The sequence below is a fragment of the Candidatus Allofournierella merdavium genome, from assembly GCF_944382735.1.
In the GTDB taxonomy this organism is placed as follows: domain Bacteria; phylum Bacillota; class Clostridia; order Oscillospirales; family Ruminococcaceae; genus Allofournierella_A; species Allofournierella_A merdavium.
The window spans coordinates 57206-170730 of sequence record NZ_CALWND010000006.1; the positions used below are offsets into that span (position 1 = coordinate 57206).

General features: G+C 66.4%; 106 protein-coding genes and 1 other annotated feature (2 of these 107 running past the window's edge). Of the genes, 77 read left to right on the forward strand and 29 right to left on the reverse strand.

The features are described from left to right. The 8 genes from infB to ACH2A7_RS06120 form a co-directional block, all read left to right on the forward strand. On the forward strand, positions 1-1911 hold the 3' portion of the coding sequence (infB, locus tag ACH2A7_RS06085) for a translation initiation factor IF-2 (protein WP_394960788.1). The gene continues 405 nt to the left of window position 1, outside the view; the window shows 1911 of its 2316 coding nt (coding positions 406-2316); its start codon lies off the left edge, out of view; the stop codon is at positions 1909-1911. A gap of 12 nt (positions 1912-1923) precedes the next feature. Continuing rightward, positions 1924-2283 carry a 30S ribosome-binding factor RbfA gene (gene rbfA / locus ACH2A7_RS06090; RefSeq protein ID WP_394960789.1) on the forward strand — a complete coding sequence of 120 codons (360 nt, stop codon included), beginning with the start codon at positions 1924-1926 and terminating at the stop codon, positions 2281-2283. Positions 2284-2322: 39 nt separating this feature from the next. Continuing rightward, positions 2323-3306, forward strand: a complete 984-nt coding sequence (locus ACH2A7_RS06095; RefSeq protein ID WP_394960790.1) for a bifunctional oligoribonuclease/PAP phosphatase NrnA — start codon at positions 2323-2325, stop codon at positions 3304-3306. Then, positions 3303-4187 carry a tRNA pseudouridine(55) synthase TruB gene (truB, locus tag ACH2A7_RS06100; RefSeq protein WP_394960791.1) on the forward strand — a complete coding sequence of 295 codons (885 nt, stop codon included), beginning with the start codon at positions 3303-3305 and terminating at the stop codon, positions 4185-4187. Before ACH2A7_RS06095 ends, truB begins: the two co-directional genes overlap by 4 nt. A 6-nt stretch (positions 4188-4193) precedes the next feature. After that, complete coding sequence (gene ribF, locus ACH2A7_RS06105) at positions 4194-5153, forward strand: riboflavin biosynthesis protein RibF (protein ID WP_394960792.1); 960 nt, start codon at positions 4194-4196, stop codon at positions 5151-5153. Next, entirely contained in the window at positions 5137-6540 is a 1404-nt protein-coding gene (locus ACH2A7_RS06110; protein ID WP_394960793.1) for a hypothetical protein, read from the forward strand. The genes ribF and ACH2A7_RS06110 overlap by 17 nt, the downstream gene beginning before the upstream one ends. A 216-nt stretch (positions 6541-6756) precedes the next feature. Beyond that, positions 6757-7014, forward strand: a complete 258-nt coding sequence (rpsO, locus tag ACH2A7_RS06115) for a 30S ribosomal protein S15 (protein ID WP_394960794.1) — start codon at positions 6757-6759, stop codon at positions 7012-7014. Between the two features lie 232 nt (positions 7015-7246). Beyond that, positions 7247-9388: a polyribonucleotide nucleotidyltransferase gene (locus tag ACH2A7_RS06120; protein ID WP_394960795.1), complete on the forward strand. Its 2142-nt coding sequence runs from the start codon at positions 7247-7249 to the stop codon at positions 9386-9388. 74 nt (positions 9389-9462) lie between these two features. On the opposite strand, the gene ACH2A7_RS06125 is transcribed toward ACH2A7_RS06120, so the two are convergent. Next, on the reverse strand, positions 9463-9777 hold the full coding sequence (locus ACH2A7_RS06125; RefSeq protein ID WP_394960796.1) for a hypothetical protein: 315 nt from the start codon (positions 9775-9777) through the stop codon (positions 9463-9465). Between the two features lie 242 nt (positions 9778-10019). Between ACH2A7_RS06125 and ACH2A7_RS06130 the strand changes: the two genes are divergently transcribed. The 5 genes from ACH2A7_RS06130 to ACH2A7_RS06150 all read left to right on the forward strand — a co-directional run bounded on the left by ACH2A7_RS06130 (position 10020) and on the right by ACH2A7_RS06150 (position 15035). Beyond that, positions 10020-10778: a glycosyltransferase family 2 protein gene (locus ACH2A7_RS06130; protein WP_394960797.1), complete on the forward strand. Its 759-nt coding sequence runs from the start codon at positions 10020-10022 to the stop codon at positions 10776-10778. Between the two features lie 124 nt (positions 10779-10902). Then, the gene (rfbA, locus tag ACH2A7_RS06135; RefSeq protein WP_394960798.1) at positions 10903-11790 is read left to right on the forward strand and encodes a glucose-1-phosphate thymidylyltransferase RfbA; all 888 of its coding nucleotides are present in this window, start codon (positions 10903-10905) and stop codon (positions 11788-11790) included. 22 nt (positions 11791-11812) lie between these two features. After that, entirely contained in the window at positions 11813-12721 is a 909-nt protein-coding gene (gene rfbD, locus ACH2A7_RS06140) for a dTDP-4-dehydrorhamnose reductase (protein ID WP_394960799.1), read from the forward strand. A gap of 19 nt (positions 12722-12740) precedes the next feature. After that, a complete protein-coding gene (rfbB, locus tag ACH2A7_RS06145; RefSeq protein WP_394960800.1) occupies positions 12741-13799 on the forward strand; it encodes a dTDP-glucose 4,6-dehydratase in 1059 nt (352 codons plus the stop codon). A gap of 219 nt (positions 13800-14018) precedes the next feature. Next, positions 14019-15035, forward strand: a complete 1017-nt coding sequence (locus ACH2A7_RS06150) for a hypothetical protein (protein WP_394960801.1) — start codon at positions 14019-14021, stop codon at positions 15033-15035. 101 nt (positions 15036-15136) lie between these two features. Here the strand turns inward: ACH2A7_RS06150 and ACH2A7_RS06155 are convergent, their stop codons facing one another. Further along, positions 15137-16180 carry a threonine aldolase family protein gene (locus ACH2A7_RS06155; protein ID WP_394960937.1) on the reverse strand — a complete coding sequence of 348 codons (1044 nt, stop codon included), beginning with the start codon at positions 16178-16180 and terminating at the stop codon, positions 15137-15139. A 168-nt stretch (positions 16181-16348) separates the two neighbouring features. On the opposite strand from ACH2A7_RS06155, the gene proB reads away from it, so the two are divergent. From proB to ACH2A7_RS06170, 3 genes are read left to right on the forward strand one after another with little or no spacing between them, the layout of a single operon-like run. Next, complete coding sequence (proB, locus tag ACH2A7_RS06160; RefSeq protein WP_394960802.1) at positions 16349-17128, forward strand: glutamate 5-kinase; 780 nt, start codon at positions 16349-16351, stop codon at positions 17126-17128. Further along, positions 17125-18384: a glutamate-5-semialdehyde dehydrogenase gene (locus ACH2A7_RS06165; protein WP_394960803.1), complete on the forward strand. Its 1260-nt coding sequence runs from the start codon at positions 17125-17127 to the stop codon at positions 18382-18384. The genes proB and ACH2A7_RS06165 overlap by 4 nt, the downstream gene beginning before the upstream one ends. Positions 18385-18418: 34 nt before the next feature. After that, positions 18419-19342, forward strand: a complete 924-nt coding sequence (locus ACH2A7_RS06170) for an Ice-structuring protein (RefSeq protein ID WP_394960804.1) — start codon at positions 18419-18421, stop codon at positions 19340-19342. Positions 19343-19437: 95 nt separating this feature from the next. Here the strand turns inward: ACH2A7_RS06170 and ACH2A7_RS06175 are convergent, their stop codons facing one another. From ACH2A7_RS06175 to ACH2A7_RS06190, 4 genes are all read right to left on the reverse strand, one after another. Beyond that, positions 19438-20733 (reverse strand): putative ABC transporter permease, encoded by a 1296-nt coding sequence (locus ACH2A7_RS06175; protein WP_394960805.1) that lies wholly within the window; start codon positions 20731-20733, stop codon positions 19438-19440. A gap of 118 nt (positions 20734-20851) precedes the next feature. Further along, entirely contained in the window at positions 20852-21727 is an 876-nt protein-coding gene (locus ACH2A7_RS06180; protein WP_394960806.1) for a DegV family protein, read from the reverse strand. 10 nt (positions 21728-21737) lie between these two features. Continuing rightward, positions 21738-22235, reverse strand: a complete 498-nt coding sequence (locus ACH2A7_RS06185; RefSeq protein ID WP_394960807.1) for a tRNA (cytidine(34)-2'-O)-methyltransferase — start codon at positions 22233-22235, stop codon at positions 21738-21740. Between the two features lie 4 nt (positions 22236-22239). Continuing rightward, positions 22240-23064, reverse strand: coding sequence for a bifunctional hydroxymethylpyrimidine kinase/phosphomethylpyrimidine kinase (locus tag ACH2A7_RS06190; protein WP_394960808.1), 825 nt, complete (start codon positions 23062-23064; stop codon positions 22240-22242). Positions 23065-23240: 176 nt separating this feature from the next. Here ACH2A7_RS06190 and ACH2A7_RS06195 point away from each other — a divergent pair, with 176 nt between their 5' ends. The 3 genes from ACH2A7_RS06195 (at position 23241) to ACH2A7_RS06205 (ending at position 25427) form a co-directional block, all read left to right on the forward strand. Then, on the forward strand, positions 23241-23432 hold the full coding sequence (locus ACH2A7_RS06195; protein ID WP_394960809.1) for a hypothetical protein: 192 nt from the start codon (positions 23241-23243) through the stop codon (positions 23430-23432). Between the two features lie 155 nt (positions 23433-23587). Continuing rightward, entirely contained in the window at positions 23588-24415 is an 828-nt protein-coding gene (locus ACH2A7_RS06200; RefSeq protein WP_394960810.1) for a hypothetical protein, read from the forward strand. Positions 24416-24563: 148 nt separating this feature from the next. Next, positions 24564-25427, forward strand: a complete 864-nt coding sequence (locus ACH2A7_RS06205; protein WP_394960811.1) for a patatin family protein — start codon at positions 24564-24566, stop codon at positions 25425-25427. 66 nt (positions 25428-25493) lie between these two features. Here the strand turns inward: ACH2A7_RS06205 and ACH2A7_RS06210 are convergent, their stop codons facing one another. From ACH2A7_RS06210 to feoB, 4 genes are all read right to left on the reverse strand, one after another. Continuing rightward, a complete protein-coding gene (locus tag ACH2A7_RS06210) occupies positions 25494-26657 on the reverse strand; it encodes a phosphoglycerate dehydrogenase (RefSeq protein ID WP_394960812.1) in 1164 nt (387 codons plus the stop codon). A 19-nt stretch (positions 26658-26676) separates the two neighbouring features. Continuing rightward, a complete protein-coding gene (serC, locus tag ACH2A7_RS06215; RefSeq protein ID WP_394960813.1) occupies positions 26677-27759 on the reverse strand; it encodes a 3-phosphoserine/phosphohydroxythreonine transaminase in 1083 nt (360 codons plus the stop codon). A 233-nt stretch (positions 27760-27992) separates the two neighbouring features. After that, complete coding sequence (locus tag ACH2A7_RS06220; protein ID WP_394960814.1) at positions 27993-28151, reverse strand: FeoB-associated Cys-rich membrane protein; 159 nt, start codon at positions 28149-28151, stop codon at positions 27993-27995. A 28-nt stretch (positions 28152-28179) separates the two neighbouring features. Continuing rightward, positions 28180-30516 (reverse strand): ferrous iron transport protein B, encoded by a 2337-nt coding sequence (gene feoB / locus ACH2A7_RS06225; RefSeq protein WP_394960815.1) that lies wholly within the window; start codon positions 30514-30516, stop codon positions 28180-28182. Between the two features lie 413 nt (positions 30517-30929). On the opposite strand from feoB, the gene ACH2A7_RS06230 reads away from it, so the two are divergent. The 4 genes from ACH2A7_RS06230 (at position 30930) to ACH2A7_RS06245 (ending at position 34971) form a co-directional block, all read left to right on the forward strand. Beyond that, complete coding sequence (locus ACH2A7_RS06230) at positions 30930-31793, forward strand: transporter substrate-binding domain-containing protein (RefSeq protein WP_394960816.1); 864 nt, start codon at positions 30930-30932, stop codon at positions 31791-31793. 107 nt (positions 31794-31900) lie between these two features. Then, positions 31901-32632, forward strand: a complete 732-nt coding sequence (locus ACH2A7_RS06235; RefSeq protein ID WP_394960817.1) for an amino acid ABC transporter permease — start codon at positions 31901-31903, stop codon at positions 32630-32632. Then, positions 32619-33341 carry an amino acid ABC transporter ATP-binding protein gene (locus tag ACH2A7_RS06240; RefSeq protein WP_394960818.1) on the forward strand — a complete coding sequence of 241 codons (723 nt, stop codon included), beginning with the start codon at positions 32619-32621 and terminating at the stop codon, positions 33339-33341. The genes ACH2A7_RS06235 and ACH2A7_RS06240 overlap by 14 nt, the downstream gene beginning before the upstream one ends. 226 nt (positions 33342-33567) lie before the next feature. Beyond that, positions 33568-34971, forward strand: coding sequence for an ROK family protein (locus tag ACH2A7_RS06245; RefSeq protein WP_394960819.1), 1404 nt, complete (start codon positions 33568-33570; stop codon positions 34969-34971). Positions 34972-35121: 150 nt separating this feature from the next. Here ACH2A7_RS06245 and ACH2A7_RS06250 read toward each other — a convergent pair whose 3' ends face one another. Continuing rightward, complete coding sequence (locus ACH2A7_RS06250; protein WP_394960820.1) at positions 35122-36000, reverse strand: NAD(P)-dependent oxidoreductase; 879 nt, start codon at positions 35998-36000, stop codon at positions 35122-35124. Positions 36001-36060: 60 nt separating this feature from the next. Then, positions 36061-37449: an MATE family efflux transporter gene (locus ACH2A7_RS06255; RefSeq protein WP_394960821.1), complete on the reverse strand. Its 1389-nt coding sequence runs from the start codon at positions 37447-37449 to the stop codon at positions 36061-36063. A gap of 184 nt (positions 37450-37633) precedes the next feature. On the opposite strand from ACH2A7_RS06255, the gene ACH2A7_RS06260 reads away from it, so the two are divergent. After that, positions 37634-38536: a helix-turn-helix domain-containing protein gene (locus tag ACH2A7_RS06260; protein WP_394960822.1), complete on the forward strand. Its 903-nt coding sequence runs from the start codon at positions 37634-37636 to the stop codon at positions 38534-38536. A 167-nt stretch (positions 38537-38703) separates the two neighbouring features. On the opposite strand, the gene ACH2A7_RS06265 is transcribed toward ACH2A7_RS06260, so the two are convergent. Further along, positions 38704-40545 (reverse strand): glycoside hydrolase family 13 protein, encoded by a 1842-nt coding sequence (locus ACH2A7_RS06265; protein ID WP_394960823.1) that lies wholly within the window; start codon positions 40543-40545, stop codon positions 38704-38706. Positions 40546-40624: 79 nt separating this feature from the next. Beyond that, the gene (locus tag ACH2A7_RS06270; RefSeq protein ID WP_394960938.1) at positions 40625-43033 is read right to left on the reverse strand and encodes a glycogen/starch/alpha-glucan phosphorylase; all 2409 of its coding nucleotides are present in this window, start codon (positions 43031-43033) and stop codon (positions 40625-40627) included. A gap of 287 nt (positions 43034-43320) precedes the next feature. On the opposite strand from ACH2A7_RS06270, the gene ACH2A7_RS06275 reads away from it, so the two are divergent. The 15 genes from ACH2A7_RS06275 to aspS all read left to right on the forward strand — a co-directional run bounded on the left by ACH2A7_RS06275 (position 43321) and on the right by aspS (position 57803). Then, positions 43321-43665: a cell division protein ZapA gene (locus ACH2A7_RS06275; RefSeq protein ID WP_394960824.1), complete on the forward strand. Its 345-nt coding sequence runs from the start codon at positions 43321-43323 to the stop codon at positions 43663-43665. Then, positions 43662-45341, forward strand: coding sequence for a U32 family peptidase (locus tag ACH2A7_RS06280; protein ID WP_394960825.1), 1680 nt, complete (start codon positions 43662-43664; stop codon positions 45339-45341). The genes ACH2A7_RS06275 and ACH2A7_RS06280 overlap by 4 nt, the downstream gene beginning before the upstream one ends. A 47-nt stretch (positions 45342-45388) precedes the next feature. Further along, a complete protein-coding gene (locus tag ACH2A7_RS06285; RefSeq protein ID WP_394960826.1) occupies positions 45389-45760 on the forward strand; it encodes a hypothetical protein in 372 nt (123 codons plus the stop codon). A gap of 14 nt (positions 45761-45774) precedes the next feature. Next, on the forward strand, positions 45775-46215 hold the full coding sequence (gene dut / locus ACH2A7_RS06290; RefSeq protein WP_394960827.1) for a dUTP diphosphatase: 441 nt from the start codon (positions 45775-45777) through the stop codon (positions 46213-46215). A 31-nt stretch (positions 46216-46246) separates the two neighbouring features. Beyond that, a complete protein-coding gene (locus tag ACH2A7_RS06295) occupies positions 46247-46492 on the forward strand; it encodes a DUF4321 domain-containing protein (RefSeq protein WP_394960828.1) in 246 nt (81 codons plus the stop codon). A 36-nt stretch (positions 46493-46528) separates the two neighbouring features. Beyond that, positions 46529-47080, forward strand: a complete 552-nt coding sequence (locus tag ACH2A7_RS06300; RefSeq protein ID WP_394960829.1) for a Maf family protein — start codon at positions 46529-46531, stop codon at positions 47078-47080. Positions 47081-47205: 125 nt separating this feature from the next. Further along, entirely contained in the window at positions 47206-48222 is a 1017-nt protein-coding gene (locus ACH2A7_RS06305; RefSeq protein WP_394960830.1) for a rod shape-determining protein, read from the forward strand. Positions 48223-48341: 119 nt separating this feature from the next. Beyond that, a complete protein-coding gene (gene mreC / locus ACH2A7_RS06310; protein WP_394960831.1) occupies positions 48342-49184 on the forward strand; it encodes a rod shape-determining protein MreC in 843 nt (280 codons plus the stop codon). A gap of 12 nt (positions 49185-49196) precedes the next feature. Next, positions 49197-49721, forward strand: a complete 525-nt coding sequence (gene mreD / locus ACH2A7_RS06315; RefSeq protein WP_394960832.1) for a rod shape-determining protein MreD — start codon at positions 49197-49199, stop codon at positions 49719-49721. Between the two features lie 49 nt (positions 49722-49770). Then, positions 49771-51861, forward strand: coding sequence for a penicillin-binding transpeptidase domain-containing protein (locus ACH2A7_RS06320; protein WP_394960833.1), 2091 nt, complete (start codon positions 49771-49773; stop codon positions 51859-51861). A 164-nt stretch (positions 51862-52025) separates the two neighbouring features. After that, a complete protein-coding gene (locus ACH2A7_RS06325) occupies positions 52026-52763 on the forward strand; it encodes an AAA family ATPase (RefSeq protein ID WP_394960834.1) in 738 nt (245 codons plus the stop codon). A 90-nt stretch (positions 52764-52853) separates the two neighbouring features. Next, on the forward strand, positions 52854-53258 hold the full coding sequence (mgsA, locus tag ACH2A7_RS06330) for a methylglyoxal synthase (protein ID WP_394960835.1): 405 nt from the start codon (positions 52854-52856) through the stop codon (positions 53256-53258). Between the two features lie 165 nt (positions 53259-53423). Beyond that, entirely contained in the window at positions 53424-55373 is a 1950-nt protein-coding gene (locus tag ACH2A7_RS06335) for an NAD(+) synthase (RefSeq protein ID WP_394960836.1), read from the forward strand. A 105-nt stretch (positions 55374-55478) separates the two neighbouring features. Then, positions 55479-55808, forward strand: coding sequence for a DUF4234 domain-containing protein (locus tag ACH2A7_RS06340; protein ID WP_394960837.1), 330 nt, complete (start codon positions 55479-55481; stop codon positions 55806-55808). A gap of 210 nt (positions 55809-56018) precedes the next feature. Further along, positions 56019-57803 (forward strand): aspartate--tRNA ligase, encoded by a 1785-nt coding sequence (gene aspS, locus ACH2A7_RS06345; protein ID WP_394960838.1) that lies wholly within the window; start codon positions 56019-56021, stop codon positions 57801-57803. Between the two features lie 78 nt (positions 57804-57881). Here aspS and ACH2A7_RS06350 read toward each other — a convergent pair whose 3' ends face one another. The 4 genes from ACH2A7_RS06350 to ACH2A7_RS06365 are packed head-to-tail and all read right to left on the reverse strand — an operon-like array spanning position 57882 to position 61453. Further along, positions 57882-59369 carry a DUF4234 domain-containing protein gene (locus ACH2A7_RS06350; RefSeq protein ID WP_394960839.1) on the reverse strand — a complete coding sequence of 496 codons (1488 nt, stop codon included), beginning with the start codon at positions 59367-59369 and terminating at the stop codon, positions 57882-57884. A 9-nt stretch (positions 59370-59378) separates the two neighbouring features. Next, positions 59379-59774 (reverse strand): DUF2752 domain-containing protein, encoded by a 396-nt coding sequence (locus ACH2A7_RS06355; RefSeq protein WP_394960840.1) that lies wholly within the window; start codon positions 59772-59774, stop codon positions 59379-59381. A 25-nt stretch (positions 59775-59799) separates the two neighbouring features. Further along, on the reverse strand, positions 59800-61161 hold the full coding sequence (locus ACH2A7_RS06360; protein WP_394960939.1) for a PFL family protein: 1362 nt from the start codon (positions 61159-61161) through the stop codon (positions 59800-59802). A 22-nt stretch (positions 61162-61183) separates the two neighbouring features. Continuing rightward, entirely contained in the window at positions 61184-61453 is a 270-nt protein-coding gene (locus ACH2A7_RS06365) for an ACT domain-containing protein (protein WP_394960841.1), read from the reverse strand. A gap of 164 nt (positions 61454-61617) precedes the next feature. Here ACH2A7_RS06365 and ACH2A7_RS06370 point away from each other — a divergent pair, with 164 nt between their 5' ends. From ACH2A7_RS06370 to ACH2A7_RS06395, 6 genes are all read left to right on the forward strand, one after another. Next, positions 61618-62097: an Lrp/AsnC family transcriptional regulator gene (locus ACH2A7_RS06370; RefSeq protein ID WP_394960842.1), complete on the forward strand. Its 480-nt coding sequence runs from the start codon at positions 61618-61620 to the stop codon at positions 62095-62097. Beyond that, complete coding sequence (locus ACH2A7_RS06375) at positions 62097-63278, forward strand: aminotransferase class I/II-fold pyridoxal phosphate-dependent enzyme (RefSeq protein ID WP_394960843.1); 1182 nt, start codon at positions 62097-62099, stop codon at positions 63276-63278. The genes ACH2A7_RS06370 and ACH2A7_RS06375 overlap by 1 nt, the downstream gene beginning before the upstream one ends. Continuing rightward, on the forward strand, positions 63271-64425 hold the full coding sequence (locus ACH2A7_RS06380) for a DUF362 domain-containing protein (RefSeq protein WP_394960844.1): 1155 nt from the start codon (positions 63271-63273) through the stop codon (positions 64423-64425). The genes ACH2A7_RS06375 and ACH2A7_RS06380 overlap by 8 nt, the downstream gene beginning before the upstream one ends. 12 nt (positions 64426-64437) lie before the next feature. Further along, entirely contained in the window at positions 64438-65322 is an 885-nt protein-coding gene (gene ispE, locus ACH2A7_RS06385; protein WP_394960845.1) for a 4-(cytidine 5'-diphospho)-2-C-methyl-D-erythritol kinase, read from the forward strand. Positions 65323-65385: 63 nt separating this feature from the next. Next, positions 65386-66024 (forward strand): stage II sporulation protein R, encoded by a 639-nt coding sequence (locus ACH2A7_RS06390; protein WP_394960846.1) that lies wholly within the window; start codon positions 65386-65388, stop codon positions 66022-66024. A 63-nt stretch (positions 66025-66087) separates the two neighbouring features. After that, positions 66088-66885 (forward strand): peptidoglycan-binding protein, encoded by a 798-nt coding sequence (locus ACH2A7_RS06395; RefSeq protein ID WP_394960848.1) that lies wholly within the window; start codon positions 66088-66090, stop codon positions 66883-66885. A gap of 61 nt (positions 66886-66946) precedes the next feature. On the opposite strand, the gene ACH2A7_RS06400 is transcribed toward ACH2A7_RS06395, so the two are convergent. The 3 genes from ACH2A7_RS06400 to ACH2A7_RS06410 form a co-directional block, all read right to left on the reverse strand. After that, positions 66947-67246, reverse strand: coding sequence for a hypothetical protein (locus tag ACH2A7_RS06400; RefSeq protein ID WP_394960849.1), 300 nt, complete (start codon positions 67244-67246; stop codon positions 66947-66949). Beyond that, entirely contained in the window at positions 67243-67605 is a 363-nt protein-coding gene (locus tag ACH2A7_RS06405; RefSeq protein ID WP_394960850.1) for a DUF1413 domain-containing protein, read from the reverse strand. Before ACH2A7_RS06405 ends, ACH2A7_RS06400 begins: the two co-directional genes overlap by 4 nt. A gap of 125 nt (positions 67606-67730) precedes the next feature. Continuing rightward, a complete protein-coding gene (locus ACH2A7_RS06410) occupies positions 67731-68300 on the reverse strand; it encodes an HDIG domain-containing metalloprotein (protein WP_394960851.1) in 570 nt (189 codons plus the stop codon). A gap of 158 nt (positions 68301-68458) precedes the next feature. Between ACH2A7_RS06410 and ACH2A7_RS06415 the strand changes: the two genes are divergently transcribed. From ACH2A7_RS06415 to ACH2A7_RS06540, 26 genes are all read left to right on the forward strand, one after another. Beyond that, positions 68459-71680 (forward strand): PD-(D/E)XK nuclease family protein, encoded by a 3222-nt coding sequence (locus ACH2A7_RS06415; protein ID WP_394960852.1) that lies wholly within the window; start codon positions 68459-68461, stop codon positions 71678-71680. Between the two features lie 14 nt (positions 71681-71694). Continuing rightward, entirely contained in the window at positions 71695-75168 is a 3474-nt protein-coding gene (locus ACH2A7_RS06420; protein ID WP_394960853.1) for a UvrD-helicase domain-containing protein, read from the forward strand. A 201-nt stretch (positions 75169-75369) separates the two neighbouring features. Continuing rightward, positions 75370-75924: a translation initiation factor IF-3 gene (gene infC / locus ACH2A7_RS06425; protein WP_394960854.1), complete on the forward strand. Its 555-nt coding sequence runs from the start codon at positions 75370-75372 to the stop codon at positions 75922-75924. A 25-nt stretch (positions 75925-75949) separates the two neighbouring features. Continuing rightward, on the forward strand, positions 75950-76153 hold the full coding sequence (gene rpmI, locus ACH2A7_RS06430; protein ID WP_177521333.1) for a 50S ribosomal protein L35: 204 nt from the start codon (positions 75950-75952) through the stop codon (positions 76151-76153). 60 nt (positions 76154-76213) lie between these two features. Next, positions 76214-76567, forward strand: coding sequence for a 50S ribosomal protein L20 (rplT, locus tag ACH2A7_RS06435; protein WP_394960855.1), 354 nt, complete (start codon positions 76214-76216; stop codon positions 76565-76567). Between the two features lie 115 nt (positions 76568-76682). Beyond that, positions 76683-77465, forward strand: coding sequence for a TrmH family RNA methyltransferase (locus ACH2A7_RS06440; RefSeq protein ID WP_394960856.1), 783 nt, complete (start codon positions 76683-76685; stop codon positions 77463-77465). Beyond that, positions 77462-78547 carry a DNA-processing protein DprA gene (gene dprA, locus ACH2A7_RS06445; protein WP_394960857.1) on the forward strand — a complete coding sequence of 362 codons (1086 nt, stop codon included), beginning with the start codon at positions 77462-77464 and terminating at the stop codon, positions 78545-78547. The genes ACH2A7_RS06440 and dprA overlap by 4 nt, the downstream gene beginning before the upstream one ends. A 19-nt stretch (positions 78548-78566) precedes the next feature. After that, positions 78567-80642 carry a type I DNA topoisomerase gene (gene topA, locus ACH2A7_RS06450; protein ID WP_394960858.1) on the forward strand — a complete coding sequence of 692 codons (2076 nt, stop codon included), beginning with the start codon at positions 78567-78569 and terminating at the stop codon, positions 80640-80642. After that, on the forward strand, positions 80639-81946 hold the full coding sequence (trmFO, locus tag ACH2A7_RS06455) for a methylenetetrahydrofolate--tRNA-(uracil(54)-C(5))-methyltransferase (FADH(2)-oxidizing) TrmFO (protein ID WP_394960859.1): 1308 nt from the start codon (positions 80639-80641) through the stop codon (positions 81944-81946). Before topA ends, trmFO begins: the two co-directional genes overlap by 4 nt. Positions 81947-81979: 33 nt before the next feature. Then, entirely contained in the window at positions 81980-82993 is a 1014-nt protein-coding gene (plsX, locus tag ACH2A7_RS06460; RefSeq protein WP_394960860.1) for a phosphate acyltransferase PlsX, read from the forward strand. A 22-nt stretch (positions 82994-83015) separates the two neighbouring features. Continuing rightward, entirely contained in the window at positions 83016-83681 is a 666-nt protein-coding gene (gene rnc / locus ACH2A7_RS06465) for a ribonuclease III (protein WP_394960861.1), read from the forward strand. 18 nt (positions 83682-83699) lie between these two features. Next, positions 83700-87260: a chromosome segregation protein SMC gene (gene smc / locus ACH2A7_RS06470; RefSeq protein ID WP_394960862.1), complete on the forward strand. Its 3561-nt coding sequence runs from the start codon at positions 83700-83702 to the stop codon at positions 87258-87260. Between the two features lie 112 nt (positions 87261-87372). Further along, positions 87373-88290, forward strand: coding sequence for a signal recognition particle-docking protein FtsY (ftsY, locus tag ACH2A7_RS06475; protein ID WP_394960863.1), 918 nt, complete (start codon positions 87373-87375; stop codon positions 88288-88290). Positions 88291-88306: 16 nt separating this feature from the next. Then, positions 88307-89038 carry an RdgB/HAM1 family non-canonical purine NTP pyrophosphatase gene (rdgB, locus tag ACH2A7_RS06480; RefSeq protein ID WP_394960864.1) on the forward strand — a complete coding sequence of 244 codons (732 nt, stop codon included), beginning with the start codon at positions 88307-88309 and terminating at the stop codon, positions 89036-89038. 27 nt (positions 89039-89065) lie between these two features. Beyond that, positions 89066-89362, forward strand: a complete 297-nt coding sequence (locus ACH2A7_RS06485) for a YhbY family RNA-binding protein (RefSeq protein WP_394960865.1) — start codon at positions 89066-89068, stop codon at positions 89360-89362. Positions 89363-89380: 18 nt separating this feature from the next. Then, positions 89381-90001 carry a nicotinate (nicotinamide) nucleotide adenylyltransferase gene (nadD, locus tag ACH2A7_RS06490; protein ID WP_394960866.1) on the forward strand — a complete coding sequence of 207 codons (621 nt, stop codon included), beginning with the start codon at positions 89381-89383 and terminating at the stop codon, positions 89999-90001. Between the two features lie 6 nt (positions 90002-90007). Further along, positions 90008-90583: a bis(5'-nucleosyl)-tetraphosphatase (symmetrical) YqeK gene (gene yqeK / locus ACH2A7_RS06495; RefSeq protein ID WP_394960867.1), complete on the forward strand. Its 576-nt coding sequence runs from the start codon at positions 90008-90010 to the stop codon at positions 90581-90583. A 14-nt stretch (positions 90584-90597) separates the two neighbouring features. Further along, positions 90598-92010 carry an LCP family protein gene (locus ACH2A7_RS06500; RefSeq protein WP_394960868.1) on the forward strand — a complete coding sequence of 471 codons (1413 nt, stop codon included), beginning with the start codon at positions 90598-90600 and terminating at the stop codon, positions 92008-92010. 46 nt (positions 92011-92056) lie between these two features. Next, positions 92057-92422: a ribosome silencing factor gene (gene rsfS / locus ACH2A7_RS06505; RefSeq protein ID WP_394960869.1), complete on the forward strand. Its 366-nt coding sequence runs from the start codon at positions 92057-92059 to the stop codon at positions 92420-92422. Between the two features lie 67 nt (positions 92423-92489). Beyond that, a complete protein-coding gene (gene leuS, locus ACH2A7_RS06510; protein WP_394960870.1) occupies positions 92490-94904 on the forward strand; it encodes a leucine--tRNA ligase in 2415 nt (804 codons plus the stop codon). A gap of 148 nt (positions 94905-95052) precedes the next feature. After that, entirely contained in the window at positions 95053-95229 is a 177-nt protein-coding gene (gene rpsU / locus ACH2A7_RS06515; RefSeq protein WP_177521317.1) for a 30S ribosomal protein S21, read from the forward strand. Positions 95230-95333: 104 nt separating this feature from the next. Further along, a complete protein-coding gene (locus ACH2A7_RS06520; RefSeq protein ID WP_394960871.1) occupies positions 95334-95837 on the forward strand; it encodes a YqeG family HAD IIIA-type phosphatase in 504 nt (167 codons plus the stop codon). 47 nt (positions 95838-95884) lie between these two features. After that, positions 95885-96694, forward strand: coding sequence for a TIM barrel protein (locus tag ACH2A7_RS06525; RefSeq protein WP_394960940.1), 810 nt, complete (start codon positions 95885-95887; stop codon positions 96692-96694). Between the two features lie 113 nt (positions 96695-96807). After that, positions 96808-97365 carry an elongation factor P gene (gene efp, locus ACH2A7_RS06530; RefSeq protein WP_394960872.1) on the forward strand — a complete coding sequence of 186 codons (558 nt, stop codon included), beginning with the start codon at positions 96808-96810 and terminating at the stop codon, positions 97363-97365. A gap of 87 nt (positions 97366-97452) precedes the next feature. Continuing rightward, a complete protein-coding gene (locus ACH2A7_RS06535; RefSeq protein WP_394960873.1) occupies positions 97453-97920 on the forward strand; it encodes a CD1247 N-terminal domain-containing protein in 468 nt (155 codons plus the stop codon). A 188-nt stretch (positions 97921-98108) separates the two neighbouring features. Further along, the gene (locus tag ACH2A7_RS06540) at positions 98109-99155 is read left to right on the forward strand and encodes a hypothetical protein (protein WP_394960874.1); all 1047 of its coding nucleotides are present in this window, start codon (positions 98109-98111) and stop codon (positions 99153-99155) included. A 52-nt stretch (positions 99156-99207) separates the two neighbouring features. Here ACH2A7_RS06540 and ACH2A7_RS06545 read toward each other — a convergent pair whose 3' ends face one another. The 6 genes from ACH2A7_RS06545 to pheS form a co-directional block, all read right to left on the reverse strand. Beyond that, on the reverse strand, positions 99208-100449 hold the full coding sequence (locus tag ACH2A7_RS06545) for a glycosyltransferase (protein ID WP_394960875.1): 1242 nt from the start codon (positions 100447-100449) through the stop codon (positions 99208-99210). 38 nt (positions 100450-100487) lie between these two features. Then, entirely contained in the window at positions 100488-101474 is a 987-nt protein-coding gene (locus ACH2A7_RS06550) for a glycosyltransferase family 2 protein (RefSeq protein WP_394960876.1), read from the reverse strand. Then, on the reverse strand, positions 101471-102595 hold the full coding sequence (locus ACH2A7_RS06555) for a glycosyltransferase family 1 protein (protein ID WP_394960877.1): 1125 nt from the start codon (positions 102593-102595) through the stop codon (positions 101471-101473). The genes ACH2A7_RS06550 and ACH2A7_RS06555 overlap by 4 nt, the downstream gene beginning before the upstream one ends. 146 nt (positions 102596-102741) lie before the next feature. Further along, positions 102742-102987, reverse strand: coding sequence for an IreB family regulatory phosphoprotein (locus tag ACH2A7_RS06560; RefSeq protein WP_394960878.1), 246 nt, complete (start codon positions 102985-102987; stop codon positions 102742-102744). Between the two features lie 181 nt (positions 102988-103168). Beyond that, a complete protein-coding gene (gene pheT, locus ACH2A7_RS06565) occupies positions 103169-105643 on the reverse strand; it encodes a phenylalanine--tRNA ligase subunit beta (protein WP_394960879.1) in 2475 nt (824 codons plus the stop codon). A gap of 18 nt (positions 105644-105661) precedes the next feature. After that, the gene (pheS, locus tag ACH2A7_RS06570) at positions 105662-106684 is read right to left on the reverse strand and encodes a phenylalanine--tRNA ligase subunit alpha (protein WP_394960880.1); all 1023 of its coding nucleotides are present in this window, start codon (positions 106682-106684) and stop codon (positions 105662-105664) included. A gap of 56 nt (positions 106685-106740) precedes the next feature. Further along, positions 106741-106971 (reverse strand) — a binding site (T-box leader). 113 nt (positions 106972-107084) lie between these two features. On the opposite strand from pheS, the gene ACH2A7_RS06575 reads away from it, so the two are divergent. Together ACH2A7_RS06575 and ACH2A7_RS06580 are read left to right on the forward strand one after the other, a co-directional pair. Next, complete coding sequence (locus tag ACH2A7_RS06575; protein ID WP_394960881.1) at positions 107085-107465, forward strand: holo-ACP synthase; 381 nt, start codon at positions 107085-107087, stop codon at positions 107463-107465. A gap of 104 nt (positions 107466-107569) precedes the next feature. Further along, positions 107570-107920, forward strand: a complete 351-nt coding sequence (locus ACH2A7_RS06580; RefSeq protein ID WP_394960882.1) for a type II toxin-antitoxin system PemK/MazF family toxin — start codon at positions 107570-107572, stop codon at positions 107918-107920. Between the two features lie 54 nt (positions 107921-107974). Here ACH2A7_RS06580 and murC read toward each other — a convergent pair whose 3' ends face one another. Next, positions 107975-109348 carry a UDP-N-acetylmuramate--L-alanine ligase gene (murC, locus tag ACH2A7_RS06585; RefSeq protein WP_394960883.1) on the reverse strand — a complete coding sequence of 458 codons (1374 nt, stop codon included), beginning with the start codon at positions 109346-109348 and terminating at the stop codon, positions 107975-107977. 333 nt (positions 109349-109681) lie between these two features. Between murC and ACH2A7_RS06590 the strand changes: the two genes are divergently transcribed. Both ACH2A7_RS06590 and ACH2A7_RS06595 read left to right on the forward strand, forming a co-directional pair. Next, complete coding sequence (locus ACH2A7_RS06590) at positions 109682-110482, forward strand: NAD(P)-dependent oxidoreductase (RefSeq protein WP_394960884.1); 801 nt, start codon at positions 109682-109684, stop codon at positions 110480-110482. Next, entirely contained in the window at positions 110479-111057 is a 579-nt protein-coding gene (locus ACH2A7_RS06595; protein WP_394960885.1) for a dipicolinate synthase subunit B, read from the forward strand. Before ACH2A7_RS06590 ends, ACH2A7_RS06595 begins: the two co-directional genes overlap by 4 nt. Before the next feature lie 50 nt (positions 111058-111107). Here ACH2A7_RS06595 and ACH2A7_RS06600 read toward each other — a convergent pair whose 3' ends face one another. Beyond that, positions 111108-111677: a 5-formyltetrahydrofolate cyclo-ligase gene (locus ACH2A7_RS06600; protein WP_394960886.1), complete on the reverse strand. Its 570-nt coding sequence runs from the start codon at positions 111675-111677 to the stop codon at positions 111108-111110. 207 nt (positions 111678-111884) lie between these two features. Here ACH2A7_RS06600 and ACH2A7_RS06605 point away from each other — a divergent pair, with 207 nt between their 5' ends. Both ACH2A7_RS06605 and ACH2A7_RS06610 read left to right on the forward strand, forming a co-directional pair. After that, on the forward strand, positions 111885-113279 hold the full coding sequence (locus ACH2A7_RS06605) for a D-alanyl-D-alanine carboxypeptidase family protein (protein ID WP_394960887.1): 1395 nt from the start codon (positions 111885-111887) through the stop codon (positions 113277-113279). A gap of 171 nt (positions 113280-113450) precedes the next feature. Further along, a protein-coding gene (locus tag ACH2A7_RS06610; RefSeq protein WP_394960888.1) for a DegT/DnrJ/EryC1/StrS family aminotransferase crosses the window boundary here: on the forward strand, positions 113451-113525 show its 5' portion. The gene runs 1026 nt beyond the window's last position; 75 of the gene's 1101 nt are visible here — the first part of the coding sequence; its start codon is at positions 113451-113453; its stop codon lies off the right edge, out of view.

The window sequence follows — 113525 nt, forward strand, 5'->3', positions numbered from 1 at the left end:
GCGGGCACCAAGAACGTGGAGAACCGCCGCAAGCCCACCCCGGCGGGCAACAAACAGAAGTTCGCGAACAACAAGAACCGGGGCCGCCAGCCCTTCCAGAAGAAGCGGGAGACCGAGGCCGAGCGGCTGCAGCGCATCCAGCTGGAGAAGGCCCGCAAGGCCCAGCTGAAGGTGCAGATCCCCGACGAGATCACCGTGGGCGAGCTGGCCAGCCGCCTGAAGCAGACCGCCAGCAACGTGATCAAAAAGCTGATGGGCCTGGGCGTGATGGCCTCGGTCAGCGAGGTGGTGGACTTCGACACCGCCGCCATCGTGGCCGAGGAGTTCGGCGCCAAGGTGGAGAAAGAGGTGCACGTCACCATCGAGGAGCGGCTGTTCGAGGTGGAAGAGGATAGCGCCGCCGATCTGGTGGAGCGCCCGCCCGTGGTGGTGGTGATGGGCCACGTCGACCACGGCAAGACCAGCATCCTGGACGCCATCCGCAAGACACATGTGACCGAGGGCGAGGCCGGCGGCATCACCCAGCACATCGGCGCGTATCAGGTCACCGCCGGCGGCAAGACCATCACCTTCCTGGACACCCCCGGCCACGAGGCATTCACCAGCATGCGCGCCCGCGGCGCCAACATGACCGACATCGCCGTGCTGGTGGTGGCCGCCGACGACGGCATCATGCCGCAGACGGTGGAGTCCATCAACCACGCCAAGGCCGCCAAGGTGTCGGTGATCGTGGCCATCAACAAGATGGATAAGCCCACCGCCAACCCCGAGCGGGTGATGGAGCAGCTCACCCAGTACGAATTGGTCCCCGAGCAGTGGGGCGGCGACGTGATCTGCGTGCCGGTGTCCGCCCTCACCGGCCAGGGCATCCCCGAACTTCTGGAGAGCATCAACCTGGTGGCCGAGGTGCGGGAGCTGAAGGCCAACCCCAACCGCCGCGCCAAGGGCGCCGTGGTGGAGGCCCGGCTGGACAAGGGCCAGGGCCCCGTGGCCACCATCCTGGTGCAGAACGGCACCCTGCACAAGGGCGACTGCATCATCGCCGGCACCGCCGTGGGCCGTGTGCGCACCATGAAGAACGACAAGGGCCAGTACATCGAGGACGCCGGCCCCTCCACCCCTGTGGAGATCACCGGCCTCACCGAGGTGCCCGCCGCGGGCGATCTGTTCGACGCGGTGGCGGACGAGAAGCTGGCCCGCGAACTGGCCGACCAGCGCGCCGCCGAGGCCAAGGAGCGCCAGTTCAGCACCTACCAGAAGGTCACCCTGGATAACCTGTTCAGCCAGATCGCCGAGGGCGAGCGCAAGGAGCTGGACATCATCGTCAAGGCGGACGTGCAGGGCAGCGCCGAGGCCGTGAAGCAGAGCCTGGAGAAGATCAGCAACGACGAGGTGCGGGTGAAGGTCATCCACACCGGCGTGGGCGCGGTGAACAAGTCCGACGTGATGCTGGCCAACGCCTCCGGCGCCATCATCATCGGCTTCAACGTGCGGCCCGACCCCGTGGCCAAGGAGGAGGCCGCCCAGGCCGAGGTGGAGATGCGGATGTACCGCGTGATCTACGACGCCATCAACGACGTCACCGACGCCATGAAGGGCATGCTGGCCCCCAAGATCCGCGAGGTGGAGCAGGGCCGTCTGGAGGTGCGCCAGGTCTACAAGATCAGCAGCGTGGGCCAGGTGGCCGGCTGCTATGTGCTGGAGGGCAAGATCACCCGGTCCAGCAAGATCCGGGTGGTGCGCGACGGCATCGTGGTCACCGAGGACGAGATCGCCAGCCTGCGCCGCTTCAAGGACGACGTGAAAGAGGTGGCCCAGGGCTACGAGTGCGGCGTGACCCTGGAGAAGTTCTCCGACATCAAAGAGGGCGATATCTTCGAGGCCTACATCCTGGAAGAGTATCGGGACTGACGAGGTGAGAGAATGCCCAATCCGAAAAATCAGGGCCGGCTGGCCCAGGATATGAAGCGGGAGCTGATCGGCATCGTGGGGCAGATGAAGGACCCCCGCCTTGCCGGCGGCCTGCTCACCATCACCCGGCTGGACGTCACGCAGGACCTGGACCAGGCCCGGGTGTTCGTCAGCGTGCTGGGGGACGAGGCGGCCGCCAAGGAGGCGGTGGCGGCGCTCAACCGGGCCACCGGCCATGTGCGCACCGAGATCTCCCGCCGCATGCACATCCGCAAGGCGCCCCGCTTTGTGTTTTTGCGGGACGAGGGCGCGGCCTACGCCGCCCACATCAACGAGCTGCTGGCCGACCTCCACAAGGAGGAGCAGGCTTAAGCGGCCCCGCCGCAGGGTGCGGCGAAAGAAGGAGAAACCATGAGTGAGATTCTGGAATTGCTGACCCTGATCAGCCGCCTGCTCCACGCGGAGAACGTGCTGATCCTGTGTCACAAAAACCCCGACGGCGACACGGTGGGTTCCTCCGCGGCGCTGTATCACGCCCTGAAGGGCCTGGGGAAAACGGCGGCGCTGCTCTGCTCCGACCCCATCCCCGCCCGGTATGCCTACATGCAGATCGAACTGTACACCGGCCAGTTTGAGCCGGGGTATGTGGTGGCGGTGGATGTGGCGGGCATCCAGCTGTTCGGCGACGGGGCAAGGCCCTATTCCGACCGGGTGGACCTGTGCATCGACCACCACGGCTCCAACAGCGGCTACGCCGACGCCATGTATCTGGACGCCTCGGCCGCCGCCACCGCCGAGATCATCTATCAGCTGCTGGAGGCCATGCAGGTGCCCATCACCCCGGTGATCGCCGACTGCCTGTACACCGGCATCTCCACCGACACCGGCTGCTTCCTCTACAACAACACCACCGCCCACACCCACAAGGTGGCGGCGGCGCTGATGGAGGCCGGCGCCCGGGTGGGCGAATTGAATGCCCTGCTCTTCGAGAGCAAGTCGAAAGGGCGCATCGCCATCGAGCGCACCGCGCTGGAGAACCTGGAGTACTATTTCGACGAGCAGTGCGCCCTCATCTACATGACGCGGGAGCAGATCGCCGCCTCCGGCGTGTCCGCTGCCGAACTGGAGGGCGTCACCGGCCTGCCCCGCAAGATCGAGGGCGTGCGGGTGGGCGTCACCCTGCGCCAGCAGCCCGGCGGCAGCTATAAGGTGAGCATCCGCACCGTCAAAGGGGTGGACGCCTGCGCCATCGCCAAGCGGCTGGGCGGCGGCGGCCACGAGCAGGCCGCCGGCTGCGAGCTGGAGGGCAACCTGGACAACGCCAAGGCCGCGGTGCTGGCCGAGGTGGAAAAGGAACTGGCCCGCTGCGCCCAGGGCGCAAAGGAGGAGGAATGAGTCCTCTGTGCGGCATCCTGCCGGTGGACAAGCCCGCCGGCTGGACCAGCTTCGACGTGATTGCAAAGCTGCGGGGGGTGCTGGCCACCCGCAAGCTGGGCCACTCCGGCACGCTGGACCCCATGGCCACCGGGGTGCTGCCGGTGTTCGTGGGCGCCGCCGCCAAGGCGGTGGACCTGCAGCCGGACCACGATAAGGCCTACCGGGCCGAGGTGCGCTTCGGCCTTGCCACCGACACCGGCGATGTGACCGGCACGCCGGTGGCAGCAGGGGAGAACATCCCCGACGCGGCGGCGGTGGAAGGGGCGCTGGCCGCCTTCCTGGGCCCCCGGATGCAGACGCCGCCCATGTACTCGGCGGTGAAGGTGGGGGGCGTGCCCCTCTACAAGCTGGCCCGCCAGGGCAAAACGGTGGAGCGGGCCCCCCGCCCGGTCACCTTCTACCGGCTGGAGCTGGCACAACAGACCGCCCCCGACCGGTTCGTTATCGACATCGAGTGCAGCAAGGGCACCTATGTGCGCACCCTGGTGGAGGATGTGGGGGCGGCCCTGGGCTGCCCCGCCTGCCTGGCGGCGCTGCGGCGCACCCGGGCGGGGGCGTTCACCTTGGACAGCTGCGTCACGATGGACAAGATCCAGGCCGCCAAAGAGGCGGGGGAGCTGGAAAAACTCCTGCTGGGGGTGGACACGGTGTTCGCCCACCTGCCCGCCGCCGCGGTGAGCGAGGCCGAGCGGCTGCGGCTGTTGAACGGCGCGCTGGTGCGCCGGGCCGACCTTGCCCCCGGGCGCTGGCGGCTCTATGCCGGCGATGCCTTCCTGGGCCTGGGCGAGGCCGGGGACGGAACCCTGCGCGCCGAAAAACTGTTTGTGGAAAGGGCGTGAAACGCCTTGGAGATCTGTCATCGGCTCACGGCCCTGCCGCCTGCCGCCTTCGGGCGGGGCAGCGCGGTGGCCCTGGGTTTTTTTGACGGGGTGCACATCGGCCACCGGGCGGTGATCTCCGCCGCGGTGGACTGCGCCCGCGCCGAGGGGCTGGAGGCGGCGGTGTTCACCTTCAGCCTGCCCGCCGGCCATATCATGAAGGGCGGCCGGCTCATCACCGACGGCGAAAAGCACCGCCGCATCGAGGAACTGGGGGCCGACCGCTTTTTCGAGCCCCCCTTTGAGGAATTCTGCGACCTCTCCCCCGAGGCCTTCGTCGGCGATGTGCTGCGGGGGATGTACAACGCCAAGGCCGTCTTCTGCGGCGACAACTTCACCTTCGGCAAAAAGGCCGCCGGCAACGTGGCGGCCCTCAAGGCCCTCTGCGCCCCTCTGGGCATCCGGGTGGAGGTGGTGCCCATGGCCCTCTACAAGGGCGAGACGGTCAGTTCCACCCGCATCCGGGCCGCTTTGGCGGCGGGGGATATCCGGGCGGCGAACGCCATGCTGGGCCGCCCCTATGCCATCGACTTTGAGGTGCGCCACGGCAAGGGCCTGGGGCACACCCTGGGCATGCCCACCCTGAACCAGGTCTACCCCGAGGGCTTCGCCCACCCGCGCTACGGCGTCTATGTGACCCGGGCGCTGGTGGAGGGCGCATGGCACCCCGGGGCCACCGGCTTCGGCGAGCGGCCCACCGTGAACAAGACGGGAGAGGGGGCCACCTGCGAGACCTTCCTGCCCGGCTTTTCCGGCCAGCTGTACGGCGAGCGGGTGACGGTGGAGTTCCTGGACTACATAGCCGAGAGCCGCCGTTTTGACAGCACCGACCAGCTGCGGGACGCGGTGATGGGCTGGGCGCGGCAGGCGGTGGCCTGGTTCCAAAAAGAAGCCGGTACGGGGGAGGAACATGAGCAAGCAAGGTAGGCGGGCAGCGGGTGAAGTGCCCATCGCGGGAGGGCGGCTGCCCGCTGCTTTTCCATGGGTCGTGACCGGCGCGCTGATGCTCTTCAGCCTGCTCTGTTACAACTATACCGACATCCAGCTGATCGCGCGCCACGCCATGAACCTGTGGGACGTGCTGGCGCGGGGCGAACTTTTTGCCTTTTACCGCACCGGCGCGACGCTCTCCATCGGCGACACCGTTCAGCACACCGGCGAGGTGCCCTATGATATCTGGGTGTACCTGCCCTTTGCCCTGTGGGACCTGCCGGTATACCTGTGGGAAAAGGCCACCGGCCTCACCTTTGAGGCCAACGCGCTGGCGCTGCTGTGGGTGCGCTGCAGCACGCTGGCGCCCGCTGCGGGGACGGTGTGGGCGCTGAACGGCATCGCCGGGGATCTGGGCTGTGACCACAGGCGCCGGCGGCAGGCCCTTTGGCTCTTCTGCAGTTCGCTGTTCCTGCTCAACGGGACCTTCTGCGTGGGGCAGATCGATATCTTCAGCGTGTTCTTTACCCTTTTGGGCCTGCGGGCTTACCTGTCCGGCAAGCACCGGGCCTTTGTGGGATGGTTCGCCCTGGCGGTGACCTTTAAAAATTTCGGCCTGTTCGTATTCGTGCCGCTGCTTTTGCTGCGGCAGAAACGCCCGCTGGCGCTGGTGCGGGACGGCGTGCTGGTCTGCTCGCTGACCCTTGTGTCCAAGCTGCTGTTTTTACAGGATAAACTCCAAACCCCCACGGGCTTCGACGAAGGCCGGTTCCTGGAGCGGGCGCTGGAGCGGGGCCTGGACCTGGGCAATGTGCGCCTGCCGCTGCTGGCGCTGCTGGTGGCCGCGCTGTGGCTGTTCTGCTGGCTGCGCCCCGGGCAGGATGGCCGCCAGACGCGCTGGGCGGTGTGGGCGTATCTTGCCGGATACGCCAGCTTCTTCCTTTCGGCGAACATCTGTCCCTACTGGGAGGCACTGCTGGCGCCCTGCGCAGCGCTGCTGCTGTTGAGCGGCTGGCCCGGTGAACCGTTGCTGCTGCTGGACAGCCTGGCGGGCGGCGCGTTCTTTGCGCGGGCGATGCTGACGGTCCCCCGGCTCTATGACGCAAAGGTGGTGTGGTGGTCTCCGGCGGGGTTCCTGCTGGCGCGGCATCAGGGCAGCAGGCTGGAAAATCTGGCCTATGGCCTGCGCGAGCAGGTGCTGCCGGTGGCGGAGGCGGTCTGTTTTGTGCTGCTGGCGGCCATGGTCCTGCGCTTTTGCCCCGCCCTGTGCGGTGATCGGGCCGAGCGCGGCGGGGAACCGCTGCCCCTGGATCTGACCCTGTTGCGGCTGGCGCTGGCCGCCGGGTTCGTGGTCCTGCCCATGGCAGGCTATCTGCTGGGCTGATGCCGCCCCCCGCGACTGTAACACGGGCGGGGCCGGCACGCGGCAAAAATATCCTCCGCGGCGGGATGGATGACGAAAAATCCCTTGTAATCCGCATCCGGCTGTGCTATACTATTATGGCTACCGTGACTCAGTTTGGGGTGTATGCTCTGCAACAGAGCGCCTCGCTGCCCTGCACCGGGTCATCGGCAAATCAAGGAAACGAGGTAAACCACAATGGAAGACAAGAAAGTCATCATCGAATCCGCTCGCGTGCACGAGACCGATACCGGTTCTCCCGAGGTGCAGGTGGCCCTGCTGACCGCCCGCATCAACCACCTCACCGAGCACCTGAAGTCCAACCCCCATGACCATCACAGCCGCCGCGGCCTGCTGAAAATGGTCGGCCGCCGCCGCAACCTGCTGGCCTACCTGAAGAAGAAGGACATCGAGCGTTACCGCGCCCTGATCGCCAAGCTGGGCCTGCGCAAGTAATCACAGCAACAAAAGGCAGGCGGTCGTTTGCACCGCCTGCCTTTTACCTGTTTTTCGGCCCCGGGCCAAAAACAGGCGATTGTCCCCCGCGCCCGGCGGAGGGAAGCGTGTTTTTAGCGGTAAATCGGGGGCTTTTCGGCCCTGAAGAACCCCGGATTTATTGCTAAAGCCACCCTCCCTCCGCAACACACACCGCGGCACCGCCGCGAAAAAACACAGGAGGTATTTTTCTATGGCTTTGGAATTTGCGTCCAAGCGCGAGACCTTCCCCCATTTCAAGACCTTCCAGATGGAACTGGCCGGCCGGCCCCTGGTGGTGGAGACCGGCAAGATGTGCGGGCTGTCCAACGGCAGCTGCCTGGTGCGCTACGGCGAGACCGCCGTGCTGTGCAACGTCACCATGAGCGAAAAGCCCCGGGACGGCATCGACTTCTTCCCCCTGAGCGTGGATTTTGAGGAAAAACTCTACTCGGTGGGCCGCATCCCCGGCAGCTTCATGCGCCGTGAGGGCCGCCCCGGCGAGAAGGCCATCCTCACCAGCCGCGTGGTGGACCGGCCCATCCGGCCCCTCTTCCCCAAGACCATGCGCAACGACGTGTGCGTCACCATGACCGTCATGAGCGTGGACCAGGACTGCAGCCCTGAGATCACCGGCATGATCGGCACCTCCATCGCCCTGTCCATCTCCGACATCCCCTGGGCCGGCCCCATCGGCGGCGTGTTCATGGGCCTGGTGGACGGCGAACTGGTGGTGAACCCCACCCTGGAGCAGCGGGGCAAGAGCGACCTGCAGCTCACCGTGGCCGCCACCGAGAAGAAGATCGTGATGATCGAGGCGGGCGCCAACGAGGTGGACGAGGTCACCATGCTGAACGCCATCAAGGCCGCCCATGTGGAGATCAAGAAGATCATCGAGTTCATTGGCGGCATCGTGGCCGAGATCGGCAAGCCCAAGAAGCAGTTTCAGGATATGGAGCTGGACCACGACCTGTTCGAGGCCGTGAAGGCGGAGTATCTGGACGAGTTCAAGGCCGCCATGGACACCGACGACAAGAACGTGCGGGACGCCCGCCTCGCCCCCATCCGGGAGAAGTTGGAAGCCCAGTACGAAGAGCAGTGGGGCGCCTCGGTCATCGAGGAACTGATGTACAAGATGCAGAAGTTCGTGGTACGCCGCTGGCTGCTGGACGAGGGCAAGCGTGTGGACGGCCGCGGCATCAACGAGATCCGGCCCCTGGCCGCCGAGGTGGGCCTGCTGCCCCGGGTGCACGGCAGCGGCATGTTCACCCGCGGCCAGACCCAGGTGCTCACCGTCACCACCCTGGGCTCCACCAAGGACAGCCAGCTGATGGACGACCTGGGCACCGAGCCCTACAAGCGCTATCTGCATCACTACAACTTCCCGCCCTACTCGGTGGGCGAGGCCCGCGCGCCCCGCAGCCCCGGCCGCCGCGAGATCGGCCACGGCGCGCTGGCCGAGCGGGCGCTGGTGCCCGTGCTGCCCAGCCTGGAGGAATTCCCCTACACCATCCGTCTGGTGAGCGAGGTGCTCTCCTCCAACGGCTCCACCAGCCAGGCCTCCATCTGCGGCTCCACCCTGAGCCTGATGGACGCGGGCGTGCCCATCAAGGCCCCGGTGGCCGGCATCAGCTGCGGCCTCATCACCGAGGGCGAGCGCTGGATGACCATGCTGGACATTCAGGGCGTGGAGGACTTCCACGGCGACATGGACTTCAAGGTGGGCGGCACCCACAAGGGCATCACCGCCATCCAGATGGACATCAAGATCGACGGCCTGACCTACGAGATCATCGAGGAGGCCTTTGAGAAGTGCCGCAAGGGCCGCCTTTACATCCTGGACGAGATCATGCTGCCGGTCATCGGCGCGCCCCGTCCCCAGCTGTCCAAGTACGCGCCCAAGATGCTGTCCATGGTCATCCCCGTGGACAAGATCAAGGACGTCATCGGCAAGGGCGGCAAGGTCATCCAGGAGATCTGCGCCAACTGCAACTGCAAGATCGACGTGGAGGAGGACGGCCATGTGTTCGTCTCCGCCATCGACGTGGACGACGCCAACCGGGCCATCCACACCATCAAGACCATTGTGGAGGACCCGGAGATCGGCGCCATCTACAAGGGCCGTGTGACCCGTCTGATGAACTTCGGCGCCTTCGTGGAGATCGCCCCGGGCAAAGAGGGCCTGGTGCACATCTCCAAGCTGGATAATAAGCGCGTCGAGCGGGTGGAGGACGTGGTCGCCGTGGGCGACGAGCTGATCGTCATGGTCACCGAGATCGACCAGCAGGGCCGCATCAACCTGAGCCGCAAGGACGCTCTGGCCGCCATCGAGGCCAAGCGCAAGCAGCAGGGCTGAGCAGAATAAAACAAGAGCCGCCGCTCTTCCGTGGGGAAGGGCGGCGGCTTTTTCATGCCGCAAAGCGGCGGGATTCAATAGAAGTTTTCCTGGCGAAAAACCGTATCGGCCACCAGCGCCAACAGGAGCATCAGCACCGCCAGCCCGAAGAGCGCGCCCAGCACCCAGCCCGGCAGCGGCAGCTCCAGCACGTTCCGATAGAAATTTCCGCCGCTCAGCAGGCCAAAGCCCAGCGCGGCCAGCAGGTCGCACGCCCCGGACGCCTTGTCGTACAGGGGAACATGGGTGCCCGTCAGCACCTCTTTGGAGGGCCGCCGGCCCAGCAGCCGGGTCACGCCGCGCCAGAGCTTCACCGCGGCGACGACGGCAAAGAAGAGAGAAGCAAACACGAGAACACACCTCCCGAAGGACCGCTTTTCCGTGCCGCCCCGGCGGCAAAAAAGGGCGGAGGCTCCGGCCGTCCGCGCAAGGCAAAGGGGGCCCCTGCGGGGGCAGGCCGTTCCTGCAGCATCATTGTACCATCCTTGGAGGGCTTTGACAACAAGGCCGCCCCGCGCCATGGTTGCCCCTGCGCCGCCTTTGTGGTATACTATACTCGACTATTTCTGTGATTTCGGAAGGGGGCGGCGGGGTGAAGATCAGCGCCTGCATCGTGTGTTACGGCGGGGCCGACGAGGTCATCCGCGCCGCCCAGTCGGTGCTGCGGTACACCGCCGCGCCCTTTTCCCTCTATCTTGTGGACAACGCCAGCCCCGACGGGGCGGGCGAAGCGCTGGCTGCCCACCCCTGGCCGGCGAATGTCACCGTGCTGCGGCTGGAAAAGAACCTGGGCTTCGGCGCGGGGCACAACCAGGTGCTGCCCCTGCTGGACAGCGACTACCATTTTGTGCTCAACCCGGATATCTTTGTGGAGAGCGACGTGCTGGGCGGCATCTGCGGCTGGCTGGAGGAGCACTCCGAGGCGGTGATGGCCACCCCGCGCCTCACCTTCCCCGACGGGCGGGAGCAGGTGCTGCCCAAGCGCAAGCCCGGCGTGCTGGGCCTGGCCGCCCGGCAGGGTGTGCCGGGCCTGAAACGCTTCGGCGACCACTACGCCATGCTGGACGAGGACCTCTCCAAACCCACGGCCATCGAGTTCTGCACCGGCAGTTTTTTCTGCATGCGCACCGCCGTGTTCAAGGCCATCGGCGGCTTTGACGAACGATACTTCATGTATGTGGAGGACGCGGACATCACCCAGAAGGCAAGGCAAAAGGGCCTCGTTTACTACCTGCCCCAGTTCACCGCCTGCCACGCCTGGCACCGCGCCCCCCAGAAAAGCCTCAAACCCTTCTTGCAGCAGCTCAAAAGCATGGGCCGCTATTTTTGCAAGTGGGGCTTTCGGCTGTAAAGGCCTTCGGCCCGCCCGCCGCGGCGCGGCCCTGTAACACTGTATACAGCGGAAGTGGCTCCGCTTTGTGGTAAGCCGCAAGAATCGGGGGCGCCCTCGGCGCCCCGAAAAAGGAGCGAATGGCATGAAAGGCATCATTCTCGCCGGCGGCGCCGGCACCCGTCTGTACCCGCTGACCATGGTCACCTCCAAGCAGCTGCTGCCGGTGTACGACAAGCCCATGATCTACTACCCCCTGTCCACCCTGATGCTGGCGGGCATCCAGGACATCCTCATCATCTCCACCCCCGAGGACACCCCCCGCTTCGAACACCTGCTGGGGGACGGCAGCCAGTACGGGCTGCATCTGTCCTACAAGGTGCAGCCCAGCCCCGACGGGCTGGCCCAGGCCTTTTTGCTGGGGGAAGAATTCATCGGCAGCGACTGCTGCGCCATGATTTTGGGGGATAATATCTTCTATGGCAACGGCTTCTCCCGCATTTTGAAGGCGGCGGTGAACAACGCCGAGCAGAACGGCCGGGCCACCGTGTTCGGCTACTACGTCAACGACCCCGAACGCTTCGGCATCGTGGAGTTCGACGAGGCGGGCAAGGTCATCAGCGTGGAGGAAAAACCCAAGGAACCCAAGAGCAACTACGCCATCACCGGCCTGTATTTCTACGACAACCGGGTGAGCGCCCAGGCCAAAAAGGTCAGGCCCAGCGCCCGGGGCGAGCTGGAGATCACCACCCTCAACGCCATGTATCTGGAGGAGGGCAAGCTGGACGTACAGCTGCTGGGCCGGGGCTTCGCCTGGCTGGACACCGGCACCATGGACAGCCTGGTGGACGCCGCCGACTTTGTGCGCATGGTGGAAAAGCGCCAGGGCATCAAGATCAGCGCCCCCGAGGAGATCGCCTATAAGAACGGCTGGATCAGCAAGGAAAAACTGCTGGAAAGCGCCGCCCGCTACGGCAAAAGCCCCTACGGCGAGCATCTGAAACGGGTGGCCGACGCCAAAATTCGCTATTGAGCATAAGAAGGAAGGAACGCAGATGAAGATCCTGATCACCGGGTCCGGCGGCCAGCTGGGCACCGAACTGCAGCGGCAGCTGGCCGAGGGCGGCAGCAGCCTGGGCCCGCTGCCCGAGCGGCTGAAAAACGCCACCGTGCTGGCCACCGACGTGGCCGAACTGGACATCACCGACCGGGCGGCCACCATCGCCTTTGTGCGCCGTCACCAGCCGGACACCATCATCAGCTGCGCCGCCTTCACCAATGTGGATGGCTGCGAGACCAGCCCCGACGCCGCCTTCAAGGTGAACGCCATGGGGGCGTCCCATCTGGCCCAGGCCGCCGAGCGGGTGGGGGCGCGGCTCATCCACGTCTCCACCGACTATGTGTTCAGCGGCGAGGGCGACACCCCTCTGGACGAAAGCCGCCCCATCGGCCCGGTGAGCGCCTACGGCCGCACCAAGGCCCTGGGGGAGGAGTATGTGCGCAATTTCTGCCATCGCTGGTTCATCGTGCGCACTGCCTGGCTCTACGGCTACAACGGCAAGAATTTCGTCAAGACCATGGTGAACGCCGGCAGAAAGTTCGGCAAACTGGAGGTGGTGAACGACCAGCTGGGCAACCCCACCAACGCCGAGGACCTGGCCCATCACATCCTCAAGCTGGCGGTGAGCCACGACTACGGCGTTTACCACTGCACCGGCGAGGGCGTTTGCAGCTGGTATGATTTCGCCAAAGAGATCATCCGCCTGGCAGGGGTGGACGCCGAAGTGACCCCCTGCACCAGCGCCGAGTACGCCGCCAAGCACCCCGCCGCCGCCACCCGCCCCGCCTGGAGCGCGCTGGAAAACCGGATGCTTGCCTGCACCGTGGGCAACGAGATGCGCCCCTGGCAGGAGGCCCTGCAATGCTATTTCGACCACTGGGACGGCGAGAACGGCCTGAAATAAAAAGGAAAGGGATACCCCCATGAAAAAATACCTCATCACCGGCTGCGCCGGTTTTATCGGCTCGAATTTTGTCTACTATATGCTGAATAAGTACAAGGATATACTTCTTGTAAATCTTGACAAACTCACCTACGCCGGCAATCTGGAGAACCTGAAGGACGTGGAGGGCGATGCGCGTCATGTGTTCGTGCAGGGGGACATCTGCGACCGGGCGCTGGTGACGGGCCTGTTTGAACAGTACGATTTCGACTATGTCATCAACTTTGCCGCCGAGAGCCATGTGGACCGCAGCATTACCAACCCCGAAATTTTCGTGGAGACCAACGTGCTGGGCACCGTGAACCTGCTGCAGTGCGCCAAGAACGCCTGGCTGAAAGAGGGCAAATGGGCCGAGGGCAAAAAGTACCTGCAGGTGTCCACCGACGAGGTCTACGGCAGCCTGGGGGCGGAGGGCTACTTCACCGAGACCACGCCGCTTTGCCCCCACAGCCCCTATTCCAGCAGCAAGGCCAGCGCCGACATGTTCGTGATGGCCTTCCACGACACCTATGGCATGCCGGTGAACATCACCCGCTGCTCCAACAACTACGGGCCCTACCAGTTCCCCGAAAAACTCATCCCGCTGATGATCAACAACGTCAAGCACCACAAGCAGCTGCCGGTGTACGGCGACGGCATGAACGTGCGGGACTGGCTGTATGTGGAGGACCACTGCAAGGCCATCGACATGGTGGCAAACGGCGGCCGGGTGGGCGAAGTGTACAACGTGGGCGGCCACAACGAGCGGCCCAACATCTTCATCGTCAAGACCATCATCGCCCAGCTGCACGAGCGCCTCGCGGACGACGGCATCAACGAGGGCCTCATCAAGTATGTGGCCGACCGCCTTGGCCACGACCGCCGCTACGGCATCGACCCCACCAAGATCAAGAACGAGCTGGGCTGGTACCCCGAGACCATCTTTGAGGTGGGCATCGTCAAGACCATCGACTGGTACCTGTCCCACGAGGAATGGATGGCCAACGTCACCAGCGGCAACTACCAGAAGTATTACGAAGAGATGTACAAAAACCGCTAAATATTACAGTTGGTATAATCATTGCTTTCCCACGGCACCCGGTTCCACAAAAAGGCGGGCTGTCCCCAAAGCAAGACCAAAGGCCCGCATGCAATCCATGCGGGCCTTTTTGTGCAAAAGAGAGAAAGGGGCCGAATCCCGGCAAAAAGCGATTTTTTGCCCCGCCCGCGCCGTTTTCAGCATAGAGCGCCAAGGAAATGAAAAAGGAGGATATCTCCCATGAAAAAAGCCGTATGTCTTGCCATCGCCGCGGGCCTGCTGGCTCTTTCGGCCTGCGCCGCGCCTCCCGCGGAAAGTATGGAAAGCACCTCCGCGCCCGCTGTGCAAACCGAGGAAACGGGGCAGGACCACATCCGCGCCCTGCTGGGCCAATGCGGCGTGGACGTGGAGATCACCCGCTTTGAAAGCAGCTACGAGGTGAACGACTTTCTGGAGTGCACCGTCTACTCCTCGCTGGAACTGCCGAATGTGGCCGCGCTGCTGGTGGAAAAGCCGGACGGCAGCGCCTTTTACATCACCCTGCCGGACAACAGCTCGGTGGACGGGATGTACGTGGACCACGCAGGCTTGCTGAACGTCCTCACCGACGGCGTCATCCACGGGGGCGACGAGGTGATGCACAATGGCATGGGCGTGTTCAAGGTGGACCTGGACACGGGCGAAGCGGTGAGCTATGAAAACAACGAGTTTGTGTATCCTCAGGGCATTTACGGCCGGGAGTGCTCTGTGGTGGACGACCACTATACCTTCGGGGAGTGCACCGTCACCGGGGATGCGGTGACCTTCCGCCTTGAACCCGCCGAGGAAAATGAAAGCTGGACGGGCACGGAACTCTACTTCCCGCCGGTCTGGACCAACGAAGCGGGCGGCGATTACCGGATGGCGGTGCTCTTCCACAACACCGCCGCCCCCGACCCGGCATTGACGGAACAGATCAAAACGCTGCCCGGCGTGCTGGAAGCCAGCTTCACCGAAGTGGACAATGGGTATTACGCCGGCACCCTGCTGGAACTGCACATGGACTCCCAGTGTGTGCTGAGCCACCAAATCAACGAGGGCGTGCCCGGCCCGGCGCTGGAAAGCTACACCATCCGCTGCTACATGCCCGACCCGAACGACGGCGCGCCGGTGGGCGGGCCCTTCATCCCCGACGCCGACACTGCCGCCGATATCGCGGAAAAGGAGCGAAAGGCCATGGAGGAGCTGGGCATGCTGAACCCCACCCCCGCGCCGTGACCCGCGCTGCTCCCGCCCCGGCCGGCAGGGAGCGGCTTCGATGAATCAAAAAGGGCAGCCCGCCTGCGCGATGCAGGCGGGCTGCCTTTCTTTGTGAGTTTTTACAGACAGGCCGGGCAGTCCTTCAGGGCCCCCTCCACCGCCAGCAGGAAGGCGGTGACCGCCGCCTGCTCGGTGGCCCAGCTGCACACCAGGCGCACGCAGGTGCGGCCGGGGGCGGGCACCGCGGTCACCTCCCAGTGGAAGGCGCCCTCCAGTTTCGCCAGTACCTCGTCCGGCAGGATGGGGAAGATCTGGTTGGAGGGGCTGTCGAACAGGAATTCCACCCCCAGGGCGGCCAGGCCCGCCGACAGCTGCTGTGCCAGCCGGGTGGAGTGCTCGCCCAGTTCCTCGTAAAGGCAGTTCTGCATCAGCTGCTCGAACTGGATGCCCAGCAGCCAGCCCTTCGCCAGCATCCCGCCCCGCTGCTTGAGGATGTAGCGGAAATCCGGCTTCAGGGCCGGGTTCAGGATGCACACCGCCTCGCCGAACAGCGCGCCGTTCTTGGTGCCGCCGATGTAAAAGGCGTCGCACACTTCGCCCAGTTCCTCCATCGACGCGCCGCCGCAGGCCAGGGCGCTGGCAAGGCGGGCGCCGTCCAGATAGAGCAGCAGGCCCAGTTCGTCGCACACGGACCGCAGGGCCCGCAGTTCGGCGGCGGTGTAGACCCCGCCGGTCTCGGTGGTGTTGCTCACATACACCAGCCGGGGCTTCACCATGTGCTCGTCGGTGTGGGCTTCCACCGCCGCCCGCACCAGTTCCGGGGTCAGCTTGCCGCCGGCCGCGGCGGGCATCGCCACGCACTTGTGGCCGGTGGCCTCGATGGCCCCCGTCTCGTGCACGCAGACATGGCCGCTGCTGGCCGCGATCACCGCCTCGTGGGGCCGCAGAAAGGCGCAGATGCAGGTGGTGTTGGTCTGGGTGCCGCCCACCAGAAAGTGCACGTCGGCGTCCGGCCGGCCGATCTTGCAGCGGATCAGCGCGGCGGCGTGTTCGCAGTGGGGGTCGTACCCGTAGCCCAGGTTGCCCTCCAGGTTGGTGTCGGCCAGGGCCTTGAGGATGGAGGGGTGGGCCCCCTCGCTGTAATCGTTGGTGAATCGGTACATCGCCATAACCTCTTTTTCTCCCGGCAGCGAGCGCAAACGGCCGCTTCCGTCGTCTCTGGGGCAATTATACCATTATTTCACAAAAAGTCCATCTTTGAGCGTTTGTGTTGCGGGCTGGATTATGCTATACTTTAATCTGTATCCGACTGCAAAGAGGGGGGGCCGGGCATGAAAGCTGTGGTCAAGGTGGGCACCTCCACGCTGGCCCATGCCACGGGGCGGCTGAACATCCGCCGCATCGAGGGGCTGTGCAAGGTGCTCAGCGATCTGAAAAACGCCGGACACCAGATCATTCTGGTGTCGTCCGGGGCCATCGGCATGGGGGTGGGCAAGCTGGGCCTGCCCGGCCGCCCGGCGGACATGCCCACCAAGCAGGCGTCCGCCGCTGTGGGCCAGTGCGAACTGATGTACACCTACGACAAACTTTTTTCCGAGTACAGCCACACCGTCGCCCAGATCCTCATCACCAGCGAGGATCTGGCGGACCCTGTGCGCAGCGGCAACCTGCACAACACCCTGGCCCGCCTGCTGGAGCTGGGGGCGCTGCCCATCGTGAACGAGAACGACACCGTCAGCACCGCCGAGATCGCCGTGGGCGACAACGACACCCTGGCCGCCCGGCTGTGCCGCAGCCTGGAGGCGGAGCTGCTGGTGATATTGAGCGACATCGACGGCCTGTACACCGCCGACCCCCATACCCACCCCGAGGCGCGGCTGCTGCGCCGGGTCCAGGCCATCACGCCGGACATCGTGGCGCTGGCCGGCGGGGCCGGCAGCGCCCTGGGCACCGGCGGCATGGCCACCAAACTCCGGGCGGGGCAGATCGTCACCGAGGCCGGGGCGGACATGGTCATCGCCAACGGCCGTGACCCGGAGGTGCTTTATACCGTGTTTGAGGGGGGCGAAGCGGGCACCCGCTTCCTCGCCCGGAAGGGAGGCAGCCAATGACCACCACCCGTGAACTTCTGCTGGCCGCTCGCAGCGCCATGGGCGCGCTGGCCCTGGCCGGCGGCGAGGAGCGCAGCACGGCGCTGCGGGCCATGGCTGCCCGGCTGCGCAGCGAGTGCGGCGCCATCCTGGCCGCCAACGCGGAGGACCTGGAGGCCGCCAGGCCCACCGTGGCCCCGGTGATGCTGGACCGCCTGCGACTGGACGAAGCGAGAGTGGAGGCCATGGCCGCCGGCGTGGAGGCCGTGGCCGCCCTGCCCGACCCGCTGGACCGGGTGCTGAGCGAGACCACCCGCCCCAACGGGCTGGTCATCCGGCAGGTGAGCGTGCCCATGGGGGTCATCGCCATCATCTACGAGAGCCGGCCCAACGTCACCAGCGACGCGGCGGCGCTGGCCGTCAAGAGCGGCAGCGCCTGTGTGCTGCGGGGCGGCAAGGAGGCCTTCCGCTCCAACAACGCCATCGTCGACGCTCTGAAGCTGGGCCTGGCGGACGCGGGCCTGCCCGAGGACCTGGTGGCCCTGGTGCAGGACACCAGCCGCGCCTCCTCCACCGAACTGATGCAGGCCACCGGCCTGGTGGACCTGCTCATCCCCCGGGGCGGGGCGGGGCTCATCCGCGCCTGTGTGGAGAACGCCACGGTGCCCGTCATCCAGACCGGCACCGGCATCTGCCACATCTATGTGGACAAAGCCGCCGATCCGGCCATGGCGCTGGACATCGTGGAAAATGCCAAGACCAGCCGGCCCTCGGTGTGCAACGCCGCCGAGGTGTGCCTGGTGCACCGGGAGGTGGCGAAGGAGTTTCTGCCCCTGCTGCGCCGCCGCCTGGTGGACGAGCGGCAGCAAAAGGGCCTTGTGCCGGTGCAGCTGCGGCTGGACGAGGCCGCCGCGGCCATCATCCCCGGCACCCCGGCGGGCCCCCAGGATTTCGACACCGAGTTTCTGGACTACATCCTGGCGGTGGCGGTGGTGGACAGCGTAAAGGCGGCCGCCGAACACATCGCCCGGCACTCCACCGGCCACAGCGAGGCCATCGTCACCGCCGACGAGGCGGCGGCCGCGGCCTTTACCCGCATGGTGGACAGCGCGGCGGTCTATGTGAACGCCTCCACCCGCTTTACCGACGGCGGCGAGTTCGGTCTGGGCTGTGAGATGGGCATCTCCACCCAGAAGCTCCACGCCCGGGGGCCCATGGGCCTCGCCCAACTCACCAGCTACAAATACATCATTCTGGGCAGCGGCCAGATCCGCTGACCGCCATCCCATGCAAGGAGGGGACAGAACACCCATGGCAAATACCGTTTCGCAACAGGAACACGAGCGCCACAAGCGCCGGCGCGCCCGTCAGTGGCTGGGCCTTGGCATCTGCGTGCTGGTGCTGATCGGCGCCTTTACCGTCGTGGCCACGGCGGTGAACGGCGTGGCGGTGCTCTTTGACGACACCGAGGAAAAACTGGCCTACGAGCAGCGGCTGCAGGCGCTGGTCATGCTGGACCCGCTGCCCTTTGAGGACCTGGACCAGGCCGACCCGGCCCTTTTCAAGGAGGCGGCCATCTGGTCGGCGGTGTCCACCGCCCAGGCCAGTGCCACCGGGCTGGACGCCTACGAGCGTGACCCCAACACCGACAGCCTGCTGCTGCCCGCCGTGGAGGTGGACGCCGCGGCGGCCTCCCTCTTCGGGCCGGACTACAAACTCACCCACGAGACCTTCAACAACGTGGCCGGCGACATGACCTTTGAGTACGACGAGGAAAAGCAGTGCTACCTCATCCCGGTCACCGGCCAGGTGGGAATGTACACCCCCAAGGTGGAAAAGCTGGACAAAAAGAGCGGCAAGCTGTATGTGACGGTGGGCTATGTGCCCGCCCCGGGCCTCAACGGGGACTTCAGCCTCTCCGCGCCCACCGAGCCCACCAAATACATGGACTATGTGTTTGAAAAGACCGACGGCACCTATTACCTGTGCGCCCTGGAGCTCAGCGATATGAAGCCCAGTTCCAGCGCCGCCGCCAGCGCTCCCGAGACCGACATGGACTACGAGGAGTACTTCGATCCCACCAGCGCCATCGCCGAGGGCGCGGGCAGCCTGCCCGCCTCCGACAGCACGGCCGCGGAGGGGGAGCCCGCCTCCGACAGCGCGGCAGCGGACGGAGAGACCTCCGAGCCCGCGTCGGACAGCCAGAGCACCCCGGAGAGCGACAGCGAGGAATAAAGTTTGACAGCAGGCCCCCGCGCAAAAGCGCGGGGGCCTGCTGCGCGCCCAACAAAGAAGGCCCCCGGCACAGCCGGGGGCCTTCTTTGTGAACGTCAGTCGGTGCGGATGGCGTTGGGGTAGATGCGCCGCATCGTCTCGTCGGGGTAGTGCTCGTCCATGTACACCTGCCAGGCGGCGGTGGCGGGCACGCCCTCGGCCCGCTGGCTGTAGCGGCCCATGGCCAGGGCGCTCATGGAGACGTTGGCGACCATGAACACCACCAGCACCGCCGTGAGGATCCGCCCCGGCAGGATGGGGATGGACTCGATCCAGCGGGAGAAGGGGGGATAGGCCACCTTGAACCAGGCCACCGCCGCAAAGCCCCAGAAAAAGCAGTAGAGCAGGTTGATGCGCCCGCCCAGGTTGAAGGGGATCTTGCTGTAATCCCAGAAGACGGTGCCGAACACCAGCTCGGTGAACACGCTGCACAGGTACTCGTAGGCGCCGCCCAGCACGGTGCCCGCCACGAGGAGGAAGCTGGCGGGCTTGTCCTTGTAGCGGTAGAGCAGCAGGGTGGCCAGGGCCAGCGCCAGACCCCACACCAGGCTGAAGGGCCCCCACACCACGCTGCTGCGGCTCATCCACACCCCGCCGGTGACCCGGCAGAAGATGGTCTCCACCACATCGCCCAGAAAGGCGCCGATAAAAAACAGCAAAAACAGCTTGGCAAAGCTGCAGCCGGCGGCGAACACCGTGGCCTTCTGCCGCTTTGCGTGCACGAAGCTGGCGGCGGGGTAGGCCTTCTGGATGCGCCGCTCGGTGCGGGTGAGGATCCAGCCTCCCAGCCGGGCGCTCACCGCGTCCAGCCGGCGGCCGGTGCGCTGCAGGGCGGGCAGCTTGTGCGCCACGCCCGCCAGGGTCAGCACGCTGGCGATGCCGTCCACCACCAGCAGCGCCGCCAGCGTCCACAGCAGGATGCCCCGCGCCAGCGAGGGCATCAGGTCATACAGCCCGGTGAGCAGGGGGGCGCCCCACCGCACCATCACCGCGCCCAGCAGGCCCCACAAAACCGAGGCGCTCAGGCAGATGTAGCCGTCCAGGTTGAAGCGGCGGTTGGAGTAGTCCCACCAGCGGGTGTGGCTCACGTTTTCCAGCAGATGCCCGGCCAGCCATTCCACCACCGTGGCCAGCACGGCGCTGCCGATAAACAGGAACAGAAGGTTCCCGCGCAGTTCCCACAGGCCCACGGTGATGAGCACGCCGGAGACGCCGTAGATGATGCACCAGGGGCCGAACAGCACGCTGCGGTCCACATAGCGGCGGGTGCGGATGGCGGCGAGGGTGGTCTCCAGCACCCAGCCCAGCACCGAAAAGCAGATGAACAGCCAAAGGATATGCTCCAGACTCATACGAAGACCCTCCCAAGGTCGATCAATAAAAACTGCCCGCCGGGACCGCGCGCCAGTATGATGCGACAGACGGCCCCTGCGGGCAGAAAAAGGACAATGCGGGCGGCGCCGGCGCGCCTTAGCGCCGGGGCTTGCCCTGGTAGACGATGGCCATGGCATCCGGCCCGGTGTTGCTGGCCACCGCGGCGCCCAGCTTGAACACCGCGTCCGGGGCGCGGCCGAACTCCTTGCGGCAGAGCTTTTCCAGCTCCTTCACGTTGGGGATGTCGGTGCAGCCCAGCATGTAGTGGATGTCCCCGTCGGGATAGTCCATCCGCCGGCGGGCCAGCTTGATCATGGCGGCGGGTACGGCGGCGTCGCCCCGCACCTTGTCCTCCACCTTGGTCACCCCGTCGATCAGGCTGATGATGGGCCGCAGACCCAGCAGCTCGCCGGCAAAGGCCGCCGCCGCGCTGATGCGCCCGCTCTTTTTCATCTGCTTCAGGCTGAAGGCGGAGAGCACGATCTCCTGCCGGGCAAAGGCGGCCTCCAGTTCGGCGCACACATAGCCCACCTCAGCCCCGTTGCGCAGCCGCCGGGCCGCCTGCACCACCGGCGCGCCGTACACATAGGAATAGGTGTGGCTGTCGATCAGGTGGATGTTCAGATCGTGGTCGGGCCGCTCCTCCCGCAGCATGTCCCGCGCCAGCACCGCCGCGTCGTGGGTGGCGCTGCCGGTGGAATTGATGGTCACATGCACCACGTCGGTGTAGCCCTCGTCCACATACCGGCAGTACTGCTCGCAGAACTGCATCGCGGTGACGTGGGCGGTGCTGGGCACCCCCTGGGCGGCGCGGAGCATCTGATAAAATTCGTCAAAGCTGAAATCCCGGCGCTCCACATAGCTTGCCCCGTCCAGGGTGATGACGAAGGGCAGGATGTCAATGTCGTACTGCTTTTCCAGTTCGGGGGGGATGTCGCAGGCGGAATCGGTCAAAACGGCGATCTTTCGCATAAGGTCTCTCTCACTCCCATTGATAGTCACGCAGCTGGCCCCGGCTCTCCAGATCCGCAAAATCCCACTGGCGCAGCACCTCGTACACGCCCACCGCCACCGAATTGGACAGGTTCAGGCAGCGCACGCCCCGGCGCATGGGAAGCCGCACGCAGAAGGGCTGGTTGCGGTGCAACAGCTCCTCCGGCAGGCCGGCGTCCTCCCGGCCGAAGACCAGATAGGCGCCGTCGGGATAGGCCACGTCGGTGTGGCGGCGGGGGCCCTTGCTGGTGAAATAGTAAAAGGGGCCGCTGTTGCGGGCAAAAAAGTCCTCCAGCCCCTCGTAATATGTTATATCAAGCAGGTGCCAGTAGTCAAGCCCGGCGCGCTTGAGGTGCCGGTCGTCCACCTCAAAGCCCAGGGGCTTCACCAGGTGCAGCCGCGCCCCCGTCACCGCGCAGGTGCGGGCGATGTTGCCGGTGTTCTCCGGGATCTGGGGCTCCACCAGCACGATGTTCACCACCGGCATCGCCTCAGCCCTCCCGCAGGGCCAGCCGGCCCAGCAGCGGCTCGAACCACACGCCCAGGGCCGTGGCGGCCTCGGGGTCGGTGGCGGCAATGGCCTCCGCCACAAAGCCGGCGGCGGCGTCGGTGGCGGCGGAGAGGGCGTTGCCCCGCAGCAGCGCCCCGGTGAGCACCGCGGCGAACAGGTCGCCGGTGCCGGGGTAGCTGCGATCCAGCCGCAGCCGGCGCACCACAAAGCTGGAACGCCCCGCGCCGGCGCAGGCCAGGTTGCGCCCGGAGGGGATGCCGGTCACCACCGCCTGCGGGCACAGGGTGGTCAGCCGGCCGGCCAGCTCCAGGGCGGCGGCGTCCTCCAGATCGCCCTCGGGGGTGGGCTGGCCCAGCAGCAGGCAGGCCTCGGTGAGGTTGGGCAGGACCAGGTCCGCCGAGCGGCACAGCGCCTGCATGCCGGGCAGCTTGTCCTCCATGCCGGCGTAAAAGCGGCCGTGATCGGCCATCACCGGGTCCACCACCTTCAGCGCGTTCGGCCACAGGTAAAAGGCCTTGGCAGCCAGGTGCTGATCCTCCTCGCTGGCTAAGTATCCGGTGTAGATGCAGTCAAAGGCCACGCCCAGCGAGCGGTAATGCTCCAGTGCCGCGTCGCCGTAGCCCTGGCACAGCTGCACCGCCGGCTGGCCCAGCCCGCCGGTGTGGGTGGAAAAGATGGCGGTGGGCAGCAGCACGGGCTGGTGGCCCATGGCGGCCAGGACCGGCGCGATCACCGACAGGCTGCACCGGCCCAGCCCGGACAGATCATGGATGCACAAAACGGTTTTGGGTGCTTGGAATCGCAAAAGGGTCACTCCTCCCGGCGCGGGCCGGGCCCGTACCAATCGTGTAGAATCATTGCACTCTATTGTAGCACAAACCGGAGGGCAAAAAAAGACGTATGGAGGAACATTTTGCGGGAAATACTAAGACAGGACCCGGCAACGACCGGGCTACGCAGACAAAGAGGAGGGGCACTGAAATGAACAAACGCACCACCCGCACCACCATGATGGTAGCCGGCGGGCTGGCCGCCGCCACCGCCATGACGGCCGCCGGCATGGCCGCCGCCAAGAACAACCGCAAGGTGAAGAAGATGGCCAAAAAGGTGGGCCACGGGGCCCAGCAGGCTGTGCTGGACCTGGACAAGGCCATCGGCCGCTATTACCGCTGAGGGGGCGTTCGCCCCCCCGGGGCCGCGCGGGCAGCGCGGCCTGTTTTTTTTGCCCCGCCGCACTTGCATTTTGCGCCGCCAGGTGGTATAACGGCAATGAGGAAGACCGCCGGGGCACACGGCCCCGGCGCAAGTGCAAGGAGGTCTCTTGTAAGATGAAACAGAGTTTGGCTTTGGCCCTCGCCGCGGCGATGGCCCTCTCGCTCGCGGGCTGCGGCGGCAATGCGCCCGCTTCCCAGCCGGCCAGCGTGTCCCAGTCCGCTTCCCAGCCGGCGAGCGCGCCCCAGTCCGCTTCCCAGCCGGCCAGCGCTTCCCAGCCGGCGAGCGTGTCCCAGCCGGCCGGCGAGACGGCGCAGGGCAACTATTTTGAACAGAACGGCATCCCCGTGCTGGACGCGCCGTCGGATTGCGAGGTGCGCGCGGTGGCCTACGATATGGAGGACAGCACCATCCAGCGCACGGTGCCGGCCAAGGTCAGCGCCAAAGTGGTGGTGGGCGATGCGGAGAAAGAGGGCTACAAAAAGGTCGCGCTGTATGTGACGGTGACCTGCTCCGACTTTGCCTTCAACGAGGAGGGCGGGCTGGACGAGAACGTGGCCTACAACAGCGGCATTTACGACCTGTACACCGGCCGGGCGCTGCCCAGCCGCAGCACCACCGGTGACGCGGCGTACGATTATTCCGCCACCGTGGAGGTGGACGGCACTTCCTACGACATCTCCTACAGCAAGAACGTTCAGTGGATGGTGCTGCCGTTGGACGGTGGGGAAGTGTACCGACGGTGCAACCAGAACTGGGTGTTTGAGGTGCCCGAGGCCTACGACGGCCTGGTCTACTGCGCCGCCGACAAGCTGAGCTACGACCCTTCCACCTACAGCGAGGAGATCGACGAGAACGAGTATTACGCGATGGATCTTTTGAACGACGAGAGCTGCGCGGCGGACACCACGGTGTTCTTCCGCTTTGGCGACAAGACCCAATGAGCTTTTGGCTGAACGCCCGGGCCGCGCGCAACGCGCGGCCCTTTTTTTATTTGGGAAAAAACTTTACAAAATGTCTGGTGACAGGCCCCGCGCCGGGAGAGTATAATAGAACCAGCGACATAAAACGACGAAAAGGAGCGTGAGGAGGATGGAAGCGACGACCACCCTCATTCTGGAAGGGGGCGCCATGCGGGGGCTGTTCACCTCGGGCGTGCTGGATGTGTTCATGGAGAACGACCTGTATTTTCCCCAGGTGGCAGGGGTCTCGGCCGGGGCGCTCAACGGGGTGAACTATGTGGCGCACCAGCCCGGGCGCAGCCGGGCGGTGAATTTGGACTACGCCAACGACCCCCGGTATATGGGCGCGGGGCATCTGTTGAAGGAGTTCAGCTATTTCAACTTCGACTTTCTGCTGGGTGAGGTGAGCGAGACCCTCAATCCCCTGGATTTCGACACCCTCTATTCCTCGCCTCAGAAGCTGTGGGCGGTGGCCACCGACTGCCGCACCGGCGGCCCGGTGTATTTTGAGAAAAACGAGCAGGGCATCGACTTCATGGACGCGGTGCGGGCCTCCGCCAGCCTGCCCCTGATGGGCCACATGGTGAAGGTGGGGCGGCACGTCTGCCTGGACGGCGGGGTGGCGAACCCGGTGCCCCTGCCGGAGGACCTGCCCTTTGCCACGGGCAAAACGGTGCTGGTGCTCACGAGGCAGGCGGGCTTTCGCAAGGGGGCGCAGCCCTATGTGGTGCGCCGGCTCTACCGCCGGCGGTACGGCGCCCACCCGGAACTGCTGGAGGCGTGCCTGACCGGCCCGGAGCGGTACAATCACCGCATGGATGAGATCGACCGGATGGAGGCGGCGGGGGAACTGTTCGTCATCCGCCCCGAGGAACCGGTGACGGTGAGCCGGGCCGAGCGCAACGTGGAAAAGCTGGACGCCCTCTACCGCCGGGGCCGGGTGGCCGCCGAGAAGGCGCTGCCGGCGCTGCGGCAGTTTCTGGAGCAGGAATGAAAGAAGCGACCCCCGGGGCCATAGCCCCGGGGGTCGCCTGTTTGCGGCGGAGAAGAAAAGACCGTTTTACAGCATCCGCACCCGGATCACCGAGGGGATGGCGGCCAGCTGGTCCGCCAGGGCGGGGTCGACGCCGCCGGTGACGTCCAGCAGGGTGTAGGCCATTTCTTTTTTGCTCTTGTTCACCATGTTCTCAATGTTCAGCTTGCTCTGGGTGATGGCGGCGGTGATGGCGCTGATGAGGCCCGGCTCATTCATGTGGATCACGCACACCCGCTTGCCGGCGGCCCGGGGCTGCACCACCTCGGGCAGGTTCACGCTGTTTTTGATGTTGCCGTTCAGCAGGTAGTCCGCCAGCTGGCTGGCGGCCATCACGGCGCAGTTCTCCTCACTCTCGGGGGTGGAGGCCCCCAGGTGGGGGATGCAGGTGATGCCCGGCACCCCCAGCAGTTCGGCGGAGGGGAAGTCGGTGACGTAGGCGGCCAGCTGGCCCTCGGCCAGCGCCGCCAGCAGGTCGGCGTTGTTCACAAGTTCGCCGCGGGCAAAGTTCAAAAGGCGCATCCCCGGTTTGCAGGCCCGGAACAGCGCCGCGTTGAAGGAACCCTTGGTCTGGGGGTTCACCGGCAGATGCAGGGTGAGGTAGTCGCACTGGGCCGCCAGTTCCGCCAGGGTCACGCTGTGGCGCACCCCGCGGCTGAGGTTCCAGGCCGCCTGTACCGAGATGTAGGGGTCGTAGCCGTAGACCTCCATCCCCAGATGCACCGCCGCGTTGGCCACCTTCACGCCGATGGCGCCCAGGCCCACCACGCCCAGCTTTTTGCCCGCCAGTTCCGGGCCCACAAACTGGCTCTTGCCCTTTTCCACCAGCGCCGGCACCGCGTCCCCCTCGCCGGCAAGGCCCTGCACCCACTCCATCGCGGGCAGCAGGTTGCGGCTGGCAAGCACCAGGCCGCCGATGGTCAGTTCCGCCACGCCGCCGGCGTTGGCGCCGGGGGTGTTGAACACCACCACCCCCGCCGCGCTGCACTTGTCCACCGGGATGTTGTTCACCCCCGCGCCCGCCCGGCCGATGGCCAGCAGGCTGTCGGGCAGGGGCATGTCGTGCATTTTGGCGCTGCGCACCAGAATGCCCTGGGGCGCGTCGGCGTCGTTGTCCACCCGGAACTGGGCGGGCCCCAGCTTGGCCAGGCCCGCGGGTGCGATGTTGTTCAGTGTTTTGATGGTATACATAAGGCCCTTTCTCCTTTTATCAGCCGTACTGCTTTACAAAATCTTCCATGAACTGCACCAGTTTGGCCACGCCCTCGGCGGGCATGGCGTTGTAGATGGAGGCGCGCATGCCGCCCACCAGCCGGTGGCCCTTCAGGTTCACAAAGCCCGCCTCGGCGGCCTTGGCGCAGAAGAGTTTGTCGGTGTCGGGGTCGGGGCTGGTGAAGGTGACGTTCATGATGCTGCGGTCGGGTTTGTTCACCGGGTTTTTGAAGAACTCCTGGCTGTCCAGATAGTCGTACAGCACCTTGGCCTTGGCGTTGTTGCGCTTTTCCATCTCCGCAAGGCCCCCGATCTCCTCCTCGATGTACTTGAGGGTGAGGCCGGTCATGTAGATGCACCAGCAGGGGGGCGTGTTGTACATGCTGTCCGCTTCGATCAGGGTGGTGTAGTTCAGCATGCTGGGCACGTTCTGCGCCGCGTGGCCCAACAGGTCCTCCCGCACGATGGCGATGGCCATGCCCGCCGGGGCCACGTTCTTCTGCACCCCGAAGTAGATCAGGCCGTACTTCGACACGTCGGTGGGGCGGCTCAGGATGCAGCTGCTCATGTCCGACACCAGGGGCACGCCCTCCACCTGGGGCACCTTGGTGAACCGGGTGCCGAAGATGGTGTTGTTCTCGCAGATATGTACATAGCTGGCCCCGGGGGTGTACTGGATGGCGTCCACGTCGGGGATGGCGGTGTAGTTGATGTCCTTGGTGTTGGCCACGATGTTCACCTTGCCGAACTTGGCCGCCTCCTTGGCCGCCCGGTTCGAGAAGTTGCCGGTGACCAGATAGTCCGCCTGGCCGGTGGTCATCAGGTTCAGGGGCACCATGTCGAACTGGGTGGAGGCGCCGCCCTGGATGAAGCCCACCTTGTAATTGTCCGGGATGGACAGCACCCGCCGCAGCCGGGCCTCGGTGTCCTTGATAATGGCGTCGAAGGTACTGCTGCGATGACTCATCTCCATCACGGACTGCCCGCTGGAGCCGTATTCCATCAGCTCTGACTGGGCGGTCTTGAGCACCTGCTCAAACAGCATGGACGGGCCTGCGCTGAAATTGTACACTCTTGCCATTTTCTTTCCCTCCAATGAAAAGTTCCTGTTCACCCGTACAAGGGTTGCAGTAACTTTAGTATAGTACAAAACGAAAGACCACACCAGCGCAAAGATTCACAAAAAACCGGCCGCTTTTCCGTGGTGGGCGCACAGAAAACACAAATGTCCTTGAATGAAGGACAAACTGCCGCCGCGGGCAAGAAAAAACGCCCAAAACGGAGCGATCCGTTTTGGGCGCGAAAAGCGGTGGTTCAGGGGCGTTCGTCGTCGGCCTTGCTGCACCGGGAGGCGCAGTGGGCGCAATCGCCCCCGCAGCCGCCGGAAAAGCCGCCGTTTTTGAAGATGAACACCAGCGCCCCGACGAGGGCCGCCGCCACCGCGGCGAGGATGAGGATGTCTCCAAGACCCATACGAAAAAATCTCCTTTGCAAAAGAAGGTCAGCCCAGGCCCAGGGCCAGGCCGATGCAGCGCACCGCGAAGGCGGTGACCCAGGCGATGGCGCACTGGGTGATCACCACGCCCGCCGCGGCTTTGGCGCTGCCCATCTCCCGGCGCACGGCGGCGATGGCCGCCACGCAGGGGGTGTAGAGCAGGGTGAAGGTGAGGAACACGAAGGCGGTGAAGGGGGTGAACATGCCCGCCAGCGCCGCCGGCAGGGTGGTGAGGCTGGAGCCGGTGAGCACCGCCAGGGTGCTGACCACCGCCTCCTTGGCGGAAAAGCCGGTGATGAGCGCGGTGGACACCCGCCAGTCGCCGAAACCCAGGGGGGCGAACAGGGGGGCCAGCAGGCCGCCCAGGGCCGCCAGCAGGCTGTTGGCGGAATCGGTGACCACGTTGAGCCGGCTGTCAAAGGTCTGCAGGAACCAGATCAGCAGGCTGGCCACAAAGATGACGGTGAAGGCCCGCACCAGGAAGTCCTTGGCCTTCTCCCACATCAGGCGCAAAACGCTCTTGGCGCTGGGCAGCCGGTAGTTGGGCAGCTCCATCACGAAGGGCACCGGCTCGCCCTTGAAGGCCACCGCCTTGAGGATGAGGCCGTAGATGACGCCGATCACCATGCCCATCACATACAGGCCGATCATCACCAGCGCCTGGTAGCGGGTGAAGAAGGCGGCGGTGAACATGGCGTAGATGGGCAGCTTGGCCGAGCAGCTCATGAAGGGGGTGAGCAGGATGGTCATCTTGCGGTCCCGCTCGCTGGAGAGGGTGCGGGTGGCCATGATGGCGGGCACGCTGCAGCCGAAGCCGATGAGCATGGGCACGAAACTGCGCCCCGAAAGGCCGATCTTGCGCAACAGCTTATCCATCACGAAGGCCACCCGGGCCATGTAGCCCGAATCCTCCAGGATGGAGAGGAAGAAGAACAGGGTCACGATGATGGGCAGGAAGGTGAGCACGCTGCCCACGCCGGCGAACACGCCGTCGATCACCAGGCTGTGCACCACCGGGTTGATGCCGTAGGCGGTCAGTCCCGCGTCCACCAGGGCGGTGAGCCTGTCCAGCCCAAGGCTCAGAAGGTCGCTCAGGCCCTGGCCGATCAGCCCGAAGGTGAGCCAGAACACCAGCCCCATGATGGCCAGGAAGATGGGGATGGCCAGCACCCGGTGGGTGAGGACGCTGTCGATCTTCACGCTGCGGGCGTGCTCGCGGCTCTCGCCCCGGCGCACCACCGCCTCGGCGCACACCTGGCCGATGAAGTCGTAGCGCATGTCCGCCAGGGCGGCCTCCCGGTCGGTGTGCATGTCGCTCTCCATCTCGGCGATGGCGTGCTCCATCAGTTCCTTCTCGTTGTCCGACAGGGCCATCCGCTCCAGCATCGGCTCGTCCCCCTCCACCAGCTTGGTGGCGGCGAACCGCACCGGCACCCCGGCGCGCTGGGCGTGATCCTCGATCAGGTGGCAGATGGCGTGGATGCACCGGTGCACCGCGCCGCTGCAGAAGTCCAGCCGCTGGGGCTTCTCCCGGTTCAGCGCCACCTGCATGGCGTGCTCGATCAACTCGTCGATGCCCTCGTTCTTGGCCGCCGAGATGGGGATCACCGGGATGCCCAGCGCCTGCTCCAGATGGTTCACATGCACCGTGTTGCCGTTGGCCCGCATCTCGTCCATCATGTTCAGCGCCAGCACCATGGGGATGCCCAGTTCGATGAGCTGCAAGGTCAGGTAGAGGTTGCGCTCGATGTTGGTGGCGTCCACGATGTTGATGATGCCGTCCGGCTTGTTGTTCACCAGAAAGTCCCGGGTCACGATCTCCTCGCTGGTGTAGGGCGACAGGGAGTAGATGCCCGGCAGGTCCACCACCGTGGCCTGGGGATGCTTGCGGATCTGGCCGTCCTTGCGGTCCACCGTCACGCCGGGGAAGTTGCCCACATGCTGATTGGAGCCGGTGAGCTGGTTGAACAGGGTGGTCTTGCCGCAGTTCTGGTTGCCCGCCAGCGCGAACACCAGCGGGGTGTCCGCCGCCAGGGCCGCCCGCTTTTTCTCGCCGTGGCCCGGGTGGGGGATGGGCGGGATCTCCGTCTTCCGCGCCGGGGCGGCCGCCGCGGGCGCGCCCACCTCGCCGATCTGGATGTTCCTGGCGTCCTCCAGCCGCAGGGTCAGCTCATAGCCCCGCAGCTCCAGTTCGATGGGATCGCCCATGGGGGCCGTTTTGCGCAGGGTCACCCGGGTGCCCGGGGTCAGGCCCATGTTCAGAAAATGACGGCGCAGCGCCCCCTCGCCGCCCACCGCCTCGATGGTGGCCGCTTTGCCCAGCGGCAGCTTGTCCAGCGTCATGCCAAACACCTCATCATTATAAATAAGTAAGAAAAGAATTAGTATCCTCTAACGCGCACAACTATAGCATTCGTTTCTATAAAAGTCAAGGCCACGGCGCCGCCACAGGACCAAAGATGATAAAATATTCATTGATATGAATATTTATTCAGAATAACACGGCGAAACAGCGCCCAAACACGGATATGTTATCCAATGCCGCCAGGCAAAAACAGGCGTTTGGGTCAATCGACACGAGATAGAATCCACTTAAAACAGCAATTTTGTGTAAATTGACAAAAAGCTTGTGGATTCATAAAAATGCATTGACAAAGTATAAATATGCTGTATACTTATCCCAAGGTTCCCACACAGGACGGGGGCCAAATACAATCACACCCCGGACCGGGGTGCACAGAGGAGTGTATTCAGACATGAAAAAACTGATTTCCGTGGCCCTGGCCGGCGTTCTGGCCCTGAGCCTGGCTGCCTGCGGCAGCGCCGCCCCTTCCAGCCAGCCCGCCAGCACCAGCGCCGCCGCTTCCGGAAGCACCGCGGCTTCCGCCAGCACTGGCGCTTCCGCCTCCACCGCGGGCAAGCAGTACATCTTCAGCGTGGACGACCTGACCGGCAAGACCATCGGCGTGCAGCTGGGCACCACCGGCGACATCTACGCCCAGGACATTGAGGGCGCCACCGTGGAGCAGTACAACAAGTTCAACGACGCGGTGCTGGCCCTGAAGCAGGGCAAGGTGGACGCGGTGATCATCGACAACGAGCCCGGCAATGTGTTCGTGGAACAGAACCCCGACATCATCATGCTGGACGAGGACTTCGCCGTGGAGGACTATGCCATCGCGCTGGCCAAGGGCAGTGAGCTGACCGCCAAGTTCAACGAGGCCATCGCCGCCATCAAGGAGAACGGCACCCTGCAGGCCATCCTGGACAAGTACATCAACGACGTGGAGGGCGCCACCGGTTATGTGACCCCCGAGGGCACCGAGTATCCCAACGGCACCCTGACCATGGCCACCAACGCCTACTTCCCCCCCTATGAGTACTACGAGGGCGACGCGATCGTGGGCATCGACGCCGAGTTCGCCAAGGCCATCTGCGACTACCTGGGCTACGAGCTGAAGATCGAGGACATGGAGTTCGACTCCATCATCCCCGCCATCTCCAGCGGCAAGGCTGACTTCGGCGCCGCGGGCATGACCGTCACCGAGGACCGTCTGCAGAACGTGGACTTCACCGACAGCTACTGCACCGGCATCCAGTCGGTCCTGGTGCTGAAATAAGCGCTGGTATTCCCGCGAATTATGGTGTATAATGAACGCACATGATGTGCGGCGGAACAGGGGCCGGCTTGCCAGGCCCCTGTTCTTATGCGGAGAGGAAGAAAGCCATGGGCCTGCTGCAATCTTTTTTTGAAAGCGATTTCTGGCAGAGACATATTTACAACAACTTCATCGCCGAGAACCGCTGGACCTACCTGACCAACGGCCTCAAAAACACCGTCATCATCACCCTGGCGGCGCTGGTCATCGGCATCCTGCTGGGCGCGGTGGTGGCGGTGGTGCGGGTCACCCATGACAAGGCGGGCCGGCCGGGCATCCTGCTGCGGCTGTTCAACGCCGTGTGCCAGTTCTATCTCACCGTCATCCGGGGCACCCCGGTGATGGTGCAGCTGCTGATCATGTACTTTGTGGTCTTCGCCACGGTGGATCCGGGCAAGCTGGCGGTGGCCATCATCGCCTTCGGCGTCAACTCCGGCGCCTATGTGGCCGAGATCTTCCGCAGTGGCATCATGAGCGTTGACCCCGGCCAGATGGAGGCCGGGCGCAGCCTGGGCCTTTCCTACAGCCAGGTGATGCTGCGCGTCATCATGCCCCAGGCCATCAAGAACATCCTGCCCACCCTGAACAACGAGTTCATCGCCCTGGTCAAGGAGACCGCCGTGGTGGGCTACATCGCCCTGGGCGACCTGACCCGCGGCGGCGACCAGATCCGCAGCCAGACCTTTGACGCCTTCCCGCCGCTGCTGGCGGTGGCGGCCATCTATCTGGCCATTGTGATGCTGCTGGAAAAAGGCGGCCGGATCGTGGAAAGGAGGCTGGCGCAGAGTGATCGAGGTTAAAGGCCTTTGCAAGAAGTTCGGCAAGGTGAAGGTGCTGGAAGGACTGGACATCACCATCAACAAAGGCGACAAGATGGTGCTGGTGGGGCCCTCCGGCTGCGGCAAGTCCACCTTCCTGCGCTGCCTCAACCAGCTGGAAGTGCCCGATGGGGGCGAGGTGTGGTTTGACGGCCAGCTGGTGAACAGCCCCAAGACCGACATCAATGCGGTGCGGCGGCGGATGGGCATGGTGTTCCAGCACTTCAACCTGTTCCCCCACCTGACGGTGAAGCAGAACATCACCCTGGCTCCGGTGATGCAGAAACTCAAGACCCAGCCCCAGGCGGACGAACAGGCCATGCAGCTGCTGGAGCGCATCGGCCTGGCCGAGAAGGCGGAGGCTTACCCCAGCACCCTCTCCGGCGGCCAGAAGCAGCGCATCGCCATCGTGCGGGCGCTGGCCATGGACCCGGAGGTGCTGCTCTTCGACGAGCCCACCAGCGCCCTGGACCCCGAGATGGTGGGCGAGGTGTTGCAGCTGATGAAGGAGCTGGCGGCCAGCGGCATGACCATGGTGGTGGTCACGCATGAGATGGGCTTTGCCCGGGAGGTGGCCAACCGGGTGGTGTTCATCAACGAGGGCCGGGTGCAGGAGGACGAACCTCCCCAGGAGTTCTTCACCAACCCCAAGAACCCCCGCCTGAAGGACTTTCTTTCCAAAGTTTTGTGAAAAAAAGACGCGACCTCGGCGCGGGGCGGCAGGAATGCCGCCCCGCGCCTTTGTGTTTTTGCCCGGCGGCGGGCGGCGATTTGCCCGAACGTCCCTTCAAAAAGGGGCTGAAAGTGCAAACACGGCGGCCGACCCACACAAGACAAGGGCGCGGCGGACGTGCTACAATGGAACTGACAAGACCCGCCCCGCGGGCGGGCAAACGGCTGAAAGGAAGGAAGGGCACATGAAGTTTTTGAACGTGGAGATCCCGGTGAAGAACCTGCCTGAACTGGACCAGGGCTTCGTTCCGCTGGGCCTCTTTTTCAAGCATCACCAGCTGGCCGCCACAAAGCCCCTGTGCATCGCGGTGGAGCGCAGCGGCGGGCAGATCGGCACTTGGGAGTGCAAGGTGTGCGGCACCCCGGAGATGGCCGAGGCCGACGCTTACTATGTGGACCGGATGGTCAAGTTCCTGCTCTGGAGCTGGGGCGGCTTCAAGGTGTACATCTGCGGCGACGACGCGCTGGCGGAACAGATCAAGGCGGCCTACACCGCCACCGGCTCCCGCGCCTTTGACAAGGGCTTCATGGAGAGCGTCTATGAGCGCCCCTTCCAGGTGGTCAGCCTGCCCTACGACCAGCGCCCCGCACCCTTCCACAGGAGCGAGAGCGTGGGCCGGCATACGAACGGCGCCCGCATCGGCTTTGACGCTGGCGGCTCCGACCGGAAGGTGAGCGCCGTCATCGACGGGGAAACCATCTACAGCGAAGAGGTGGTCTGGTACCCCAAGGTCAACCCCAATCCGGACTATCACTACCTGGGCATCCTGGCCGCCTGCGCCACCGCCGCCGCCAAGATCCTGGAGAAGGGCCGCAAGGTGGACGGCATCGGCGTCTCCTCCGCCGGCGTCTACATCGACAACAAATGCATGGTGGCCAGCCTGTTTTTGAAGGTGGGCAAGGAGGACTTCGAGAAGAAGGTCAAGAACATCTACACCCGGGTGGCCAGGGACCTCTCTCAGATGCTGGGCTATGACATCCCGGTGGTGGTGGCCAACGACGGCGATGTGTCCGCCCTGGCGGGCGCCATGGGCCTGGGGGAGAACGGCATCATGGGCATCGCCATGGGCACCAGCGAGGCGGTGGGCTATGTGGACGCCGAGGGCAACATCTGCGGCTGGCTGAACGAGCTGGCCTTCGCCCCGGTGGACGGCCAGCCCGACGCCATGGCGGACGAGTGGAGCGGCGACATCGGCTGCGGCGTGAAGTACTTCAGCCAGGACGCCGTGAACAAGCTGGCCCCCCGGGCGGGCATCTACCTGGAGGAGAGCGAGCCTCCCGCCAAGCGCCTCAAGGCGGTGCAGGAGATGATGGCGGAAAACGACGAGCGGGCCCAGGCCGTCTACCGCAGCATCGGCGTGTACCTGGGGCATACCCTGGGCCTGTACGCCCAGTTCTACGACATCCACCGGGTGCAGATGATGGGCCGGGTGATGAGCGGCAAGGGCGGCGACGTCATCCTGGCCGAGGCGGCCCGGGTGATGGACGAGGAGTACCCCGAGGCGGCCTTCCGGCCCGAGGCTCCCGACGAGATGACCCGCCGGGTGGGCCAGAGCGCCGCCGCCGCCAGCCTGCCGGAGGTCAAATAACGGCCTTTTGACAGCGCAGCAAAAACAGGAGCGCCCGGCGGGAAAGCCGGGCGCTCCTTTCCGTATGAAAGGCCACAACAGGGGAGCCCCGGGCCGCGCGGCCCGGGGCTCCCTCTGCGCAAATCAGAATACAAAAAGTAAAAATGTCGATTATTTGTGCTTTCTGTAAAAATCGATGAGGGCCTGGGTGCCCTCGTTCTCCCCGCCGGCGGCGGCGAACTCCTCATATACCTTCAAAACGCTCTCCACCATGGGCAGGCTCTCGCCCCGGGCGGAGGCCTCGTCGCAGATGATCTTCATGTCCTTGATGAAGTGCTTTACAAAGAAGCCGGGGGCGAAGTCGCCCGCCAGGGCCCGGGGGGCCATGTTGGCGATCTGCCAGCTGCCCGCCGCGCCGCCGCCGATGGCCGCCAGCATCTTGTGGGGGTCAAGGCCGGCCTTTTCGGCGTAGTGGATGGCCTCGGTGTAGGCGGCGGTGGCCCCCGCCACGGCGATCTGGTTGGCGGCCTTGGTGTGCTGGCCGAAGCCTGCGGGGCCCATCAGCAGCACGCTCTTGCCCATGGCGTTGAAAAAGGGCAGGGCCTTCTCAAAAGTCTCCTCATCGCCGCCCACCATGATGGAGAGGGTGGCCTCCCGCGCGCCCTTGTCGCCGCCGGAGACCGGGGCGTCCAGCACCGCGATGCCCTTCTCCTTGCCCAGGTCGTAGAGCTTCCGGGCCAGGGTGGGGCTGGAGGTGGTCATGTCCACCACCACCGTGCCGGGCCGGGCGGATTCCAGGATGCCGCCGGGGGTGCAGAACACCTCCTCCACGTCGGCGGGGTAGCCCACCATCACGAACACGAAGTCCGCGTCCGCCACCGCCTCGGCGATGGTGCGGCAGGGGGTGAAACCGAATTCCGGAGCCTTGGCGGCCACCTTTTCGTAGTGGTGGCCGTAGGCTTTCACCGGCCAGCCGGCCTTTACCAGGTGCCCGGCCTGGGCCGCGCCCATCACGCCGGTGCCGATCCACGCAACATTCTGCTGTTCCATCTCACACACTCCTTTTTCATTGGCCGGCGGCTGCCGGCCCGATATCTTCCGTGCCGGGGCTCAGGCCTCGGCGGCCGCGTCGGGCCGGGTGACCACCCGCACCCACCGCCCGCTGCACAGCCGGATGAAGCCCAGCACGCTCTTGACGATATTGTCGCACCGCAAACAGAAGAACACCACCGGCGCGGACCAGTGGAACACAAAGCCGCCCAGAAGCCCCAGGGGGATGGCCAGCACCCAGAGCAGGCCGCTGTCCAGCATCAGGTTGGTGCGCACATCGCCGCCGCCCCGCAGCACCCCCACCACCATCACGGTGCCCACCGCCTGAAAGGGCTGCAGCGCCGCCAGGATGGTCATCAGGGTCAGGGCGGTGGCGTGGGCCAGTTCGCTCACGTTGTACAGGCTCATGATCGGCCGCTGGCCCGCCAGCAGCAGCCCGCTGGCGAAAAGGCTCAGCACCACGCTCACCGCCACCGTGCTGTTGGCGGCCCGGCGGGCGTCCGCGAGACGCCCTTCGCCGATGGTCTTGCCCACCACCACGGCGGTGGCGTTGGCCATGCCGAAGATGAACACGCTCACCAGGTTGTTCACCACGTTCACGATGCTCACCGCGCTGGTGAAGCTGGGGCCCATCCGCCCGATGGTCAGGTTGGTCACCGCCATGCCCAGGGCCCACAGCAGCTCGTTGCTCACCACCGGCACGCTGTTGCGGATGTAGTCGCCGAACAGCCCGCTGCGAAAGCGCAGCAGCCATTTGGGGGTGAAGCGCACCGTGCGCTCCACCCGGTACATGTACACCAGCACCGCCCCGCACTCGAACACCCGGGCCATGACGGTGCCGAAGGCCGCCCCCCGCACCCCCAGCGCCGGCGCGCCCAGCTTGCCGAAGATGAAGCAGTAGTTGAAGAACACGTTCACGAAAAAGCTGGCGGAATAGACGGCGATGCTCACCTTTACCTGCTCCACCGCCCGCAGGCACATGATGTAGCAGTTGGAGAAGCTGTAGAAGATGAAACTCACCGACAGCCACTCCAGATAGGCCGCGCCCTCCCGGATGACGCCGGCGTCGGTGGCGAAGATCTTCAGGATCTGCACCGGGAACAGCCGCCCCAGCGCCGTGAACAGCACCGCCGCCCCCAGGGCGAAGCGCAGGCTCAGGGCAAAGATCTGGCGGATGCGCAGCATATCCCGCTTGCCCCAGTACTGGGCGATGAGCACCGCCGCCCCGCTGGCCAGGCCGAAGCCGGTGACGTTCAGGATGATGAACAGCTGGCCGCCCAGGTTGGCGGCGGCGATGGCGGTGTCACCCAGCTGGCCCAGCATGATGATGTCCATCATGTTCACGCCCAGGTTGATGACGTTCTGCGCCGCGATGGGCAGGGTGATGGCCAGCACCCGCCGGTAGAAGTGCCAGTCGGTGTAAAATCGGCGTTGCAGTGTTTGCGGCATAGATGTCTCCTCACACATGTTGCTGTTTCCCAGTATAGCACGCCCCGCGCCGCTTGAACAGCCCCCGCGCCGGGTATCTTTTTAAAGAAAAAGTTTGCACGATCGGACCGGATGCGATATACTAATGACAGAATCCGCATTTTTCCGTCGCCGGGGGCAAAACGCTGGAAAAGGGAGGCAGGGCATGGCTTACACACCGCTGGAACTGGAGCGTCCGCTGGCCATCGACCGCATCTATTCGGTGCACTATTTCGAGTACGGGCCGGACTATGCCTTTGTGGGCGAGAGCCACGATTTCTGGGAACTGGTCTACGCCGACAAGGGCGAGGTGTACGTCACCGCCGGCGAGGAGGAAAAGCTGCTGAAAAAGGGGCAGATGATCTTCCATCAGCCGGGGGAGTTCCACAATGTGCGGGCCACCGGCACCGGCGCGCCCAACATCGTCATCGTCTCCTTTGCCTGCGACAGCCCCGCCATGGACTTCTTCCGTCACCGGGTGGTGAATGTCAGCGACAACGAGCGGGTGCTGATGGCCCGCATCGTGGAGATGGCCGGCGCGGCCTTTTCCACCCCGCTGGACGACCCCCTCACCCAGCGCCTCACCCGCCGGGAGGGCGCGCCCTTCGGCTGTGAGCAGATCATCGGCATCTCGCTGGAGTATATGCTGCTGTGCCTGGTGCGCCGGGGCGACGAGAAACCCGTCACCCGCCCCACCAGCCTCATCCGCGAGCGCAGCCAGAACGAGTTTCTGGCCCGGGTGCAGCAGTATCTGGAGGCCAACATCCAGCGCCGGCTGACCCTGAGCGACATCTGCCGGGACAATCTGGTGGGCCGCAGCTACCTGCAGAAGGTCTTCCGGGAGAAGACCGGCGGCGGCGCCATGGAGTACTTCGGCAACCTGAAGATCCAGAAGGCCAAGGAGATGATCCGCCAGGGCAGCCACAACTTCACCGAGATCGCGGCCCTGCTGGGGTACAATTCCATCCATTACTTCTCCCGCCACTTTAAAAAGGTCACCGGCATGACCCCCTCGGAGTATGCCAGCAGCGTGAAGGTGCTGGCCCGCCGGGGCCGGGGCGAGGAGTGAGGAGCGCTGCCGCGGGCGGGGCGTGACCCGGGCCGTCGGCGCGCGGCCCCTTTCGCCGGGGCGCGCAAAGGCCGCCCGCCGGGGGCAAGGGAGCGGCCCCGCAAAACCATGTGAGAAAAGGCGGCCCGCCGGGAAATTTCCCGGCGGGCCGCCTTTTATGCGTGCGCTCACGGCGCGGGGCGTTCGGGCGGGACCTTGTCCGTGTCCTCCACCACCACGGTGAAGCTGAAGGGGTTCACTTCGGTCACCTTGCCCAGCGCCCGGGTGGCCAGCAGCCGCGGGGTGCGGTTGACCACGATCTCGGCGGTCTCGGTGGGGCCGGTGCGGCGGTACTGCAAAAGGCCGCCGTCCGCCCGCGTCACCCGTAACTCTCCCTCCCAAAAGGCGTCGCACTCCCTGCGCAGCTTCGCCAGCTGGCGCAGCAGGGGTTTTATGCGGTTCTCGGTGGAGTCCCAGTCGTAGTAGGCCCGGTTGAAGGGGTCCCGATAGCCCTGCATCCCGATCTCATCGCCGTAGTAGACGCAGGGCACCCCCGGCAGGGTGAACAGCAGGGCGTAGGCCAGCCGCACCAGCCGGATGCCGTGGTCGTATTTCGGGCGGGGCAGCCGCCGGCCGCTCTGCCAGTAGCGGTCCCGCCCGGCGGAGGGTTCGTCCTCCAGGGCGGTGAGGATGCGCTCGGTGTCGTGGGTGCCCAGATGGTTCATGGCGGCGTGCAGGGCCGGGGCGGGGTAGTGCTCGCAGATGGCCGTGATCTGCTCGGCGGCGGCCAGGGCGCTGCCCCCCCGCAGAAAGTCCAGGATGGCGGTGCGGAAGGGGTAGTTCATCACCCCGTCCAGCCCTTTGCCCAGCAGGTAGGTGCGGCGCACGCCGTAGGCCACCTTGGTGGTGGCGTCCTCCCACACCTCGCCCAGCAGGTAGCTGTCCGGCCCGTGGGCCTTCACCGCCCTGCGGATGGCCTCGATGAAGTCGTCGGGCAACTCGTCCGCCACGTCCAGCCGAAAGCCGCTGGCCCCCCGGCGCATCCAGGTGTCGATCACGCCCCTCTCGCCGCAGATGAACTGCTGGTAGGCCGGTTCGTCCTCCCGCACCTCGGGCAGGGTGTCAAAGCCCCACCAGCTGCGGTAGCCGCAGGGGTATTTTTTGTCGAAATCGTACCAGCAGCGATAGGGGCTGTTCGGGTCGTGGTAGGCGCCGCCCCGGCCGTAGCGGCCTTCCCGGTTGAAGTAGCGGCTGTCCGACCCGGTGTGGCTGAACACCCCGTCCAGGATGATGCGGATGCCCTGTTCCTTCGCCTCTTTGCACAGCCGGGTGAACTCCTCGTTGGTGCCCAGCAGCGGGTCGGCGTTCAGGTAGTCGGCGGTGTTGTAGCGGTGGTTCGCGTGGGCCTCGAAGATGGGGTTCAGGTAGATCCAGCTGACGCCCAGCCCCGCCAGATAGGGCAGCTTTTGCCGGATGCCCTCAAAGTCGCCGCCGTAGTAGTCCAGGTTCAGCTGGCCGCCCTGCTCGTTGGGCCAGAAGTAGGGCTCGCCCTGCTTGTTGGCCCGGTAGACCCGGTCGGCAAAGGGCATCACCGTGTGGGGATGGCCCTCGAAGAACCGGTCGGGAAAGATCTGGTACAGCATCCCGCCCCGCAGCGCCGCGGGGGTGGCGAAATCCGCCTCGTAGACGGTGAGCTGCCAGCAGGAGCCGCTCTCCCGGGTGAGCAACGCCTCCCCCAGATCGCCCCGGTAGAGTTTGCGGTAGTCGGAATAGAGATCAAAATAGTAAAAGTACAGCCCCGTCTCCTTCAGCGTGAGGGTCAGTTCGAACCGGTCCACCTCCCCCTCCCGGCCCGTCCAGGGCATGCGGTATTCCACCGGCGAGCCGCCGTCTTTGGTGAGCACCAGCCGGGGCTCCACAAAGCCGTAGCTTTCGGGGATGGTGAGGGCAAGGCGCACGGGTTCGCCCGCCCTTGCCGCCCCGCGGGGCGTTTTCCATTGGCTGTCAAGGCTGTTGAACAGATGATCCACGAAACGATCGCTCCTTTGGCAAGAGTATGCGCGGATGCGCTTTCAAAAACGCCCCCGGCCAAACGCCGGGGGCGGAGGATCATTTCACCGGGCCAGCGCCCCAGATGTTGTTCGCGTATTCGGTCACCGCCCGGTCGGCGCTGAACACGCCGCTGCCCGCGATGTTGGCCAGGCTCATCTGGTTCCAGCGGGTGCGGTCGGCGTAGAGTTTCAGCAGGTCGGTGTGGGCGCGGCGGTAGTCGGCGAAGTCGGCCAGCACCATGTAGGTGTCCACGTTGCGCAGGTTGTTCACGATCTCGTGGAAGTCCTCGCCGTTCCAGCCCTTCTCCAGGAAGTTGAGGGCCTCCAGGGCCACCTCGTCCCGGTTGGCGAACATGCTGGGGTGGTAGCCCATGGTCTTGAGGGCCTCCACCTCGTCGGCGTGCATGCCGAAGATGACCTCGTTGTCCATGCCGGCGGCGTTGGCGATCTCCACATTGGCGCCGTCCAGGGTGCCCAGGGTGATGGCGCCGTTGAGCATGAACTTCATGTTGCCGGTGCCGGAGGCCTCGGTGCCCGCCAGGCTGATCTGCTCGCTCACCTCGCTGGCGGGCATCAGCCGCTCGCTGGTGGTGACGTTGTAGTCCTCCAGATACACCACCCGCAGCACGTCCCGCACGGCGGGGTCGGCGTCGATCAGCGCGCCCAGCTTGCAGATCAGGCGGATCATCTGTTTGGCCATGTAGTAGCCGGGGGCCGCCTTGGCGCCGAAGATGTAGGTCTTGGGGGTGACCTCGGCGTTCGGGTTGGCCTTGAGATACAGGTACTGGGCGGCGATGTTCAGCGCGTTCAGATGCTGGCGCTTGTATTCGTGCATCCGCTTGACCTGGCAGTCGAAGATGGAGGAGGGGTCGATCACCTGGCCGGTGACCTTCTTCAGGTGGGCGGCAAACTCCTCCTTGTTGGCCTGCTTGACCTTGTCCAGGGCCTCCAGCACCTTTTTGTCGTTCTTGTAGGCGTTCAGGCGGCTCAGTTTCTGGGCGTCGTGCTTGAACTCGGGGCCGATCACGTCGCACAGCAGTTTGGTCAGCGCCGGGTTGCCCGCCAGCAGCCAGCGGCGGTAGGCGATGCCGTTGGTGACGTTCTTGAAGGCCTGGGGCTTGTAGAGGTAGTAGTCGTGGAAGACGCTCTCCTTGATGATCTCGCTGTGCAGCTTGGACACGCCGTTGATGGAGTGGCACACATAGCAGCAGATGTTGGCCATGCGCACCTGGCCGTCGCCCAGGATGGCCATGTAGTTGATCTTGCCCTCGTCGCCGGGGAAGGCCTTCTCAAAGTCGGCCCGGCAGCGGCGGTCCAGCTCCTGCACGATGCTGTAGATGCGGGGCAGGGTGGTGCGGAAGATGTCGATGTTCCACTTCTCCAGTGCCTCGCTCATCACCGTGTGGTTGGTGTAGGCGAAGGTGCGCCGGCAGATGTCGAAGGCTTTGTCCCAGCCATAGCCGCACTCGTCCAGCAGGATGCGCATCAGCTCGGGGATGGCCAGGGTGGGATGGGTGTCGTTCAGCTGGATGGCCGCCTTCTCGGGCAGGGTGTCCAGGCTGCCGAACTGGGCCAGGTGGTTCTGGCAGATGTCGCCGATGGACGCGGCGGACAGGAAATACTGCTGGCGCAGCCGCAGGATCTTGCCCTCCATGTGGTTGTCGTTGGGGTAGAGGATCTTGCTGATCAGTTCCGCCGAGGCGTTCTGCCGGATGGCGTTGCCGTACTCGCCGGCGTTGAAGCTCTTCATGTCAAAGTCGGGGGCTTTGGCCTGCCACAGCCGCAGCTTCGCCACACCCGGCCCGTCGTAACCCTGCACATACATGTCGCTGGGCACGGCGATGACGCTGTTGTAGTTTTTGTGGGTGACGTGGTGGAAGCTGCCCTGCCAGCTTTCCTCCACCTCGCCGTCAAACTTGACCTCGATGCTCTGGTCGGGGTGGCTCTTCAGCCACACCTGGCCGCCGGGCAGCCAGTTGTCGGCCTTTTCCTGCTGCCAGCCGTCCACGATCTTCTGCTTGAAGATGCCGTACTCGTAGAGGATGGAATAGCCGGTGCCGGCGATGCCGGTGGTGGCCATGCCGTCCAGGTAGCAGGCGGCCAGCCGCCCCAGGCCGCCGTTGCCCAGGCCCGCGTCCGGCTCCTCGTCGTAGATGCTGTCCAGCTTGATGTCGGCGTCCGCCAGCACGGCCTCGGCCACGTCGGCCAGCCCCAGGCTGAACAGGCTGTTCCTCAGGCTGCGGCCCATCAGAAACTCCATGCACAGGTAGTACACCTGCTTGGCGCCGGTGCCGTAGGCCCGGCTGATGAACTTTTTGTGGGCGTCGCTCATCATCTGCCGGGCGATCAGCGCCAGCACCCGGTAGATCTGCTGGTTGCTGGCCACATCCAGCGTGGTGCCGTATTCGCTGGCCAGCGTGTCTTTGAGCAGACGGTCAAATTCCCGTTTTGTATATTTTGCCAAGATCTCTCTCTCCCCTGTCTGTCGTTGGATAAAAGCGCTGCCCGCCAAAGGGGGCGGCACAAGGCGTATTGCGGTCAATACGCCTTTTTATTGTACCAAGTTTTGCCCGCCGTTTCAAGGAAAAATCCGTTTCCGGGAAGGCGATTTCCCGCTTCGGAGGGCAAAAAGGGCCGGAATTTCAAAAATTGGGGTTTCCTGTGCCGGTGGAATATATTATAATAGCGTATGAAAGACAACCGGCGGCCACCGCCGCCCGGCTTTGAATACGGATTGGATTGCGAGGGAAAACCATGCCTGCGAACAAGGTGAAGCTGACGGTGTGCGGGTCCAGCTATGTGATCTCCACCACCGATTCCGAGGAATATGTGCAGTCGCTGGCCGAGCGGCTGGACAAGGACATGAACGAACTGATGAACCAGAGCCCCTCGGCCAGCGTGGCCGCCAGCGCCGTGGTGGTGGCGCTGGGCTATCTGGACGAATTGCAGAAGAACGCCTCCAGCGCCGACAATATGCGCAGCCAGATCAAGGACTATCTGGAGGACGCCGCCAAGGCGAAACTCGCCGCCGAGCAGGCCCGCCGGGAGGTGGAGCGGCTGCAGAAGGAAGTGCAGCGCCTGCGGGAGAGCCGCGCATGACCGGGCAGCCGGACCCCATCCAGGCCGCGGGCCTGGCGAAAAAATACGGCCTTCGCCGTTCGGTGGAGGTGCTGGCCCCGGCGGGGGACGGCGAGGCCCTGCGGGCGGCCGTATTTGCCGGGGCGAACGCGGTGTACCTGGGCCTTCGGCAGTTCAGCGCCCGGCGCGGCGCGGGCAATTTTGACCCTCTGCAGCTGAAAGAGGCGGTGGCCTTTTGCCATGCGCGGGACGTGCGGGTCCACGCGGCGGTGAATACCACCGCCTTTTCCGGCGAACTGCCCCTGCTGGCCGACACGGTGGCCGCCGCGGCCGCCGCCGGGGTGGACGCCCTGATCGTGCAGGACCTGGCCACCGCCGCCCTGGCGCGGCAGATGGCCCCGGGCCTTGCCCTCCACGGCTCCACCCAGCTCACCGTCCACACCCTGTCCGGGGTGCGGCAGCTGGCGGCGATGGGCTTTGAGCGGGCCATCCTGGCCCGGGAGCTGAGCCTTGCCGAGATCGCCGCCATCGCCAAGGCAAGCCCCATCGAGATCGAGGTGTTCGTGCACGGGGCGCTGTGCATGTCGGTGTCCGGCCAGTGCTACATGAGCGCCTTTCTGGGCGGGCGCAGCGGCAACCGGGGCGAGTGTGCCGGGCCCTGCCGCCTGCCCTTCGCGGCGGACGGCTCCGGCGCGGCCCACCTGTCCCTGAAGGACCTGTGCGCCGTGGGCAGCCTGCCCGCCCTGGCCGCGGCCGGGGTAGCCAGCGTCAAGATCGAGGGGCGGCTGCGGGGGCCGGAGTATGTGGCCGCCGCGGTGGACGCCTGCCGCAAAAGCCTGGCGGGCGAGGGGTTCGACCGGCAGCGGCTGCAGGACGTATTCTCTCGCTCCGGCTTCACCAACGGCTACATCGAGGGAAAGATCGACGGCTCCATGTTCGGCGTGCGCACCGCCGCCGACGCGGCCGCCAGCAAGGCGGCCATGCCCGCCATCCGGGAATTGTACCGGCGGGAGGCACAGCGGGTGCCGGTGCGCTTTGTGGTGACTGCGGGGGAAGGGGGCTGCACCCTCGCCGCCCTGGACGCCGCCGGCCGCCGGGCCGGGGCGCCGGTGGCCGGGGCCATGGAGCCCGCCCGGTCGGACCAGCGCCCCGCCATTGAAAAAGCCCTTTCCAAGACCGGCGGCACCCCTTTCTTTGCCGAGACTGTGGAATTTGAGGGCCAGCCGGGCTACCTGCCCGCCGCGGCCTGGAACGACGCCCGCCGCGCGGTGCTGGAGGAGCTGCTGGCGCTGCGCAGCGTGCCCCGGCCGGTGCCCTGCGCGGCCCCCCGGCTGCCCGCGCCCCGGCGGCACGCTGTGGGCACAAAGGCGCTGTGGGCCCGCTTTGAGGGGCCGGAACAGCTGCCCGAGACCCTGCCCGAAAATCTGGCCGGGCTCATCCTGCCCCTGCTGCGCTGGCGGCAGGCGCCGCAGGCCCTGCGGGCAAAGACGGTGCTGGAGGCCCCCCGGGTGATGTTCGGGGGGATGGAGACCGCCGCCGCCAAAGCCCTGGCCGAAGCGAAGGATGCGGGCTTTGCCGGGGTGATGGTCCACAACATCGGCCACCTGCCCCTGGCAGAGGGCTGGAAGCTCTACGGGGGCTTCGGCCTCAACGTGGCCACCCCCTCTCCGCGCTGTGCTGGAAAGACCTGGGCCTGACCGCCCTCACCCTCTCCCCCGAGGCGCCCTTCTCCGAACTGGAGGCCGTGGAACCCGGGGTGCCCACCTGGGCCATCGTCTACGGCCATCTGCCCCTGATGATCACCCGGGCCTGCCCGCTGCAGAACGTCACCGACTGCGCCCACTGCGACAAACACGGCCTGCTCACCGACCGCAAACACCGGCAGTTCCCGGTGCGCTGCGGCGGCGGGGTGCGGCAGATCTACAACCCGGTGCCCCTCTACCTGGGGGACAAGCTGGCGAAGGTCCCGGCGGACGCCGCCCTGGCCTGGTTCACCCTGGAGCGCCCCGAAGAGGCCGCCCGGGTGCTGGCGGCGCTGGAAAAAGGGGCGGGCTGGCCGGAGGAATTCACCCGGGGGCTCTATTTCAAAAACCCCCGCGCCGGGGACTCCCAGTGAAAGGAATATGCGCCATGGAACTGAAATACACCCTGACCCTGCCGGGGGCGAAAGCCCCCTCCTACGCCACCGCCGGCGCGGCGGCGGCGGACCTGTTCGCCGTGCTGGATTCCCCCCTCACCATCCCCCCGCTGGGGCGGGCGCTGGTGCCCACCGGGGTGGCCATCCAGCTGCCGGGGCCGGAGTATGTGGCCCTGGTATGCGCCCGCAGCGGCCTGGCCGTCAAGCGGGGGCTCACCCTCTCCAACGGGGTGGGGGTCATCGACTCCGACTACCGGGGGGCCATCCAGGTGGGGGTGGTGAACCTTTCGAGCGAGCCCTGCACCCTGGAACCCGGCGAGCGGGTGGCCCAGCTGATGGTGCTGCCGGTGGAACGCTGCGCCTTCGCCTTCGCCGAGACGCTGGATCCCACCGAGCGGGGCGAAGGGGGCTTCGGCTCCACCGGCCGCCTGTGACGAACCCTTTACCTGAAAGGACGGTACGCCTGTGAAACGCACACTGCTTCTCTGCTTTTTCATTTTGTCCGGCATCCTGCTGGGGGCCATGATCGCCAGCCTCGCCGCCGGCACGCCCGGCCTGTCCTGGCTGGCCTTCTCCCAGAGCATCGGGTTCCATCCGGTGGTGGACCTGTCCATCATCAAGCTGGACCTGAACTTCACCATGGGCATCAGCGTGGCCCAGATCATCACCCTCAGCCTTGCCATCTTCCTCTACACCCGCACCCATATCTGAACGCGGGCGTGAAATAAACCGAAGGAGCGTTTCGTTATGTCATTGATCCTTGCTTCCACCAGCCCCCGCCGCAAAGAACTGCTCAGCCTCATCACCACCGACTTCCGGGTGGTGGGGAGCGATTTTGACGAGAGCGCCCTCACCGCCGCCGACCCCCGGCAGACCGCCGAGAACCTGGCCTTCGGCAAGTGCATGACGGTGGCCCGGGAGTACCCCGAGGACACGGTGATCGGCTGCGACACGGTGGTGGACTGCGGCGGCAAAGTGTTCGGCAAACCCAGGGACAAGGAGGACGCCCGGCGGATGCTCAAAGCCCTGTCGGGGGCGGACCACTATGTGCACACCGGGGTGTGCGTGTGGCACGAAGGGAAAAGCTACACCTTCACCGCCACCACCCGGGTGCGCTTTTACCCGCTTTCGGACGAGCAGATCGAGGCCTACATCTCCACCGACGAGCCCTATGACAAGGCCGGCGGCTACGGCATCCAGGGGGCGGCGGCCCTCTTTTGCGAGGAGATCGAGGGCTGTTATTACAATATCATGGGGCTGCCGGTCTCCCGTCTTGCACGTTTACTCCAAAATTTTTGAATAAAATGAGAAAGTTGGCCCCTTCGCTTGAGAAACAGGGGGCTTGCGGTTATAATATAAAAGGTAAAATCTGCGTTATCGCATTCTTGAATATACATAGTGTGTGTGAAAGGGAGTAGTTCATCATGTTCAGCAAAGACATCGGCATCGACCTCGGCACCGCCAATACCCTTGTCTACCTGCGGGGCAAGGGCATCATCATGCGCGAGCCCAGCGTGGTGGCCGTTGATACCAAAAACGACGAGGTGCGCAGCGTGGGCCACGAGGCCAAGGCGGTCATCGGCCGCACCCCCGGCAGCATCGTGGCGGTGCGCCCGCTGAAGGACGGCGTCATCGCCGATTTCGACATCACCGCCAACATGCTCAGCCGCTTCATCAAGAAGGTGTGCGGCAACAGCATGTTCTTCCGCCCCCGGGTGGTCATCTGCATCCCCTCCGGCGTCACCGAGGTGGAGCGCCGCGCGGTGAAGGAGGCCAGCCTCAAGGCCGGCGCCAAGCAGGTGCGGGTGATCGAGGAGCCCATGGCCGCGGCCATCGGCGCGGGCCTGCCCATCAGCGAGCCCTCCGGCAGCATGGTGGTGGACATCGGCGGCGGCACCAGCGAGGTGGCCGTCATCAGCCTGGGCGGTATCGTGGCGGCCCGCAGCGTGCGGGTGGGCGGCGATGAGTTCGACCAGAGCATCATCGCCTACATCAAGCGCAAGTACAACCTGCTCATCGGCGAGCGCACCGCCGAGCAGATCAAGATCGAGATCGGCTCCGCCTACGAACTGGACCAGGAGACCAGCATGGAGATCAAGGGCCGCAACCTGGTGGACGGCCTGCCCAAGAACATCACCGTCCACTCGGAAGAGGTGCGGGAGGCCCTGGAAGAGAGCCTGCAGAAGATCACCGACGCCATCAAGGAGACGCTGGAGCGCACCCCGCCGGAGCTGTCGGCGGACATCATCGACCACGGCATCATGCTCACCGGCGGCGGCGCGCTGCTGCGCGGGCTGGATCAGCTGATCCACCGGGAGACCGGCATCGACGTGCATGTGGCCGAGAACCCCCTTGACTGTGTGGCCGTGGGCGCCGGCGCGGTGCTGGACCACCTGGACATCCTCAGCGACGTGCTGGACGACGACTCCAGCCACTTCTGAGCCCCGCCGCCGGGCGGCAGAGCGCGGAAAAAGCCTGTGCGCGGGCGGCGGTTTTCGCCGCCCGCCTTTTGAATTGAGGGGGCATGTTCGCCCCCGCCGCTACGCGAGGAGTTTTGCCCATGCGCGACTTTTTCTACACCAAGAAATTCAAGATCCTGCTGGCCGTGGCGGTGCTGCTGGCGGGCATGATGGCCTGGGCCGGCGCCAACGGCCGGCTGGCCAACGCCCCCCAGGAGATCATGGGCGCGCTGCTCACCCCCTTCCAGAAGGCGGCGCAGCTGCTGGGCGGCGGGGTCAACGGCCTGCTGGACAAATATGTGCGCATCGACCAGATCATCGCCGAGAACGAGGCGCTGCAGCAGGAGAACCAGCAGCTGCGGGATCAGCTGGTGGAATACGACCAGCTGGCGGCGGAGAACAAGGCCTTCCGGGACCTTTTGAACATCCGGGAGGAGAACCCCCAGTTCCAGTACGCCTCGGCCTTTGTCATCAGCCGCGACCCGCTGGATCGGTTTGGCGGCTTCACCATCGACCAGGGCACCCTGAACGGGGTGGAAAAGGGCGACGTGGTGGTGAGCGACAAGGGCTACCTGGTGGGCCGGGTGCTGGAGGCGGACCTGTCCAGCAGCAAGGTGATGACCATCCTGCAGCCGGGCTCCTATGTGGCCTGCCTTGTGAGCCGCACCCGTGACAGCGGCAACCTGAACGGCAACGCCGGCTACGCGGCCGACGGGATGTGCGTGCTGGAGAACCTCCCCCGGGACACCCTGGCCATGGTGGGCGACGAGATCATCACCACCGGGCTCGGGGGCGAGTTCCCCGCCAACATCCGGGTGGGCACCATCCTGGAACTGGTGCCCGAGGAGAGCGGCACCTCCACCATCGCGGTGATCGAGCCCGGGGCGGACGTCAACAAGCTTACCCATGTGTTCATCGTAACCGACGATTCCGCCGCGGAGTAAGGAGGGCGTGCCATGACCTCACGCAGCAAGCGCAACCTGATGCTGGCCGGCAAGTGGGCCGGTTACTTTGTGCTGCTTCTGCTGGCCGCCACCCTGCAGACCACCCCCGGCTTTTTGGTGCTGGGCGAGATCCGCCCGGTGTTCATCCTGCCCCTGTGCCTGGGGGTGGCGGTGTGCGAAGGGGAGTACCCCGGCGCCTTCTTCGGCGCGGTGGGGGGCCTTTTGTGGGATTTCACCGCCGGCCGCCCCGGCGGGCTGCTGGCGCTGGAGCTGCTCTTCGTCTGCTTTGGCGCCGCCATCCTGGTGGAACTCTACCTGCGGCTCAACAGCATGAACTTTGTGCTGGTGAGCGGCATCTGCGCCGTCATCGTCACCGGCGTGGACTTTCTGTTCTTCTATGCCATGCCCGGCTATGCCGGCGCGGCCACACGCTATTTTGAAGTGGTGCTGCCCATCGCGGTGTTCACCGCCGCCCTCTCGCCCGCGAGCCTCTGGGCGGCGCGGCAGGTGAGCCGCCGTTTCACCCTGCCCGAGTGAACACCGGCGGGCCGGGCATTTTACACCGACGCAAAGGAGGGAACGCCCCGTGGATCGAAAAAGTCTTGCCCGCCGTCTGGGTGCGCTGATCGTCGCCACCGCGGCGGTGCTGGGCATCTTTCTGCTGCGATTGGTGCAGTTCCAGCTGGTGCAGGGGGAGGAACTGCTGGAAAAAGCCCAGCAGGTGAGCAACTACCTGTTCAGCATCCCCGCCGCCCGGGGCGAGATCGTGGACGAATACGGCCGGGCCATGGCCTCCAACGTCTCGGGCTACAATCTGGTCATCAACAAGCTGATGCTCACCGGCGATCTGAACGAGACGCTGGTGGAGCTGGTGGAGATCCTGCAGGCCGGCGGCGACGACTGGAACGACACCATGCCGGTGAGCGCGCCGGAAAACGGGCATTACAGCTTTACCGCCGCCGAGGACGACACCCGCGCCCAGAGCCGGCTGTCGGCGCTGAAGGAAAACCTGGTCAAGCAGCAGTACGCTACCGCCGATCAGGTGATGACCGCCGTGGTGGAGCGCTACGACCTGCAGGACTTTGAGCCGGAGTGGCAGCGCATCCTGGGCGGCATCCGCTACCAGATGGAACTGGAGGAATTCAGCGACAACAACAACTTCACCCTGGCCGAGGACGTGAGCAGCCGCACGGTGGCCACCGTGAAGGAGCGGGGCCTCACCAGCGAGGGCGCGGACATCATCGAGACCAGCTATCGCCTGTACGCCGACGGCACCCTGGCGCCTCACCTGCTGGGGTATGTGGGCCCCATCTACGCCGAGGACTGGAAGGTGACCGACGAGGAGGGTAACGTCAGCTACCCGCTGAAGGACAAGGGCTACGCCATGAACGACATCATCGGGCAGGCGGGCCTGGAGCAGGTGGGCGAGGACAAGCTGCGGGGCACCGACGGCCTCAAGCAGGTCACCCGCGACAAGAACGGCGTGATCATCTCCACCGAGGTCATCCAGGACCCGGAGCCGGGCCTGACCATGGTGACCACCATCAACAACGACCTGCAGAAAAAGGTGTACGAGGCGCTGGAAAACCAGATCCTCAACCTGCAGGCCACCGCCAAACAGTACAAAGGGCAGGAGGCCAGCGCCGGCGCGGTGGTGGTGATCGACGTCAAGACCGGCGGCATCCTGGCCTGCGTCAACTATCCCAGCTATGACCTGAACCTGCGCAGCACCAACGCCGCCCAGTACGCCAGCGACCCCAACACCCCCCTGGTGGACCGGGCGCTGCGGGGCCTGTATTCGCCGGGCTCCACCTTCAAGCCGGTGGTGGCGCTGGAGGGGCTGATCACCGGCCTCATCACCCCCACCGACACCCCCATCCGCTGCGGCGGCGCCCAGGCCAGCTACAACTACTATGTCACCAGCGGCGGCCCCCGGTGCGAGGGCATCGGCCACGCGGGGGGCGCCAGCCTGAACCTCTACGACGCCCTGGGTTACAGCTGCAACACCTACTTTTACGACCTGGGCCGCCGGGAGGGAGCCGAGAACTTCAACGCGATGGCCCGTCGGCTGGGCCTTGCCACCGAGACGGGGGTGGAACTTTCGGAGTACACCGGCCGCACCACCGACCCGGACGACGACAACTTCACCCTGGGCCTGGAACTGATGGCCGCCATCGGCCAGGGCAACACCGCCGTGACCCCGGTGCAGCTGGCCACCTACGCCGCCACCATCGCCAACGGCGGCACCCGCTACCGCACCCATTTCATCTCCAGCTACCGCGACTCCAACACCGGCGAGGTGGTGGAGAGCTTTGAGCCGGAGGTGGTGGAGCAGGTGGAGGATACCATCGGCGCCTTCGACGCGGTGGAGGAGGGCATGATCCGGGCGGCAAAGTCCAGTTCCGCCCTGCAGGATTACCCCATGACCATCGCCGTCAAGACCGGCAGCCCCCAGCGGGCGGAATACTACGACCGGGAAAAAGGCCTGACCTATCTGAACAGCGCCGTGATCGCCTACGGCCCGGTGGAGGACCCCCAGATCGCCATCGGCGCCATCATCGAGTACGGCGGCGGCGGCTCCAATCTGCTGCCCGTGGTGCGGGACATCTTCAACGCCTATTTCATCGAGAAGACCGGCGACCTGCAAAGCGCCGAGACCGGCCAGCTGCTGCCCTGAAAAGGGCGGAAACAGGCCGTTTCGCGGCCGGGTTTGTCCTTTCTTCACAAAACATCCCTTGCGCTCGGGGGTAGTTTGTGCTACTATGATAATACGAGCGTGCTGTTCCCGCCTGCCGGGGCGATTTGCAGCCAGTACAAACCATCCGGCGGGGAGGCATGACGGTGAGCGCAAAGATCGTGATGGTGGCCTCCGGCAAGGGGGGCACCGGCAAGAGCACCCTGTCGGTGCTGCTGGGCGCGCGCCTGGCGGCCGCCGGGGAAAAGGTGCTGCTCATCGAGCTGGACTCCGGCCTGCGCAGCGTGGACATCATCTCCGGTGTCTACGGCAAGACGGTGTATGACATCGCCGACGTGCTCAGCGGCCGGTGCGAGGGGGCGAAGGCCGTGGTGGAGAGCCCCATCTATCCGCGCCTGTCGGTGATCTCCGCGCCCTACGAGTGGGGCGGCACGGTGCAGCCCGCGGCCCTGAAGGCCCTGCTGGACAAACTGTCGCCTTTCTTCGACCGGGTGCTGGTGGACACTGCCGCGGGCCTGGGCGCGCCCTTCAAGGCGGCGCTCACCGTGAGCGAGACGGTGCTGCTGGTGCTCACGCCCGACCCCGTCACCCTGCGGGACGGCCACATCGCGGCGGACGAGGCCTTTGCCGCCGGCGCCAAACAGGTGCGGCTGGTGCTCAACCGGGTGGGGCCCGCCAGCTTTGGCGGCGCGGTGCGGGATCTGGACGAGTGCATCGACACGGTGGCCGCCCAGCTGATCGCGGTGGTGCCCGAGAGCAGCCAGCTGCAGGCCTGCGCCGCCAAGGGGCAGCCGCTGCCCGCCGACTGCCTGGCCTTTCGCGCGGTGGACAACCTCGCCCGCCGCCTTCTGGGCCAGCGGGTGCCCCTGGCCGTTTGGGGCTGAGCGGACGCCGTTTTTCGTGCATATCCGTACTACGAATATCGTATTCAAACTGATAAAATTGTTGGGAAACAGAGCAGGGGGTAGGAAATAATGAACATCGCGTTGATCGCCCACGATACCAAAAAGGAACTGATGATCCAGTTCTGCATCGCGTACTGCGGCATTCTCAGCCAGCACACGCTGCTGGCCACCGGCACCACCGGCAAGGTGGTGAGCGAGGCCACCGGCCTGCCCATCCAGTGCTTTCTGGCGGGCGTGCAGGGGGGCGACCAGCAGATCGCGGCCCGCATCGCCTGCAACGAGATCGACCTGCTGCTGTTCTTCCGGGACCCCATCAGCGCCAAACCTCACGAGCCCAACGAGATGAATCTGCTGCGTCTGTGCGACGTGCGCAACATCCCGCTGGCCACCAACATCGCCACCGCCGAGGTGCTGATCCACGGCCTTGAGCGGGGCGATCTGGAATGGCGGAGCATCGTCAATCCCAAACGCTGAACTGAAGATCCGTCGTACGGCGCGCCGCGGAGCGATCTGCGGCGCGCCGTTTTCGCGCCCGCGGCCCGCGCAAAGCGGTCCGCGGTGGCTGTTGCGCCGGCGCACAATATGGTATAATGGTACAAAACCGCCCGCCCGCGCGGGCAAACCAAGGGGGAGAGACCTGTGAAACAACAACTGCTCACCGTGGCCGCCGCCGCGCCCCGGGTGCACATCGCTTCGCCCGAACAAAACGCCCGGGAGATGCTGGCCCTGGCGGTGCAGAATTCCGACGCCGGCATCGTGCTGTTCCCGGAACTGGCCATCACCGGCTATACCTGCGCCGATCTCTTCGGACAGGCCCACCTGCTGAACACCGCCTGCCGCTGGCTGTCCTGGCTGGCGAAGGAGGCGTGGAACGCGGGCTGCAAGGGCCTTCTGGCGGTGGGGGCGCCGGTGGCGGCGGACAACCAGCTGTTCAACTGCCTGGTGCTGCTGCACGGCGGCGCGCCGGTGGCCATCGTTCCCAAAAGCTGCGTGCCCAACTACGCCGAATTTTACGAGAAGCGGTGGTTCGCCCCCGCCTCGGCCCGCCTGTCCGACAGCGTCCTCTGGCCCCTGGAGGGCGGGGAGTGTGTGCCGGTGCCCTTCGGCACCGACCTGCTGGTGACCGACCGCACCGGCGCGGTGGTGGTGGGCGCCGAGATCTGCGAGGACCTGTGGGCTCCCGTGCCCCCCAGCGGCTTTGCCTGCCTGGCGGGAGCGGATATTATCCTGAACCCCTCCGCCAGCAACGAGACGGTGACCAAGAGCGATTACCGCCGTCAGCTGGTGACGGGCCAGTCCGCCCGGTGCGACTGCGTCTACGTCTACGCCGGCGCGGGGCAGACCGAGAGCGCCACCGACCTGGTGTTCAGCGGCCACGGCATGATCTGTGAGAACGGCCGGCTGCTGGCCGAGCAGTTGTATCCCGCCCCCGGCAGCGTGATCCGGGCGGTGGTGGACGTGGAGCGGGTGCGCACCGACCGGCTGCGCCACGGCTCCTATATGGAGAGCGTGCGCCCGGCGCCCTACCGCACCGTGCGCCTTGCCGCCGACCTGGTGGACCCCGCCGCCCAGAGCCGGCTGCTGGCGGCGCGGCCGGTGCAGCGGCTGCCCTTCGTGCCCGACGAGCCGGACAAGCTGGACGGCCGCTGCGCCGAGATCGCCCGCATCCAGGCCACCGGCCTGGCCCGGCGGCTGCAGGCCAGCGGCGCAAAGCGGGCGGTGATCGGCCTGTCCGGCGGGCTGGACAGCACCCTTGCCTTCCTGGTGGCGCTGCAGGCCATGGAGCAGCTGGGCCGCCCCGCCGCCGACGTGCTGGCGGTGAGCATGCCCTGCGTGGGCACCACAAAGCGCACCTTCGGGAACGCCGCGTCGCTGGCGCAACTCACCGGCGCGGAGTACCGGGAGATCCCCATCAAAAACGCCCTGGACGGCCACCTGGCGGACATCGGCCACTCCGCCGACCTCTACGACACCACCTTTGAGAACGCCCAGGCCCGGGAGCGCACCCAGATCCTGATGGACCTGGCCAACCAGGAGGGGGGCATCGTGGTGGGTACGGGCGACCTGTCCGAACTGGCGCTGGGCTGGTGCACCTACAACGGCGACCACATGAGCATGTACGGGGTGAACGCCTCGGTGCCCAAGACCCTGGTGAAGGCCATGGTGGCCTGGCACGCCCGCCGGCTGTGCGACGAAAAAACCCACATCACCCGGGTGCTGCTGGACATCCTGGACACCCCCATCAGCCCGGAACTGCTGCCGGTGGCCGAGGACGGCGCCCTGGTGCAGAAGACCGAGGACACCCTGGGCAAGTACGACCTGCACGACTTCGCCCTCTTTTATATGCTGCGGGGCGGCTACTCCCCCCGGCGCATCCTGGAGATGGCCTGCCTCGCCTACCCCGAGGTGAGCCGGGAGACGGTGCGCCAGACGCTCAAGACCTTCTACCGGCGTTTCTTCACCCAGCAGTTCAAGCGCAGCTGCCTGCCGGACGGGCCCAAGGTGGGCTCGGTGAGCCTCTCGCCCCGGGGCGACTGGCGGATGCCCAGCGACGCGGAGGCCCGGGAGTTTCTGGATCTCGGGGAATGAAAAATTTCCGGAAAATTTGGGCATATTTTTACAGTTTACTATTGCGACCGCCCCTCCGATGTGGTATGCTTTGCGTAGCAACCTGCAAAAGAAAGGGAGAGAATCATGAACAAGAACATCGTGCTTTGTGTGGTGCTGTCCATCGTTACCTGCGGAATCTATGGATTGTACTGGATGTGGACCCTCAACGAGACGGCCCGCACCGTTAATCCTACCGAGTGGCAGATGGACGGCGGCATGGTCATCCTGCTCACCATCGTGACCTGCGGCATCTTCGGTTACTACTGGAACTACAAGATGGGCAAGGCGTTCATGGCCATCGGCGCGTCGGACAACAGCGTGCTGTACCTGGTGCTGTCCATCTTCGGGCTGAGCATCGTGAACTGGTGCATCATGCAGGACGCCATCAATCGCGCCTACCCCGCGCAGCAGTAAGAACGGGCCTTCAAAACGCCGCCCCTTCGGGGGCGGCGTTTTTGCGCCCGGGGGGATGCGGGATGCCGCCCCATCCGCTTTTTGCCGCCCCGGCGGGCCTTTTTCCGCCTTTTTCTTGTATTCGGCGGCAAAAGCAAGTATAATGAACTGGTGTAAAAAAGACTGTTCGCCGGGCTGTTTGCGGCCCGGCGCGGAAGAGAGGAACCAAAAATGGAGACCATGGGCAACCTGCGCCGTACCCGATACTGCGGCGAAGTGCGCCTGGCGGATGCCGGGCAGGAGATGGTGGTGGCCGGTTCGGTGGCCAAATGCCGCGACAAGGGCGGCATCATCTTTGTGGACCTGCGGGATACCACCGGCATTCTGCAGCTGGTGTTCGACGACGGCACCGACCGGGCCGTGTTCGAGAAGGCCGGCGGCCTGAAGAGCGAGTATGTGGTGATCGCAAAGGGCACCCTGCGGGAGCGGGACGCCAAGACCGACAAGATCGCCACCGGCGCGGTGGAGTTGTATGTGAGCGAGCTGCGTGTGCTCAGCGGCGCCGACACCACCCCCTTTGAGGTCCGGGACGAGGTGAAGGTGAAGGACGAACTGCGCCTCAAGTACCGGTATCTGGACCTGCGCCGCCCCTCCATGCACGAGCCGCTGATGGTGCGCAGCAGGATCTGCCAGGTCACCCGCAACTATTTCTGGGACAACCACTTCTGCGAGATCGAGACCCCCATGCTGATGAAGTCCACCCCCGAGGGCGCCCGGGACTATCTGGTCCCCAGCCGGGTGCAGCCGGGCCACTTCTACGCCCTGCCCCAGTCGCCCCAGCTGTACAAGCAGATTTTGATGCTCTCCGGCTTTGACCGCTACTTCCAGATCGCCCGCTGCTTCCGCGACGAGGACCTGCGGGCCGACCGCCAGCCCGAGTTCACCCAGATCGACGTGGAGATGAGCTTCGTGTCCGAGGAGGACGTGATGGCCATCTGCGAGGGGCTCATCCGCCGACTGTGGAAGGAAGTGCTGAGCATCGACCTGCCCGAGCACTTCGAGCGCCTGTGCTGGGACGACGCCATGGCCCGCTTCGGCTCGGACAAGCCGGACACCCGCTTCGGCCTGGAGCTGCAGGACGTGACCGACGCGGTGCGGGGCACGGAATTCGTGCCCTTCAAGAGCGCCATCGAGGCCGGCGGCAGCGTGCGCCTGATCAACTGCAAGGGGCTGGCCGGCCAGCTCACCCGCAAGACCATCGACAAGCTGGTGGAGGTGGCCAAGACCTACGGTGTCAAGGGCCTGGCCTACACCCGCCTCACCGAGGAGGGGGAGACCTCCAGCTTTGAGAAGTTCCTCACCGAGGAGGAGAAGGCCGCCCTGCGCAAGGCAGCCGACGCCGAGTGCGGCGACGTGTTGCTGGTGGTGAGCGACGCCAACTCCACCCGGGCCTGCACCGCCCTCGGGCAGGTGCGCCTGGAGGTGGGCCGCCGCTGCGGCCTCATCGACCCCGCCAAGTTCAACTTCCTGTGGGTGGTGCGCTTCCCGCTGTTCGAGTACAGCGAGGAGGAGGGCCGCTACATGGCCATGCACCATCCCTTCACCATGCCCACCGAGGACTCCATCGACAAGGTGGAGACCGACCAGGGCTCCTGCTACGCCAACGCCTACGACATCGTGCTCAACGGCGTGGAGCTGGGCGGCGGTTCCATCCGCATCAACGACCCCGAACTGCAGGCCCGGATGTTCAAGGCCCTGGGCTTCACCGACGAGAAGGCCCGGGAGAGTTTCGGCTTTTTGATGGACGCCTACCGCTACGGCGCGCCCCCCCACGGCGGCTGGGCCATCGGTCTCGACCGTCTGGTGATGCTGATGCTGGGCCGGGATTCCATCCGGGACGTGATCGCCTTCCCCAAGGTGCAGAACGCCAGCGAGCTGATGAGCGGCGCGCCCGACACCGTGGACGACAAACAGCTGCGGGACCTGTGCATCCAGTGCACCGGCTCCGCCGAATAAACCAAAAAGGGAACGCCCCCGCGGCCACTGGCCGCGGGGGCGTTTTTCTGTCGGACTTTGTTACTGTGCTGGCGCGGCTTACAGGCCGTTGCGGGCGTTGTAGGCGGCAGCCAGGGCGTTGGTGTTCTTGATGAGGATGTGCATCGCCACCCAGGGGCCGATGAAGCAGAGCAGCAGGCCCACCAGATACCACATCAGGACGGTGGTGCCGTTCTCCTGGAAATTCAGGCCGTAGCGGGGGGCGTTGGCGGCCAGGCGGTTGCCCAGCTTGTACTCCCAGTACAGGCCGTAGAGGCCGCAGGTGACCATGCTCAGCAGAATGAAAGCCAGCAGGCCGCCGGTCTTTTCGCCGTCCTCCCGGCACATGGTGTTCACGTCCCGGGCGACGGTGTAGATGAAGTAGTAGGAGTAGATGCCGCAGGTGATGATGGAGAACAGGATGTAAGCCGCCAGGCTGCGGTTGGTCTGGATGCGCACGGCGGGGTAGGCGGCGCCGTTGGTGCCGGCCCCCTGGGCCTGGGCCGCCTGGGCCTGGGCCTGCATCGCCTGGGCCGCCTGGGCCTGCTGGGCCTGGTGCGCGTCATAGGCGCTCTTGGCGGAGGCGGCCGCGGCGCTGGCCTGCTGCTGCACGTCGCCCGCGCCCTTCTTCAGCGCGTCCATCAGGATGGCGAACTTGCCGGCGGGGTCCTCCAGCAGATGCTCAAAAGCGGGGGCCTCTTTCATCAGGTAGAGGATGCCCCACACACCGCCCAGGCACACCGCCAGCCAGAAGACAAGGCCCACCAGGCCCACCAGCAGCGAGGGGATGGCGCCGGCGTACCGGTAGAGCGCCAGATTCACGATGGTGGAGAACAGCACCGACACGACGCGCACCACAAGGGTGCCGGCGGCGCCCGCCGCGAGGCCGAAGACCAGGGCCTCGGTGTTCTCCCTGGTGCGGCGGAAGGCCAGCAGCAGCAAAGCCAGCGCCATGACCACATAGCAGGCCGCCGCAAGGATGTTCAGCAGCGCGTAGGGAAGAGCCACCAGCTGCTGATAGGCCAGCAGCACCCGCAGGTTGCCAAAGAGGGAGGGGATCTGCCCCAGCGCCCGCCAGGCGGTCACAACGGCGCACACCGTGGCAAAGATCTTGAGCAGCATGTCGTAGTTCGCGCCGCCGGAAGCAGGCGCCGCGCCCGCGGGCTGGGCCGGGGTGGGGGGAATGGGCGGCGGGCCGCCGGCGGAGCCGTTCACGGGGCCGTTTGCGGGCTGCGGCGCGGGGCCGGGCACAGGGTCGGGCAGAGGCATGGGCTGCGGCGCGGGCTGGGGCTGCGGCGCGGGCTCGTTCACCGGCGTGGGCACGGTGTCGAAGGTCAGCTCGGGGGCGGGGGGCGCCTCCGGGGCGGGGCCCGGCTCGATCACCAGTTCCGGCGCGGGTTCTGCACCCGTCTGCGCGGGGCCGGGCTGGGGCTCAGCGCCGGCCGGCAGCGCCTCCGCCGGCGTTTCCGGCACCGACTGAGCCGCGCCGCACCAGGTGCAGAAATTGCTGTTTTCGGGGATCTCTTTTCCGCATTGTTTGCAAAACATGGTCATTCCTCACTTTCTGAACGGCAAGAGCCGTAAAATACGATAGAGCAGGCCCTCCTCGGGGGCAAACACCACCACGGGGTCGCGGGGGTCCGCCAGCCGCACGGCGTACACCGCCACAAAGGCGAGGGCCGCCGCCCACAGCAGGGCGGTGAACAGGCGACGGGGCAGCCGCCGCCGGAACAGAAACACCAGCGCGGCGAGCGGCACCACCCAGAACAGCGGGTGATAGGCGAAGGCCGCCGAAAGGTCGCCGGACAGCGCCGCCAGCCAGGCGCGGGTCATGCCGCAGCCGGCGCAGGAGACGCCGGTGACGGCCTTGATGGGGCAGCCGAAGCCCGCGAAGTGCAGCGCCGCGTAGAGCGCCGCCACGGCAGCCAGGGCGGCCCAGTCCTGTTTTTTCATTTGCCGTCCCGCCTTTCCGCCGCGGTCAGTTCTTCAGCGCCTGCATGGGGGCGGGGATGCGCCCGCCCCGGTCGATGAACACCTTGGGGCTGTAAGTGCTGATGGGCAGGATGGGCGCGTAGCCCAAAAGGCCGCCGAAGTCCAGCTCCTCGCCGGCGGAGCGGCCGATGGCGGGGATGACCCGCACGGCGGTGGTCTTGCTGTTCACCATGCCGATGGCCGCCTCGTCGGCGATCAGGGCGCTGATGACCTCGGCGGGGGTGTCGCCGGGGATGACCACCATGTCGATGCCCACGCTGCACACGGCGGTCATGGCCTCCAGCTTCTCCATGCACAGGCTTCCCCGACGCACCGCCTGGATCATGCCCTCGTCCTCGCTCACCGGGATGAAGGCGCCGGACAGGCCGCCCACATGGTTGGAGGCCATCACGCCGCCCTTCTTCACCGCGTCGTTCAAAAGGGCCAGGGCCGCGGTGGTGCCGCACTGGCCGCAGCTCTCCAGGCCCATCTCCTCCAGGATGTTGGCCACGCTGTCGCCGATGGCCGGGGTGGGGGCCAGGCTCAGGTCCACGATGCCGAAGGGCACCCCCAGTTCTTTGGCGGCCAGGTTGCCCACCAGCTGCCCCATCCGGGTGATCTTGAAGGCGGTGCGCTTGATGAGTTCCGCCACCTGGTCCAGCGGGGCGTCCTTGGGCAGCTTTGCCAGCGCCGCCCGCACCGCGCCCGGGCCGGAGACCCCCACATGCACCACGCAGTCCGGCTCGCCCACGCCATGAAACGCCCCCGCCATGAAGGGATTGTCCTCCGGCGCGTTGCAGAACACCACCAGCTTGGCCGCGCCCATGCACTGGTTTTCGGCGGTGGCCTCGGCGGCGGCGCGCACCACCTGGCCCATCTTCTTCACCGCGTCCATGTTCAGGCCGGTCTTGGTGGAACCGATGTTCACGCTGCTGCAGACCAGGTCGGTCTCGGCCAGCGCCCGGGGGATGGCCTCGATCAGCCGTTCGTCCCCGGCGGAAAAGCCTTTGTGCACCAGCGCGCCGAAGCCGCCGATGAAGTTCACCCCCACCGTTTTGGCCGCTCGGTCCAGGGCTTTGGCGTAGTCCACCGGGTCGGCGCCCGGGGCCGAGGCCAGCAGCATGGCGATGGGCGTCACGCTGATGCGCTTGTTGATGATGGGGATGCCGTAGTCGCTGCTGATCTTCTCCACCACCTCCACCAGCCGCGCCGCGCGGGTGGTGATCTTGTGGTAGATCTTTTCGCAGGCGCGCCCCGGGTCGGGGTCGGCGCAGTCCAGCAGGCTGATGCCCATGGTCACCGTGCGCACGTCCAGGTTCTCGCCGGTGATCATGTTGATGGTCTCCATGATGTCGCGGGTGTTGATCATGCTCATTGAAACCGCCCCCCGCTCAAATGTGATGCATCGCGTCGAACACTTCTTCGCGGGTCAGGTGCAGTTCCATCTTCATCTGGTCGGCCACCTCGCCCAGCCGCCGGCGCACCTCGTCCATGGGCTGCTCGCATTTTTCCAGATTGACCAGCATGATCATGCAGAACATCTCCTGCATGATGCTCTGGGTCACGTCCTCGATGTTGATGTTCAGTTCGGCGCAGACCTGGCTCACCCGGGCGACCACGCCCACGGTATCCCGGCCTACCACGGTAATGACAGCTCTCATAACGCTTTCCTCCCTTTCCACCCCCCCGGCACGGAAAACCGCGCCGCACAGGTTAGGCTCATTATACCAGATTTTCCGCTCTTTTTGTTTACTTTGACGTGGTTTTTTTTTATAATTAGTAAAACCCACGCGTCACAATACAAAAAGGAACCGAGGTAGTGTATATGGAACGCTTGCTGCAACTGTTGGAAGAGAACGCCCGGCTGTCGGTGGAGGACCTGGCCGCCATGATGGACGCCACGCCCGAGGCCGTGGCCGCGAAGATGGACGAATACACCAAGAGCGGCGTGATCCGGGGCTACAAGGCCCTGGTGGACTGGGAAAAGCTGAACGCCGACCGGGTCAAGGCCGTCATCGAGTTGCGGGTGCGCCCCAAGAAGAGCCACGGGTTCGACGAGATCGCCTCGGCCATCGCCTGCTACGACGAGGTGGAGAGCGTGCTGCTGATGAGCGGCGCGTATGACCTGCAGCTGATCCTCACCGGCCGCAGCTTCCAGGAGATCGCCCTCTTCGTGGCCAAGCGCCTGGCCCCCATGGACGACGTGCTGTCCACCGCCACCCACTTCGTGCTGCGCACCTATAAAAAGGACGGCGTTCTCTATGTGGACGAGGAAAAGGACGAGAGGGAGTGGGCCACGCTGTGATGAACTACGATAGAGTGATCGCGCCTGCCGCGGCGGCCATGCGCCCCAGCGGCATCCGCAAGTTTTTCGATCTGGCCGCCGAGATGGAGGGCTGCATCAGCCTGGGCGTGGGCGAGCCGGACTTCAAGACCCCCTGGCGCATCCGGGACGCGGGCATCCGCAGCCTGGAGAAGGGCCGCACCAGATACACCGCCAATGCCGGCCTGAAGGAGCTGCGGCTGGAGATCGCCGCCTACATGAAGCGGCGCTTCGGCCTGGACTACACAGACCCCCTGCACGAGATCCTGGTCACGGTGGGCGGCAGCGAGGCCATCGACATGGCCATCCGCAGCCTGGTGGCCCCCGGCGACGAGGTCATCATCCCCGAGCCCTGCTTTGTGTGCTACCAGCCCATCACCACCCTCACCGGCGGCGTGCCGGTGCCGGTGCCCCTGAAGGCGGAGAACGAGTTCCGCCTCACCGCCGAGGAACTGAAGGCCGCCATCACCCCCAAAACCAAGCTGCTGGTGCTGCCCTTCCCCTGCAACCCCACCGGCGCGGTGATGGAAAAGGAGCATCTGGAGGCCATCGCCCAGGCGCTGCGGGGCACCGACATCATGGTGCTGTCGGACGAGATCTACGCCGAACTGAACTACGGCACCGAGCGCCATGTGAGCATCGCCAGCCTGCCGGGCATGGCCGAGCGCACCATCGTGGTGAACGGCTTCTCCAAGGCCTACGCCATGACCGGCTGGCGGCTGGGCTTCGCCTGCGGCCCCGCGCCGGTGATGCAGGTGCTCACCAAGCTGCACCAGAACTGCATCATGTGCGCGCCCACCACCAGCCAGTACGCGGCGGTGGTGGCCCTGCGGGAGTGCGACGACGAGATCGAGCGGATGCGCCGGGAGTACGACGTGCGCCGGCGCCTCTTGGTCAAGCGGTTCAACGACATGGGCCTTGCCTGCTTTGAGCCCAAGGGCGCGTTCTATGTGTTCCCCAGCATCCAGTCCACCGGGCTTTCCAGCGCCGAATTCTGTGAAAAGCTGCTGTACAGCCAGAAGGTAGCGGTGGTGCCCGGCACCGCCTTCGGCGACTCGGGCGAGGGCTTCGTGCGGGTGAGTTACGCCTACTCGGTGAACCACCTCACCGAGGCCCTGGGCCGCATCGAGCGCTTTCTGGAGAAATTGAAGGCCCATGGATGAGCGCGTGTTCTTTGCCGCCGCGCCGGATTACTCCCCGGCCGCGGTGGAGGCGGCGGTGGAACAGCTGCTGGGGCAGCTGCCCGCCGCGGCCCTGCTGGCCCCGGGCAAAAAGGTGCTGTTAAAGCCCAACCTCCTCTCCGGCACCGCCCCGGAAAAGGCGGTCACCACCCACCCGGCGGTGGTGGCGGCGGTCATCCGCGCGGCAAAGCGCCGGGGGGTGGCCGCCTGCGACATCACCGTGGCCGACTCCCCCGGCGGGCCTCACGCCTCCGGCCTTGTGAAGGCGGCCTGGAAGGCCAGCGGCATCGCCGCCGTCTGCGCCTCGGAAGGGGTCAACCTCTACACCGGCACCGCCAGCGGCGAGGCGCCCAAAGCCCAGGGGGCAAAGCGCCGCTTCACCCTGCTGGAGCCGGTGCTGGCCGCGGACGTGATCGTGGACCTGCCCAAACTCAAGACCCACATGATGACCGGCCTCACAGCGGCCACCAAGAATTTGTTCGGCTGCATCCCCGGCCTGCAGAAGGCCGAGTGGCACATGCGCTGCCCCCAAAAGGATGCCTTCGGGGAGATGCTGGTGGACCTGCTGCTCACCGTCAAGCCCGCCTTCGCGGTGCTGGACGCGGTGGTGGCCCACGAGGGCAACGGCCCCAGCGGCGGCAGCCCCCGCCCCCTGGGCTTTCTCGCGGCGGCGCAGGACCCCCTCTCCATGGACCTGGCGATGTGCGCGGTGATCGGCGTGGAGCCGGAGCGGGTGCCCTATCTCGCCGCGGCCCAAAGAAGGGGCCTGTGCCCCGCGGCTTTCGACCCGGCCCTGGCGGCGGGGGAGACGGGCCTTTTCGCGCCCGCGGAAAACTTCTGCCTGCCGGACTCCTGGCGCAGGATGAATTTTTCCGACTCCGCCCCCCGGGCGGTGCGCTGGGCGGTGCCCACGGTGGAAAAGTGGGTGGCCCCCCGCCCCAAGATCGCCCCGGCGCGCTGCATCGGCTGCGGCCGCTGCGCCGAGATCTGCCCCCAGCACACCATCGAGCTGAAGGACAAAAAGGCCCATATCAAGCCCCAAAACTGCATCCGCTGCTTTTGCTGCCACGAGGTCTGCCCGGTGCAGGCCATCGACACGAAGCGGTTTTTCCTCTTCAAAAAACTGTGAGGTGAACGCGCCATGAAACAGGTCACCGTGCTGGCCCCGGCCAAACTCAACCTTACGCTGGACGTCACCGGCCTTTTGCCCGGCGGCTATCACGCGCTGGACATGATCATGCAGGCCATCACCCTCCACGAGCGGGTGAGCCTGCGCAAAAGCCGGGACCTGATCCTGCGGCTGCCGGGCAGCCGGGTGCCCGCCAATGAAAAAAACACCGCCTGGAAGGCGGCGCTGGCCTTCTTCCACTACACCGGCCTCCTGGCGGGGGTGGAGATGGAGGTGCGCAAGGCCACCCCGGTGCGGGCGGGCATGGCGGGCGGCAGCGCCGACGCCGCCGCCGTGCTGGTGGGCCTCAACGCCCTCTACGACGCCCGCCTGTCCATGAGCGAACTGTGCGCCCTGGGGGCCGAACTGGGGGCGGATGTGCCCTTCGCCCTGTTGGGCGGCACCTGCCGGGTGCAGGGCAAGGGGGACCTTTTGCGCCCGCTGCCCCCCTGCCCGGACTGCCGCTTCGTGGTGGTGATGCCCAGCGTGGGGGTGAGCACCCCCGCCGCCTTCGCGGCCTACGGCCGGATGGGCAGCACCGTCCACCCCGACGGCGCGGCCGCCGAGGCCGCGGTGCGCGCCGGCGATCTCTATGCCCTGTGCGGCGCCATGGGCAACGCCCTGGAGGAGTGCAGCGGCGCGGGGGAGACGCCCCGCATCAAGGAACTGCTGCGGCACAGCGGCGCGCTGGCGGCCCTGATGACCGGCAGCGGCGCGGCGGTGTTCGGCGTCTTTGATGACCCGGAGAGAGCGGAGGCGGCCCGGGCCGCCCTGGCAAAGGAGTACCGCCAGGTGTATCTGGCCGCCCCCGACCATGGCGGCGCCCGGCTGGCGCCCGCGCCGAAACACCACGGCTGAATAAACCAACAAAAACACGTCTATACTTTTGGCAGATGTTTCCAAAAGAAAGGACGTGTTTTTTTGTTCGCTCGTTTTTCTTCCCTTCGCCGGCTCACCCTCAGCCGCCGGGCTGTGCTGGAGGTCAGCGCGGGACTGGGCCTTCTCCTCGCCGTGGTACTTACCTGCTGGATGTCCAGCTTCTGCGCCCTGGCGGACGAGGTGCGCCAGAATACCCTGCGGCTGCATGTGCAGGCCAATTCCGACTCCCAGGCCGACCAGGCGATGAAGCTCACCGTGCGGGACGCCATCCTGGCCGAGGCCGCCGACCTGTTCGCCGATGCGTCCAGCGAGGCGGGCGCCCGCAGCATCGCCGAGGCCTCGCTGCCCCGGCTGCAGGCCTGCGCCGAGCGCACGCTGGAGCAGGCGGGCTGCGGGCTGCCGGTGCGGGTGTACCTCACCGAGATGTACTTTGACACAACGTATTACGAGGACTTCACCCTGCCCGCCGGCGTCTACGACGCGCTGCGGGTGGAGATCGGCGCCCACGCGGGCAAAAACTGGTTCTGCGTGGTCTACCCCGGCCTGTGCCTGCCCGCCGCCGGCGCGCCGGCGGTGTATCCCACCGAGGCCCAGCAGGAACTGGTGGAGTCGCCGGGGGTGGAGGTGCGCTTCGCCGCGCTGGAGTGGCTGGAGCATCTCACCGGCAAGGCGGGGGACTGAGACGCGCCGCCCGCACCCTTCCCGCGCCCCGGGCATACACTGGGGGCAAGGAGGGATGAACGTATGACACAGATCGATCAGGCCGGCGCCACCGCGGCGCCGCCCTATTTCGGCACGGTTTTGAAAAACGGCTCGTCCGGGCCGGACTCCGCCCAGGTGCAGACCTGGCTGAACGGGGTGCGCAGCCGCTGGGCCCAGATCCCCGCGGTGACGGTGGACGGCCAGTACGGCAGCGGCACCGCCAGTGCGGTGAAGGCATTTCAGAGCGCCGTCGGCCTCTCCGCCGACGGGATGACCGGCTCCTCCACCTGGAACGCCCTGGGGGCGGCCTACGCCTCCATCCACGGCGCGGGGGAGGTGTACTGCGGCGTCACCGCCCACTCGGGCGACAAGGGCGCGGTGGTCAAGAGCATGCAGCAAAAGCTCATCCGCATCCGGCAGGTGTACACCGCCATCGCTTCCATCAGCGCCGACGGCGCCTTCGGCAGCGCCAGCGCCGGCGCGCTCAAGCAGTTCCAGCGGCAGTTCGCCCTCACCATCGACGGCTCCTTCGGCAAGAACAGCTACGCTGCCCTGGCCAAGGTGTACAGTCAGGTGGTGGCGGGCAACCCGCCGGCGGTGCTGCCCAAGTACCCGGGCCTGCTGCAGCAGGGTTCCACCGGCGACTCGGTGCGCTGCGTGCAGAGCTATCTGTCGGCGCTGGGGGGCATTGTGCCCAAGGTGACCATCGACGGCCAGTATGGCCCCGCCACCACCGGGTCGGTGCGCTCCTTCCAGCGGCTGGCGCGCCTCACCGAGGACGGCAAGGTGGGCCCCGCCACCTGGAGCGCCCTGGTGATGGCCTTCAACGGCACGCTGTGAAGTGAAAAAAGAGAGGGGCCCCGCCGGTGCAAACCGGCGGGGCCCCTTGTGTGCATGCGGGTCAGAGATCGAACCCGTCGAAGGCTTCGCCCCGCGCCTCCCCGCCGCAGTTGCAGAAAGCCTCGTCCTGCCAGCTGCCCAGGGGGGCGCAGCGGAGCGCCTCGTCCAGCGCCGCTTCATATTCCCGGGCGAGGGCCCGCTCTTCGGGGCTGCCCGTCAGCATGGCTTCCTCCAGCAGGGCGGCCAGCGCCGCCGCCTCGCCCTGCTCCGTCAGGCGCCAGGCCAGCGTTTCGGGCCCCGCCTCCCCTTCGCTCAGCCCCCACCGCCCCGCGAGGGCAGCCAGGTTTTGCCGCAGCGTCATTGTACCGCCTCCTTCGGGTCTGTCTCGTAGAGCTGCACGTTGGAGCTGTTCTTGCCGGCGGGGCGCACGCCGGGCAGCTTGCCGCTGCGTACGCAGTGGTAGAAGGTGCGGCCCAGCGAGAGTTTCAGCCCCCGGTCCAGGGTGTCCCAGTCGTCGAACAGGCCCATCACGGTGAAGGGCTGCCCCGCCGGACGGGCCGCCGCCCGCTTTTTCAGCGCTTCAAAGCGCTCCTCGAACACCCGGTCGCACAGCGGGAACTGTTTGACGCACTGGGCCAGCGGCAGCCCGTGCTCTTTGGCCAGCTTTTTTGCCAGCGCGTGCTCCTCGTCGGTGAGGGTCACAGAGACGATCACAGACACAAAAACACCTCCTGCGTCTTGCTCTGATTATTAGTGGAAACCAGACTTTTCCTGATTACACACAAAAATCTGTGAAGCGTCAAGGCCCCGCCGGTTTTTGCCGGCGGGGCCTTTGCGTTTCAAGTTTATTCCTTCGGCCCGAGGCCCAGCGCGTCCATCTCGGTGCGCATCCCCTCGATGCACAGGCCGATCACGTCGGCCAGATCCATGCCCAGCATATCGCACCCCTGCTGGATCACCGCCCGGTCGATCTTGGCGGCGAAGCGCTTGTCCTTGAACTTCTTCTTCACGCTGGACACCTCCAGGTCGGACAGTCCGCCCGGCCGCATCCGGGCGGTGGCCCCCACCAGGCCGGTGAGCTCGTCCACCGTGAACAGGCTCTTTTCCATGTCGGTCAAGGGTTCCACGTCGGTGCAGAACTCCCACCCGTGGGACAGGATGGCCCGGATGGTCTCCTCGTCCACGCCGGCTTCGCGCAGGGGCTCGGCGGTGTGGTGCAGGTGCTCCTCGGGGAACTGCTCGTAGTCGTAGTCGTGCAGGTAGCCCACCGCTTTCCAGTATTCCTCGTCCGCGCCGAAGTGGCGGGCCATGGCGCCCATGGCGGCGCTCACGCCGAGGGCGTGTTCAAACAGGTGGTCTTCGGTGGTGGTGCCCGCCAGCAGCCGGCGGGCGGTGTCCATGGTAAGTCCGGGCATGAATGACGACCTCTTTTCCGTTGGTTTTTCACCATTATAACGCGCAGGGCAAAGAATTGCCAGAGCACGGGGCGGAAAAATTCAGCTCGAAGTGGACAAGCCGCCCGTTTCTGCGTATGATACAAGCATGAGACTTTTTTCGCGGGGAGGCAAGACCCATGCTGCAATTGGTTTTGGGGCCGTCGGGCAGCGGCAAATCGGGGTATCTGCTGGGGCGCATCCGGGAGCGGGCCCTGGCCGGGCAGCGCAGCCTGCTGCTGGTGCCGGAGCAGTTCACCTCCAGCACCGAGGGCCGCATCTACGCCCTTTTGGGGGACGAATACTCCGGCCGGGTGGAGAGTTACAGCTTCACCAGCCTTTCGGAAAAGCTGCTGAACGTCTACGGCGGCGCGGCGGTGCGCACCCTCACCGACGCGGGCCGGGCGGTGCTGGTGCGCCGGGCGCTGGAATCCATGGGCGACGCGGTGCACTATTACAGCCGCCACCGGCGCAGCACCGCCTTCTGCGAAAAGTGCGCCGAGACGCTGGACGAACTGAAGAGCGCCGGCGTGAGCGCCGCCCAGCTGGAGCAGCTGGCGGCGGGGGCCGGGCCCTCGGGGGAAAAGCTGCGGGAGCTGGCGGGGGTCTACGCCGCCTACCAGGCCCTGCTGGAGGGGGCGGCCATGGACCCGGCGGACCGGGTGGCCACCGCCGCCGCGCGCCTTTCGCCGGAATTTTTTGCGGACACCGCCGTGTTCATCGACGAGTTCGACACCTTCAACGCCCCCAAGCGGCAGCTGCTGGAGCGCATTTTGTGCTGCGCGCCGGCGGTGACGGTGGCGCTGTGCGCCGACGGCCTGGAGGACGCCGAGGGGGGGCTGGGCCTCTTCAGCGGGACCAAGAAGATGGCCGGCGCGCTGCGGCAGATGGCCCGCAAGAACGGGGTGGCGGTGGCTTCGCCGGTGCTGCTGACGGAGGATATGCGCCACAAAAACGCCCCGGACCTGGCCCGGCTGGCCGCGCTGCTGGCGGGCAGCACGCCTGAAGCCGGCGGGGCCGACCCGGCACAGCTCACCCTGCTGCGGGCGGAGGACCGCCAGACCGAGGCGAAGCTGGCGGCGGGGGCCGTGGCAAAGCTGGCCCGGGCGGGGGTGCCCTACGGCAGGATGGCGGTCATCTGCCGGGACGCCTCCCAGTACCTCGCCGCCGTGCGCTACGAGTTCCGGCTGGCGGGCATCCCCCTTTTCTTTGACGAGCCGGCCAGCGCCGAGCACGCCGCGCCCCTGCGGCTGGTGAAGGCGCTGCTGAGCCTTTTGCGCCGGGGCGTCTCCACCGAGACGGTGCTGGCCGCGGCCAAGACCGGGCTCACCAGCCTCTCCGAGGCCGAGCTCTGCGCGCTGGAAAACTACGCCTACACCTGGCAGCTGTCCGCCGCCCAGTGGCAGCAGCCCTTCACCCTCTCGCCCGCGGGCTTCGGGGGGGAGATGCGCCCCGAGGACGCCGCCCAGCTGGCGCTGGCGGAGGCCGCCCGGGCAAAACTGGTGCCGGTGTTGGCAAACTTTGCCGCCGCGGGGCGCAAAAAGCCCGCCGCCGCCCTGTGCGAGAGCCTGTACCGCACTATGCTGGCCCTGGGCGCGGAGGAAAAACTCACCGCCGCCGCCGGCCGGCTGAAGGAGGAGGAGGGCATCCCCGCCGCCGAGGAGGCGGTGCGGGTGTGGAACCTGGCCTGCGACCTGCTGGACCAGATGGCCCTGCTGCTGGGGCAGGAGACGCTGCCCGCCGGCGAGTACGGCGAACTGTTCGACCTGCTGGCCCGCACCACCGACCTGGGGCACATCCCCCAGAGCCTGAACGCGGTGATCTTCACCACCGCCGGCCGGATGCGGCTGGACGAGCCGGACTACTGCTTTGTGCTGGGCCTGGCGGAAGGGGAGTTCCCCGCCGCCCCCGGCGACCGGGGCCTGCTCACCCACGCCGAGCGGGACGCCCTCATCCGGCAGGGGGTGGAGATGCCCGACTGCTTTGAAAACCGCATGGTGCGCGAGCAGGTGTGCTTTTACAAGGCCCTCACCGCCGCTGCCAAGGGGGTGTGGATGAGCTGGGCCGCCGGCCCGGCTGGCCTGCCCATGACCAGCGCCCTGGCGGGGGCGCAGGCCTGCCTCGCCCCCGCCGCCCCGGCGCTGGAAACGGCGGACCTCGCCGCCACCCCCGCCGCCGCGCTGGACCTGCTGGGCGCCGGCTGGGACGCCGCCAGCCCCGCCACCGCCGCTCTCTACGAGGCGGTGGAGGGCAGCGAGGCGGGCAAGACGGCCCTGGAGCCGGTGCGCCGGGCTGCGCTGGCCGAGCCCTTCGCCGTGCGGGACACCGCCGCCATGCACCGCCTTCTGGGGGACCGGCTGCGCCTGTCGCCCAGCCGGATGGAGCGGTATTATTCCTGCCCCTTCTCCTATTTCCTCGAGTATGTGCTGGGGGCGCGCCCCCGCAAGCAGGCGGCCCTCACTGCCGACCAGACGGGCACCCTGGTGCACTACATCCTGGAGCAGGCCCTGCAGCGGGCGGGGGAGGGCTTTGTGGACCTCTCGGAAACGGAACTGGCGGATCTCGCCGCCGCCGTGGCCCGGGAGTATGTGGCCGCCAACATGCCCGGCGCCGGGGCCCGGTTTGAATACCTCATCCGCCGGCTGCAGAAAAGCGCCGCGGCCCTGCTGGCCTTCATCCAGGCCGAGCAGCGCCAGGGGGCCTTCCGCCCGGTGGCCTTCGAGCTGGGCATCGGCGACGGGCCGGACCAGGTGCCGCCGGTGGTGCTCACCACAAAGACCGGCGAGACGGTGCGGATGGTGGGCAAGATCGACCGGGTGGACGCCTGCCGCCAAGGGGGCAAGACCTGGCTGCGGGTGGTGGACTACAAGACCGGCAGCAAGGAGTTCCTTTTGGAGGACGTGCGCCGGGGCCTCAACTGTCAGATGCTGGTGTACCTGTTCACGCTGGTGCGAAAGGCCGGCGATAAATTCAAAGACCCCGCCCCGGCGGGGGTGCTCTACCTGATGGCCGACCCGGCCCCCGCCCGCGCCGACCGGGCCACCGCCGCCGAAGGCCTGGACTACAAGGTGGAGGGCGTGGTGGTCGGCGAGCCGGAGGTGCTCGCCGCCATGGACAGCGCCGCCACCGGCCTGTATGTGCCGGTGCGCTTTGACAAGGCGGGCCAGCCCCGCCTGAGCGAGGCCCTCACCTCGGTGGAGGAGCTGGCGAAGCTGGAGAGCGACCTGGACGGCCTGGTGGTGCAGATGGCGGAAGAACTCTACGCCGGCAGGATCGACGCCGCGCCGCTGGCCGAGGGCCGCAAAAAGGAGACCCACTGCCGCTTTTGCGACTACCGCAACGTCTGCCGCCGGCAGGAATGAGAGGGGGAGGAACCATGCAGTTCACCAAAGAACAGCAGGCCGCCATCGACCACGAGGGCTCGGCCCTGCTGGTGAGCGCCGCCGCGGGCAGCGGCAAGACCGCCGTGCTGGTGGAGCGGGCGGTGCGCCTGCTCACCCGGGAAAAGGACCCGGTGCCCGCCGACCGGCTGCTCATCGTCACCTTCACCCGGGCGGCGGCGGCCAGTCTGCGGGCCAAGCTGGCCGCCCGGCTGGCGGACGAGCAGCTGAAGCACCCGGAGCGCACCTTCCTGCGCCGGCAGCGCATGCTGCTGCAGCGGGCCAGCATCGGCACCATCGACTCCTTCTGCCTGCAGCTGGTGCAGACCCACTTCGGCAAACTGGACATCCCGCCGGACTTTACCACCGCCGAGGGGCCCCAGCTGGCCCGGCTGCGGGCCGGGGCGCTGGCCGACGCGCTGGAACACGCCTACGCCGACCCGGACTTCTGCGCCTTTGCCGACCTGTACGGCAAGGGCCGCAGCGACAAACAGGCCGCCCGGGTGCTGGAACAGCTCTACGACTTCCTCTCCAGCATGCCCTTCTCGGAGAGAAGCCTGCAGGCGCTGGCCGACGCCTGGGCCCAGGACCGCCACCTGGATCTCACCGACTGGGGCAAAGCCCTGCGGGCGGAGGGGCTGCGGGGGGCCCGGTGCGCCCTGGGCCTGGCCCGGGAGAACCTGGCCGAGGCCACCCTGGACGGCCAGCTGGACAACTACCTGCCCGCCCTTCAGTGCGACGTGCAGGCCGCGCAGGCGGTGGAGGCCGCCGTGGCCGCCGCCCCCTGGAACGACATTCTGGCCACCTTCCGGCAGCTGCCCTACCAGCCCCTCAAGGCGGTGCGGGGCTACAAGGGCTGCCGCATCGAGCGCATCAAGGCCCGGCGGGAACTGGTGAAAAAGATCCTGGCCCGCCTGCAGGAGACGGTGTTCGTCTGCACCGAGGAGGAGTTCGCCGCCGACCGGGCCGCCGCCGCGCCGCTGGTGGCCGCCCTGGCCCGGGCCGAGGGGGATTTCATCGCCCGCTTCTGGCAGGCCAAGGCAGAGGAAAAGACCCTGGAGTTCAGCGACGTGGAGCACCTTGCCCTGCGCCTTCTGCAAACGCCCGAGGGCGGCCGCACCGAACTGGCCGACCAGCTGTGGCGGGAGTACGCGGCGGTGATGGTGGACGAGTACCAGGACACCAACGCCCTGCAGGACGCCCTCTACGCCGCCCTGGCCGCCCCCGGCGGGGAGGACCTCTTCTTCGTGGGCGATCTGAAACAGAGCATCTACCGCTTCCGCCAGGCGGACCCGGAGGTCTTCCGGGACAAGTTGGCCCGCTACGCCCCCTACGGCCGGCCCGGGCCCCAGAAGGTCTTTCTGGACGCCAACTTCCGCAGCGCGCCGGGGGTGATCGACGGGGTGAACGCCCTCTTCGAGGCGCTGATGAGCGACGAGGTGGGCGGCGTGGACTACGGCCCCGGCGAAAAGCTGGTGCCGGGCCTGGGGGACCTGGCGGCCTACGGCGGCTACGCCGGCGGGTGCGAGGCGCACATCGTGGAGGGGGACGGGGGCACCGCCGCCGAGGCGGCCTTCATCGCCCGGCGCATCCGGGAACTGACCGACGCCGCCTCCTCCTTCACCGTGCGGGACGGCGCGGGCGGCCGGCGCCCCGCCGCCTTTGAGGATTTCTGCATCCTCACCCGCAGCCGCACGAGCTTCGACGTCTACGCCGACGCGCTGGAGGCGGCGGGCATCCCGGTGTATGTGGACCGGGCGGAAAACCTGCTGGACGCGCCGGAGGTGCGGCCGGTGGCGAGCCTTGTGCGGGTGCTGGATAACCCCGCCCAGGACGTGCACCTGGCGGCGGTGATGCTGGGCCTCGGGGGCTTTGAGCCGGACGACCTGGTGCGGCTGCGCACCCTGCGGCCCGCCGGCAGCTTCTACGGCGCGGTGAGCGCCGCCGCCGAGCCGAAGACCGCCGCCTTCATGGCCTGGCTGCGCACCCTGCGCCGGCTGGCCCAGACCCTGCCGGTGGACCGGCTGATGGAGGAGATCTTCCTGCGCACCGGCTGCCTTGCCGCCGCCGGGGCCATGGGGGAGGGCGAGGCCCGCCGGCAGAACCTGCGGCGTTTCGCCGCCTTCGCCGCCGACTGCGGCAAAAACGGCCTGTCCGGCGTGGTGCGGGCCATGGACGCGGCCCTGGCCGAGGGCGGCGTGCCCGGCCCCGAGCAGGGCCAGAGCCGCCCGGGGTGCGTGTCCATCATGACGGTGCACCGCTCCAAGGGGCTGGAGTTCCCGGTGGTCATCGCCGCCGGGCTGGACCGCCCCTTCAACCGGGAGGACCTGATCGCCCCGGTGGTGCTGCACCCCCGGCTGGGGCTGGGGCTCACCCTGCGGGCCGGGTCGGGGGGCGCCTACGCCACCGCCCCCCTGCGGGCGGTGCAGGCCGCCCAGACGGCGGACGCCGTCAGCGAGGAGATGCGGGTGCTCTATGTGGCCGCCACCCGGGCCAGGGACCGGCTGCTGCTCACCATGGCGCTGAAGAACCCGGCAAAGGCCCTGGAGCGGCTGGCGGCCCAGCTCACCCTGGGCGGCCGGCGGCCCGCCTACCTTTTGCAGCACTGCGCCAGCCGGGCCGACTGGGTGCTGCTGGCCCTGCTCACCCACCCGGCGGCCGGGGCGCTGCGGGGGCTGGTGAACGCGCCGGTGCCGGTGCGCCCCCGCCCCCTGGCCGACACCATGACCGTCGCCTTCCAGCAGCCGGAGGAGGCGCAGCCCGCGCCCCCCGCCGCCGCCGGCCTGCCCGCCGCCGCGCCGGACGCGGACCTGGCCGCCGCGCTGGCCGCCCGCCTTGCCTGGCGGGACCCCCGGGCGGCGCTGCAAACGGTGCCCGCCAAGGTCAGCGTCACGGCGCTGGCCCACACCGGCGAGGAACTGGCCCCCGCCCGGCCGGCCTTCATGTACAAAGAGGGCCTCACCGGCGCCGAGCAGGGCAGCGCCCTCCACGCCTTTTTGCAGCACGCGGACCTGGCCGCCGCGGCCCGCGACCCCGAGGGGGAGGGCCGCCGCCAGCTGGAGGCAAAGCTGCTGACGCCCGAACAGCTGGCCTGCCTGCCCTTTGAGCAGCTGCGCCGCTTTTTTGAAAGCGACGCCTTCGCCCGGCTGCAAAGCGCCGGGGCGGTGCTGCGGGAGTACGCCTTCATCACCGCCCTTCCCGCCGAACAGGTCTCGCCCGAAGCCGCGCACAGCGGCGCGCGGGTGCTGGTGCAGGGCGTGGCCGACGTGGTGCTGGAATTTGACGACCACCTGGAGATCCTGGACTACAAGACCGACCGGGGCAAGAGCGCCGAAGAGCTGGCGGCGGCCTACGCCGCCCAGCTGCGGATGTACGCGGCGGCCATCGGGCGGCGGTTTTCAAAGCCGGTGACGAGGCTCACCCTTTACAGCTTCCGGCTGGGGCGGGAGATCGATGTGCCCACCGCCTGATTTTTTCAAAAACCGCTTGACACGGGCCCTTCGGCGTGGTAAGCTATTCGAGTAAAGAAAGCAGCTGACGGTTTGCCGCCGCGCTCACCTTGGGGCCCTCCGGGCCCGGGTCAACACGCTCCGCGCTCCCTTGGGGGCGCTGCGCTTTGTGTGTTCGCGCGGCTGCCGGAAATCGGCGGCCGCGTTCATTTTTCCGGGCAAATGAGATGGGGGTGTATCCAAATCGCTACCAACGGCAAAAAAGAGATCGAGATCAACGAGGCCATTCGTGACAGGGAAGTCCGCCTGATCGGCGCGGACGGCAGCCAGCTGGGCGTCATGTCCGGCCGGGAGGCGCTGCGCCTGGCCCAGGAGCAGGACCTTGACCTGGTGAAGATCGCGCCGCAGGCACAGCCGCCTGTGTGCAAGATCCTGGACTACGGCAAATACCGCTTCGAGCAGCAAAAGCGCGAAAAGGAAGCCAAAAAGAACCAGAAGACCATCGAGATCAAGGAGATCCGGCTGTCCCTGAACATCGACACCAACGACTTCAACACCAAGGTCAACCAGGCCGAGAAGTTTTTGAAGGCCGGCCACAAGATCAAGGTCTCCATCCGGTTCCGCGGCCGCGAGATGGCCCACACCAACCTGGGCCTCGAGGTGGAAAAGCGCTTTGCCGATTCCCTGCCCGACGCGCAGGTCGACAAGGCTCCCAAACTGGAGGGGCGCAGCATGCAGATGTTCATGAGCCCCAAGCCCGGCGCCCAGCAGAAGTAACACAAAATCTTAGGAGGAACGAACAATGCCTAAAATCAAAACCCATTCCGGTGCGAAAAAGCGCTTCAAGCTCACCAAGACCGGCAAAGTGAAACGCGGCCACGCCTACCGCAGCCATCTGCTCAACGGCCACGGCAAGACCACCAAGATCAAGCGCGGCTACCGCAAGAACGCCTACGCCGACAAGACCAACGCGGCCGCTGTCAAGGCCATGCTGCCCTACGCCTGAGGTCTTTAAAAGGCAAGGACTCTGAAATCCGACAAGTGACTGTGTAAAGGAGATAGAACAATGGCTCGTATCAAAGGCGCGATGATGACTCGCAAACGCAGAAAGAAGACCCTCAAGCTGGCCAAGGGTTTTTATGGCAGCAAATCCAAGCATTTCAAGATGGCCAAACAGCAGGTCATGAAGAGCGGCAACTACGCCTTCGTCGGCCGCAAGCTGAAGAAGCGCCAGTTCCGCAACCTGTGGATCACCCGCATCAACAACGCCGTGCGGCCCCTGGGCATGAACTACTCCAGCTTCATGAACGGCCTGAAGAAGGCCGGCGTCGAGCTGAACCGCAAGATGCTCAGCGAGATGGCCATCCACGATCAGGCCGGCTTCGCCGCCCTGGTGGAGACCGCCAAGAAGGCGCTGTAAATAAAAAACGAGCAACGCCCGCGCGCACGCACGGGCGTCGCTTTGTATTGACCGCAAAAGGCCCCGCGCCGGAAAAAGCCTTCGGCGCGGCGGGCCTTGCTTTGAGAGGTGCGATGTGGCCCAGCGCATTACCAGCCGTGAAAACGACAAAATAAAATATGCCTGCAAGCTGGCCCGGTCGGCGGCTTTCCGCGGGGGCGAACACGCCTTCTTCGCGGAGGGCCTAAAGCTCTGCGCCGATCTGGCCGCCGCCTGCCCCTTAAAGGTAATATTTTATACCGAGGCGGCCCTGGAAAAGACCCCCGCCCTGGCCGAAATGGGGCAGGAGAGGTGCCTGGTGGAGGAGCACGTGGCCAAAAAGCTGGCGGAGGGCGCCTCCCACCAGGGGGTGTTCGGCGTCTTTGAGCGCCCCGCCGCCCGCTTCGAGGACCTGCCGGTGCCCGGCCGCCTGCTGGCGCTGGAGCGGGTGCAGGACCCCGGCAACGTGGGGGCGCTGCTGCGCAGCGCCGCCGCCTTCGGCTTCCAGGGGGTGCTGCTCTCGCCCGGCTGCGCCGACCCCTTCGGCCCCAAGGCCCTGCGTGCCTCCATGGGCGCCGCGGCGCGCCTTCCGGTGGTGGCGGTGCCCCATCTGCCCGACGCGCTGGCCGCGCTGCGGCAACGGGGGGTGACGGCGCTGGCCGCCGCCCTCTACAACAGCCGCCCGCTGGACCAGGTGCCCGCCGCATTGCCCGGCGGGGTGTGCCTGGTGATCGGCAGCGAGGGCCAGGGCCTGAGTGAGGCGGCGGTGGCCGCCTGCGACGCGGCGGTGCGCATCCCCATCAGCGACAAGGTGGAGAGCCTCAACGCCGGCGTGGCGGGCAGCGTGCTGCTGTGGCACTTCCGGGGGGCGGGCCGATGACCGACACCTGTTACTGGCTGTGGCTTTCCTATGTGCTGGGGCCCGGCGCGCCCCACTGCCGCCGCCTGCTGGATATCTATGGCGACGCCCGCCAGGTGTTCGACGCGGTGGGCAGAGAGGACCTCTCCGGTCTGCTCACCCCGGCCCAGCGGGGCCGCCTTTCCACCGACCCCGCCGTCTTCGCGCCCATGGAAGCCCGCTGCGTGCGGATGGGCGCCCAGGTGCTCACCCTGGCCGACGCCGATTACCCCGGGCGCCTTAAGGACATCGAAGACGCGCCCCCGGCGCTCTTCGTCACCGGCGAGGTTTCGGCGCTGAATGCCGAACACACCGTGGGCATGATCGGTTCCCGCCGGCCCAGCGCCTACGGGATGGAGGCCGCCGCCGGCATCGGCAGCGAGCTGGCCGGGGCGGGGGTGTGCCTTGTGAGCGGCCTGGCCGACGGGCTGGACAGCGAGGCCCACAAGGCCGCCGTGGCCGCCGGCGCGCCCACCATCGGGGTGCTGGGCACCCCCATCGACCAGACCTACCCCGCCGCCAACCGCCGCCTGCGGGCCCGGATGGAGGAGGTGGGCGCGGTCATCAGCGAGTTCTTCCCGGGCGAGGTGGCCCAGCGCAGCAACTTTTTGCTGCGCAACCGCCTCATCGCGGCCCTCAGCGACGCCCTCTGCGTGGTGGAGGCCCGGGAAAAGAGCGGCACCATGAACACCGTGGGCCATGCCCGGCGCTACGGCCGGCCGGTGTACGCGGTGCCGGGGGGCATCTTCAGCCAGGTGTGCGCCGGCACCAACCGCCTGCTGGCGGAGGGCCAGGCCCGCATGGTCACCGGCGGCGGCACGCTGCTGGCGGCCCTGGGCCTGGCGGCAGGCGGCGCAAAGCCCGCCTCCCCCGAAACAAAGGCCGCGCCCCTCTCGGCGGCGGCGCGGGCCATGCTGCCCCACCTCACCCAGACGCCCCGCCCGCTGGAGGCGCTGTCCGCCGAGGCGAAGCTGGACGCAGGCAGCGCCCTGGCCGCCCTGATGGAGCTGGAAGTGGCGGGCGAGGCCGTGAGCAGCGCCGGCGGGCAGTTCCGCCGCAAATGAAACCGTTAAGGAGTATTCTATGTCGAAACTGGTCATTGTGGAGTCGCCCGCAAAGGCGAAAACCATTGGAAAATATCTGGGCGACGGCTACGAAGTCACCGCCAGCATGGGCCACATCCGCGATCTGCCCGCCAGCCAGCTGGGCATCGACGTGGAGCACGGCTATGCGCCCCAGTACATCAACATCAAGGGCAAGGAAAAGCTCATCAAGGAACTGAAGGCCGCGGCCAAGAAGGCCGACCAGGTCTATCTCGCCACCGACCCGGACCGGGAGGGCGAGGCGATCAGCTGGCATCTGGCCTATCTGTTGGGCCTGCCGGTGGACGCGCCCAACCGGGTCACCTTCGGGGAGATCACCAAGAAGGGCGTGTCCGAGGGCATGGCCCATCCCCGGGCCATCGACATGGACCTGTTCAACGCCCAGCAGGCCCGCCGTGTGCTGGACCGGCTGGTGGGCTACAAACTCAGCCCCTTTCTGTGGCGCAAGGTGCGCCGGGGCCTGTCCGCCGGGCGGGTGCAGAGCGTGGCCGTGCGGCTGATCGTGGACCGGGAGAAGGAGATCGAGGCTTTCCAGCCCCAGGAGTACTGGAACATCGACGCCACCCTCTCTGCCGGGCACAAGAAGTTCACCGCCCGGCTGTACGGCAGCGCTGCCGGCAAAAAGCTGGAGATCCCCACCGGGGAAAAGGCCGACGCGGTGGTGAAGGCGCTGGAGGGCAAGGACTACACGGTGACCAAACTCACCCGTGGCAGCCGCAAAAAGACCCCCGCGCCCCCCTTCATCACCTCCACGCTGCAGCAGGAGGCCAGCCGCCGGCTGGGCTTCACCGCCACCCGCACCATGCGGGCGGCCCAGACGCTGTACGAAGGCGTGGACATCGCCGGCCGGGGCACCCTGGGCCTCATCACCTACATGCGTACCGACAGCCTGCGGGTGTCGGACGAGGCGGTGGCCGGCGCGCGGGAGTACATCGGCGGGCAGTACGGCGAAAAGTACGTCTACACCGGCAAGCGCACCTACAAGAGCCGCAGCGCCACCGCCGCCCAGGACGCCCACGAGGCCATCCGGCCCAGCGTGCCCTCTCTCACCCCCGACGAGGCGGAGAAGAGCATCTCCGGCGACATCGCCAAGCTCTACCGCCTGATCTGGAGCCGGTTCATCGCCAGCCAGATGAGCGACTGCGAGCAGGACACCGTCTCCGCCCAGATCACCGCCGGCGACTACCAGTTCCGGGCGTCGGGCTTTGTGGTCACCTTCGACGGCTTCACCGCCCTCTACGAGGAGGCCACCGACGAGAAGGAGAAGAAGGAGACCGCCCTGCCCCCCCTGGAGGAGGGCCAGACCCTGAAACTCTGCGAGCTGAAGCCCGAGCAGAAGTTCACCCAGCCCCCCGCCCGCTACACCGAGGCGACGCTGATCCGGGCGCTGGAGGAGAACGGCATCGGCCGCCCCTCCACCTACGCGCCCATCATCACCACCATCGTGGACCGGGGCTATGTGGAGCGGGAGCAGAAAAAGCTCAAGCCCACCGTGCTGGGCCGCACCATCAACGAGCTGATGATGACCGAGTTCGCCCCCATCGTGGACGTGGCCTTCTCCGCCGACATGGAGAAAAAGCTGGACCAGGTGGAGAGCGGCAAGGCCGACTGGCACGACATCATCGACGACTTCTACAAGCCCTTCGCGGCGTCCTTGGAAAAGGCCGAGAAGGACATGGAGGGCAAAAAGATCAAGGTGCCCGACGAGGAGACCGACGAGATCTGCGAAAAGTGCGGCCGCAAAATGGTCATCAAGACCGGCCGCTACGGCAAGTTCCTGGCCTGCCCGGGCTTCCCCGAGTGCACCAACACCCGGCGGCTGGTAAAGGATACCGGCGGCCGCTGCCCCAAGTGCGGCGGGCGGATGCTGCTGCGCCGCAGCGCCAAGGGCCGGGTGTACTACGGGTGTGAGAACTACCCCAAGTGCGAGTTCATGACCTGGGATGAGCCGGTGCCCCAGACCTGCGAAAAGTGCGGCGCCACCCTGTTCAAAAAGGGCAGCCGCCTCTACTGCGCGAAAGAGGGCTGCGGGTTCGAGACCCAGGTGACCAAATGAGCGGGGTGCGCGTGCTGGGCGCGGGCCTGGCCGGCTGCGAGGCCGCCCTGTGGCTGGCGGACAAGGGCGTTCCGGTGGAGCTGGTGGAGCAAAAGCCCGCCCGCAAAAGCCCCGCCCACAAAAGCGAAAACTTCGCGGAACTGGTCTGTTCCAACAGTTTGAAGGCCGACCGGCCGGACTCTGCCTCCGGCCTGCTCAAGGCCGAGATGGACCTCTTGGGCAGCCACCTGCTGCCGGTGGCCCGCAGGGTGCGGGTGGCGGCGGGCGGCGCCCTGGCCGTGGACCGGGACGCCTTCAGCGCCGGGGTCACCGCCCTGGTGGAGAGCCAGCCGAACATCACGGTGGTGCGCAAGGAGGCCGTCTGCCTGGACGAGAGCCTGCCCACCCTGGTAGCCACCGGCCCCCTCACCGACGGGCCGCTGGCCGATGCCATCGCCGAAGTCACCGGGGGCGACGAGCTTTCCTTCTACGACGCGGCGGCCCCCATCGTCACCGCCGAGAGCCTTGATATGAGCCGCATCTTCGCCGCCAGCCGCTACGGCCGGGGGGACGCGGACTACCTCAACTGCCCCTTTAATAAAGAGGAGTACGAGGCCTTCCACGCCGCGCTGGTGAGCGCCCAGCGGGCCGAGCTCCACGCGTTCGACGGCGATCTCACCGTCTACGAGGGATGCATGCCCATCGAGGTGATGGCGTCCCGCGGGGCGGACACCATGCGCTTCGGGCCGCTGCGCCCGGTGGGCCTGGTGGACCCCGCCACCGGCCACCGCCCCTGGGCCAACGTCCAGCTGCGGCGGGAGAACGAGGCGGGCACCCTCTACAACATCGTGGGCTTTCAGACCAACCTCAAGTTCGGCGAGCAAAGAAGGGTGTTCTCCATGATCCCCGGCCTCGCCAATGCGGAGTTTGCCCGCTACGGGGTGATGCACCGCAACACCTTTTTGAACAGCCCCCGGCTGCTCACCGCGGCCCTGCGCCTCAAAGGCCACGAGAACCTGTGGTTCGCCGGCCAGATCACCGGCTTCGAGGGCTACATGGAGTCCGCCGCCTGCGGCCTGCTGGCCGCCCGCAGCCTCTGGGCCGCTCTGAACGGGCGGGAGTACGCCATGCCCCCGGCAAACACCATGCTGGGCCAGCTGACCCGCTACATCACCACCGAAAACAAAAACTTTCAGCCCATGGGCGCCAACATGGGCCTGCTGCCGCCGCTGGAAGAACACATCCGGGATAAGCGCGCCCGCTACGCCGCCCTCTCGGAGAGGGCGCAGGAGGCCATGGCCCGCTGGGCGAAGGAGACGGAATAACGTACCATTGAACAAAGAAAGGGTGCAACTGCCATGAAGATCATTCTGGACGCCATGGGCGGCGACAACGCCCCCGCCGCGATCTTAAAGGGCGCCGCCGCGGCCACCGCCGACTGGCCCGACGTGGAGATCCTGGCCGTGGGCGACGCGGAGAAGATCGCCGCCTGCGTGAAGGAAAACGGCATCGAGATGAAGAACATCGAGATCGTGAACGCCACCGAGACCATCGAGATGTGCGACGAGCCGGCCAAGGCCGTGCGCGCGAAGAAGGATTCCAGCATGGTGGTGGGCCTGCGGATGCTGGCGGAGGGAAAGGGCGACGCCTTTGTGTCCGCCGGTTCCACCGGCGCGCTGCATGTGGGCGCCAGCCTCATCGTGCGCACGGTGAAGGGGGTCAAGCGCCCGGCGCTGGCCACCGTCATCCCCGGCAAAACGCCCTTTCTGCTGTTGGACTGCGGCGCGAATGTGGAATGCCGCGCCGCCATGCTGGAGGCCTTCGGCGTGATGGGCAGCGTCTACATGCAAAAGGTCATGGGCCTGGAAAAGCCCCGGGTGGCGCTGGTGAACAACGGCGCCGAGGAATCCAAGGGCACCCCCACCTATGTGGAGGCCCACCAGCTGCTGAAGAACAACAAGGCCATTCATTTTGTGGGCAACATCGAGCCCCGGGACATCCCCGCCGGCAACGCGGACGTGGTGGTGGCCGACGGCTTCACCGGCAACGTGGTCTTAAAACTCACCGAGGGCCTGGCCAAATTCTTCAGCGCGAAGCTGAAGGCCATGTTCAAGAAAAACGCGGGCACCATGCTGGGCTACCTGCTGCTCAAGGGCGGCGTGGCCGAGTTCAAAAAGAGCATGGACGCCGACGAATACGGCGGCGCGCCCCTCTTGGGCACCCGCCGCCCGGTCATCAAGGCCCACGGCTCCTCCAATGCCCGGGCCATCCGCAACGCCATCCGCCAGGCAAAACTCTGCGTGGAGAGCGACCTGTGCGGCGTGATGGCCGAAAGCCTTGCTGCCGTGGCCGAACAGGAAACAGCCCACTGACCTTTTACGGGAGGCATTGCAGATGCATCAACTGGAGACCGTCATCGGTCACACCTTCAAGGACCCGTCCCTCTTGGAGACCGCCCTCACCCACACCAGCTACGCCAACGAGGCCAAGGGCCATGTGAAGCACAACGAGCGGCTGGAATTCTTGGGCGACAGCGTGCTCTCCATCGTGGTGGCGGACTACCTCTTCCACCACTGGAAAGACCGGCCGGAGGGCGAGCTCACCAAAGCCCGGGCCAGCCTGGTGTGCGAGAGCGCCCTGTTCCAATTCGCCCAGGAGATCGACCTGGGGCGCTATCTGCGCCTGGGCCGGGGCGAGGAGATGGGCGGCGGGCGCACAAGGCCCAGCGTGGTGTCCGACGCCTTCGAGGCCCTCATCGCCGCCTTGTATCTGGACGGCGGCATGGAGACGGCCCGGGCCTTCATCCTGCCCTTCATCACCGAAGGCAAGACCGCCGAAGCCGACTACAAGACCCAGCTGCAGGAGGTCATCCAGCAGAACCCCGAGGAGCGGCTGCGCTACGAGCTGGAGGGGGAGAGCGGCCCCGACCACGACAAACACTTCAAAATGGCGGTGTACCTCAATTCCAACCTGATCGGCCAGGGCGAGGGCCACAGCAAAAAGGCTGCCGAACAGGCCGCCGCCCGGCAGGCCCTCAAACTGATGGGTCTGGTGAAATAACGCTTTGGGAGCAACGCAATGGTACTGAAAGAACTGGAGATACAGGGATTCAAAAGCTTCCCCGACCGCACCCGCGTCAAATTCGACAAGGGCATCACCGCCGTGGTGGGGCCCAACGGGTCGGGCAAGAGCAACATCTCCGACGCCATCCGCTGGGTGCTGGGCGAGACCAGTTCCAAGCAGCTGCGGGGCGCGGGCAAGATGGAGGACGTCATCTTCGGCGGCACCCAGCTGCGCAGCGCCATGGGCTACGCCATGGTCAACCTCACGCTGGACAACGCCGACCGCCGGCTGGAGGTGGACGCCGACGAGGTGGTCATCGGGCGCAAATACTACCGCTCGGGCGAGAGCGAATATTCCATCAACGGCCAGAACGTGCGCTTAAAGGACGTGTACGAACTGTTTCTGGACACGGGTCTTGGCCGGGACGGCTACTCCATCATCGGCCAGGGCCGCATCGCCGAGATCGTGGGCGCCAAGAGCGCCGAGCGCCGGGAGATCTTTGAGGAGGCCAGCGGCATCGCCAAATACCGCTACCGCAAAAACGAGGCCGAGCGCCGCCTGGCCGGCGCGGAGGACAACCTCACCCGCCTGCGGGACATCCTGGGCGAACTGGAGAGCCGGGTGGGCCCCCTGGAACGGGAGAGCAAAAAGGCTGTCCAGTTTTTAGAGCTGAGCGAAAAGCGCAAGGAGCTGGAGGTCACCCTCTGGGTGGACGGGGTGCGCCGCGCCAAGGACACGGTGCGCGCCCAGCAGCGCCAGTACGAGACCGCCCAGGCGGACTACGACTCCCTCACCGCCGAGATCGAGGCCATCGACGCCGAGACCGAGCAGCTGCAGGGGGAGATGCAGCGGCTGATGGTGGAGGTGGAGCGGTGCAACGCCGCCATCCGCTCCATCACCGAGGAGCAGGCGGGCAGCGACAGCCGCCTGGCCGTGCTGCAAAACGACATCGACCACAACAACGCCAGCATCGCCTCCTTCCAAGAGGAGATCGAGGCCGCCGGCGCGGGGCGGGAGGGCATCGCCGCCGAGATCACCGCCCACCGGCAGGCCATGGAAGAACTGGAACGCAGAATGGCCGAACTGGAGGCCGAGGCCGCCCGCCGCGAGGAGCAGCTGCAGGCCATCCAGGCGGAGAACGCCGCCACCGGCGAGCGCCGGGGCGCGGTGACCGGCCTGCTGGCCCAGCTCACCGCCCGCCAGACCGACGCCAAGGTGCGGGCGGCCGGCGCCGCCAGCAGCGCGGCGGCCGCCGCCGAACGGCTGGAGGCCATCGCCGCCGAGCGGCAGAAAAACGACGAGGCGCTGCAAAACCTCAAGACCGAGCAGGCGGACACCGCGGCCTACCGGGCCACGGTGAACGACACCCTGGCCCGGCTGGAAAACGTGCAAAGCGGCCTCAAAATGAAGCTGGCCAGCCGCCAAAAGCAGCTGGACGAGGCGGACGCCGCCGAACAGCAGATCACCCGCCAGCGGGAGGCCGCGGTGCAGCGGCTGCAGGTGCTGGGGGATCTGGAACGCAGCATGGACGGCTACCAGCAGAGCGTCAAAACGGTGATGCGCGCGGCGCAAAACCGCCGCCTGCGGGGCATTTTGGGCACGGTGAGCGGCATCCTCACGGTGCAGCACGGCTACGAACTGGCCATCGAAACGGCCCTGGGCTACGCGCTGCAGAACATCGTGGTGGACGGGGAAAGCGCCGCCAAGGCCGCCATCGCCTTTTTGCGGGACGAGAAGGCCGGCCGCGCCACCTTCCTGCCCCTGGACACCGTCAAGGGCACCCGGCTGGACGCTTCCCGCCTTTCCGGCAGCGCCCGGGTGGCAGCGGACCTGGTGCAGTGCGATCAAAAATACGACCAGATCGTAGCCAATCTTTTGGGCCGCATCATCGTGGTGGACGAGATCAACGAGGCCTCCCGGGTGGCCCGCAGCCTGGACTGGCGCAACCGGGTGGTCACGGTGGACGGCCAGGTCATCAACGCCGGCGGCTCCTTCACCGGCGGTTCCACCAGCCGGTCGGCGGGGTTGTTCAGCCGCCGTCAGGAGATGGAGGAACTGAAAAAGAAGGTGGCGCAGCTGGAACAAAAGCAGGACGCCGCCGCCGAGGCCACCGACAAGTGGAAGGCGGAGGTGGACGCGCTGAACGCCCAGCTCACCGCCGCCGCCAGCGAGGGGATCACCGCCGGGGGCGACAAGATCCGCGCCGAGGCCGAAGCCCGCCGCATCGAGGCGGCCCTCAGCCAGACGCAGGCCGCCGCCGAACTCTCCGCCGCCGAGGCGGACAGCCTCGCCGCCCAGAAGGCGCGGGACGAGGCGGAGGCCCGGGCAGCTGCCGCCGAGCAGGAAAAGCTGGCCGGCGAGATCGCGGCCCTGGAAAAGGAACTGGCCGAACTGGCGGGCAGCGACGACAGCTTCCTGGCCACCCGGGCCCGCCTGTCGGACGAACTGTCCGCCGTGCGGATGCAGCGGCTGGAGGCCGGCAAGGACAAGGACCTCCACGCCGCCGCCATCGATACCCTCACCAGCCGCTCGGGCGAGAGCGAGGAGCGCCGCCTGGCCCTGGAGGCCAACATCGCCCGCCTCCAGGCCCTGAACCACGAGAACGCCGAAAAGATGGCCGCGGTGCGCCTGCAAAAGGAGGAGGCCGCCGGCCGCATCGAGGAGCAGGAGGCGAAGATCGCCGCCGCCAGCGCCCGCCGCATGGAAAAGGAGGGCGAGGCGAACCAAAAGGCACTGAAGGTGCGCGCCATCACCGACCAGCGGGAGAAGATGAGTCAGGAGATGGCCCGCCTGGCCGAGCGCAAGGCCGCCGCCGAGGTGGAGTATGACCAGACCATCTCGAAACTCTGGGAGGAGTACCAGCTCACCCTCACCGACGCCCAGAGCCTGTGCGTGGAGTTCGACAACGCGGCCGACCTGCGCCGCCAGGTGGGCGAGGTGCGGGGCAAAATACGGGCCTTGGGCAACGTGAACGTGGCCGCCATCGAGGAGTACAAAGAGGTGAGCGGCCGCTACGAGACCCTGCGGGATCAGGTGCGGGACGTGGAGAAGAGCAAGGCCGAGCTCACGCGGATGATCGGCGAGCTCTCCAGCGAGATGAAGACCATCTTCTCCGAGAGTTTTGAGCGCATCAACGGCCACTTCGGGCGCATCTTCAACGCCCTGTTCGGGGGCGGCTCCGCCAGCCTCTCGCTGGCCGACCCGGAAAACGTGCTGGAGAGCGGCATCGACATCCAGGTGGCCCCCCCGGGCAAGGTCATCAAGAATCTGTCCGCCCTGTCGGGCGGCGAGCAGGCGCTGGTGGCCATCAGCATCTACTTTGCCATCCTGGCGGTGAACCCCGCCCCCTTCTGCATCCTGGACGAGATCGAGGCCGCGCTGGACGACGTAAACGTGGTGCGCTACGCCCAGTACCTGCGCCGCATCTGCGACGCCACCCAGTTCATCGTCATCACCCACCGGCGGGGCACCATGGAGGCCGCGGACGTGCTCTACGGCGTCACCATGCAGGAGGACGGCGTGTCCAAACTTCTGCGCCTGGACCTGGACGAGGTGGACGCGTCGCTGGTGTCCTGACAAAAAAGGCACAAACGCGCCGGCGTTTTGCAACATTCGCCGCCTTTGCGCCGTATATACTTACAGTACGCCCCGCCCCCGGCGGGAACACCCTGAAACGAGGAAACGCACCATGGGATTATTCAGCCGCAGAGAAAAACTGGACGAGGGCCTTGCCAAGACCCGCAAGGGCTTTTTCGCCGGCATTCTGGAGATGATGAACGCCGGCAGCATCGACGACTCCTTTTATGACGACCTGGAGGACCAGCTCATCCTGGCGGACGCCGGCGCCGACGAGGCGAGCCGGCTGGTGACCGCGCTGCGCCAGCGGGTGCGGGCCGAGCACATCAAGACCGCCGCCGACGCGCTGGCCGCCCTCAAGGCCATCATCGTGGAGGAACTGAAGGCGGACGGCCCGATGGACCTCTCCGGCCACCCGGCGGTGATCATGGTCATCGGGGTGAACGGGGTGGGCAAGACCACCAGCATCGCCAAGCTGGCCCGCCTGTACAAGGCCCAGGGCAAGAGCGTGCTGCTGGCCGCCGGCGACACCTTCCGCGCCGCCGCCGCCGAGCAGCTGGGCATCTGGGCCGACCGGGTGGGCGTGCCCATGGTGCGCCACGGCGAGGGGGCCGACCCCGCCGCCGTGGTGTTCGACGCGGTGCAGTCCGCCGCCGCCAAAGGGGTGGACATCGTCATCTGCGACACCGCCGGCCGCCTGCACACCAAGCACAACCTGATGGCGGAGCTTTCCAAGGTGCGCCGCAGCGTGGAAAAGGCCTGCCCCGCCGCCAGCGTGGAGACCCTCCTGGTGCTGGACGCCATCACCGGCCAGAACGCCATCAGCCAGGCGGCCCAGTTCATCGAGGCCGCCGGGGCCAGCGGCATCATCCTCACCAAGCTGGACGGCACCGCCAAGGGCGGCTCGGTGATCAGCGTCAAGCAGAAGCTGGGCCTGCCGGTGCGCTTTGTGGGCGTGGGCGAGGGCATGGACGACCTGATGGAATTTTCCGCCGAGGACTTCACCGAGGCCCTCTTCGCGGAGCACTGAAAAAGGAGAACAAACTATGCTGATCTGCGCCGCCACCGGCAACGCCGGCAAACTCAAGGAGATCCGCCGCATCCTGGAGGCCCAGGGCCACACGGTCAAGAGCCAGAAGGAGCTGGGTATCACCCTGGAGCCGGAGGAGACCGGCACCACCTTCGCCGAAAACGCCCTCATCAAGGCACGGGCCATCTGCGAGGCCGCCGGCCTGCCCGCCCTGGCCGACGACTCCGGCCTTGCGGTGGACGCGCTGGACGGCGCGCCGGGGGTCTATTCCGCCCGCTACTGCGGCCGCCACGGCGACGACGAGGCCAACAACGACAAACTCCTGGCCGCCCTCTCCGGGGTGGAGGAGGGCAGCCGGGGGGCGAAGTTCGTCAGCGCGGTGTGCTTTTATCTGCCCGGCGGCCGCCAGCTGACAGTGCTGGGCGAGTGCCCCGGCCGGGTGGGCTTTGCCCGCGCCGGCACAAACGGCTTCGGCTACGACCCGCTGTTCATCCCCGACGAGGTGGGCCTGCCTGGGGGCGGCAAGGCCCCCAACGCCGAGGGCCGCAGCTACGCCCAGCTGGAAGACTGGGAGAAGGACGCCATCAGCCACCGGGGCGTGGCCATGGCAAAACTGGACAAGGAACTGCCCGCTTTCCTGGCGGCGGGGGAGGGCGCGGACGCGCCCATCACCGCCATCGACGAAAGCCTGGGCTTTGAGCAGGACTATAAGCGGGACGGCGACCGCGTCACCCGCACCCTGCGCTGAAAACAGATACAACGGAGGAAGTTTTACATGCTCACAAGCAAACAGCGCGCCGCGCTGCGCAAGGCCGCCAACGGCCTGGACCCGGTGTTCCAGGTGGGCAAGGGCGAGATCGACGAGGCCCTCATCAAGTCCACCGCCGACTGCCTGGCCGCCCGGGAACTCATCAAGATGCGGGTGCTGGAGACCAGCGTCTACTCGGCAAAGGAGGCCGCCGCCCTGCTGGCCGAACAGACCGGCGCCGAGGTGGTGCAGGTCATCGGCTCCAAATTCGTGCTCTTTCTCAAAAAGAAGAAGGAGAGCCGCTTCGAGGACATTTTGAAGTAACGGAGGAAGGTGCGCGCCATGGAGGCCGAGACACACAGCCCGCGGCCGGGCGGTGAAAAAGTGCTGCTCTTCGGCGGCACCTTCGACCCGCCCCACAACGGCCACGTCCATTTCCTCAAAAGCGCCATCCGGGCCGCCCGGCCCGACCGGGTGGTGGTGATGCCCGCCTGCATCCCGCCCCACAAGGCGGCCAGCGCCACCCCGGCGGCGCTGCGCCTTGCCATGTGCGAATGCTTTCGCCCCCTGTTCCCGGCGCTGGAGGTCAGCGACTGGGAGATACGCCAGGGCGGCAAAAGCTACACCATCGACACGGTGAAGATGCTGGAAGAAAAATACCCCGGCGCGTCGGTGTACCTGTGCGTGGGCAGCGACATGCTCACCACCTTCACCGAGTGGCGGAACTGGCAGGAACTGCTGCGGCGCACCACACTGGTGGCCCAGAGCCGGGAAGAAGGGGACATGCCGGCCCTGCGCGCCGCCGCCCGGGCTCTCGAGGCCGAGGGGGGCAGGGTGCTCTTCACCGACGCCCCCGCCCTGCCCCTGGCCTCCACCGACCTGCGGGCCCACCGGCGGGATCTGTCCCTGGTGCCCGGGGCGGCCCGGCGGGTGATCGAAGAAAACCAACTCTATGAAAGGTGAGAACAGATGAACTGTGAACAGGCCGAGGCCATGGTGAAAAAGGCCCTCTCCAAAAAGCGCTTCACCCACACCGTCAACGTGCGGGACGCGGCGGTGGCCATGGCGCGGCAGTACGGTGCGGACGAACAAAAGGCGGCGCTGGCCGCCCTGCTCCACGACGCGGCCAAAGAACTGCCCAAAGAGGAATTATTGCAGATTCTGCGGGAAAATGCTATAATAGCCGGTGACGCTGAAAACAGCCCGCCGCCGGTGTGGCATGGCGTGGCCGCGTCCATCCTGGCACAGACTCGCTGGGGTGTGGAGGATAAAGAAGTGCTGGACGCCATCCGGTATCACACCACCGGCCGGCCCGGCATGACAAAGCTTGACAAGATCATCTTTTTGAGCGACATGATCAGCGCCGAGCGCAGCTATCCGGAAGTGGAGGAGCTGCGCCGGCTTGCCCGGCAGGACCTGGACACGGCGGTGACCGTGGCCCTGCGTTATAACGTGGAGTGGATGGAAGCTTGCGGCAAAACCATCGACCCGCTGAGCCGGCAGGCTCTGGACGACCTGGAAAAGCGCGCCCGGCCCGCCGAATAACGGAGGTTTGCCCCTTGAACGAATCCAATCAGCATCGCAAACTTAACACTTCTTCCGCCGCCCACAGCGGCGCCTCGTCCGCCCGCGGCACTTCCGGAACCGGCAGCGCGTCCGGCTCCGGGCGCAAGATCAACCGCAGCGGCGCCTCCGCCGGCACTTCCGCCGGCGCTTCCCGCACCGTCTACCACGCCCCCGGCTCCGCCGCGTCCGGCACATCCGGCCGCGCCGCCGCCCCGCGGTCTGTCTCCGGCGGTTCCGGGCACACCGCCGCCTCGCGGCCTGCCTCCGGCACGTCCGGCCGCACCGCCGCTTCCCGGTCTGCCGCCCGGCCCGCCGCCGGCGGGTCCTCCGCCCATGCCCCGGCGCCCCGCGCCCGCAAAAAGAAAAAGGGCGGCGCGCTGAAGGCGGTGCTGATCACCCTGTGCTGCGTGTTCGGGGCCCTGGCGCTGGGCCTGTTCGGCCTGTATCAGTGGGTGGTGCACTCCATCAGCCCCGAGGGCGGCAACCCCACCATCAACGAGATCATCAACACCCCCACCGAGTACAAGAGGGATGTGGTGAACGTGCTGGTGTGCGGCATCGACTACGAGGAGGGCCGCGCCTACACGGGCGACGGCTCCAACGACGGCATGACCGATATGATCATGTACGTCAACTTCGACGTGGCCAACCACAAGATCAACATGCTCCAGATCCCCCGGGACACCTACCCAGGAGAGAAGTACAAGCACGGCAACACCGGCAAGATCAACGCCGTGGCCCTGCACAACGACGGCATCGGCAGCCTGATGGAACTGATCTACGAGCAGTACAAGCTGCCGGTGGACTACTACGTCACCATTGATATGCAGAGCCTCAAGGAGATCGTGGACTACTTCGGCGGCATCGAGGTGTACATCCCCAAGGACATCTCCTTCAAGGGCAGCACCCTGGAGCAGGGCTACCGCAACCTGAACGGCGAGGCCGCCGAGTTCTTTGTGCGCAACCGCAACTACGCCCAGTCGGACATCGCCCGGCTGGATATGCAGCGCTATTTCTACCAGGGCCTCTTTGCCCGCATCCGCACCGCCACCGTGTGGGACCTGGCCAAACTTGCCCCGGTGGCCCTCAAGTATGTGGAGACCAACATCCCCATGGACCAGCTCATCAGCATGGGCGTGAGCTTTTTGCAGGTGGACAGCGCCAACATCATGATGTGCAAACTGCCCACCTACTCTGCCGCCCAGCGCTATAACGACCAGTCTCATCTGATCTGCGATGTGGCCAAGACCACCGATCTGCTGAACCAGTACTTCCGCACCTACGGCGGGCCGGTGTATGAGTTGGATGTGCCCACCCTGGCCACCGTGGGCGAGTCCACCGACCCCAACGTGCAGTACATGGGCCAGCTGGACACCGAGGCGGAGACCGCCCAGACCGGCGGCTGACCGCCGCCCACAACAGCCGGGAAAGGCCGGCGAAAGGAGAACCTGAATGGAAAGTTTGCAGCTTGCCACCGCCATTGCCCGGGTGCTGGACAAAAAGAAAGCCTCCGACGTGAAGGTGCTCAAGGTGCGGGATCTCACCGTGCTGGCGGACTACTTCGTCATCGCCACCGGCACCTCCTCCACCCATGTGAAGAGCCTGGCCGAGGAAGTGGAGTTCCAGCTGGGCGAGCAGGGCGTCAAGCCCCTGCGCACCGAGGGCTACGACTCGAAGAACTGGATCCTGCTGGATTATGGCGAAGTGATCGTGCATGTGTTCTACCCCGAGGCCCGCAGCTTCTACGACCTGGAGCACCTGTGGGCGGACGCCGAGCCGGTGGACATGAAGTTTGAAGAGGAAGCCGACGGGCAGTGAACCGGCGGCGGGGCGATAAGCCCCGCGCCGTTTGAATCTTGAATCTAATTGCTGGAGTTGATGTCAGGTGAAATACGATTTCAAGGCCGTTGAGAGCAAGTGGCAGAAGATCTGGGCGGATGAAAAGACCTTCTCCGTCAAGATCGACCACTCGAAGCCCAAATTCTACGCCCTGGTGGAGTTCCCCTATCCCAGCGGACAGGGCCTGCATGTGGGCCATCCCCGCAGCTACACCGCGCTGGATATCGTGGCCCGCAAAAAGCGCCTGCTGGGCTACAACGTGCTCTACCCTATGGGCTGGGACGCCTTCGGCCTGCCCACCGAGAATTTCGCCATGAAGAACCACATCCACCCGGAGGTGGTCACCAAAAACAATGTGGCCCGCTTCAAGAGCCAGCTGCAGGCCCTGGGCCTCTCCTTCGACTGGGACCGGGAGATCAACACCACCGACCCGGAGTACTACCGGTGGACCCAGTGGATCTTTTTGCAGATGTACAAGCACGGCCTGGCCTATAAGAAGGAAATGAACGTGAACTGGTGCACCAGCTGCAAGGTTGTGCTGGCCAACGAGGAAGTGGTCAACGGCTGCTGCGAGCGCTGCGGCGGCGAGGTGGTGCACAAGGTCAAGAGCCAGTGGATGCTCAAGATCACCGCCTACGCCGACCGGCTGATCGACGACCTGGACGGGCTGGACTACATCGACCGGGTGGTCACCCAGCAGAAGAACTGGATCGGCCGCAGCCACGGCGCGGAAGTCACCTTCAAGACCACCACCGGCGAGGATCTGGTGGTCTATACCACCCGGCCGGACACCCTCTTCGGCGCTACTTACATGGTGCTGGCCCCCGAGCACGCCCTGGTGAAGCAGTGGCTGGAAAACGGCACCATCACCAACGCCGACGCTGTGCGCGCCTACCAGGCCGAGGCCGCCCGCAAGAGCGACTTTGAGCGCACCGAGCTGGCCAAGGACAAGACCGGCGTGCAGCTGGAGGGCGTGAAGGGCGTCAACCCGGTGAACGATACCCAGATCCCCATCTTCATCTCCGACTATGTGCTGGCCACCTACGGCACCGGCGCCATCATGGCGGTGCCCACCCACGACACCCGCGACTACGACTTCGCCAAGGCCTTCGGCCTGCCCATCATCGAGGTGGTTGCCGGCGGCGATGTGGAAAAAGAAGCCTTCACCGACTGCGCCAGTGGCACCATGGTGAACAGCGGCTTCCTCAACGGCATGAGCGTGGAACAGGCCAAAAAAGCCATCACCAAATGGCTGGAGGACAACGGCAAGGGCCACGCCAAGGTGAACTTCAAGCTGCGGGACTGGGTGTTCAGCCGCCAGCGCTACTGGGGCGAGCCCATCCCCATGGTGAACTGCCCCCACTGCGGCTGGCAGCCCCTGCCCGAGAGCGAACTGCCCCTGCGCCTGCCCGAGATCACCGATTTTGAGCCCGGCCCCGAGGGCGAGAGCCCCCTGGCCCGCCACACCGAGTGGGTGAACACCACCTGCCCCAAGTGCGGCGGCCCCGCCAAGCGGGAGACCGACACCATGCCCCAGTGGGCCGGTTCCAGCTGGTACTTCCTGCGCTACATGGACCCCCACTGCGACATCGCGCCGGTGGGCAAGGAGGCCGTGGAGTACTGGAGCCCGGTGGACTGGTACAACGGCGGCATGGAGCACACCACCCTGCACCTTTTGTACAGCCGGTTCTGGCACAAATTCCTCTACGATATCGGCGTGGTGCCCACCAGCGAGCCCTACAAAAAGCGCACCAGCCACGGCATGATCCTGGGCGAGAACGGCGAGAAGATGTCCAAGAGCCGCGGCAACGTCATCAACCCGGACGACGTGGTGAACGAGTACGGCGCCGACACCCTGCGCCTCTACGAGATGTTCATCGGCGACTTCGAGAAGGCCGCCCCCTGGTCCACCCAGTCCATCAAGGGCTGCAAGCGCTTTCTGGAGCGGGTGTGGGGTCTGGCGGACCAGATCGTGCCCAGCGAGGGCTACCGCCCCGCGCTGGAGAGCGAGATGCACCGCACCATCAAAAAGGTGGGCGAGGACATCGAGGTGCTCAAGCACAACACCGCCATCGCGGCGATGATGACCCTGGTGAACGACCTCTACGCCGCCGGCGGCGCCACGAAGGACGAGTTTGCCACCCTGCTGGTGCTGCTTAACCCCTTCGCCCCCCACATCACCGAGGAGCTGTGGCAGCGCTGCGGCTTCGAGGGGCAGATCGCCCACACCACCTGGCCGGTGTACGACGAGGCCAAGTGCACCGAGAGCACCGTGGAGGTGCTGGTGCAGCTGAACGGCAAGCCCAAGGTGCGGCTGCAGCTGGCCGCCGGCCTGGACGCCGCCGCCACCCTGGCCGCCGCCAAGGCCGACCCGGAGGTGGCCGCCCTGCTGGAGGGCAAGACCCTGGTGAAGGAGATCGCCGTGCCCGGCAAGCTGGTCAACCTGGTGGTGAAAGGTTAAAACTTTGTGAACAATTGTGAAAGCCTCTCTTGTGGGCATTTTTGCAGTTGACAGAATCTCTTGGGGCATAGTATAATTGGTATGTTGGGTACTTTGCTTTTAAAGACCCGGCAAAACTCCTGCCTCAGGTCCAAGGGAGGGAAGTAAGATGTCGGAAGTTCGTGTCAAGGACGGCGAATCGCTGGAAAGCGCGCTGCGCCGTTTTAAGCGCTCCACCGCGCGCAGCGGCGTGTTGGCGGAAGTTCGCAAGCGCGAGGCGTATGAGAAGCCCTCTGTGCGCCGCAAGAAGAAGTCCGAAGCCGCCCGCAAGCGCAAGTACAAGTAAGCTGCGGCGCCGGTCATCCGGCAAAAAACGCGCCATGCGTCCGGGCGGGCCCAGAAGGGCCCGCCCGTTTTCGCTTTTCAGACTAAGAAGGAGGGCGTCGGCCCATGCTCATCACACCGGAATATCTCTTTGCCAGCGTCAGCGGCATCACCCCGGCCTTTTTGAAGGCAAAGGGCATCGCCGCCCTGGTGCTGGATGTGGACGACACCCTCACCGCCCACGGCAGTCAGGAACTGGCCGCCGAGGTGAAGGACTGGCTGGAGCAGCTGCGCGCCGCCGGGGTGCAGCTGATGATCGTGAGCAACAACACAAAGGCCCGGGTGAGCCCCTTCGCCGCGCGGCTGGGGCTGCCCTTTGTGTCCATGGCCTGCAAGCCCCTCACCTTCGGCCTGGCCGCCGCCCGCCGGCGCTTCGGCGTGCCCCGGCACGCCATGGCCATCGTGGGCGACCAGCTGTTCACCGACCGGCTGGCCGCCAGCCTTTACGGCGTGCGGGCGCTGATCGTCACCCCCCGGGGCGGCGCCGCCCGGCGGGACATCCGCCTCAAGCGCAAGCTGGAGCAGCCCTTCCTGCGCCGCTATTACCGAAAGGGGGGCAAGCTGCTGTGAGCACACCGCTGTTCGGCACCGCCGGCGCCAGCGAGAGTTTTCGGGCCATGGGCTACAAGTCCAGCGCCCAGGTGCCCCAGTATACCGCTGCCATGGGGCTGGACGCCTTCGAATACCAGTGCGGCCGGGGGGTGCGGCTGGGGGAGGCGCTGGCAAAGACCATCCGCGCCGGCGCCGCGGCCCATGGCATTGTCTTCAGCCTGCACGCGCCCTACTACATCTCCATGAGCAGCATGGAGGAGGAAAAGCGCCTGCACAGCGTGGACTACATCCTGCAAAGCGCCGCCGCGGTGCGCGCGCTGGGGGGCCGGCGGGTGATCTTCCACGCCGGCAGCTGCGGCAAGCAGAGCCGGGAGGAGGCGCTGGCCAAGGCGCTGGACACCATGGCCCGGATGCAGGCGGCGCTGGACGAGGCGGGCTTTGAGGACATCACCCTCTGCCCCGAGACCATGGGCAAGGTGGGCCAGCTGGGCACCCTGGACGAGGTGCTGGCCCTGTGCGGGGTGGACAGGCGCATTACCCCCTGCATCGACTTCGGCCACCTGAACGCCCGGGACGGCGGCTGGATCAAGGGAAAAGAGCAGTACGCCTTCATCCTGGACCGGATGGCCGAGGCCCTGGGGGACGAGCGGGCGGTGCGTTTCCATGTACACTTCAGCCGCATCGAGTACACCACCGGGGGCGAGAAGCGGCACCTCACCTTCGCGGACACGGTGTTCGGCCCGCCCTTTGAGCCGCTGCTGGAGGAGGTATGCCGGCGAGGGCTTTCGCCGGTGATCATCTGCGAGTCCGCCGGCACCCAGGCGGAGGACGCGGCCACCATGAAACGGTATTATCAGGGCCTCGCGGGGGGCTGAACGGCGCGCCTTTTTGCCAGAAAAGGGTTGCAAAACAGCCGCGTGTAGGGTAAAATATTTACGGATATGTCAAGGTCAATCTTGAGATTATAAAAAGTTATGGAGGATCCTTTATGATTTCTGCAGGCGATTTCCGCAACGGCGTTACCTTTGAAGAGGACGGCAAGGTGTTGCAGGTGGTGGAGTTCCAGCATGTGAAGCCCGGCAAGGGCGCGGCCTTCGTGCGCACCAAGACCAAGAACGTCATCACCGGCGCCGTCACCGAGACCAGCTATAACCCCAGCGCCAAGTTCCCCACCGCCTACATCGAGCGGCGTGAGATGCAGTATTGCTACAACGACGGCGGCCTGTACTACTTCATGGACATGGAGACCTACGAGCAGATCCCCATCAACGAGAAAGACCTGGGCGACTCCTTCAAGTTCGTCAAGGAGAACGAGATGGTCAAGGTGCTGAGCTACAAGGGCAACGTGTTCGGCATCGAGGCCCCCAACTTCGTGGTGCTGGAAGTCACCGAGACCGAGCCCGGCTTCAAGGGCAACACCGCCACCAACACCCTGAAGCCCGCCAAGCTGGAAACCGGCGCCGAGATCCGCGTGCCCCTGTTCATCAACGAGGGCGACAAGATCCGCATCGACACCCGCACCGGCGAGTATATGGAGCGCGCCTGAGCGACCCATCAAGACCAAGCCCCGGGCGGCGGCACTGCCGCCGCCCGGTTTTTCCATTCAAACCATGTATTTAGGAGGGAATTCCCAATGGAACTGAACGAGAGAGCCGCTTACCTGAAGGGCCTGATGGAGGGCCTGGAGATCAGCGAAGAGACCAAAGAGGGCAAGGTGCTCAAGGCCATGTACGACCTGCTGGCCGAGCTGTGCGACACCGTCACCGATCTGGACGACGATCTGGATCAGGTGTACGATGAACTGGACGCCATGGACGAGGACATGGACGAGCTGGAGGAGTACGTCTACGGCGACGAGATCGAGGATGAGGACGACGAGGACGACGAGGATGAGGACGACGGCGAGCTGGAGGCCGAGGTGGAGTATGAACTCACCTGCCCCAACTGCGGCGCTGTGACCGTGGTGGACGAGGACACCCTCTTCAACCAGAAGATCAGCTGCCCCAACTGCGGCGCCGAGTTCGACATCGAGTTCAGCGAGTGCGACGACGACGAGTGCGAAGGCTGCACCGGCTGCGGCGCCCCCGAGGAAGAGGAATAAACACCGCGTCATTGCCCAACAGCGCAAAGCCCGTCCGCCCCGAAAAGGGGTGGACGGGCTTTTTCGCGTTTGCGGGCGGCCGCTCCGGGGCGGCGGCGCAATAAGCGCGGCGGCTGTTGCGTTTATCAAATAGAAGGACCTCCCGCGCGGTGGGGGGAGCGAACGGATGCGCAAAGGAGGGAACGGAAATGAAGCGAGGGATACAGATCTGTTTTGCGGCGGCGCTGGCGGCGCTGCTGCTGTTCGGCTGCACAGGGCGGATGCCATCCGCCGCGCCGGCCGGCTCGGGAGCGTCAAGCAGGGCGGGCGGCTCAGCCGCCCGGGCCGACGCCGGGGCGGTGGTAGAGCAGCTGCGGGAGCGGTACGGCCTGGATGAGGAGCGGCTCAGCGCCTTTGAGGTGCTGCGGGCGGAGACGGCCCCGCCTTCGGAGTGGGATGAATGGCTCCGGCTGGAGGAGTACCTTGCGGAGGATGGGCTCACCTGGCGGGACTGGCTGGAAGTGGACGACGCCCGGCAGCTTTTTGTCGCCGAACTGCGGGTGAAGTACACCCCCGAGACCGCTATCTGCGGGCCGCAGTACAAAGACGGCATCTGGACGGTGCTGACGCCCATGGAGCCGGCGGATGGGGAGCTCTTGGTGAAGGAGAGCATGGTGGCAGCCATCGGTGAGGACCCCGCGCCCACCGACCCGGACGCGGCGGCGCTGGGGCTCACCGACGACCAGTGGGCCATGGTGAACCATCAGCTGACGGCGCTTGTGGGCTGCGGCGTCTGGCGTGACTATGACTCCCCCGGCCAGTGGACACAGGAGCAATTCACCCTCTGGCTGGCGCTGCGGGCGAAGGACTGGCCCGGCATGGAAGATACCCTTTCCGAGAGCGACGTGCTCCGGATGACGCAGGCGGATTTCTCGCCGGAAAACGCGGCGTGGAGCGGCACGGACATCCGCCTGCAGCAAAGCGGCCTGTTCACCGACGGCCGGCTGCAGCTGCCGGATATGCCGCAGGCGGCGGCGTCCATGGAGACGTGTGCGGTGGAGTACCGCCGCGAGGCGGCGCAGCTGCCGGTCGTCGACGAATATGCCGCGGTGACGGAGCCGGAGGAACTGGTGGCCACGGTGACCATCGGCGCCGACACACCGGTGCGGATGGAATACCGCTTCGGCCTGATCCCGGAAGGCACCGGCCCCGCCGCCCGCCCCTGGCTGAAGCAGGCCCGCCTGCTGGACGGATGACACCACGAGCACAAAAAGCCCTCCATACACGGGTATGGAGGGCTTTGTTGCGCTATTTGCGACCGCAGACGTTTTCCAGCACGTCCGCGGCGTGTTCGGGGGTGTTTTCGGGGAACAGGCGGCAGGCCTCCCCGAAGGGCAGGGCGCGCCCGCCCTGCCCGGCCAGAAAGCGGCCCAGACGGGCCAGCACCTCCGGGCCGGCGCCCTCGCTCTCCTCAAGGCAGAGGGCCAGCGGCCACCGGGCAAAGTAGGGCAGGCAGGGGTCGTCCGCCCGCTTTGCCAGGTGCAGCACCGGCTTGCCGGCGGCGAAATACTCAAACAGCTTGCTGGGCACCTGGTTGTCCAGGTCGTTGCCCAGGCTCAGCAGCACGTCCGCCCCCGCCAGATACTCCTCCGCCCGGGCCCGGGGCAGCGGGCCGGTGATTTCCAGCCGGTCGCCCAGCGCCCGGGCGAAGGGCTCGGGCAGGTTCTTGGGATAGTTCTCCCAGCCGCCGCCTACGAACACCAGTTCCCAGTCGGGGGCGTTCAGCGCCCGGAACAACTCCAGGGCGTAGTGGGGGGTGCGCAGGGCGGGGTAGAGGCTGCCCACAAAGACGCACCGCCGCCGGCCCGCCGCGCTTTTCACCGCCGCGGCGGCGGGGGCGGGGGGCACCAGGCTGGGGAAATCCAGCACCGTCATCCGGTCGGCAAAGGGGGCCAGCGGCGCGCTGGGGGCGTAGTAGCGGGCCAGGGCGGGGGGTACCAGCAGCCGGTCCATCCCATCCGCCAGCTGCCGCTCTCGGGCCCAGGCGCCGGGGGCGGAATAGCTGGCGTTGGCCGCGTAGGGGTCCATCTGCCAGTCGATCTTGGTGCAGGGCACGGCGGCCTCGGCCAGGGCGAAGCTGCCGGCGTAGGGGGCGGCCACCGCCACGGCGGCGTCAAAGCCCACGGAGGCGTCCAGCCGCTCGATGGCGCCGCGGGCGGCGGTGAGCCGTCGGGGCCGCTTCAGGGCGATCTGCCGCACCGCGGCCAGCGCCGCGTCCGGCCTCGCGGCCAGCCGCGCAAGGCGCAGGGGCACCGGCGTGCCGCCGGCGTGGCCGAACTCCAGCGCCTCGTTCATCCGGCGCTCGTCGGCAAAAGCAAGCGGGTGGCCGACGCAGCCGTCGGCGGCGGGGGGCGGGGTCTGCCCGTCCCACAGTTCCAGCAGGTGCACGGTGTGGCCCCGCCGCGCCAGCAGGCAGGCCACCCGCCGCGCCAGCGCCGGCGTGGGGGCCAGGGGGAACTCCACCGTGTCCAGGATAAAGAGCAGTTTCATAAAGGGCACCTTGCCCGCCGGGCGGGCGGTCGAAAAATTCAGCGGCGGTCGGTGAGCAGCAGGCGGCAGAGCCACCGGTAGAAGGGCCCGCCCATGCAGGCCACCAGCGCCACCACCTTCATCTTCCCGGGCAGGCGGGGCAGCGTCAGCGCCCGGCGCAGCCCCTGTCGCAGCTGGGCCAGCAGAAAGCGGTGGTCCGCCGAGAAGTCCCGGGCGTTCTCCTGCCGCAGGATCATACTGTCCAGATACAGCAGCTTTTCATAGTAAAACGCCCGGGCCGTGGGCTCCAGAGCGCTGTCCTTCGCCTCGTTCAGGATGGTGGAGGCCACCGACAGCTGGTCCTCCAGCGCCCGGCGGTGCAGCGGCCGGTGGGTGGTGGAGGCCGCGTGCTGGCGGTAGAAGTAGCCCACCAGGTCCACAAAGGCCATGCCCTTCACCCGTTGCAGGATGTGCCAGTTGAGGTACAGGTCTTCGTTGTAGATCACCGGCGAGGAGAAGTCGAACCCCTCGAACAGGCTGCGGTGGTACAGCTTGTTGCACAGGCTGTACTCCACCCGCTTGTCGTGAAGCAGCGCGTCCAGGTGCAGCGGCGCCTCAAAGCGCAACCGCGCCTGGGGCTCGTCGGGCACCTCCGGGGGCTGTTCCCCCAAGAAGGGCAGAAAGCGGCAGCAGGCCACCGGCAGGCCGGTGGACCGGCAGCTGGCCGCCAGTTCTTCCAGCATCCGTCGGTGAAGCAGGTCGTCCGAGTCCACAAAGGCGAGATACTCCCCCTTTGCCGCCTGCACCCCCGCGCCCCGGCCGCCGATGATGCCCAGGTTCTCCTGGTGGATCACCGTGCAGCGCTGATTTTCCCGGGCGAAGGCGTCGCAGGCCTCGGCGGAACCGTCGGTGCTGCCGTTGTCCACCAGCAGCAGTTCAAAGTCGGTGAGGGTCTGGCGGGAGATGCTCTCCAGGCAGGGGGCAAGGTAGGCCCCCGCGTTGTACACCAGCACCACCACCGTGATCAGCGGTCTTGTCATGGTCATCTTCCCTCCGTCTGCGCCGCCCGGGCGAGATAAAATTCCTCCAGCCAGCGGGCGGTGTCAGCGATGTCGTAGCCCGCGGCGCGGATGGCCCCGGCGGGGCAGCGGCGGGCGGCAAAGCCGCCGCCGGCCAGTTCCAGCGCGGCGGCCGCCCACTCGCCGGCGGGCTCGTCCAGCCCCATGCGCCGCACCAGCGGGGTGATGCACACCTCGTCGGTGATGGCGCTGCTGGCCACCACCGGCAGCCCCGCCGCCTGCGCCTCCACCAATGTCACCGGCAGTCCCTCGTGCAGGGAGGGAAAGACAAAGCAGTCCATGGCGGAAAGCAGGGCGGGCACATCCTCCCGCAGACCGAGAAAGCGCACCGCCTCCGAAAGGCCCAGCCGCCGCGCCTGTTCGGCTATTTTGGGCCGCAGGGGGCCGTCCCCCGCCAGCAGCAGGGCGCTGTCCGGCCGGCGGGCGTGGAGGGCGGCGAAGATCTTCAGCAAAAAGGCGTGGTTCTTCTGTTCGGTGAACCGGCCCACATGGCCCACCGCGAAGACGTCCCCGGCAAGGCCCAGTTCTGCGCGCACCGCGGCGCGGGCGGCGGCGTCGGGGGCGAAGGCCTCCGGCTGCACCCCGTTGAAGAGGATGTGGGCGTCGGCCGCCTTTGCCCCGAACATCCAGTCGGCGGCGGCCCTGCTGCAGGCGAACAGGTCGGTGGCCCAGGGCAGCACCATCCGGCCGTAGTGGTCCTTCACCAGCTGAAAGGCAAGGCCCCCCTCGTTTTTGGTGTTGTGGCTGTGGGCGATGCGCACCGGGATGCCCGCCTTCGCCGCCCGCTGCATCACCAGGCCGCTGAACTTGTCCATGTGGGAGTGGACGATGGGGTACCGGGGCGAAGCGCGCAGCACCCGGTCCAGCGCCGCGGTGTAGACGAAGGGCCCCTTTTGGGTGATGAAGGGGATGCGGTGGATCACGCCGCCCAGGGCCTCGATCTCTTTTTCGTACACGCCGGGAAAGGAGGAGACAAAGTCGAACTGCACCTTCTCCCGGTGGATGTTGCGGTAGAGGTTCATGATGAGGCTCTCGTAGCCCCCGTGGCCCAAGCCCGCCACACAGTGCAGCACCCGGATCGGCGCCATGGCACGCCCCCCTTTTCATGTCAGGATACACGCTTCAGTATAGCAAAAAGCCGGGGGCTTTGCAATAAAGCCGCCGGCCGCGCCCAGGTCGCCAAAGGGCGAAAAAAGGGGGGCTCCGCCGGCCGGCGGAGCCCCCCTTTGAAGGATCAGGGATTCACATAGTTGCGCACCATCGCCTGCAAAAGATCATCCCGGTCCACCTTGCGGATGAGGGAGCGGGCGTTTTTGTAGGTGGTGATGTAGGTGGGGTCCTCCGACAGGATGTAGCCCACCAGCTGGTTGATGGGATTGTAGCCCTTTTCCTTCAGGGCGTCGTACACCTCCTGCACCACGGCGCGGATCTCACGGTCGCGTTCGTCGTAGATGGAGAATACAGCGGTAGGATCAGACATCTCTCGGGCCCCCCTTTGCAAAGGAAATGATTTTATAAGCATAGTATACAGGATAACGCCCCCGATTGCAAGAGCGGCCGGCGGGCAAATTTGCGGGTATTTTGTGAAGGCCGCCCCTGCCGGGACAAAAAGGCGCCGTCTCCCGCAACGGGAAACGGCGCCCGAAAGGACACAAAGAAGCTCAGCTGCGCAGGCTCACGCCCTTTTCGCCCAGGGCTTTCAGCACCCGGCCGATGGCCTCGTCCACCTCCTGATCGGTGAGGGTGCGGTCCGCCGCGCGGAACACCAGGTTATAGGCCAGGCTCTTTTTGCCTTCGCCCACCTTCTCGCCGGTGTACACGTCGAAGAGGGTCAGGCTCTCCAGATTCTCGCCGGCGTTCGACCGGATGCAGCCGGCCAGTTCGGCGGCGGGCGTCGCCTCGTCGGCCACCAGGGCCAGGTCGCGGCTGGTGGCGGGGTGCTTGGGCAGCGGGGTGAACTGAGGCTCGCCGCCCCGCAGCTGGAACAGCTTGTCCAGATCCAGGTCGGCGGCCACCACCCGGGCCTTGATGCCGTAATTGGCGCAGACGGTGGGGTGGATCTCACCCACGGTGCCCACCTTTTCGCCCTTCACATAGATGTCGGCGGCGCGCCCGGGGTGGAAGGCTGTGCCCGCGGCGTTGCGCTGCACCGTGAAGTCCCGGATGCCGGCGGTGGCCAGCAGGCCCTCCGCCACGCCCTTCATGGCCAGATAGTCCCACTGGGGGCCGTAGGCCGCCAGGATGAGCTTCTGCAACTCGGTGGGCAGAAGGTCGCTGGGGGTCTTGCCCTCGGCGGCCAGCTTTTTGCACAGGGCGGGGTAGTCGTTGAAGTCGTTGTCCGCTACCTCGTGGGCCAGCGGGCTGGGCAGGTACTCGGTGGCCTGCTCGAACACGGCGCACGCGGCGGCCCGGGCGCTGTAATTGCGGGCGACCACCTCCATCACGCTGGGCAGGGCGGTGGTGCGCATGATGCTGGTGTCCTCGCCCAGGGGGTTGGAGATCACCACCGCATTGCGCAGCGGGTCGTTCGCCGGCAGGTTGATCTGGTCAAAGCACTTGGCGCTGTAGAAGCTGAAGGTCTCGCACTCCCACAGCCCGTAGCCCGCCAGGGTGCGGGTGAGCTTTTCGTCAAAGCTCTGGCGGGGGGTGGGCCGGGCCTCGGCCACGCCCCGCATCAGGGTGCTGGGCAGCTTGTTGTAGCCCACATACCGGGCCACCTCCTCGGCCAGGTCGCAGTCCCGCTTCACATCGTCCCGCAGGGTGGGGCAGACCACCACGTCCCCCTCCATCTTAAAGCCCAGGGGCAGAAGGATGTCCACCATCTGCTCACGGCTCAGGGTGGTGCCCAGCAGCCGGTTGATGACCTCGGGGCGCAGGGGCACCCGGTTCTCAGTGCGGGGTGCGGGGTAGATGTCCACCACGCCGTCCACCACGTCGCCGGCGTCCAGCAGCTGCACCAGCTCCAGCGCCCGGGCCAGGGCCGGCGCGCAGGTGTTGGGGTCCAGGCCCTTGGAGTACTTGGCGGAGGCCTCGGTCTGCAGGCCCAGCTTCTTGGCGGTGGTGCGGATGGAGGGGCCGTAGAACATGGCGCTCTCGAACACCACCCGGGTGGTGTGCTCGTAGGTGCCGCTGTACTCGCCGCCCATCACGCCGGCCACGCCGATGGGGCCCGCGTCGTCGGCGATCACCAGCATCTCCTGGCTGAGGGGCCGGTCCACCCCGTCCAGGGTGACGATGTGCTCGCCGGGCTTGGCGTTGCGCACATGGATGTGCTGGCCGTTCACATACTTGTGGTCAAAGCAGTGCATGGGCTGGCCGTACTCCAGCATCACATAGTTGGTGATGTCCACCAGGTTGTTGATGGGCCGCACGCCGCAGGCCCGCAGCCGGTCCCGCATCCACTTGGGGCTGGGGGCCACCCGCACGTTTTCCACCACCGCGCCGCAGTAGCGCAGGCACAGGTCGCTGTTCTCGATGTCCACTTTCAGCAGGTCGTTCACGCTGCCGTGGCCGGGTTTCACCACCGGGGTGTGGTCCTTGAAGGGGGTGCCGTAGGTGGCGGCCCACTCCCGGCCCAGTTCCCGCACCGCCAGGCAGTCGGGGCGGTTGGGGGTGATCTCGAACTCAAAGACCACGTCGTCCATGCCCAGCGCCTTCACCGCCGGGGTGCCGGGGGCGGGCATGCCCTCGGGGTAGTCCCGCGCATCCAGCACCAGGATGCCGTCCTCAATGGCGTAGGGGAAGTCGTGGACGGTCAGGCCCAGTTCGGCCAGGCTGCACAGCATGCCGTTGCTCTCCACGCCCCGCAGCACGCCCTTGTTGATCTTCACGCCGCCGGGGAGGGTGGAGCCGTCCAGCGCCACCGGCACCAGGTCCCCCACCTTGAGGTTCGCCGCGCCGGTGACGATCTGCAGCGGCGTGCCCTGGCCCGCCTCCACCTGGCAGATCACCATGTGATCGGAGTCCGGGTGGGGCACGATGGACTCGATGCGGCCGATCACCACGTTCTCCACGGCGTCGGCGGCGTTGGTATAGCACTCCACCTTGCTGCCGGTCATGGTGAGCCGGTCGGCCATCTCCTTGGCGGAGCAGTCAAAATCGGCGAATTCCTTCGCCCAACTCATCGGTAAAACCATTGGTGTTTGTCCCCCTTATCAATTAAACTGCTTGAGGAAGCGCAGGTCGTTTTCGTACAGAAGGCGCATGTCGTCGATGCCGTAGCGCATCATGACCACCCGCTCCAGGCCGATGCCGAAGGCGTAGCCGGTGTACTTCTCCGAGTCGATGCCGCAGTTTTCCAGCACCTTGGGGTGCACCATGCCGCAGCCCAGGATCTCGATCCAGCCCTCGCCCTTGCACATGGAGCAGCCCTTGCCGCCGCACTTGAAGCAGCTCATGTCCATCTCGGCGCTGGGCTCGGTGTAGGGGAAGTGATGGGGGCGGAAGCGCACCTTGGTGTGGGGGCCGTAGAGCTTTTTGATGAACTGTTCCAGCGTGCCCTTCAGGTCGCTGAAGGTGATGCCCTCGTCCACCACAAGGCCCTCGATCTGGTGGAAGATGGGGCTGTGGGTGGCGTCCACCGCGTCGGAGCGGTACACCCGCCCGGGGGCGATGATGCGGATGGGGGGCTTGCGCTGCTCCATCGTGCGGATCTGCATGCCGCTGGTCTGGGTGCGCAGCAGGATGTTCTCGGTGATGTAGAAGGTGTCCTGGGTGTCGCGGGCGGGGTGGGTCTTGGGGATGGTGAGCATCTCAAAGTTGTAGTGGTCCAGCTCCACCTCGGGGCCGCTGACCACGTCGAAGCCCATGCCCAGGAAGATGTGCTTGAAGTCGTCCAGCACCAGGTGGAAGGGGTGCAGGCCGCCCTGCTCCGGGCGCTTGCCCGGCAGGGTCACGTCGATGGTCTCGCCGGCCAGGCGCGCGGTGAGGGCCGCCTGGGCCAGTTCCTTCATCCGGGCGCGGATGCGCTCGTCGATCTCCTCCCGCACCTGGTTGGCCAGCGCGCCCACCACCGGGCGCTCCTCGGCGGAGAGTTTGCCCATCTGCTTCAGGATGGCGGTCAACTCGCCCTTTTTGCCCAAAAAGCGCACCCGAAGCTCTTCCACCGCCTTTTCGTCCGCGGCGGCGGCGATCAGCTGGTCCGCCGTGCGGCGGATCTGTTCCAATGCCTCTTTCATGTTGTTTCCTCACTTTCCTCTGGGGGCAAACAAAAACGGCCTCGCCCCCGTGTATTCACAGGGACGAAGCCGGTCAAAGCTCCGCGGTACCACCCGGATTCTTGCTCTTTGAGCAAACACTCAAGCTCCCGCTAACGGGGGAAGGCCGTCTCTGCCTACTGCCGAAGGTTCAGCAAAGCCGCTCGGAAGGGAACTTCGCCTCCGTCCCCGCCGCGGGGCCCTTGCAGCCGGGGGGTCCCTCTCTGTGCCGGGAGAACGGCGCTACTTTCCTTCGTCAGCGCGTTTTACAAAGCCAATCATAGCACACCCGCCGGCGTTTTGCAAGCAAAAAAGACAGGTTTTGCCGCCTTGTAAACCGGGCCGGGGCGTGGTACCATAAAACTGCGAAAAAAAGGAGGGGATGGCCGTGATCGCAGGCGTGGGCGCGGACATGGTCCGGGTGGAGCGGATGGAGAAAAGCCTTGCCAGCGAGGCGTTCTGGCAGCGGGTGTTCGGCGCCGAGGAGCGGGCCTTTCTGGAAAAACTTTCCCCGGCGCGCAAAGCCGCCAGCGCGGCGGCGAACTTTGCCGCCAAGGAGGCCTTTCTGAAGGCCTGCGGCAAAGGCCTGGGGGGCTTTGCCCTGGCGGAGATCCAGGTGCTGCGGGAAAAGAGCGGCGCGCCCTACTACGCCCTGCGGGGCGCGGCGGCGGCCCACCTGGCGGAAAAAGGGCTGCACGCGGCCCTCTCCCTGAGCCACGAGGCGGGGCTGGCCCTGGCCTTCGCGGTGCTGGAGAAAAGCTGATTAAATGCCCGGCGCGCCGGGCATACTACCACCGAGGCCCCGCCATGGGCGGGGGCAGCCATCGCCGCCTTTGTAAGGCGGAAGACATCGGAGGGTAGAGTTACATGGAAGTTCACAGAGGCGAAGTGTTTTACGCGGACTTGAGCCCGGTGGTGGGCTCGGAGCAGGGGGGCGTGCGGCCGGTGCTCATCCTGCAGAACGACGTGGGCAACCGCCACAGCCCCACGGTGATCGCCGCGGCGATCACCTCCAAGCAGGACAAGACCCGCCTGCCCACCCACATCCCCCTGCCGGCCTCCACCTGCGGCCTTTCGCGGGACAGCATCGTGCTGCTGGAGCAGATCCGCACGCTGGACAAGCGCCGTTTGCGGGAAAAGACCGGCAGCCTGTCGCCGGAGGCGCAGCAGAAGGTGGATCAGGCGCTGGGCATCAGCGTGGGCCTGCGCACCACCTGAACAAACGTAAAAGGACCCGCCGGGCATGCGCCCGGCGGGTCCTTTTGCCTTTTTTTATTGCAGCATCATGCGGGCGGCTTTATACACGTCGCCGCAGCCCAGGGTCAGCACCAGGTCGCCCGGCTCGGCGTTGGCCTTGATGTAGTCGGCGGCCTCCTTGAGGCCCGCCACCGTGACGCAGCCGGGGATCAGCGCCGCCAGATCCTCGGACGAGACGCTGCCGTCGTCCACCTCGCGGCTGCCCATGATGGGAGTCAGCACCACCCGGTCGGCGGCGGACAGCACCTGGGCGAACTCGTGGAGCAGCGCCTTGGTGCGGCTGTAGGTGAAGGGCTGGTCCACCGCCCATACCCGCTTGTAGCCCAGTTCCCTGGCGGTGGCCAGGGTGGCCGCCACCTCGGTGGGATGGTGGGCGTAGTCGTCCACGATGGTCACGCCGTTGCGCTCGCCCAGCACCTCAAAGCGGCGCCCGGCGCCCGCGAAGCTGCGGGCCGCGGCCTCGGCGGCGCCGGGCTCCAGGCCCAGCGCCCGCGTGCAGCTGACCATGGCCAGCGCGTTGTAGATGTTGTGGTAGCCCGGCGTGGAAAGGGTCAGGTGGGCGTAGTAATTGTCCCACTCCAGCACGTCGAACTCAAAGAAGCCGGGCTTATACTCCCGGATGTTCACCGCCCGGTAGTCCGCCGGCTGCTTGATGGCGAAGGTGCGCACCGTGCGGTCGATGCTGCTGATGACCTGGATGACCCCCTCGTCGTCGGCGTTGGCCACAATGGTGTTGGTGGCCATCAGCGCGAACTTCTTGAAGGCCAGCTTCAGCTGGCCCATGGTGCCGTAGTAGTCCAGATGGTCGTTGTCGATGTTCAGCAGCACCGCGATGTGGGGGGTGAGGCGCAAAAAGGTCTCGGCGTACTCGCAGGCCTCCACCACGATGCAGTTGCCGGTGCCAGCCTTGCCGTAGCCGCCGATCAGGGGCAGTTTGCCGCCGATCACCGCCGCGGGGTCCCGCCCCGCCAGTTCCAGCATGGTGGTGATCATGCAGGTGGTGGTGGTTTTGCCGTGGGTGCCCGCCACGCAGACGCTGTGGGGGTACAGCCGGCTCACATAGCCCAGCAGCACGCTGCGCTCCAGCGTGGGGATGCCCCGGGCGTCCGCCTCCTGCAGTTCCGGGTTGTCGGTGTGGATGGCCGCCGAGTAGACCACCATGTCCGCCCCGATCACATTCTTCGGGTCGTGGCCCATGTGCACGGTGATGCCCAGCGCGCGCTCGGCGTCGATGATGGAGCCCTCGTTCACGTCGCTGCCGCTGATCTCGTAGCCCTTGGAGTGGAGGATCTGCACCAGCGGGTACATGCCGCTGCCGCCGATGCCGATGAAATGCAGGTGCTTCACGCCCCGGAGCAGGCCGGGGTTGTAACCGCCGATGTAGGTCATTTGGGTCACCTCAAAAACGTAATTTCGGCGAAGCGCGCTTCGCCCGCAGAGTAGGGAGAGTGTTATCCTGCATTCCATTATATAATTTTTTTGTGCTGAAATAAACACTCAAAGGGCAAAAAATGATGCGGTTTTTGCAAATTGTACCGACCGGGCCCGGCGCCGGTACCCTTTTTCGGGATTTTGCCCCGGACCGGGCAAAAAATGCGCGGCACGGGGCAAAGAGGGGCGGCCTTTTCACTTTTGCGGCGCGCGGCGCATACCATGGGTCAAATCGGCACGGGATCGGCCGGGCGGCAAAACGCCCGCGCCGTGTGTGAGGGGGGAAGGGCGATGGAAGAGAAAAGACCCGGGGTGTTCGCGGTGCTCGGCGAGGACGCCCGCCAGCGTGCGGCGGCGGACTACCTGCGGGAAAAGGGATTTGAGGTGCGCGGCCCGGAGGGCGTGGCGGCGGCCAACTGGGTGCTGCTGCCCATGCCCCTGGCGGCGGACGCGGCGGCGCTGGAGCAGCTGCTGGCCCGGGCAAGACCGGGCACGGCGGCCTTCGGCGGCCGGGTGAGCGAGGCCGCCCGGGCGGCGGCCGCCGCCGCGGGCATCCGGCTGGAAGACTATCTGTGCAGGGAGGAACTGGCGCTGCTGAACGCCATCCCCACGGCGGAGGGCTGCATCGGGCTGATCCTGCAAAACCGGCGGCGCACCGTCTGGGGCAGTTCCATGCTGGTGCTGGGCTTCGGGCGGTGCGGCCAGGCGCTGGCGGTGCGGCTGGCGGCGCTGGGCGCGCATGTCACGGTGGCGGCCCGCAGCCCGGCGCAGCGGGCCCTGGCCTTGAGCCTGGGGCTGGCGGCGGTGCCGATGGATGCGGTGGACGGCCTGCTGGAAGGCGCGGAGGTGGCGGTGAACACGGTGCCCGCCCCCGTGCTGGACGCGGCCCGGCTGCAAAAGCTGCCGGCGGGCGCGCTGGTGATCGACCTGGCCAGCCTGCCCGGCGGCACCGATTTTGAGGCGGCGAAGGTGTTGGGGGTGCGGGCCATCCACGCCCTCAGCCTGCCGGCCCGCTGCGCGCCGGTGACGGCGGGGCAGTTCGTGGCTCAGGCGGTGCTGGCCATGCTCAGAGAAAGGGGAGAGGGGTTTTGAAAGAGACAACGCGTGTGGTGTGGGCGATGTGCGGCAGCTTCTGCACCTTTGAAAAGACGCTGCATGTGATGGAAGGGATGATCCGCGACGGGGCACAGGTGCTGCCGCTGATGAGTTTCAACGCCGCCGGGCTGGACACCCGTTTCGGAACGGCGGAGAGCTGGAAGCGAAAGCTGGCGGACGTGACCGGCAGCCGCCCCATCGAGACCTTGCAGGGCGCGGAGCCCCTGGGCCCGCAGAATATGGCGGACGCCATGATCGTGGCGCCCTGCACCGGCGCCACGCTGGCGAAGCTGGCCGCCGGCATCAGCGACACGCCGGTGACCCTGGGCGTCAAGAGCATGCTGCGGGGCGCGAAGCCGGTGGTGCTGGCGGTGAGCACCAACGACGGCCTTTCCGCCAGCCTGGAGAACCTGGCAAAGCTGCTCAACCGCAAGAACTACTATCTGGTGCCCTTTACCCAGGACGATTACCTGAAAAAGCCCACCAGCCTGCAAAGCGACTTTTCCCTCATCGCCGACACGCTGGAGTGCGCATTGCGGGGCCGGCAGCTGCAGCCGGTGCTCAGCGAGTGAACAGGAAAGGCGGCCCCCGGAGCCACAGGCTCCGGGGGCCGCCTCTGCGTTCAAAGGATGCCCCGCTCGGTGATCACCAGGTCGGCGGGCTGGTCGTGCTCCTCGGCGGGCAGATGGGGGAACACCGCCGCGGAGGGGCAGAAGATCACCCGCGCCGCCCCGCTGCGGGCGAAAAAGCGGTCGTACACGCCGCCGCCGTGGCCCAGGCGGGTGCCGTCCGGCGCGGCGGCCAGGCAGGGCGCCACGATCAGGTCGATGGCGGCAGGGTCCACCACCGGAAGGGTGTAGGGCGGTTCCAGAATGCCGTGGGGCCCCCTGCGCAGGGCGAACAGCGCCGCCACCCGGTGCGCCTCCATCCGCCCGTCCTCATACTGGCGGGGCAGGCAGAGCGCCCGCCCCTGGCGCAGCGCCGCGTGCAGAAGGGGCTGGGTGTCCGGCTCGGTGGGGGTGCTCATGAAGCAGAGCACCGTGCGGGCGGTGTTCCACACCGGCAAAAGCCGCAGATATTCGAACATCGCCTCGCCCCAGCGGCGGGTGTCCTCCGGCGTGCAGCCGGCAAGGCGCGCCCGGGCCTCGGCGCGGGCCTCCTTTTTTTGTTCCGCAATGCTTTTCTGTTCCATCCGGAGCCTCCTCTTTTCCTGCCATATCCATCCCATTATACCACTGTCCCCCTCGTTTTTTAAACAAAATGTGGAAATTTTGTGCACCTCTTGTGCGCCACAGTAAAATTTATGTATAATATTCCAGAACATGCCCGTTGCCCGGCCGCCTTTTCGGCGGCGCCGGCGCGGTTTTGAAGATATTCTGAAGGCAAAGGGACGTTGGTCTTGAAAAGATTTTTTGCTGCACTCTGCGGGGCGGCGCTCACCGCCGCCCTCTTCGCGCCCGCCGCGCTGGCCTACCAGGGGCCTTCGGTAAGCTGCGAGGCCTACATCGTCATGGACGCGGACACCGGCCAGGTCATCATGGAGAAGAATGCCGACGAGGTGCTCTATCCCGCCTCCATCACCAAGATCATGACCATGGCGCTGGCGCTGGAAAAGGCCCAGGGCCAGCTGGACACCCAGCTCACCGTGAGTTACGACGCGGTGCACCAGCTGGAATATGGCTCCTCCCACATCGCCCTGCAGGAGGGGGAGGTGGTGCGGCTGGAGGATGTGCTCTACGGCACCGAACTGGAGAGCGCCAACGACGGCGCCAACGTGCTGGCGGAGTACATCGGCGGCACCATCCAGGGCGGGGTGGACGCCATGAACCAGAAGGCCGCCGCGCTGGGGCTTGCGAACACCCACTACATGAACCCCCACGGCCTGCACGATGACGACCACTACACCACCGCCCGGGACATGGCCACCATCACCCGCTGGGCGCTGAGCGTGCCGGGCTTTGAGGAGATCTTCTGCCGCACCGACCCCTGGACTATGGCGCCCACCAACAAGCAGCCCCAGGAGCGGGTGTTCCACTGCACCGACTGGATGCGCATCTCCGGCGACTACTACCGCACCTACGCCAAGGGCTCCAAGAACGGCTTTCACGACCAGGCCCTCACCACCTTCGTCAACTACGCCGAGCAGAACGGCGTGCGCCTGATCTCGGTGGAACTGAAGTGTCAGATGCTGGAGGACAAGTTCCGGGACGCCTGCGCCATCCTGGACTACGCCTTCGAGAACTTCTCCCGGGTGGAGATCCCCGCCCCCGCCGAGGCATTTCAGGTGCCGGTGGTGGGCGGCGGCGAGGCGCTGGGCAACGCCCTGGTGCAGCCCCAGAGCGCCACGGCGCTGCTGAACAAAAACCTCACCACCGACGGCATCACGGTGGACTACCAGATCCCCGACCGCTATGTGCTGGGCCAGCCCTTTGCCGCCAGCGTGACCTATTCGCTGCCGGAAAACGACTACCAGCCCTCGGCCCTGGGCTCGGCGACGCTCTCGGTGAGCGGGGTGAGCGAGGTGCTGGCCGCCAGCACCTATATCCCCGCCTCCTCCCTGGAGCCGGAGCAGAATCCGGTGGCCATCGCGGTGGCCGCGGCGGCCGCGGCCATGGCCCTGGTGCTGGGGGTGCGCCTGTGGCGCAAGGCCGGCGCAAAGCGCCCCGCCGCGGCCAGCGGCGCCCAGTGGGAGATCATCACCCGCAAACCCCTGCCCGCCGAGCCGCCCCCCTGGCAGACCCGGGCGACCGACCCCGCGCCCCGCAGCCGCACAAAGCCCCCCGGCCGGGATTGACCGGGGGCAAAACCCCTGAAACGAGGCCCCGCTCATGGCGAACACCTGCCGGCGGGGCTTTTTTCAGGCCCCGCGGCGGACGGCTTTTTGTTGCGTTTTGAGGTGGGATAGGGTACAATATATCGTGGTGATTTTTGTGCGGCCGCAGCCGCGGAAAGGCAAGGGAACAAGATGAACATCCTGCCCAACGATCTGGGCCGTCAGTACAGCCTCCACGCCCCGGAGTACGAGGCGAAGGCGCTGGAG

Bases quoted from the DNA above. Each gene is read 5' to 3' on its own strand.
- nadD (WP_394960866.1), top strand. From the start codon at position 89,381: ATGGAGGCCGAGACACACAGCCCGCGGCCGGGCGGTGAAAAAGTGCTG.
- ACH2A7_RS06150 (WP_394960801.1), top strand. From the start codon at position 14,019: ATGAAAAAAGCCGTATGTCTTGCCATCGCCGCGGGCCTGCTGGCTCTT.
- rsfS (WP_394960869.1), top strand. From the start codon at position 92,057: ATGGAAAGTTTGCAGCTTGCCACCGCCATTGCCCGGGTGCTGGACAAA.
- ACH2A7_RS06210 (WP_394960812.1), bottom strand. From the start codon at position 26,657: ATGTATACCATCAAAACACTGAACAACATCGCACCCGCGGGCCTGGCC.
- ACH2A7_RS06180 (WP_394960806.1), bottom strand. From the start codon at position 21,727: ATGCGAAAGATCGCCGTTTTGACCGATTCCGCCTGCGACATCCCCCCC.
- ACH2A7_RS06420 (WP_394960853.1), top strand. From the start codon at position 71,695: ATGCAGTTCACCAAAGAACAGCAGGCCGCCATCGACCACGAGGGCTCG.
- murC (WP_394960883.1), bottom strand. From the start codon at position 109,348: ATGACCTACATCGGCGGTTACAACCCCGGCCTGCTCCGGGGCGTGAAG.
- ACH2A7_RS06485 (WP_394960865.1), top strand. From the start codon at position 89,066: ATGCTCACAAGCAAACAGCGCGCCGCGCTGCGCAAGGCCGCCAACGGC.
- rpmI (WP_177521333.1), top strand. From the start codon at position 75,950: ATGCCTAAAATCAAAACCCATTCCGGTGCGAAAAAGCGCTTCAAGCTC.
- dprA (WP_394960857.1), top strand. From the start codon at position 77,462: ATGACCGACACCTGTTACTGGCTGTGGCTTTCCTATGTGCTGGGGCCC.
- ACH2A7_RS06370 (WP_394960842.1), top strand. From the start codon at position 61,618: ATGGAACGCTTGCTGCAACTGTTGGAAGAGAACGCCCGGCTGTCGGTG.
- ACH2A7_RS06245 (WP_394960819.1), top strand. From the start codon at position 33,568: ATGAAGTTTTTGAACGTGGAGATCCCGGTGAAGAACCTGCCTGAACTG.
- ACH2A7_RS06235 (WP_394960817.1), top strand. From the start codon at position 31,901: ATGGGCCTGCTGCAATCTTTTTTTGAAAGCGATTTCTGGCAGAGACAT.
- pheT (WP_394960879.1), bottom strand. From the start codon at position 105,643: ATGGTTTTACCGATGAGTTGGGCGAAGGAATTCGCCGATTTTGACTGC.
- ACH2A7_RS06415 (WP_394960852.1), top strand. From the start codon at position 68,459: ATGCTGCAATTGGTTTTGGGGCCGTCGGGCAGCGGCAAATCGGGGTAT.
- ACH2A7_RS06230 (WP_394960816.1), top strand. From the start codon at position 30,930: ATGAAAAAACTGATTTCCGTGGCCCTGGCCGGCGTTCTGGCCCTGAGC.
- ACH2A7_RS06380 (WP_394960844.1), top strand. From the start codon at position 63,271: ATGGATGAGCGCGTGTTCTTTGCCGCCGCGCCGGATTACTCCCCGGCC.
- ACH2A7_RS06275 (WP_394960824.1), top strand. From the start codon at position 43,321: ATGCCTGCGAACAAGGTGAAGCTGACGGTGTGCGGGTCCAGCTATGTG.
- ACH2A7_RS06260 (WP_394960822.1), top strand. From the start codon at position 37,634: ATGGCTTACACACCGCTGGAACTGGAGCGTCCGCTGGCCATCGACCGC.
- serC (WP_394960813.1), bottom strand. From the start codon at position 27,759: ATGGCAAGAGTGTACAATTTCAGCGCAGGCCCGTCCATGCTGTTTGAG.
- ACH2A7_RS06360 (WP_394960939.1), bottom strand. From the start codon at position 61,161: ATGATCAACACCCGCGACATCATGGAGACCATCAACATGATCACCGGC.
- ACH2A7_RS06560 (WP_394960878.1), bottom strand. From the start codon at position 102,987: ATGTCTGATCCTACCGCTGTATTCTCCATCTACGACGAACGCGACCGT.
- rfbB (WP_394960800.1), top strand. From the start codon at position 12,741: ATGAAAAAATACCTCATCACCGGCTGCGCCGGTTTTATCGGCTCGAAT.
- mgsA (WP_394960835.1), top strand. From the start codon at position 52,854: ATGAACATCGCGTTGATCGCCCACGATACCAAAAAGGAACTGATGATC.
- ACH2A7_RS06165 (WP_394960803.1), top strand. From the start codon at position 17,125: ATGACCACCACCCGTGAACTTCTGCTGGCCGCTCGCAGCGCCATGGGC.
- ACH2A7_RS06355 (WP_394960840.1), bottom strand. From the start codon at position 59,774: ATGAAAAAACAGGACTGGGCCGCCCTGGCTGCCGTGGCGGCGCTCTAC.
- ACH2A7_RS06305 (WP_394960830.1), top strand. From the start codon at position 47,206: ATGTTCAGCAAAGACATCGGCATCGACCTCGGCACCGCCAATACCCTT.
- ACH2A7_RS06590 (WP_394960884.1), top strand. From the start codon at position 109,682: ATGGAAGAGAAAAGACCCGGGGTGTTCGCGGTGCTCGGCGAGGACGCC.
- trmFO (WP_394960859.1), top strand. From the start codon at position 80,639: ATGAGCGGGGTGCGCGTGCTGGGCGCGGGCCTGGCCGGCTGCGAGGCC.
- ACH2A7_RS06250 (WP_394960820.1), bottom strand. From the start codon at position 36,000: ATGGAACAGCAGAATGTTGCGTGGATCGGCACCGGCGTGATGGGCGCG.
- ACH2A7_RS06525 (WP_394960940.1), top strand. From the start codon at position 95,885: ATGGGCTACAAGTCCAGCGCCCAGGTGCCCCAGTATACCGCTGCCATG.
- ACH2A7_RS06120 (WP_394960795.1), top strand. From the start codon at position 7,247: ATGGCTTTGGAATTTGCGTCCAAGCGCGAGACCTTCCCCCATTTCAAG.
- rnc (WP_394960861.1), top strand. From the start codon at position 83,016: ATGCATCAACTGGAGACCGTCATCGGTCACACCTTCAAGGACCCGTCC.
- infC (WP_394960854.1), top strand. From the start codon at position 75,370: ATGAGATGGGGGTGTATCCAAATCGCTACCAACGGCAAAAAAGAGATC.
- topA (WP_394960858.1), top strand. From the start codon at position 78,567: ATGTCGAAACTGGTCATTGTGGAGTCGCCCGCAAAGGCGAAAACCATT.
- rpsU (WP_177521317.1), top strand. From the start codon at position 95,053: ATGTCGGAAGTTCGTGTCAAGGACGGCGAATCGCTGGAAAGCGCGCTG.
- ACH2A7_RS06220 (WP_394960814.1), bottom strand. From the start codon at position 28,151: ATGGGTCTTGGAGACATCCTCATCCTCGCCGCGGTGGCGGCGGCCCTC.
- ACH2A7_RS06205 (WP_394960811.1), top strand. From the start codon at position 24,564: ATGGAAGCGACGACCACCCTCATTCTGGAAGGGGGCGCCATGCGGGGG.
- ACH2A7_RS06575 (WP_394960881.1), top strand. From the start codon at position 107,085: ATGGCCGTGATCGCAGGCGTGGGCGCGGACATGGTCCGGGTGGAGCGG.
- rpsO (WP_394960794.1), top strand. From the start codon at position 6,757: ATGGAAGACAAGAAAGTCATCATCGAATCCGCTCGCGTGCACGAGACC.
- rbfA (WP_394960789.1), top strand. From the start codon at position 1,924: ATGCCCAATCCGAAAAATCAGGGCCGGCTGGCCCAGGATATGAAGCGG.
- efp (WP_394960872.1), top strand. From the start codon at position 96,808: ATGATTTCTGCAGGCGATTTCCGCAACGGCGTTACCTTTGAAGAGGAC.
- dut (WP_394960827.1), top strand. From the start codon at position 45,775: ATGGAACTGAAATACACCCTGACCCTGCCGGGGGCGAAAGCCCCCTCC.
- yqeK (WP_394960867.1), top strand. From the start codon at position 90,008: ATGAACTGTGAACAGGCCGAGGCCATGGTGAAAAAGGCCCTCTCCAAA.
- ACH2A7_RS06350 (WP_394960839.1), bottom strand. From the start codon at position 59,369: ATGTTTTGCAAACAATGCGGAAAAGAGATCCCCGAAAACAGCAATTTC.
- mreC (WP_394960831.1), top strand. From the start codon at position 48,342: ATGCGCGACTTTTTCTACACCAAGAAATTCAAGATCCTGCTGGCCGTG.
- ACH2A7_RS06340 (WP_394960837.1), top strand. From the start codon at position 55,479: ATGAACAAGAACATCGTGCTTTGTGTGGTGCTGTCCATCGTTACCTGC.
- ftsY (WP_394960863.1), top strand. From the start codon at position 87,373: ATGGGATTATTCAGCCGCAGAGAAAAACTGGACGAGGGCCTTGCCAAG.
- ACH2A7_RS06410 (WP_394960851.1), bottom strand. From the start codon at position 68,300: ATGCCCGGACTTACCATGGACACCGCCCGCCGGCTGCTGGCGGGCACC.
- ispE (WP_394960845.1), top strand. From the start codon at position 64,438: ATGAAACAGGTCACCGTGCTGGCCCCGGCCAAACTCAACCTTACGCTG.
- ACH2A7_RS06255 (WP_394960821.1), bottom strand. From the start codon at position 37,449: ATGCCGCAAACACTGCAACGCCGATTTTACACCGACTGGCACTTCTAC.
- ACH2A7_RS06375 (WP_394960843.1), top strand. From the start codon at position 62,097: ATGAACTACGATAGAGTGATCGCGCCTGCCGCGGCGGCCATGCGCCCC.
- ACH2A7_RS06365 (WP_394960841.1), bottom strand. From the start codon at position 61,453: ATGAGAGCTGTCATTACCGTGGTAGGCCGGGATACCGTGGGCGTGGTC.
- ACH2A7_RS06195 (WP_394960809.1), top strand. From the start codon at position 23,241: ATGAACAAACGCACCACCCGCACCACCATGATGGTAGCCGGCGGGCTG.
- rdgB (WP_394960864.1), top strand. From the start codon at position 88,307: ATGCTGATCTGCGCCGCCACCGGCAACGCCGGCAAACTCAAGGAGATC.
- proB (WP_394960802.1), top strand. From the start codon at position 16,349: ATGAAAGCTGTGGTCAAGGTGGGCACCTCCACGCTGGCCCATGCCACG.
- ACH2A7_RS06200 (WP_394960810.1), top strand. From the start codon at position 23,588: ATGAAACAGAGTTTGGCTTTGGCCCTCGCCGCGGCGATGGCCCTCTCG.
- ACH2A7_RS06280 (WP_394960825.1), top strand. From the start codon at position 43,662: ATGACCGGGCAGCCGGACCCCATCCAGGCCGCGGGCCTGGCGAAAAAA.
- plsX (WP_394960860.1), top strand. From the start codon at position 81,980: ATGAAGATCATTCTGGACGCCATGGGCGGCGACAACGCCCCCGCCGCG.
- ACH2A7_RS06095 (WP_394960790.1), top strand. From the start codon at position 2,323: ATGAGTGAGATTCTGGAATTGCTGACCCTGATCAGCCGCCTGCTCCAC.
- pheS (WP_394960880.1), bottom strand. From the start codon at position 106,684: ATGAAAGAGGCATTGGAACAGATCCGCCGCACGGCGGACCAGCTGATC.
- ACH2A7_RS06520 (WP_394960871.1), top strand. From the start codon at position 95,334: ATGCTCATCACACCGGAATATCTCTTTGCCAGCGTCAGCGGCATCACC.
- truB (WP_394960791.1), top strand. From the start codon at position 3,303: ATGAGTCCTCTGTGCGGCATCCTGCCGGTGGACAAGCCCGCCGGCTGG.
- ACH2A7_RS06395 (WP_394960848.1), top strand. From the start codon at position 66,088: ATGACACAGATCGATCAGGCCGGCGCCACCGCGGCGCCGCCCTATTTC.
- ACH2A7_RS06555 (WP_394960877.1), bottom strand. From the start codon at position 102,595: ATGGCGCCGATCCGGGTGCTGCACTGTGTGGCGGGCTTGGGCCACGGG.
- rfbD (WP_394960799.1), top strand. From the start codon at position 11,813: ATGAAGATCCTGATCACCGGGTCCGGCGGCCAGCTGGGCACCGAACTG.
- ACH2A7_RS06550 (WP_394960876.1), bottom strand. From the start codon at position 101,474: ATGACCATGACAAGACCGCTGATCACGGTGGTGGTGCTGGTGTACAAC.
- rplT (WP_394960855.1), top strand. From the start codon at position 76,214: ATGGCTCGTATCAAAGGCGCGATGATGACTCGCAAACGCAGAAAGAAG.
- ACH2A7_RS06155 (WP_394960937.1), bottom strand. From the start codon at position 16,180: ATGTACCGATTCACCAACGATTACAGCGAGGGGGCCCACCCCTCCATC.
- ACH2A7_RS06170 (WP_394960804.1), top strand. From the start codon at position 18,419: ATGGCAAATACCGTTTCGCAACAGGAACACGAGCGCCACAAGCGCCGG.
- ACH2A7_RS06600 (WP_394960886.1), bottom strand. From the start codon at position 111,677: ATGGAACAGAAAAGCATTGCGGAACAAAAAAAGGAGGCCCGCGCCGAG.
- ACH2A7_RS06540 (WP_394960874.1), top strand. From the start codon at position 98,109: ATGAAGCGAGGGATACAGATCTGTTTTGCGGCGGCGCTGGCGGCGCTG.
- mreD (WP_394960832.1), top strand. From the start codon at position 49,197: ATGACCTCACGCAGCAAGCGCAACCTGATGCTGGCCGGCAAGTGGGCC.
- ACH2A7_RS06400 (WP_394960849.1), bottom strand. From the start codon at position 67,246: ATGACGCTGCGGCAAAACCTGGCTGCCCTCGCGGGGCGGTGGGGGCTG.
- aspS (WP_394960838.1), top strand. From the start codon at position 56,019: ATGGAGACCATGGGCAACCTGCGCCGTACCCGATACTGCGGCGAAGTG.
- ACH2A7_RS06535 (WP_394960873.1), top strand. From the start codon at position 97,453: ATGGAACTGAACGAGAGAGCCGCTTACCTGAAGGGCCTGATGGAGGGC.
- feoB (WP_394960815.1), bottom strand. From the start codon at position 30,516: ATGACGCTGGACAAGCTGCCGCTGGGCAAAGCGGCCACCATCGAGGCG.
- ACH2A7_RS06185 (WP_394960807.1), bottom strand. From the start codon at position 22,235: ATGCCGGTGGTGAACATCGTGCTGGTGGAGCCCCAGATCCCGGAGAAC.
- ACH2A7_RS06175 (WP_394960805.1), bottom strand. From the start codon at position 20,733: ATGAGTCTGGAGCATATCCTTTGGCTGTTCATCTGCTTTTCGGTGCTG.
- rfbA (WP_394960798.1), top strand. From the start codon at position 10,903: ATGAAAGGCATCATTCTCGCCGGCGGCGCCGGCACCCGTCTGTACCCG.
- ACH2A7_RS06545 (WP_394960875.1), bottom strand. From the start codon at position 100,449: ATGAAACTGCTCTTTATCCTGGACACGGTGGAGTTCCCCCTGGCCCCC.
- smc (WP_394960862.1), top strand. From the start codon at position 83,700: ATGGTACTGAAAGAACTGGAGATACAGGGATTCAAAAGCTTCCCCGAC.
- ACH2A7_RS06580 (WP_394960882.1), top strand. From the start codon at position 107,570: ATGGAAGTTCACAGAGGCGAAGTGTTTTACGCGGACTTGAGCCCGGTG.
- ACH2A7_RS06110 (WP_394960793.1), top strand. From the start codon at position 5,137: ATGAGCAAGCAAGGTAGGCGGGCAGCGGGTGAAGTGCCCATCGCGGGA.
- ACH2A7_RS06300 (WP_394960829.1), top strand. From the start codon at position 46,529: ATGTCATTGATCCTTGCTTCCACCAGCCCCCGCCGCAAAGAACTGCTC.